Origin of the sequence: Halorubrum sp. SP3 (assembly GCF_005435195.1) — an archaeon.
In the GTDB taxonomy this organism is placed as follows: Archaea; Halobacteriota; Halobacteria; order Halobacteriales; family Haloferacaceae; genus Halorubrum; species Halorubrum sodomense.
Genome location: NZ_SGTU01000010.1, coordinates 1 through 111,870 on the forward strand (window position 1 = coordinate 1; position 111,870 = coordinate 111,870).

Here is a 111,870-nt window from a genome sequence, read left to right on the forward strand (position 1 = left end):
CGAACAAGCTCTCAAACAGTGATCCCCGCGCCGTCATCGGATTCAACAAAGCAGACGTAGATGTATTCGCGATCCGCGATCTACGTACTTCGCTCGGCCTGATCGGTGCGCGAGGTACATAGAAATCGCTTGTGTTGTGGGTGGCGGCCACGGCGATTGTGGTCGATCCGTGGGTATCACTTCAACACGTGCCGGTTCAGTTACTCCAGAACGACGGGATCGGGACCCCGGCACACACGATGTGATATACATGAGCCGACGAACCAGTCTCAAGATCACCGACGAGCTCGAACGGCACCTCGAAAAGGCGAGCGAGACTGTGGCGAGCGGTCCGGATGATGGCCCACCGATGAATGTGGTAATTGACGCTGCGCTCGCTCACCTGATTCAATCAAAAGAAAACTTCCACAGAGCTCGTGAAGAGTTGGATCCAGTTACAGTCCAGCAGTTCAACACTGACGTGCTCGGGCTGCGATGCAGAACAAAAATAGAAAGCCGATGGAGATAGCGGCGTTCCGATTAGGCTGAGAGGTCTGCCGTCCCCTCAAAGATCACGTTCCCACTCGGATCGTGGATGAGCTGGACCGTTAGATCATCATTATCCGGGAAAGCGGGGCTTCCTTCGGTATAAGTTACTGTTTGACCAGTTTGCCAATCACCTGAGGCAACGGTTGTAGCATTCTCGTACCTTGTGCCGTCAACAGCTAAGACGAGATCGTCTATTGGAATAGCCTGCCCCCCCGTTTTGGTGATAGCAATCGTTGTATCAGATGAACTTTCGATATCGAAACTTGCCTGCGGCGCGGTGTCTCCTAACTGATCGCCGAGTCCGAGAACGAACGTCCCGATAACGGCCGCCAGGATGACGGTAATCGCGACCATGAGGATGACGCCGATGACGGGACTTACTGCCCTGTCGTCCGCGTTGGATTGGTTGCTTGGTTTCATAGTTTGAACCCAGCGGCCACCGACGAACGAGATCTCGGAGACCCGGGCGCCGTTATCGGCGCACGAGACAAATCTGCCCTCGTTCAGATCGGTTGCTGGTTACTTGTAAGGAAGCGGGACTGCCTTATGTACTTAATGGCATGAATATCAGCGGAGAAAATTGGACAGGTGGAATCAAATCCGTTGACGTAATTACAGTAGTCATGGAACCCACGGCTACATCTCTCTCCCGGACTTACAGCGATCGCGTGTATCCGGACCCGTGGGAGAAGGTCCTCGATTACCGTCGCGTCCGCGAGTACGCCGCCGAGAACCCGAACGCCGGCCGGGTCCGGGTCGGTCGCCCCACGACGCCCGTAAGGCGCGGGTGACGAAGTATCGGAACGACGGCGTCCCTCGGGGCGTCGTTTCGGACCAGCCCAACGCGAGCGAGGACGTTCTCGACAAGCACTACGACCGCGCTTCGGAGCGCGAGAAGGCAGACCACCGATGGCGGATTATACAACACTGAGCGTCACGCAAATTCAAGCCGATTACAGCGGGATAATCACGGGACTCAACTCTCGTCGCGCCCGTATCGTTCTCCCCGACAGATAGAACGGAGCAGAATGGTTCTATGGCCCTCTGGAAACGCAGCACGCTAAGCGGTGAAGACACGCGATAGATCGGTTACGGTCACGTGTGCGTATTGACCCATGATTTCACGGAACACGTCGATCCAGAGTAGTATATCTCTCCCCTCTGTCTCACTTCGCCAACTTACTCTGCTCGTCGTTTACCTCTCGGTAGTGGCGCTAACCACCGCTCACTTCGGAATACAATCACTCGCACGTAATGAATAACTATCTCCACCGAGATCCGTCCGGTAATCGGAGCCGCGAACGAGTCATCGCTTTACCGCAGGGTATGACTGAAAACCACAATGCGGTCTAATTGGGTTGATGACACACCACCCGAACACTGACGTCCTGATTGTCGGCGGTGGCCTCGCCGGGCTGAGCCTGGCGGGATACCTCCAGCGCCAAGGCGTCGAACCAACGATTATCGAGCGAGTACCCGAGTGGCGAGACGCGGGATACGGAATCGGGCTGTGGGAGGACGGCCTCACGGTCCTCGACGAACTCGGGCTCCTCGATGCCGCCCGTGGCCGAGCCGCCGATCCCCGTGGATTTGCGGTTCGTGCGGGGGGTGGCGAACTCCTCGCACGCGCGTCGCTTCCCCCTGCGCAGATACTGCTCCTGGTCATCCATCGCGCTGACCTCCATGCCGTACTCCGGGAGAACGTTCCGTCGGACTGGATTCGCATGGGGACAGCGCCCGAGGATATCACCGAGCACGCCGACGGTGTGACCGTCACCTTCGACGACGGGACGACTGACGAATTCGACTTCATCATCGGTGCTGATGGGGTTCATTCGGCTGTGCGCAGTCAGTGCTTTGACGACTGGAGGAAACGCGAGTCCGATACGTACGTGTGGTCGCTGTGGGCCGAACAGGACGCGGACGTGGGGCAGGATATGGTCAGTGTCTGGGGGCCGGGGAGTGAGGGGTTTGTCGCTCGGGTCGGCGACCGCGTCGGGTTCAACCTCGCCGCCCGCCTCGACAGTCCACCAGAGCCCCCCGGCCGTGCGGCGCTACGGAGACAGGCCGAGGCCATCGGCTGGCAGTTGCCAGCGCTTCTCGACGGCACCGACGACGAGCCGTTTTTCGACCGCATCCGCGACGTGACGTGTGAGCACTGGCACACCGACCGCATTGCCTTGATCGGTGACGCCGCGCACGCAGTCCATCCGATTTCGGGGATGGGTGCGTCGCTCGCACTCCAAGACGCGCGTGTTCTCGCCCAGGAACTCGCTACGTCTCGCTCCGATCGGCCGTCCGACGCCTTCGCTAACTTCGAATCTCGGCGGCGGGCGGCTGTAACACGCGTTCAGCGTATGGCACGCGTTGAGGCCGCGATCACGTTCCTCGAATCGGACTCTCTCCGACGTCTCCGCAACAGCATCGTCAAACACACACCCCTGTTTGATATGTTCATCAAGCGGCAAGCACGAAACGACTAGGGTCCGGGAGCGGCTCCTCTGACTGGCGCCTCCCGCATCGTTTGAGCCTCGGCGCACCAAGACCCCTCGTCACCAGTTTTCAAGGTATTGCTGAAATCACAACAGCGTAGAACTGTGAACTCGTAACAGCGTCGGCTACTCGTCTTCGAGAGCGTCGTAGATGTCCCGGTTCGAATCCCGGTCGCCGGCTGCGACCCGTCGAACCAGTTCCCGCCGGATATCCTCCATCACCTCGTCGAGCGGAGACGCTGTTTCCGCCCCTCCCTCGGTGGTCATACCTGAACGGACGCTTCGAGCGCCGTTAATCGTCGGGTCCGAAGAATCGCCGGTCAACCGATCTAGCCCGTAGTTGACGAGTTCGTCTCGCCGTTCGTCGATCTCACCGGCCAGATCCAGGTCTTCGGTACGGGATCGGAGATACTCGGTGGTTCCCTCCTCATCCATCGCCGCTTCGTCGGTTCCGAACGCCTTCAGAATCGCCCGCACTTCGTCGTCGTACTCGAACCGACACCCGTTGAGGAAGTAGAAGACGACCGTCGCGTTGAGCGCGGTTCGTTTGTTCGCATCGACCGAGGGGTGATTGGCGACGAGGAGCCGGAGGAGGTGATACGCCTTCTCGTGGATGGTGTCCGGTGCGGAACCGAAACTGCCCTCCTCGACGTAGTTCAACGCGAACTCGACGTCACCGGGGTTCCGAACACCGGGGGGAGTGTCGGGATACTCCGCGACGATGTCGTCGTGGATGGCGACGACATCCTCGACGGACGGGTACCACAACGAGTCGGTCATTCGCTCCAATCTCGATACTACACCGGTGTAGCTGTTGCTATGATGAGACGGGAGAGTGATGTCAGAAATCTCTTTTTTTCAGGACGCCAATCTCGACCGTCTCACGCCTGAAAGGTCTCGTCGTTCGACGGTCGAACCAGCGCCCGTCGCGCCAGTCTCGTTCTAATCGAATGACTGCGACGGGGTAGTGGCTTCTTTCAGAGGGAGAGCGTTACGATTTTGAACGAAAGTGCGGCTCATGTGTCGACTTTTCAGGATCGCGGCGGAACACTGCTCACACCCATGGACCTGACGGAGGGGGCAGTTCGGGAGATCTGTACTGACGCGGTTTTCGAACGCGGGGAGAGGTACCTCGCTGAGGACCGTATCCTCGATATCCATCGCATTGACACTACTGTAACCGCCGTCGTGAGCGGCAGCCGTCAGTACGACGTGCGTGTCGACCTCGCGGTCAACGGCTTCGACCCGTGGTGCGACTGCCCGTATACCGGACCGGAGGCGTGTAAGCACGTCGTCGCCGTGTTGCTTCGATGCGCGGACGACTGCCCTCCGGACGAGGGCGATCGGCTCGACGCCGCACTCGAGGCTGCCGACGCCGACGACCTGCGGGGGTTCCTCCGGGACACACTGGCGACCGACGCTGCCGTCCGCGAACGCTTCTTCGCCCGCTTCGGTGAGTCACCGACGCGATCGGTCGAGGATCTGCGCGCTGCGATCGACCGAGAGTTCGAGGAGACGAACCCCGACTACTTCGTCGTCTTCGAGCCGATCGACTTCTCGGAGTGGTTCGATCTCGCGGGCGAGTATCGCGATCAGGGGCGATACGCGTCGGCGGCAGCGGTGTATCGCGCCCTCGTCGAATCGCTCGACGAGAATATGGAGCGCGTCGACGGGGCGTACGACCACTTCTCGCAGCGGTTCACGCGAGCACTTGACGGGTACGTCGACTGCGTGGCGGCCGGCGATCCCGACGCTGAGGAGGCCGCCGACGCCGTCGCGTTTCTCGAGGACCGGACGACATCCGGAACGCCGTTGCTCAGCGAGCACTTCGAGCGCGCAGCGACGGAGTTGGAGGACACGCTCGCTGAGCGGCGAGATCGGTAATCCTTCGCCATCCTGCTTTTTGCCGCGCTTCAGTCGTTCGCTCTCCGAGCGCGGCGATGACGTCGTCGATCGTGTAGAGACCGAAATCATCGCGCTCGGCGGCAGCCTCGCGGATGCTGTCCGTGAGTCCCCTCCGAGAGAACAGCGCGCATTGGACGGTCCGCGTGCCACCGCCCGACGGCTCCCACCGGAGTTCCTCGACGTGCGTCTTCAGCGAGGCCAACGCGCTGTATTCGAGCGGCGACTCCCGATACATACACTCGCCGACGACGAGCGCGTCTTCGTCGGTGAGCCCGGTCGCGTTCTTCGGCTGTGAGACCGACCCGTGGCGCACCGCCTCGTCGATCGTCGCGTCGCGGAGCAGACGGCTGCGAGAAGACCCCGCTGACGGGGGGGTATTCCATGCGCCGCTACGTCCCACGGAGCACCCGCCACTTCGCGGCGACGAACCCCGCGAGGATGAACACGAAACCGGCGACGGTCGCGGGGGTCACTTCCTGCCCGAGCACGAGCCAGCCCGCGAGCGCCGCGAACACTGGAATCACGTACTCGATGAAGCTCATCTCGATCGGCCCGAGGTCGTCCAGCAGCGTGAAGTACAGGAGGAAGCCGCCGGCGCCGGCGACCGCGGAGAGGTACGCGACGGCGGCGAGCGCGGACGGCGTCCACGTGGCGGTCGCGAACGACTGCCCGGGGAGCGCGAGCACGGCGGCGTGGAGGACGACCGCGCCGACGGCCATCATCCAGGCCTGTGTCGAGAGGAACGGCATCGACGGCGATCGGCTGTGGGTGACGACCGCGGCGACGGCGAACGCGAGCGCGGAGGCGAGCACGAGCGCGACGCCGAGGACGCTGTCCGCGAGGTTCGTCGGGTCGGGATCGGCGATAACCACGACGCCGACGAACCCGAGCGCGACGCCGAGCGCGGTGGCGGCGGTGAACTCCTCGTCGGTCGAGACGAGCCGCGTGAGCGCCGGGGTCACCACGGGGACGAGGCCCAACAGCACCGCGGCGACCCCGCCCGTGACGTACCGCTGGCCGGCGAACAGGAACGCGTGATGGGCGCCGATGATGAGGGCCCCGCCGACGAGCACGTAGACGTAGTCGTCCCGCGTCCGGGGGCGGATGTCCACGCCGGCGACGAGCACGGCGGCGAACAGCAGCACGGCAGCGACGTCGAAGCGCACGGCGGCGAACGGGACCGCGGGGAGGTCCGCGAGGCCGACGTCCGTCGCCATGAACGCCGTCCCCCACACTGCGCACAGCAACAGAAAGCGGCCGGCCGTCCGGGAGCGACTCATTCACGCGGAGGTCGCCGCCGACGGCGAAAGACCCGTCGAACCGCGCCGGTTCTCCCAGCGCCGGCTGCGTGTAGCCGACGGCTTGAGATACGCTCTGACGGTCTCGGTTCCACTCTCAACGCGACCGAGAGCGGATTCTCCGGCCCTGTCCGTCGCCCCGACGCAAGCGCCGACTGCCAACTCGGGAACCCGAACTTCACTTGGGGCACAGACGTAAGCTTCTGGCCCGGCAATGGGTGGTATGGCTGATTCCGATACCGCCGCCGACGCGACGCCTGTCGAGACGACCGAGTGGGAGGGTGGATTCAGTTGGATCGCGTATCCCGACGAGGACGCGCGCCGCGCGAGCCACGCACTGACGACGGGCGCCGGCGTCTGGCTCGTCGACCCGGTCGACGTCGACGGACTCGACGCGCACCTCCGCGAGGCGGGAGACGTCGCCGGCGTCGTCGTCCTTCAGGACCGACACACGCGCGACGCCGCGGCGGTGGCGCGTCGACACGACGTCGCCGTGTCCGTGCCGGAGGGAATGTCGCTCACCCGCGAGAAGCTCGACGCGGACGCGGAACCGACCGGCTCGGCGCTCGCCGGGTCCGCGTACGAGGTTCACGAGCTCCGACTGGACGACGACTGGGAAGAGGCCGTCCTGTGGAACGACGACCGCTCGACGCTGCTCGTCCCCGAGACGCTCGGGACGCTCCCGGCGTTCCGGGACGACGGCGACGCGCTCGGGGTTCACCCCGCAGTCGAGGAGTCGCCACAGGGACTGGCGGAGTGGGATCCCGGCCACCTCCTCGTCGGCCACGGCACGAGCATCCACGAGGGCGCGACGGCGGCGCTCACGGCCGCGCTCGGACTCGACTGACGGCGACCGGAAGGCGACCCTCGTTCCGTCCAGAACCGAGACACGCTAACACACGACATATACGTCTGCGAGCCCGACTGCGCGTAGATGCGGGTCGATCCACGAACCGCCCTGCGACGGCTCTACAGGAAAGTAACCCCCATGGAACTCACAGGACAACAGATCAGAGAGTATGACCGACGTGCGATAGACAGCGACACCACTGAGACAGCAACATTTGGCCTCGGCTGCTTCTGGGGGCCGGACGCCCAGTTCGGCGCCCTCGACGGCGTGGTCCGCACCCGCGTGGGCTACGCCGGCGGGACCTCGCGCGACCCGACGTACCACTCGTTAGGGAACCACACCGAAGTGTTCCAAGTCGAGTTCGATCCCGACACGATCACCTACCGAGACCTGCTGACACGGGTCTTCGAATCCCACAACCCCAACCACCAGACCGGAAACACGCAGTACCAAAACGTCGTCCTCACGGCGACGGCGGCCCAGCAGGCGACCCTCGACGAGTTTCTCTCGTCACGAGGGCTCACTGCCGACGGGATCGGCACACGGATCGAGCAGCTCTCGCGGTTCTCCCCGGCCGAAGACTACCACCAGAAGTACAAGCTGCGGTCCGTCTCCTCGCTTATCGACGCGTTCGACGCGGCGGGATACGACGACGAAGCGTTGCGGGAGTCACCCATCGCCGCCAAGCTGAACGGCTATGCCGCTGGACACGACGTCGCGGTGGTCGAAGAGCTCCCGGCGTCCAGGTGACGCCGTCGGCCGTCGGTTCTCACGGCGCGACCGATGTCCGCAGATGACACAGGCTTTCCGTATGGCACTCCTTGTGTCCGTATGTCGATAACTACTGGCGATTCGGTGACGCTCGAGTACACCGGCAAACTGGACGATGGGACCGTGTTCGACACCTCCAAGGAGTCAGTCGCCGAGGAAGCGGGCCTCGCCGAGGCCCAGCCCGACCGCGAGTACACGCCGTTGACGGTCGAGGTCGGCGGCGGTCAGGTCATCGAGGGGATGGAGGAGGGACTCCTCGGGTTGGCGGCCGGCGAGACGGACACGCTGACGATCCCGCCGGAGAAGGCCTACGGACAGCCCAGCGACGAGAACGTCGAGGAGTTCGACACCGACGAGCTCCGGGAGATGCTCGGCGGCCAGCTGCCCGAGGAGGGCGCGTACCTCGAGGCCCAGGACGGCAGCCAGGGCGAGATCGTCCACGCGGACGAGGACGTGATTCGAGCGGACTTCAACCCGCCGCTCGCCGGTGAGACGCTGACGTTCGACGTCGAAATCGTCGAGGTCAACTGAGCCCGCCCCGTCCGCTTCGCCCGCCTGACGGGACTACCCGTGAAACCGGTACAGCGACGTGACGTACGGGAGCCGGTTGAGCATCCAGATCGCCACCGGCAGGCCCACGACCGTGACCGCGAGCGCCGACGCGACGTTCGCCCACAGCAGGCTCAGCCACCAACCGACGAGGACGAAGTAGATCCCACGCACGACGAGCGACCGCTGGCCTCGCGCCGAGTCCGGGTCCGAGAGCGACCGCGGCTCCGCGAGCGTGAGCACCGTCGGCACGAGGTTGATCAGCTTGACACCGACGGGAAGCAGCACGACCGTGACCGTGAGCAGCCACGCGACGTTGACGACGATCGGCGTCGCCCACCAGCCGACGAAGACGAACCACAGCGCGCGAACGAGCAGGGACCGTTGTGCCATTGCTCGGGATAGACGCTCAGCGGGGAAGCCCGTGTCGCCGGTCGCCGTCGCCGCGAATCCCTCGACCAGGAGCGATACTGGACTTCGCGGCGACGGCCGCCCCGAATGCGTTTCTCCGGTAGCGTGTCCGGGGCGACCACCGCGAGGCACCCCGACCGACCCCGTCCGTTTCAAGACGCTCGCCGACGTGTTGTTCGTATGGAACTGACGCCGGGCGTACACGGGCTCCCGTTACAGGTATCGATGGACGACCGCGAGGCGACGTTCAACGCGACCGCCGTCGAGACGCCGCAGGGACTCCTCCTGATCGACGCCGGCCTCCCCGACACCGCGGACGTCCTCGAGGCCGCGCTCGACGACGAGGGGTTGCGCCTCGACGACGCCTGGGGCGTCCTCGTCACGCATCAGGATCCGGACCACGCCGGCTGTCTGGCGGCCGTCGTCGACCGGACCGACGCCGTGGTCTTCGCGCACGAGACGGAAGTGCCGTACCTGGAAGGCGACAGGGAGCTCGTCAAATCCAGCGCGGAGCGACCGCTGTCGATCGACCCGACGACGGTCGACGTCCGCCTGACGGGGGGCGAAACGTTCGCGACCGCCGCGGGGCCGATGGAGGTGGTCGCGACGCCCGGCCACAGTCCGGGGCACGTGTCGGCGCACTTCCCCGACGCGGAGCTGCTCGTCAGCGCCGACGCGCTCAACGTCGTCGACGGCGCGCTCGTCGGGCCCCGGCCCGAGGTGACGCAGGACCTCGAGACCGCGTGGGAGAGCGTCGAGACGCTCGCCGATCTGGCCGTGACGCAGACGTTCTGCTTCCACGGCGGCCGCGTCGCCGCCGGGACGGACCGCATACGGGAGCTAGTAGCCGACCGGTAGCGGGCGGGCGAGGCGGTCGCGGTCATCGTCACCGTCGAACCAGCCGACCCAAACCGACTTGCGTAGGGGGCGCGTCGCTCCGCCCATGCCCGCCTCACAGTCCGGACCCACGAGCCTCGAATTCGGCGTCCTCGGCACCGCGGGGATCGCCCGCAAAGCGGTGATCCCGGCGATCGCCGCGAGCGACCACGCGGTCGGCGCGGTGGCGTCGCGGGACGCCGACCGCGCGGAGCGGTTCGCGGCCGAGAACTCGATCCCCCGCAGCTACGGCTCCTACGAGGCCCTCCTCGACGACGACGCGCTCGACGCGGTGTACGTCCCGCTCCCCAACGGCCGCCACGCCGAGTGGACGAAACGCGCCGCGGACGCCGGGTTGGACGTGCTCTGTGAGAAGCCGCTCGCCGCCGACGCGGACGAGGCGCGTGACGTGGTCGACCACTGCGACCGACGTGGCGTCACGCTGATGGAGGCGTTCATGTACCGGTACCACCCCCGCACCGAGCGCGCCGTCGCGCTCGCGGCGACCGAGCTCGACGACGTCCGCACGGTGACGGCCACCTTCCGCTTCCCGCTGTACGACCGCCCGAACGACGTGCGACTCGACCCCGAACTCGCCGGCGGGTCGCTGATGGACGTCGGGTGTTACCCCGTCTCGCTGGCCCGGACGGTCCTCGGGACGCCGGACCGGGCGTACGCCCACGCCGGCGACACCCGGGACGCCGGGGTCGACACCGAACTCGCGGGCGTGTTAGCGTACGACGACGGTCGCTCGGCGCGGGTCGCGTCCGGCTTCGACACGCAACTGGTTCAGCGGTACCGCGTCGACGCGACGAACGGCTGGGTCGAGGTCGAGCGCGCGTTCGACGCCCCAACCGACGAGCCGGTGGAACTGGAGTACGAGATCGACGGGCGCCACGGCGTCGAGACGTTCCCGGCGGTCGACCAGTACCGGCTCCAAGTCGACCGCTTCGCCGAGCGCGTCGCCGACGGGACCGCCCCTCTGACCGATGGCGAGGAGGCGATCGCGAACATGGAGATCATCGACGCGCTCGCCGAGAGCGCCGCCGACGGCGCCCCCGTCGACCTCTAAGCGGGGGCGTCGGACCGCAGCCTCCGGGGTTTCAGTCAGTCCGTCCCGAGCGCCGCCACCTCGCTCACCGGTCGATCCCGCCCTCGCCGTCGATGACGTCGCGGACCTCTTCCCGAGTCGTCACCGCGAGGTCGCCGTCGGTGGTGCGTTTCAGCGCCGCCGTCGCGGATCCCCACCGGAGGGACGCGGCGAGGTCCCCGCCCCGAAGCCGCTCCGCGACGAAGCCGGCGACGAACGCGTCCCCGGTGCCGATCGCGTCGAACGTCTCCGCCTCGTACACGTCCTGCTCGTACACCGAGCCGTCGTGGAGCGCGACCGCCCCCTCCAGCCCGCGGGTGACGACCACCGTGTCGAACCCGAACTCCGTGGCGAGCCCGTGTGCGATCTCGACGGCGTTGCCCTCGCGATCGAGCACCTCGCGGGCGTCGCGCCGCGGGACGAACAGGGTATCGACGCGCTCGAACAGGTCCTCGTACGCCGCCCGCGCCGTCTCCGAGTCCCAGAGCTTCGCCCGGTAGTTCAGGTCGAACGAGCGCGCGGTCCCCGCCTCGCCGGCGGTCTCCAACAGGGCGGCCGTCGTCTCCGCGGCGGCCGCCGAGAGGGCGGGCGTGATCCCCGTCGTGTGGAACCACTCCGCGTCTTCGACCGCCCCCGTCGGAAGCTCCTCGGCCTCGACGGTCGTGATCGCCGCGTCGGCGCGGTCGTAGATGACGTTCGTCCCCCGCGGTTCGCCGCCGTGCTCGAGGTAGTACGTCCCCACTCGGCTCGTCTCCGCGTCCGCCCACGCGACGCCCGGCCGGACGCCGTGGCTCCGCAGTTCGGTCACGATCCGTCGGCCGAGCGGCGAGTCGGGGAGCTTCGAGAGCCAACGGGTGTCGGCGCCGAGTCGCGCGGCCCCGACCGCGACGTTGCTCTCCGCGCCGCCGGCCTGGACGGTCAATTCGCGGGTCGTCTCCAGCCGCTCGCCGCGCGGCGGCGACAGCCGCAGCATCGTCTCGCCGAACGTGACGAGGTCGGTCATCGACGCCACCCCCCGCCGCAGGTCTCGAACCGGTTCATATCGGATGCTACTCTCGCCCGAATATAAGAGGGGGTGATCGCCGTCGACCGTCGATCGGGGGATCCTCGCGTCCCCCGTGTCGCGGCACCAGCCCGCTCCGCTCCGTGTCGTGGCACCAGCCCGCTCCACCTCGTGTCGCGACGATCGCCCGCTCCGTGTCGCGACGATCGCCCGCTCCGTGTCGCGACGATCGCCTACTCCGCGTCCTCGCGCGCCCGGTAGTCCGGCAGCGTGTCGTCCTGCATCACCGCGCCGCGGCCGCCGTCGACGAGCAGCGCGGCCCCCGTGACGAAGGCGGCGTCCTCGCTCGCGAGGAAGGAGACGGCACCGGCGACGTCGGCGGGCGTGCCGATCCGGCCGGTCGGGTGGATCGATTCGACTTCTTCGAGGCGTCCCTCCGGCAGCTCGTCTCGCGTCCGCTCGACTTCGACCCAGCCGGGAACGACCGTGTTCACCCGGACGCGGGGACCGAAGTCTACCGCGAGCGACCGCGTCATGCCGTTGATACCCGCCTTGACGGCGTTATAGGGGAAATGCGCCGGCATCGTCGCGTACGCGTGGTTCGACGAGACGTTCACGATCGCCCCGCGGTCCATGTGTTCGAGGGCGGCCCGCGCGGCGAGCCAGTACGCGCGGAAGTCCGTCTCGACGACGAACGCCCAGTCGTCGAGCGTCGCCTCGTCGGCGGCCGTCTCCGTCTGGACCCCGGCGTTGTTCACCAGCACGTCGACCGAGCCGTAGCGCTCGGCGGCCGCCTCCGCGAGCGCGGCAACGTCGTCCGGGTCGCGCATGTCGGCGCGGACGAACGTCGCGTCTCCGGTCTCCGGGTCGTCGCCCGACTCGCCGCCGTTCCGATCCGCGATCCGCTCGGCGACGGCCTCCCCCGCCTCCTCGGAGCGCCCGCTGACGACGACGTTCGCCCCCTCGGCGGCCAGTCGCTCCGCGATCCCGGCGCCGATCCCGCGGGTCGATCCCGTGACGATCGCGGTCTCGCCGGCGAACCGTCCGGGGACCGCCCCCTCGGTCGGCGACTCGGGACGGCGGGTCATCGGTTCCTCTCGCGTCGCCGGGTCGTCGGTCCCTCTCGCGTCGCCGGGTCGTCGGTCCGCCCCGCTCGCCGCGATTCGGTCTCCATCGGGATCACCACTCCGCGACGGAGCCGTCGTCGTGGCGCCAGACGGGGTTGTGCCAGTCGACGTCTTTCTCGGCCTGCTCGCGCACGTGTTCCTCGTCGATCTCGATACCGAGCCCGTCGCCGCCCGGGACGTCGACGAAGCCGTCGCGGTACTCGAACACCGACGGGTCCGCGAGGTAGTCCAACACGTCGCTCGTCTCGTTGTAGTGGATGTCGAGCGACTGCTCCTGGATCAGCGCGTTCGGCGTGCAGGCGTCGACCTGGATGCAAGAGGCGAGCGCGATCGGGCCGAGCGGGCAGTGCGGCGCGACCGACACGTCGTACGCCTCGGCCATCGACGCGATCTTCTTCAGCTCGGAGATCCCGCCGGCGTGGGAGACGTCCGGCTGGATCAGGTCCACCGCGTCCGCCTCGAGTATCTCCTTGAAGTCCCACCGCGAGTACATCCGCTCGCCGGTCGCGATCGGGATCGTCGTCGACGCCCGGATCGCCGGCAGCGCGTCGTTGTTCTCGGGCAACACCGGTTCCTCGATGAACATCGGGTCGTACGGCTCCAGCGCCGCGGCGAGCCGGCGAACCATCGGCTTGGCCACCCGGCCGTGGAAGTCGACCCCGATGTCGACCTCGTCGCCGACCGCCTCCCGGACGGCCGCGATCCGGTCGGCCGAATCGGCCACCGCGGCCGGGGAGTCGATCGACTCTAGCTCCGCAGTCGCGTTCATCTTCAGCGCCGAGAAGCCGGCGTCGACCTTCTCGCGGGCGGCCTCGCCCACGTCCGCCGGCCGGTCCCCGCCGATCCACTGATAGACGCGGACCCGGTCGCGCGCCCGGCCGCCGAGCAGCCCGTGGACGGGCGCGCCGAACTGCTTCCCCTTGAGGTCCCACAGCGCCTGGTCGACGCCGGCGATGGCGCTCATCAGCACGGGGCCGCCGCGGTAGAAGCCGCCGCGGTACATCGCCTGCCAATGGTCTTCGATCCGCGTCGGGTCCTCGCCGAGGAGGTAGTCGTCGAGCAGCTCCTCGACGGCCGCGACGACCGTGTGGGAGCGTCCCTCGACGATCGGCTCTCCCCAGCCGACCCTCCCGTCGCTCGTCGTGAGCTTCAGAAACAGCCAGCGAGGCGGTACCTCGAACAGCTCGTAGTCGGTGATGTGCATGGTGAGTTCGGTAACTCCGAACCGGTCCGACCGTCGCGGGACTCGCGCGCCGTCGGTCGCCGCCGGCGTCCGACGCGGACCGGTCCGTCGCCACGGTCGTAGTTGCCCGTCCCTCACTTAAATAGCGGGTGTGTGCGGCCGCGCCGCGGGCGTCGACGCGACCGCGACACGCCCCGATTTAAGCCCCCGCGGCGAGCAGGGGAACGCATGCGAACCGACCGACTCGACCGGATCACGGACGGCGGAGTGATCGCGATCCTCCGCGGCGTGGCGCGGGACGACGCCGTGGCGGTCGCGGACGCCGTCGTCGACGCCGGCGTGACGGCGCTCGAGGTAACGGCGGACACGCCGAACGCGACGGCGTCGATCGAGGCGATCGCCGACCGCGTCGACGACGCGCTGGTCGGCGCCGGGACCGTCCTGGACGCGGAGACCGCGCGCGCGGCGCAGCTCGCCGGCGCGGAGTTCCTCGTGACGCCGACCGCGAACCGCGAAGTGATCCGGACGGCGAACCGCTACGGAACGCCGATCGCGGTCGGCGCGTACACGCCGACCGAGGCGCTCTCGGCCTTCGAGGCCGGCGCCGACCTCGTGAAGGTGTTCCCCGCGAAGACCGGCGGTCCGGACCACGTCGCGGCGATCGGCGGCCCGCTCCCGCAGGTCCCGCTCGTCCCCACCGGCGGCGTGGACGCGGACAACGCGGGCGACTACGTCGACGCGGGCGCGGTCGCGGTCGGCGTCGGCAGCGGGATCGTCGACGGCGAGGCGATCGCCGCCGACGACTTCGACGCGATCCGGGCGAATGCGCGCGCGGTCCTCGACGCCGTCTCCGCCGCGCGGGAGTGAGGGGGACGCTCGGGAGCGCTCGGCGACGCTCGCCCGGCTCGCGTCGCCCGTTCGAGCGTCGTCTCGGCCGGGTCGTCGCCTACCGCGCCGGCGAGCGGCTCTCGTCCGCGGCGTCGGGCGACGACGACCGCACCGCGTCCCAGCCCCGGAGACAGGCCTCACAGAGGTAGTACGCGAACCCGTCGACGTCTCGATGCGTGAGCGAGGCGTCGATACCGCATCTCTCACAGTTCATAGCCGCCCACTACGTCAAGACGGGTATATGTCTTCTGCTCGGAGTCAGACCTGTGATAATTCATCACGGAACCGACGAAACGGAAGTTCCGGCGACCGCGCGGTCGACACGCCCCCGCGCGGCGCCTACCGCAGCGCGTCGAGGCCGAACTCGAAGGCCGCGACCGGCACCTCAAGGTCGTGTTCGACGAGCACCGCGGGGTGGAGCTCACCGATCACGCCGACGCGCTCGCCGTCGATCACGGCGGCGGCGGCGCGGCCCTCGATGAACGAGGGGTGTTCGGTCCGCGGGGTCTCCAGGTCGGCGTCGAAGTCGTTACAGAGCGCCTGGAGCCGCCCCTTCGCCGCCTCGTAGGAGGCGTCGCGCCGGGCGACCGCGCCGGCGACGTGGCGGAACTCGGCGACGTTCGTGTCCTCGGCGTCGTCGCGCTCGGCCACGAAGCCGACCTCCGCGACGTCCTGCGGGTAGGCGTTGTGGGTGTTCCGCTCCAACAGCATGACGAGCGAGGGGAGCGCCCACGTGCGCAGCTGGGTGTACTCCTCGCTGTACGGCTCGGTGATCTCGACGGGGTCGCCGCCGCCGAAGACGCCGGCGCTCGCGTTCGGCTCGCCCGCGTCGGCGACCGCGGCGCCGCCGGTCCCCGGCTCGATCCGCATCCGGTCGTAGTTCTCGGTCCCGCTCGTCATGTGGAAGTTCAGCAGGTCCTCGAAGCCGAGCCCCACGAGGCTCGTCCGGACCGCGTCCTCTAACCGCGAGCGCTCGTGGCGCCCGCCGACGGTGCCCACGTCGGGGTAGCGGGGCTCCAAGTTGTCGAAGCCGTACGCGCGCCCCACGTCGTCGACCAGGTCGAGCGGGTGGAGCACGTCGACGCGGTACGGCGGAATCTCCACCTCGTAGGACACATCCTCGTCGAGGGTGTAGGAGGCGTCGAGGCCGGCGCGCTCGAAGCAGTCGACGACCTCCTCCGGCTCGAACTCGACGCCGAGCAGCGTCTCGATCCGGTCGTGCGAGACGGTCTTCTCGTCGACGTCGAGGTCGGGACGGACCAGTTCGCGGCCGTACTCGCTCGGGTGCGTCGCGCCGTCGGCGTAGTTCACCTCGACCGACTCGATCGTCGCCCCGCGGGCCGACAGCGCGTAACAGATGATGTTGCACATCCGGTCTATCGTCCACTGGTCGGTGCCGGTGAGCTCGACGAACAGCTCGCGCGAGCCGGTCGTCACCTCGGTGCGCTTCCCGTTGATCACCGGCGGGAACGAGAACAGCCCGAGCTCGTCGTAGATCGCGGGATACCGGTCGAGATCCGTCACGAGGTCCGCGTAGGTCGTCCCCGTGTCGTGTTCCGCCAAGACCTCGTTCGGGGTCAGCTCGTCGTTCGCGTCGAGCGGGACGAACGTATCCCCGTCGGGGTCGACCCCGCGGTAGGTGATCGACGGCTCCGCGCCCTCCTGGAGCGGCGCGCCCTTCACCATCGCGAGGTCGTGGATCCCGATCGCGCCCTTCGCGCGGCCGCGGCCCATCGTCGCGTGGAGCTTCTCCTGGAGCTGGATCAGAGACTCCAGCGCCGCCTCGTCCATATCGAGGCCGCGGACCACGGCGCCGGTGACGTACGGGCGCTCGTCCGGAACCGACTCGTCGACCTCGATGGTCCACTCGGGGTCGTTCGTGTTCGGGACGTAGACGCCGCGGGCGTCGCCGTAGTGGTACCGAAGCGAGCGGGCGACCCCCTCGACGGAGAGCCGGTCGAGTCGGTCGGGCGCGAACTCGAACTGGAACATCCCGTCGTCGGTCTCTCCCTCGAACTCCAAGCCGAGCCCGAACAGGTCGGTTTTGAGTTCATCGTCGTCCTTCTCCTCGTGGCCGGTGAGCTCGCGGAGCTCGTCGGGGTCGACGTCGACGACGGGCATCAGTAGCTCACCTCCGCGTTCCGCAGGAAGTCGATGTCGGCTAAGGTTCCGTGGAGGTCGCGGATGTCCTCCGCGCCGGTGGTGAGCATCGCCAGCCGTTCAAGGGCGAGCCCCCACGCCATCACGTCGCAGTCGACGCCGAGCGGGCCGGTGACCTCCTCGCGGAAGACGCCCGAGTTCCCGATCTCGATCTCCTCGCCCGTCTCCGGGTGTTCACCGAACAGCTCGAAGGAGGGCTCGGTGTAGGGGTTGTAGTGGGGCTTGAACCGGATGTCCGTAATTCCGAACTGCCGGTAGAACTCCTCGAAGGTGCCCATCAGGTCGCGCACCGAGAGGTCCTCGGCCATCACCCACCCCTCGATCTGGAAGAACTCCAGGAGGTGCGTCGGGTCGAGGGTGTCGTTGCGGTACACCTTCTCGACCGAGAAGTAGCGCTGCGGCGGCTCCAGTTCGGCGCCCGCGACCCCGGAGAGGTACCGCATCGACAGCGACGTGGTGTGGCCGCGAAGCGCGACCTCCCGCGCGAAGTCCTGCGACCACGGCGAGTGGTAGCCGTCGCCGTCCTCGCCCCACCCGTCGCGGTGGGCCGACTCGACGCGGTCGATCAGCTCCTCGGGGATCTCCTCCATCGGGTCCACGTCGAGCGCGAACCGGTCCCAGTGGGTCCGCGCCGGATGGTCCTGGGGCATGAACAGGCAGTCGTTGATCCAGAAGTCGGCGTCGGCGTGGGGGCCCTCCATCTCCGAAAATCCCATCCCGACCAGCACGTCCTTCACGCGGTCGGCGGTCCGGCGGAGCACGTGTTTCCGGCCGCCGCGGGCCGTCTCGGCCTCGGCCTCGACGTTGTACTCGGCGAACTCGGCGTCGCGCCACTCGCCGCTGGCGAGGAGTTCCGGCGTGAGCGCGCCCACCGTCTCGGTCGCCTCGACGCCGGTCATCAGCGCGTCGACGCCGTCGTCGGTGAGCGTCACCGTCCGGGTGACCGACTCCGCGACCGCGAGCAGTCCGCGCGAGTCGAGCCGGTCGATCACCGCGCCGTCGACGTCGAGGTCGCTCGCGTCGAGCGCCGCCCCCTCGCGGTCGGCCTCCGCGAGCGCCGCGAGCGCCCTCGCCTCCGGGTCGGCGTCGAGGTCGGCGTCGGGGTCGACCGAGAGCTCGCCGCCGTCGACGCTCCCGAACCCCTTGCGCGCGAAGTTCGCGAGCGCGATGTCGACCTCGGGCCCGTCCAGGTCGGCCCCGCCGATGACCGCGCCCATCGAGGCCGGTTCGGCGTCGGCGCCCGCGTCGAGGCCGGCTCGGTAGAGCCGGGTCTCTGGGAGTCCCTCGTCGACGTAGCTCCGCCCCTCGTCGGTGAGTTCGAGGCTCTCGTCGGTCACCGAGGCGACCTCGACGAGCCCGTCGTCGGCCAGGTCGAAGGCCGCGCCCGCGACCGTCTCCGGCTTCAGGTCGGTCGCCGCGGCTATCTCCGCCACCGTTCGGTCGTCCGTCGCGCTCGCGGCCTCGAGGACCGCGAGCTGTCGTTCCGGGAGTCGCATTCGAGTTGTCTCTACACGCGTGCGGCTGGTTGGTAACGGTTCCGGGACCGAGACGCGCCGCCCGTAATCATTTTTGATAAATTAACCGATCGGTTTATGACTCGTACTCGTGTGAGAACGACTATGAGTAGCGTAACGGCCGGCTCGGACGGATCCGGTTCGGTTCCAGAGACGGCGCGCGTCCGTCACGGCGGCAGCGGCCCCAGTCCCAGCCTCGCCGTCGTCGAGGCGATCGCGGAACTCGTCGGCGTCGCCCCCGCCGACTTACGCGAAGAGGGCGTGGTGCTGTACGACTACGTCGACCCCGACGCGCTGAACGCGCTCGTCACCGACCGCTCCGACGCCGACGTCGACGTCTCGCTCATCGTCGCGGGCTACGAGGTCCGCGTCGGTCCCGACTCCGCCGTCGCTCGGCGGTCGGGGAACTGAGTCGACGCCGGCGACTCGACACGACCCGATCCCCCTGCTACCCTTCGTCCGACGCCCGTTCGCGGAGCCGCGCGATCCGGTCACCGAGCGGCGGTTGAACCTCGAACCACGTCGACCAGTCGCCGGTTTCCGGCTCGACTCCGCGGCGCTCCGCGACGCGCTCGAACGCGTCCGCGACGCGCTCGGCCCCGACCGCGTCGGCGGCGCGGGCGTCCGCCGCGTACTGGACCCGGCGGCCGGCCCAGAAGGAGACGACACCCACGGCGACGACGGCGGCGAACCCAGACTCGAACGGGACGAGCGCCGTGACGACCGCCGCCAGCGCCGCCAGCACGCCCCCCACGGCGACGGCGCGGAACTCGGCGTAGTACGTCGCGGCCCGGCCGGCCTCTGCCGCGAACAGCCCGATCGCGACGTCCTCGTCGAGGTCCGTTAGCACGTCTTCGGTCAGAAACAGCACCCGTCGACGAGGCGGGCCTCGAATCCCGACCTCCGCCGGACCGGTGGCCGCCGATCCGCTCCCGTCGCTCGCCTCGCCGTCGCCGGACCCCCCGACCGACTCGATCGCGATCCGGTCGACGTCGAGCCCGCCCGGCTCCGCCAGCGCCGCGATCTGCGCGCGCTCCGCGTCCGTCGGCTCCCGAAGGTCCCGAAAGCGGTCGGCGGCGTACAGCGGACCCACCGCGACCGCGAGCGCGGCGAGGACGGCGACGACGAGAACGAACGCGACCCTGATCATCGCTCTCGACGACGGCTCGGCCCGGCTAAAAGGACGCGGTGTCGCGACGCCTCCCGGCAACCCCGACGCCGAGCGAACTCGCCTTCGGTCGACGCCCCGCGCGCCCGTTCGCGGCTCACTCCGGAACGCGTCGCGCCAGCGCCCGGACCGCCGCCGCGGCCTCGCTGTCGGGCGCGGCGGCCGCGATCGGCCGTTCCGCCTCGACGGACCGAGCGACCCGGGGATCTGCCGGCACCACCTCGACCGGGGCGCCGAGCGCGTCGCCGATCGGCTCGACGGGCGGCGGCTCGGTCACTCGGTTGACCGCGCAACCGACCAGCCCCGCGTCGAGCTCGCGCGCGAGCTCCCGGGTCCGGATCGCGTCGGCCAGCGCGAACGCCCGCGGCGAGACGACGAGGAGGCAGGCGTCCGCGACCGCGAGCGGGACGCCCGCGTCGGCGCGGCGCCCCGCGGGACAGTCGAGGACGACGGTGCCGAACTCGCGTTCGACCGCCGCGACCGCTTCGCTCAGCCGCACCAGGTCGGCCGCCCGCGCGCCGGCAAGCGTCCGCCCGCACGGAACGACGTCGACCGGTCCGGGCCGGACCGTCTCGATCGGGTCCGCCGCGCCGGCGAGCACGTCGTGGAGGTCCGGGCCCCGTCCCCCCGGGAGGTCGGCCATCCCGAGGTCCGCGTCGACGACGACGCCGTCGAGTTCGGCGGCGACGTTGTACGCGAGCGTCGTCTTCCCCACGCCGCCCTTTCCGCCCGCCACGGCGAGGATCACGCCAGCGCCTCCAGCGCTTCCGTCGGCACGTCGCTCTCTTCAGCCCGTTCCGCCAGCGCCGCGGCGCGGTCCCGGACCGCCTTCAGGCGTTCGGCGTCGGCCGCGACGCGTTCGTCGAGCCGTCCGAGCGCGTCGAGACCGCCGCCCTCCTCGACGACGTCGGTCGCCGTCGCGAGATCCGCGTCCGTCAGCCGTTCCGCCCGCTCGACCCGCGCCTCGACAGCCGCGAACCACGCGTCGAGCTCGCCGGGACCCGCCGCGCTCGGCCCCGGTTCGTCGGCCGCCGGTCGACCGAGACCGTTCCCGTCCGCCGACCCGTTCCCCTCGGCGTCTCCGTCGGCCTCGCTTCCGTCTCGATCGGTTTCGGCCGCGTCGTCCTCGGCCTCGTTCCCGTCTCGCTCCGTCGCTTCCACGTCGCGATCGATCCCCTCGCCGTCGCGGTTCCGCTCGCTCTCCGAGCCGGCCGCCGCGCGCCGCGGTGGGCGGTGATCGTCGAGGTCGCGCACCGCCGCCCGCGCGACGTCGTCTCCGGCTTCGATCGCCCCGGAACCGTCGTCGTCGACCGGTCTCACAGGCTCGACGCTCGCGAGCTCGACCGGCGGCTCGACCGGCTCAGCGAGCGCGGCGAAGCCGAACGCCGCCCGTTCGCCCGGGTCGATCACCGCGGTCACGCCCGCGGCGTCCCACCCCGCCTCGGCGACGCCGCCTCGCCGCGGCGGGAGCGCCGGGGCGTCGAGCCGGCTCTCGATCCGGACCCGCCGCGGGACTGCGCCGTCGTTTCGCACCCGGCATCCGACGAGCGAGGCGTCTCCCTCCCGGTCGACGGACCAGTCGAGTTCCATGGGTCGGCTGCCGCGGAATCGCATATAAGGGTCGGGGCGGACCGCCGCATTCGACGGGGTTCAGCGCCCGCCCGCGTCGCCGGATCTCTCCCCCTCGCCGGCGGTGTCCCCCACGCGAACGTCGGCCGTCCGAAGCAGCGACCGCGCGCTCCGGTCCGCCGACTCGACCGCTCGGGCCGCGTCGCCGCGCAGTTCGACGGCGCCGTCGAGCGCCGCGATCCTGACCGCGGCGAGCGACGCCGCGATCCGGCTCCCGTCGTACCCGTTCGGGCCCTGTCCGGCCGCGCTCGGGTCGCCGCGCGGGACGACCGCGAGGGCCCGCCGAAACGCCGGATACACCGCCTCGACGAGTTCGTTCCGCGCGTCGCACAGCCGGTTCCGGAGGCGGTCGCGGAGCCGCAGTCGCCGCCGACGCTGGTCGCGGGCGCGGGCTGCCTCGCCCCTCGCTCGTTCGAGCGCCTGTTCGGCGGCGATCACTTCGGTCTGTGCGGCCGAAAGCTCCGCGGCCGCCGCCTCTAGGTCGTCGAGCGTCTCGTCCGCCTCGGCGTCGACCGCGCGACGCGCTCGCGCGTCGCCGCGCAGCGTCGCGACGCGTTCCTTCAGTCGATCGGTCTCGCCGGTCGTCTCCGCGACCCGTCGCCGCGCCGCGGTCAGATCGACCGGGTCGATCTCGATCGCCGCGAGCTCCCCTTCGATCTCGTCGATCTCGTCCGCGACCGACGCGGTCATCCCTCGCGAACGCGCGGTCGCGGCGAGCTGACGCCGGATCCCCGCGTCGGTGGGCAACCGTCCGAGGACCTCGACCGGTTCCGGCCGACCCGCGACGGGGTCGTCAGCGCCGTCTCCGTTCGAACCGACCGGTGCCGGATCGGTTTCGGTCACAGCTCTCGTTCGCGCATGGTATCGGGATCCGGGTGATCCGTTCCCGCGGCGAAGGCGGCGTACGGCGTCGCCTTCGCGGACCGGTCCGCGTAGGCCGCGGCGGCTTCCCGGACCGGCTCGTCGACGGCGACGAACTCGTTGAACGGTTCGGTGCGTTCTATCTGAACGGCTCCGCCGTGCGACTCCCGCAGCCGCAGCGCGAGGAACGCGGCGTACACCGTCTCGTCGAGCATGGCGGCCCGCCCGAACCGCCGGGCGACGACCGACTCGTGGCGGCGACACAGGTTCCGGAGGCCGGTTCGAGCGGCCGCCGAATACGTCACGACCAACAACACGCCCGGCGCTGGTCGGTTACGGAATTTAGCCGTTCCGGACCGGAACGTTTCAGCCGCCTTCAGCGACCGCGACGAAACCGTTCCGGCCTGGTTCCGAGATCCGCAGTCAGAACCGCTCCACGTCGAACGCCGGCCTCTCACTGCGGCCCGGATCACCGTCCTCCTCCGGATCACCGTCCTCCTCTCGGTCACCATCGTGCGTCTCGCCGTCGACGTCGCTCGCCGCGAGGACGCGTTCGCGGGCGGCCGGCTCAGAGGGCGCGACGACCACGGTGCCGTCGACGGGGTCGTCGCCGACGGCGCGGTACACGTCGTCGTCGCCGTCGAACTCGGTGGCGTACGTCCGGAGCACCGCCGCGACGCGCCGCTCCGTGGCCGCGAGGTCGGCCTCGCCGTTCTCGAACTCGCGGAGCGCGTCCTCGACGTTCCGTATCGCGGAGATGCGGTCCATCTACGTCGTCCTGAGGTGGCCCTGCTGGGGCTCGTACACCTCGCCTTTCGTCCGGAGCTTCTCGATCTCGCCCTCGGCTTTCCCCCGGTCCATTCCGATCTCGCCGGCGCGGTCGAGCACCTCGTCGACCGGCGCGCCTTCCTGGTACTCCTCCTCGATGTCGGCAATGAGGCCCTTGATGTTCTTGATCCGGTCGCGCTGGCTCTTCGAGGTCCCAGTCTCGACCACGTCGGCGTCGAACTGGCCCGTCTCCGGGTCGACGCCGATGTCCTTGAGACACGACTCGACGATGTCGGTCGCGCGGTCGGCGTCCTCGCGCTCGACGGTGTCCGAGAGGCGGACCCGCGCGCTGGCCTCCGAGAGCCGCACCATCGCCTCCAGCTTCCGCGCGGTGACCGGCACCGGCGCGTCCTCATCGGCGCCCTTCGAGCGCAGGTCGACGTAGAACTCCTCGATCAGCTCCTTCGCCTCCTCCGTCATCGTCGGGTAACAGGAGCGCTTCGCGTGGGCGATGTACTTGCGTAACAGCTCCGAGTCGATCTCGGGCGCGACCTCCTCGGTCACCTCCGCCACCTGCTCCGAGGTGAACTCCGAGCTCGCCAGCTCCTCGCGCTGGGTGTTGAGCTCGCCCGCGTAGTTCGTCTTGATGATGTGTTTCGCCAGCCGGGAGTCGTGCTCCGGGTCCGGACTGTCCGTCACCGTGAAGATGAGGTCGAACCGCGAGATGAGCGCCGGTTCGAGGTCGATCTGCTCGCCGATCGGCTCGTACTGGTCGAACCGGCCGTACTTGGGGTTCGCGGCACCGAGCAGGGAACACCGCGCCTTCAGCGTCGCGTTGATCCCTGCCTTCGAGACGGAGATCTTCTGCTGTTCGAGCCCCTCGTGCATCGCGGAGCGGTCGGAGGAGTTGTGCACGACGAGCCCGTTCGCGACGAAGTTGTGCGTCTCCTCGACCGTGAGATCGTACACCCGCGGTCGCTCTCCGTCCTCGATCCGCGTCAGTATCGACCGCAGCTCCGCTTCGACGGCGTCGACCTCCTCCGCGACGGCCTCGCGCACATCGTCGAGTCGGTCCGTTTCGACGGCGCCGGACAGCCAGCGCGACACGGTCGCCTGCGTCACGTCCAGTCTCGACGCCACGTCCGCCTGACTGATCTCATACGCGTCGAGCGCCGCCGACAGCTCCGCTCGCGTCTCGCCGACCGGACCGCGGTCGAGCAGTTCGCGAGCGCGGTCTTCCGCCGTGTCGACCGGGCCGTCGATGACGCCGGCGAGACGCTGCCGGAGTACCTTGCCGCGGTGTTCGACCGATTCCGGCGGGATCGTCTCGACCGACTCGACGCGGCGCCACTTCACGTCGCCGCGAACGAACTCGCGGAGGTCGTCGAATTCGACGTTCGCGACCTCGCCGACGACCTCTCGGAGTCGCGCGGTCACCGTCCGACGGATCTCGTCGCCCTCGCCCCACTCGCGGGAAATCTGTTGCTGGGACAGCGTCGTTCCCTCGGCCAACTCGGACTGCGAGACGTGGTATCGGCGCCGTAGCTCCGAGAGCGTCTCCCACGTCGGCGTCTCGTCGAGCGCGTCGCGGTCGGCGGCGGCCGTCTCCAGTCTGTTCTCGAACGCCGCGAGCACTTGGCGGGCGCGGTGGAGCGAGACGTTCGCGGCCCCGGTCTCGAAGTCGTGATACGTGACCGCGTCGAGCCCGCACTCGCTTTGGTAGAGCCGGAGGGAGTCGCGACACCGCGCGAGCACGTCGTCGACCTCCGGGACCACGTCGAGGATCGTTCGGTCGCCGTCCGCGGCGTCGACGACGCGGTCGAGCGCCGCCGCCTTCCGCGTGGCCGTGAATCCGACGTACCGCCGGAACGCCGCGAGCGAGTCGGCGTCGGTCACCGTGAAGTAGTACACGTCGCGGCCGCCGTCTCGTTCGCGGTGCTGGAGCTGGCTCGACACGCCGAACCCTAAGAGCAGGCTCCGCGTGCCCTCCAGCAGGTCCCGGCTCGCCGACGCTATCCGGACGTTGCCCGCCGACTCGTCGACGTGCCCCTCGATGTCGGCGAGCGCGCGGACGAACGCGGCCTTCGCTGCGCGGCTCCCGGCCGATACGGGAGTCGGGAAGCACTTCTCGTCGTACCGACCGAGGTTCATCCCCGCGTCGAGGACGGCGTCGGCGTGTTCCTTCCCCGTGACGCGAACCGTCTCGACGCCGTCGTCACGCTTCTCGCTCGGCGGTCGAACCGGCTCCGCGTCGAACGCCGCCCGCGCCGCGCGCTCGAAGTCGTCTAAGAGTTCGTCGTCCGCGTTGGTGAACCGGACGCCGTAGACGCCCTCGTCGCGGTCGTAGAAGACGTTGCCGTCGCCCGAGAGGTATCCGAGGACGCTCGCCATCGCGGCGTCAACGCCGTCAGCGTCGACGGATCCATCGTCGAGCGGTTCGACGCTCCCGACGCCGCCCGCCATTGCTGCCGCTCCGGCGCCGTCGGCGGCCTTCGTCGGAATCTCTCGGGGCACGTACACCCAGTCGCCGTCGTCGAGCGCGGCCGCCTCGCGCTCGACCCGCTCGCCGTCGTCGAGGACGAAGAACGGGTGGTCGGCGGTCGCGGTCAATGACTCGCCGGTCTCGGTCGTCACCCGGGTCAGCTCCGACGGCGCGTCGTACTCGTGGACCGCGGAGACGGACCGCTCGACGAGGTTCCCGTCCTCGTCCATCGACCAGACGTCGAGGTCGACGTCGCGCACGCGGCGCCCGTTCGAGAGCTCCTCGACGTCGCCGTCCTCGGCCGCCTCACGCGCCAGCTCGTCGATGCGCTCGACGCGGCCGTCTGCCAGCGAGACCAGCGCGTCGCCGGTGACGCAGTCCATCTTGTCCAGCTCGTCGACCGCCGCGATCCCCTTGTCTGCGAGGACGAGCGCGCCGGCTTCGAGCGACCACTGCTGGCCGTCGCCGAAGTCGTCGCGGACGGCCGCCGCCGTGAGCCCGGCCGCGCTCGAACCCTTCCCGGAGGTGTACACCGAGCGGGGCGCGATGTTTTCTACATACGAAATCATCTGTGAGTTGTGTGAGACGATCCCGTTCGAGACGTAGTTGTGAGTCCCCTCGACTTCGAGATCGTACACCCACTCGTCATCTGGTTCGACTCGCTCGATGGACTCAATCTGATCCCAGCGAATATCGCTCTCAGCGAGTTGACCGAGCGCGGCAACGTCGCGTGCGGTGGATCCGCCATCTGTTTTGGCGAAAGCGTCGGTGTCGCTGTCGATGGGGGACCCACACGCGTCCTCGAATGCGTCGACAATTCGTCTGAGGGCGTCCCGACTCGGATTCCGGTTTCCGGCCTCGTAGTGTCGGTACGTGCTCCGTGGTACACCGCACTCGTACTGTGTCAGTCCCAGCGACTCACGCAGTCGACGAAGCGTCGGACCGACGTTTGGGATCACGTCCACGTTCGTGTTCCGATCCGTTTCGAGATGCTCCGCCGCTGCGGACTGTTTTCGTTCGGTAACGAACCCGATTTCAGTGACGTAGCGGTCGAACTGTGCGCCGCTGATACGGAGCCGGTAGCTTCCGTTGTGCCGCTCGTGTAACTGGGATGTAATCCCGTGTTGAAGCAGGAGCGACCGGAGTCCTTCGAGAAGCTCCTCGCTCACCGACGCGACGCTTATCTCGCGTTGCGACGCAGAAACGTGACCTTCTCCCTCGATGAATCCCTCGATGAAAGCGGCGGTGATTTTGTCGGATGCACCTACAATCCTCGGTGGGATCCGCTTCTCAGCGGAGCTTTTTAGTAGCGCTTCGTCGATTTCGTTGAGGAAACTGACGAACTCACCGGCGGAACACAGCAACTCCCGCGCGCTTTTGTCATCGTGCGGCTTCCTGGTGGTCGTTTCGAGGTTGAGATCGTGGAGCGTGTTCCGCGCGTCTTCGAGGACCTCCTCGTCGTTGTTCGTGATCGAAACGAATCCCGAGTGGTCGTTGCGTTTCTCGACGTACCCCTCAGCAACAATGTATCCGACGAGCCGGGAGAGCGCTGGGGTCCACCGTTCGGGAGCGTCGAGACGAACGGCGTTGTGCGACTGTGCCCTGCGGAAATCGACGTCGAGCGTGTCGTCGGCGTCCACGTCGAGTCGGGTGAGCGCCGCCACGAATTCGCCCGTTTCCAGTTCCTCGGCACGGATCGGAGCGAACTGCCCGTCCCGCTGGATGAACAGCGGGTGGGAAGGCGTCACGTCGAGTTCACGGCCCGACGCCGTTTCGATCCGATACATCTCCGCTGGCGCCTCCCTCTTCCAGACTTTCGTCGCGCGGGACGCCCCGACAGCGCCGTCCTCCTGAAGCGCAGGAACCTCGAAGTCGACGCTGTCCCAGACGCCGTCGTCGACCGGCTTCGGATCGTCGAGATTCCGCTCTACCAGATCGCGTATCGGAACCTTTCGTCCATCGTTGAGGATGACATCTGTGTCCCCATCGAGACACTTACCCGTGCCAGGGTCGCCAATAAGCAGCATGTGGAGGTCGCCCCGAATTCGCGATCCGTCGGGGAGGTGCTTCGTCACGCCGGAGAACAGCTGGAGGATCATCGCGAGCTTCTCCTCCTCGTAGCCGTAGATGGCGGGCGCGATGGAGCCGACCATCGCCTCGTAGATGTCGTCGCGCTCGGAGAGCTCGATGATGTCGCGTTTGTCCGCCTCCGTGATGTCCATGTCCTCGAACTCCTCGTCCTCGATGCCGATGGAGACGCCGTCCATGTACAGGTCGAAGATGGCGGACTTTTCGTTGCCCTGCTCGACCTGCTCGATGTGGAGGACGCCGACGCAGGTGACGTGGTCGCCGGGGCTCACCTCGCCGGTGATGTCGTCGACGATGTCGACGTCGAGCGACTGGGGGGTCTCGCCGCCCCGGAGCCCCTCGGGCGACTCCTGGATGCGGAGCTTCTGGGAGTCGACGAACTCGGACTGGTCGAAGTTGACGCGGAAGGGGCCCTGGCGCTCGCAGCCCTGACACTCGTGGGGCTCCTGGAAGCCGCCGTCGCTCTGGGGGATGTACGTCATCGTGCCGCAGCGCTGGCACTCGAAGGCGGCCTCGGTCACCTTCGGGCGGACGTCGGTGGCCTTCCGGACGATGCCCTGGATGGAGACGAGCTTCCCGATGTGGTCGTCGTGGACGCGGATCCCGCGGATGTCGACGTTCTCGGGAAGGTCCTCGATGCGGACGTGCGCGCGGCCGAGGCTGACGTCGGCCGGGAGGTCGTAGAGCCGCAGCGCCTCCTCGGCGTACTCGCGCATCTGCTCCGGCTTGTTCAGGAAATCCTCGGCGAGGTCGCGGTCGAACTGAAAGAGGTCGTCGTAGGAGACGTACAGCGAGCGCTGCTCGTTGGGATACCGCTGTGCGAGCTGTCCGATCTCCTCGCGGTAGTAGTTGCGATAGAACTGGATGAACCGCTCCGTGAGGTCCTGGGTGCCGGCCTGAGCCATTGCGACATCACTTCGTCGGCATCACGTATGAACCTCCGGTTCGGAGCGGACGTGGTCGGCCGCCCGGCGGCGACGGCGGACCGACCGTCGGCCCGGCGACCGGATCGCCGGCGGACGGTCCCTCGGTCCGACGGTACCCCCGTCCCGGCTACGCGTGCCCGACGAACGTCGCGTCGGCGGAGGTGCGGCCCTCGTTGAACGAGAGCACCTTCGCGCGGATCACGTCGCCCGGTTCGAGTCCGCCCGGAATGTCCTCGGTGAAGACGACGAACCCCTCGACCTTGCCGACGGCGACCTCCTCGCCCGAGTGGTGGTCGGTGAGCTCGGTGACGCCGAACTCGTACGTCTCGCCGATCTCGACCGGCGGGTCGCGCTCCTGTGCTGCGTCGTGCGCGCGCTTGGACTCGCGTGCGTCGGCCGACGGCCTGCGGAGCCGACGGGCGAGCACGAACAGCGCGAGCACCGCGACCGCCGCGGCGATACCGACGACGAGCGGCGACGAGGGGATCATACCCGTGCGGTCGGCCGCGGTCGCCTAAACGCTGGGGGTCCGCGACGGCGACGTTCCGAGCGCCGGCCGGGACCGCGGCCGCGACCCCTCGAGGGGATCGATCCGCCGCGTCCGCATGAGAAACGCCTTTGCCCCCGAGGCCCTCCTCTCGATCCGATGCGACACAGCCGCGGTTCCCGACGACTCGCGCACGGGTGTGGTGTGCCGTGAAGGTCGCGGACGCGGTGCCGGAGTTCGCCGACGCCTTCGGGTTCGACGAGTTCAACCGGATGCAACGGGAGGCGCTCCCGGGAATCTTGGAGACCGACCACAACGTGGTCGCGTCGGCGCCGACCGCCTCCGGGAAGACGGCGCTCGCCGAGCTCGCCATCTGTCGGACCCTCGCGGCGGACGGCACCGCGCTGTTCATCGCGCCGCTGCGCGCGCTCACCAACGAGAAGGAGAGCGAGTGGGAACGGTTCGAAGAGCTGGGCTACTCCGTCTACGTCGTCTCCGGCGAGCGGGACCTGAACCCGCGGCGCGCCGAGCGCGCGGACGTGCTGGTGACGACCCCCGAGAAGGCCGACAGCGCGACGCGGAAACACGACTCCGCGCGCTATTCATTTATCACCGACGTGGACTGCGTCGTCATCGACGAGGTCCACCTGCTCGACTCCGAGAAGCGCGGCGCGGTGCTCGAGGTGACCGTCTCGCGGCTCCGCCGGCTTCAGGACCCCCGCGTCGTCGCGCTCTCGGCGACGATGCCGAACATCGACGACGTCGCGGAGTGGCTCGACGCGCCCGCGGAGACGACGTACGCGTTCGGCGACGAGTACCGCCCGGTCGACCTCGAAACGGGCGTGAAGACGTACTCGCACGGCTCGAACGCGTTCGCCGACAAGTACCGCCGGCTCTACCGCGCGCTCGACCTGGCCGAGCCGCACGTCCGCGAGGACGGGCAGGCCCTGGTGTTCGTCTCCTCGCGACAGGACACGGTCCAGGCCGCCAAGAAGGCGCGCGACGAGATCACCGAGCGCGACATCCCGATCGACTCGCGGGACGACTACGACTTCCACAACGAGGCGACGGAGCTGACCAACGACACGCTCCGGCAGTCCGTCACCGACGGCGTCGGCTTCCACCACGCCGGCCTCGGGAAGGACGACCGCGACCGCGTCGAGGAGTGGTTCAAGCAGGGGAAGATCAAGTTCCTCTTTTCGACGTCGACGCTCGCGTGGGGGGTGAACCTCCCCGCGCGCTGCGTCGTCATCCGCGACACGAAGTACCACGACCCGCTGGAGGGCGAGACCGACATCTCGCCGCTGGACGTGCTCCAGATGCTCGGCCGCGCCGGGCGCCCGGAGTACGACGACGTGGGGTACGGCTGGGTGGTCTGCGACCGCGCCGACGCGGACAAGTACCGGAAGCTGCTCCGGGAGGGCAAGGAGATCGAGTCGCGGCTCGCCGCGGACCTCGAGTCGCACCTCAACGCCGAGATCGCGATGGGCACCATCCGCGGACTCGAGGACGTGATGGCGTGGCTGGAGACCACCTTTTACTACGTCCGCGCGGAGTCGGAGCCGGACGCGTACGACTTCCCGACGCTCCGCGACCGCGTGCGCGACACGCTCGAATCCCTCGTCGACGACGGGTTCGTCGCGGCCGACGACGACCTCGCCATCGAGCCGACCGCCCTCGGGCGCCTCGCCTCGAAGTACTACCTCCGCTTGGACACCGCCCGCCGCTTCCGGCGCCTCGCCGACCGCGAGACGCTGACGGTCGACGCCGTGTTGGAGACCGTCGCGTCGGCCGGCGAGTTCGACTCCGTCTCGGCGCGGTCGGCCGAGTCGGACGCCGTCGACCGGATCCTCGAGGGTCGCGACACCGACCTCGAAGAGGGCCATCGCAAGGTGTTCGCCATCCTGCTCGCCGGGATGGCCGACTCGGTCCCCTCGGACCTCCGGTCGGACGCGTGGGTGATCCGGCAGAACGCGCTCCGACTGCTCGCCGCGCTCGCGGAGTTCCTCGACCGGTTCGCCGGCCCGCGCGCCGCCAACCTCGCCCGCCGCGTCGAGGCGCGCGTCGAACACGGCGTCTCCCGCGAGGCGGTCGCGCTCACGGCGATCGAGGGGGTCGGCTCCGGCCGCGCCGAGCGCCTCGCGGACGCCGGTCTCACCTCCCCGGCCGACGTGGTCGACGCCGGCGCGAAGGACCTCGAAAACGCCGGGATGAGCGCGTCCGTCGCGGAGCGCATCGTCGACGCCGCGCGCGACTGTCCCCGGATCGACGTCGACTGGGGCGACTTCCCCGAGGCGATCGCCGTCGGCGAAAACGAGCTGTGCGAGGTCGCCGTGACCGCCGTCTCCGGGAGCGCCCGTGCGGGGATCCGGGTCACGGTCAACGAGGTGGAGATGACCGCGACGACGACGTACCTCGACGGCGAGGCGACGGTCCCGGTCGGCGTGTTCGGCACCCCCGACGCCGACGAGCTGGAGTTCACCGTCGAGGTCGTCTTCCCGGACCTGCCGCTGCTGCCGGTCACCGCGACGCGGACGGTTCGGGTGAAGTAGGGTCGTCGTGGAGCTGTGGCGCGTGCCGACGAGCGGCCGCAGGCCGCGAGTCGCACGCGCGAGGGAGTCGGTCGGCGTTTTTAAGCGCCGACCGACGAGGCTGGGGAGGCGTGAGGCTGCGGTGCTGTTCGGTGTGGGGCGGGACTCAAAGGGGCAGCCGCGAGGGCGCCGTAGGCGACGTAAGGACCGCAGGGAGCGAGCGACCGAGGACCGCAGCGAGCGTACGGCGCCCTCGCGGCTGGGGCTTCGGAGGTAGTCCCCGTCGGTCCGCAGTCGACAATTTATAAGCGAGCGGCTGGGGATTTGGCGGTGTTCGCTGTCGATCCGCCGCCGACTATTTATAAATAGCCGACCGGGGCGTTCGAGCGATTCGCCACCTCGCCCCGCCGTCAGTATTCACCGCCACCCACCACGTATCCCACATAAATCCCCGCTACGAGCGCTTTTCACCCATACCGCGGCCACCCGCCCCATGCCGCAACGACTCCGCGTGTTGGCCGGCGACTGCGAGGTAACCGACCGCGGCGACCGCACCCGCACCCATCGCGGGCGCGTCGTCGTCCTGATCAAACCCGACGACACGACGCTCGTCCACGACGCCGACGGCTACCAGCCCGTCGCGTGGCTCACCCGGCCGGAGAGCGTCGTCGTCGAGGGCGACGGCGACGGGTTCACGGTCACCGCCCGCGACGGCTCCCGCCGACTCCGGATCGTCGCGGAGGAGGCGACCGCGAGCCGCGCGCTCCCGGTCACCGAGGCGGGCGTTCCGGTCGGGACCTGCCCCGAGGACGGCGGGCCGCTCGTTCGCTCGCGGGGCGACGTGGTGTGCCTCGACTGCGAGGAACGCTGGGGGCTCCCGGCCGGCGCGAGCGTCACGGACGCGACCTGCGACGACTGCGGGCTCCCGAAGATCCGCGTCGAGCGCGGCGAGCCGTTCCACCTCTGTCTCGACCCCGCCTGCGACCCGATGGAGGACGCCGTCAGCGACCGGTTCGACGGAGTTTGGGACTGCCCCGACTGCGATGGCGACCTCCGCGTCCGATTCGCGCCCGGCCGCGTCTACCTCGCCTGCGAGAACGACCCCGACTGCGAGACCACCTTCTCGTTCCCCGCCGGCGTCGTCGTCGACGAGTGCGACTGCGGGCTCCCCGTCTTCGAGACGGCGGCCGGGCTGGGTTGTCTGGACGGGAGCTGCGAAATCGGGGGACACACGGCGAGCGGTGGGAAAGCGCCGGGGAGTCCGAACGACAGCTGAACGGTCGGCTCTCTCGACCTACTCCGCGAGCTGCTGACGCCCCGGTGCGATGAGCCGGTCGAGGTACTCCGCGAGCGCGCCCTTCGCGTCCGCGGGATGGAGCTCTCCCGACTCCAGGTCGGCCGCCAAGTCGTCGTAGGTGTCGTACTCCAAGTCGCCGCCGTACTCCTCGGGGCGCTCGACGGTCACCGCGTCGAAGCGCGGGAACACGTGGTACTCGAACACCTGGAGGACGGGGTTGTCGCGCTCGACGCCGTCGTCGGTCGGCTCGGGGTCGGCCGTCGGCGGGCAGTAGGCGTCGTTCACCTTCGACTCGATGTCCTCGCGGGAGTCCTCCATCGAGATGGTGACCCCCTCGCTGGAGGACATCTTCCCGCGGCCGGTGCCGAGGTCGGCGATCAGCGGCGTGTGGAGGCTCGTCGGCGGTTCGCGGTCGATGCTCGGGAGCACGTCGCGCGCGAGCATGTGGACCTTCCGCTGCTCCATCCCGCCGACCGCGAGGTCGACGCCGAGGTACGGGATGTCGAGCGCCTGCATCAGTGGGTAGACGGCCTGCGACACCTTCACGGAGTCGCCGGAGGTGATCTCGGCCATCGCGCGCTCGGCGCGAGCGAGCGTCGTCTCTAGCTCCAAGGCGTGGAGATCGAGGGTGTAGTCGTCGTCCAGCTGGAAGTCGGAGCCGAGGACGAACTGGGTGTTCGACTCGTCGAGGCCGTAGGCGATGAATTGGTCGCGCATCCGCTCGGCGGTGTGGCGGATCTCCTCGAACGACCCCTTGTCGTTGAGGTAGGCGTGGACGTCGGCCAGCAGCACGGTCACCTCGAACCCCGCCTCCTGGAGGTCGATCAGCTTGTTCGCGGTGAGCATGTGACCGATGTGGAGCACGCCCGAGGGCTCGTAGCCGACGTACGCCCGCTTGCCCTCGGGGTCGTCGGCCAGCGCCTCGATCTCCGCTTCGGTGACCACCTCGGCCGCGTTCCGGGTGATCAGCTCGTGAGCGTCCATACCTCCGAGTGTGCGTTCCCGGACATATGACTTCTGGATGCGTGCGATCGCGTCCCGAACGAGGCGGCGGTGCGCCTCAGCCGCTCTCCTCGGTCTCGGGCAGCGTCCGCCCCGCGCGGTGTTCGGAGATGATCCGGTCGATCCGCTCGGCCTTCTCGTCGCGCCGGCGCTCCTCTGCCTCCTCCTCCCAGTCGTCGACGGCGGCGGCGAGGGCCTCCTCGCTCGCGACCGCCAGCTCGTCCACCTCGCGGACCGGCACCGCGTCCGCGGACACCACCGGAATCTCCCGCTCGAACAGCACCGCGTCCGCCACGTCGGAGAGGTTCCCCTCGCCGCGGATCACGGCCCGCGGCTCCGTCTCCGCGAGCCGCTCCGCGGTCCGGCGCCCGGCCCCGGACGCGTCTCGGAGGTACACCACGTCGCCGGCGACGAGCCCGTACGCCTCGTCGGCGGCGTCGAGCGCGTCGAGCGTGAACTGCTCGACGACCTTCACGCTCACGAGCCCCCGACCCTCCGCGACGTCGCCGAAGTTCGAGTGGTCGAGCCGCCACAGCTCCTTTAACGTCTCCACCTTGCGTTCGAGCTCCTCGACGCGCTCTCGGGCCTCGTCGCGCTCGCGCTCCAGCCGGTCCGTCTCGCGTTCGAGCCGCGAGACCGCCCGCCGCGAGCGCGCCTCGATCCGCTCTTCTCGTTTCGCCTCCTCTAACTCCGATTCCAGCTCCGAGACCCGATCGTCGCGCTCGTCGAGGTCGTCTTCGAGCGATTCGGCGTGCGACTCCAGCCGATCGACGCGCTCGCGGAGCCGCCGGATCGTCTCCTCCTCCTCGGTGCGCTCGGGCTCCGTGGGGTCGGCCTCGTCCGCGTCCCCGTCCGCGTCGCCGTCCCCGCCGTCGTCCTCGCTCAGGTCCTCGATGACGGCCTCCACCGAGGAGTCGCCCGCGACGACGCCGGCGATCACCGCCCCGCGGTCGAGCCGGGGCGGCGTCTTCGCCGCGATCCGCTCGAACTGGTCCTCGTGGTCGTCGTAGGCGTACAGCGCGGCCGCGAGCGCGTCGCGCTCGTGGTCGTTGTCGTAGCTCGCCTCCCGGGTCCGGTGGAGCTTCTCGTCGACCGGGAGGTCGGTCGTGGGCCGCCAGCCGGCGGCGTCGAACGAGCGTCGGAACTTCTCGACGGTCTCCGGCATCGGCTCGACGTCGGCGGCGACGATGATCGGGCGCCCCTGCTCGACGATCCACTCCGTCACCTCCGCCGTGTCGCTGGTCCGCGAGGAGTAGAGCGCGTGGACGGTGCCGTCGAGGCCGACGACCGCGGCCGCGGTGGTCGTGCCGGGGTCGATCCCGACGATGACGCGGTCGCGCCGCTTCACGAGAGGTTCGTACTCGATCCCGTCGCGGCGCTCGCGCTCCACCTCGACGCGCACGTCGCCGGCCCGCGAGCCCGAGACGGGGATGTCCTCGGGGCGGGCCTCGACCGTGAACGTCGCGTTCGCGTAGCCGCCGTACTTCTCGGTCACGTCGCGCTCGAACGAGAGGTTCGCCTCCTTCAGCTTCGACTGGACCTGCCGCGTCCGCTTCCGGACGTTGCCGTGGATCCGTCGGGTGTACCGGTCCTGGCTCCACCCGCCCTTGCCGGTCGATCGCCCGCGCGACACCTTCACCGTCGTCTCGTCGGTGAAGGCGGTCACCTCGTGGCCGACGTTGGCCGCCGCGAGCCGCGCGGCCGCCTCCGCCTCCTTCATCGGCTTCTTGCCGTACGGGATCCCGTGCCGGGAGGCGACCCGCGAGAGCGGCTCCGGGCGCTCCGCGCCGGTCACCTGGACGAGCCGGGTGCCGTCCGGGAGCGACCGGAGGAAGTTGACGAGCTCCCCCTTGTCGGCCGCCAGCTCGTAGGCGTTGTCCGTGGCGACGTAGAGGGGCTCTCGGTCGTCGATCAGTCGGCAGAGCTTCCGGAAGGAGACCACGTCGCGAGTGACCCGAGCCATCGGGCCGTCGGCGTCCGGGGCGTCCGGGTCGTCGTCGTCGACGGGGTCGAGGATAACGAGGGCGTAGGAGGGGCTGTCACCGCGGACGTCGCCGCTGTGGACGTCGACGCCGAACACCGGCCGGTCGCGGGCGCGGATGGTCCGGGTTGTCACGCCCCGAGGTAGGTCGTTGCCGCGTATATACCCCACGCCGGGACGGACGGCCCGCCGGCGGCGGACGCGCGCGGTTTCAGAGGATTCCGGGGTCCTCGTCGGCCCGCCGCCGACCGCTGATGACGCCCGGCGTGCCGCCCGTCTGGATGATGTTGAACGCGGTCATCAGGTCCGTCCGGGAGATGAGGCCGACGAGCTCGCCGTCGGCGTCGATCACGGGGAGGCGCCCGACGCCGTTCTGTTGCATCGCCTGGAGCGCGCTCAGGGCGTCGGCGTCGGGGTCGACCCCGACGACGTCCGTCGCCATCACGTCGTCGACGCGGTAGGCGTCGCGCTCGACCTCCTTGACCGACCGCGCGTCCTCCAGCGTCACCATCCCGACGAGGTCGTCGCCGTCGAGGACCGGATAGCCCGTGTGGCGCTCCTCGAACATCCGACTCATCAGGTCGGCGACGGAGGTGTCCTCAGTCACGGTGTGGAGGTCCTCGCGTGGCGTCATCACGTCGGTGACGGTGACGCCCTCGAAGGCGGCCTTCAGCGTCGTCTGTTGGGCCTCGCCGGAGGCGGCGACGTAGACGAAGAAGGCCAAGACGATGAGCAGTAGCTGGAAGGTGAACAGGCCGACGATCCCCATCAGGAACGCGAACACCTTCCCCACGGAGGCGGCCCGCTGGGTCGCCTGCGCGTGCGGCTGGTTCCGCGCGAGGAGCGCCCGGAGAACCCGGCCGCCGTCCATCGGGAACGCGGGGAGCATGTTGAAGACGGCGAGGACGACGTTCAGCAGCGCGAGGTAGCCGAAGACGAAGCGGACGGCGTCGGAGCCGCCCGCCCCGACGAGGACGACCCCGTAGCAGGCGACCCCGACTGCGACGCTGACGAGCGGGCCGGCGATCGCGATCCAGAACTCGTGTCTCCAGTCCTCGGGGAACTCGGCGAAGCTGGCGAGCCCGCCGAGCAGCCACAGCGTGATCGACTCGATCTCGTAGCCGTAGCGCATCGCGACCAGCGAGTGGCCGAACTCGTGGAGCAACACGCCGACGAACAGCCCCACCGCGGCCGACAGCCCGAGGATCCACGGCGTGTTGCCGGCCGCGACCGCGCCGGCGTCGATCCCGAGCCCGGCGGTCTCGTTCATCACCTCGGCGATGGTGCCGACCTGTCCGCCGATGAGGTACGCGAAGAGGGGTAAGACGAGCAGAAAGGTCCAGTTGAGCCGGATCGGGATGCCGAACGCGCTGCCGACCTTGATTCCACGCATGTCCCCGGATTCGGACGGTGACCCGTTAAGTCACCGGGTTCGGTCGGTGATCGGTTAAATAGGCGGCCCTCCTCATGACGCCTATGAGCGACACAGACCACGCCGGTCCGGTCGTGAAGCGCGGCGAAGACGTCTCGTACGAACCCGTCGACGCCGCCGAGGGGCTCTCGAAGGGCGTCCTCGTCGACGAGTCGGACGGCGCGCCGACCTTCGCGATGCGGCGGTTCGAGCTCGCGCCCGGCGCCGCCGTCCCGCGACACACCAACGCGGTCGAACACGAGCAGTACGTCCTCGCCGGCGAGTACGTCGTCGGCATCGGCGACGAGGAGCACGCCGTCTCGGCCGGCGACGCCCTCCTCATCCCCGCGGGCGTCGAACACTGGTACCGAAACGCGGGCGACGAGGCCGGCGCGTTCATCTGCGCGGTGCCGAACGGCGACGACGCGATCGAACTCGTCGAGTAGCTACTCCGGCGTCCCGACCGCGCTCGACGTGGCGCGCCGGCTACTCCAGCGTCCCGACCCGGTCGGCGACGTAGCCGAACTGGTCGCGGTAGCCGTTCGGCGACAGCAGCACGGGGTAGAAGGGCTCGTCGGCGAGCAGGGGTTCGCCGTCGGCGGCCGCGAACCGTTCGCCGGACTCGACGCGCTCGAAGTTGCGCGCGAACACCTCGTACGCCTCCGCGTCGGGCTTCGGGATCCGCTCGCGGAGCCGGAACACCGAGACGTCCTCGCGGCCGCCGGCGTCCACCACGTCGTCGGCCCCTGGCGCGGAGATGGCGCCGGTCGCGGCGAGGAACGCGCGGGCCAGCCAGTAGGCGTTGTCGGCGGCGGTCTCGGAGCCCTGGAGTCCGGCCTCCACTTCGAGCGTGTGCGGGTGTTCGATGAGCCGGCCCTCCGTGAACGCGTCGGTCTGGATCACGGCGTCGACCGGGAGGTGGGGCGCGACCGCGCGGGTCACCTCGTCCATCGAGTCGATGACGGCGAACGGCTCCGCGTACGACTGCGTCGAGTGGATCGCGAGGGTCGTACACCCCGCCAGCGCGTCGATCAGGTCGGCCGCGAGCCGCACCTCGTGGGCCGCCGCGTCGCGGTTGCCCGGGAACACCCGATTCAGGTCGGCGTCGAGGTAGCGCTCGCCGGCCGCGAGGGCCTCCTCGTTGGCGACGATCAGCCGCACCGGGCGCTCGGGGGCGAGGTCGGCGCCGAGCAGGCGCTCGACGGCGCGGGCGCCGCAGGGCTCGTCGCCGTGGATCGCGCCGACCACGGCGACCTCGGGCTCCCCGTCGCCCAGGTCGTGAATCTCCATACGACTCACAGGCCCGCGGCGGATAAGTGGCGTTCGGTCGGCGGCGACCCCCTCAGCCCCCCTCGTCCACCCGCTCCGCGTACTCGTAGTCGGCCGGGTAGGCGGGCGGCCGCGCGTCGTCGAGCGTGATCCGCCAGCCGTCGACCGCGCTCGGGTCGTCGAGCGCGGCCCGGAGCGTCTCCCGGACGTCGTCGACGTCGACGCCGTAGAAGTCGCCCGGGACGCCGTCGAGGTACCGGAGGGCCGTCTCGAACAGCGACCGCATCCCGTCGTCGTTCTCGAAGTCGGCGCGCTTGTACGCCCCGGCGGCGACCTGGACCATCCCGTGGAGGAAGGCGCTCTCGACCGTCCCGCTGCCGTAGTTGTACCACTCGCTTTCGAAGCAGTCGTGGCTCTCGTGGTAGGCGCCGTCGTTGAACAGCCGGACTCCGTGCTCGGTCGCGCGCCGCAGCGTCGCGTGCTCCCAGTACCCGCCGACCACCTGCGCGTCGGGCGGGCCGCCCGCCGACCCGTCCTCATCGCCCGCCGCGGACGAGTCCGGGGCGTCGCCGCCAGCGTGCCACCCGGTCGGGTCCCCGAGCGGCGGGGCGACGCCCGGGTCGCGGGTGTGGTCGTCCATGTGCGCGGCGTTCGCGCGGGAGCGACCTAACCGTTTCGCGGCGGGGGCCGCCCGCTCGCCTCGCGCCGGCGACCGGCCGACCGGGTCCGGAGACGGATCGAACCCTTCTTTCCCCCGGTCGCGCTCGGGGCGAACGAATGGACGCCGGACTCCTCGCCGCGCTCGGCGCCGCCGTCGTCTGGGGCGTGTACCTCTTCGTCCTGAAGCGCGCCTTCTCCGGGTACTCCCCCGCCGCGCTGACGGTGGCGATCAACGCCGCGGCGCTCGGCTGGTTCCTCGCCGCGACCGGCCTCACCGTCGGCTTCGGCGACGCCGCGGCCGGCCTGGCCGGGCTCCTCGACCCCCGGCGGTTCGCCGTCGTCGCCGTCACGACCCTCGGGACGGCCGCGGCGTTCGTCCTCTTCCTGCGCGCCATCGACGAGGGTGCCGTGTCGTACGTCGCGCCGATCAACAAGGTCGTCCCGATGTTCGTCCTCCCGCTGGAGGTCGGACTGCTCGGACAGGTGTTGGCGCCGGTCCAAGTCGCGGGCGTCGTCGTCACCACGCTCGCGGTGTACGTCGCGAACTACGAGCCGGGCGGCTTCTTCGCGCCGTTCGCGCGGGCCGCCCGCTCGCGGCCGGCGCAGCTGGCGCTCGCGAGCGCGGCCTGCTACGCGGTCGCCGACGTGGGCAAGCGGGTGGCGCTCCAGGAGCTCGCGATCCCCGGCACGCTGTGGGTGCCCCTGCTGCTCGTCGGCGTCGCGGTCGTGCTGCTCCCCGCGGCGCTCCGGAGCTCCTTCGAGGCGACCCGCCGGGACGCCCCGAAGTTCCTCGCGGCCGGCGCGCTCGTCGCGCTGGGCGAGCACCTGACGACGGTCGCGTTCGCGGCGCTGCCCGCGAGCGTCGCCTCCCCGGTGATCAACACGCAGGCGATCGTCGCGGTCGTCCTCGGCGGCGTGCTGCTCGGCGAGCGACACTTCCGGCTCCGGCTCGCCGCGGCCGTCCTCGCGGTCGTCGGCGTCGCGATGATCGCGGGGTAAGGCGGTCGCGGGGAGTCGCGACCGGGCGACCCGCGCGGGCAGAGGGGTACTCGCCTCGACCGCTACGCCTGCCGCCACCCGAGAGACACTTGACCGTCCGGCCCGTACCGATCGTATGAACTCCTCGCCGGAGTCGAGCCCGATCGACCACGCCGAGTCGATCGTGAACGCCCTCGGCGACGGCGCGTACGTCCTCGACGCCGACCGGAACCGCGTGTTCGTCAACGACCGCCTCCGCGAGGTGACCGGGTTCGACCAGGCCGTCCTCCACGCGAAACACCCGGAGCGGCTCGTCGAGAAGGGGTACTGGAGCGCCGAGACGGGCGACCGCTACCGGGCGGCGGCCGACCGCGTCCTCGACGGCGAGGCCGACGACGAGCGCGTCCAGCTCACGACGACGCTCGCGGACGGCCGCGAGATCACCACCGAGACGCGGCTGACCCCAATCGAGCGGGACGGATCCGTCGTCGGCGCGGTCGGGGTCATCCGCGACGTCACCGACCGGGTCCAACGCGAGCGCGAGCTGAAACGGCTCAACGAGCGGCTCGAACGCCTCGCCGGCTTCCTCTCGCACGACCTCCGGAACCCCCTGTCGGTCGCCCGCGGCTACGTCGACCTCGCGCGCGAGACCGGCGACACCGAGCGGTTGGCCGCCGCCGAGGGCGCGTTCGGCCGGATCGAGTCGATGATCGACGAGGCGCTGGTGATGGCCCGCGACCCGGACGAGGTGGAAACCGCGGACGCCGCGGTCGACCTCGCGGAGCTCGCGGCGGACTGCCTGGAGTCGGGCGACCCCGGCGACCAGCCGGCCGACGCCGACCTCGTCGTCGACGACCCCGGACCGGTGGCCGGCGACCCGACGCTGCTCCGACGCGCCGTCGGGAACCTCATCGGCAACGCCTTCGAGCACGGCGACGACGACGTCACGGTCCGGGTCGGGATCGACGACCGCGGGGTGTACGTGGCCGACGACGGTCCGGGGCTGCCGGCCGACGAGCGGGATCGCGCGGCACTGACCGACTTCGGCGTCTCGCCCGGGGGCGGCACCGGGATCGGCCTCGCCATCGTCGAGCGCGTCGCGGCCGCGCACGGCTGGACGCTCGACGTCGACGAGTCCGCGTCGGGCGGGTTCCGCGCGACGCTGGTCGGCGCGGAACCGACGAAATAAAGGGGGGCCCGAGCCAACGCCAGTCCGCGTGCGAGGGTAGCCAAGCCCGGAAACGGCGGCGGATTCAAGCTCCGCTCCTGTAGAGGTCCGTGGGTTCAAATCCCTCCCCTCGCATGAGCGCGCCCACAGCGCGTACATGCGGAAGACGCTCTCGGAGCGCTCTTCCCTCGCGAAAATTCACTCGAACGCGACCAGCGACGGCTATTCGTCTCAGTCGTCGCGAAACGACACGAACGTCCATCCGAAACGGAGGGTCCGAAACGGTTTTGCCCCGGCCTGCCGGACGGTCGATATGCCAGCAGATCCCGACACGGGGTACGACCCCTCGCTGGGTCGGAAGTTCGTGTTCGTCACGGGCGGGGTGATGTCCGGGCTGGGCAAGGGCATCACCGCCGCCAGCACCGGGCGCCTCCTCGCCAACGCGGGCTTCGACGTCACCGCCGTGAAGGTGGACCCGTACCTCAACGTCGACGCCGGGACGATGAACCCGTACGAGCACGGCGAGGTGTACGTCCTCAAGGACGGCGGCGAGGTCGACCTCGACTTGGGCAACTACGAGCGCTTCCTCGGCACCGACATGACGTTCGACCACAACGTCACCACGGGGAAGACGTACCAGCACGTCATCGAGCGCGAGCGCGCCGGCGACTACCTCGGCAAGACCGTCCAGATCATCCCGCACGTCACCGACGACATCAAGCGCCGGATCCGGGAGGCAGCCGAGGGCTCGGACGTCTGTCTCGTCGAGATCGGCGGGACCGTCGGCGACATCGAGTCGATGCCGTTCCTCGAGGCCCTCCGCCAGTTCGCCCACGAGGAGGACGACGAGGACATCCTCTTCACGCACGTCACCCTGGTCCCCTACTCGAAGAACGGCGAGCAGAAGACGAAGCCGACCCAGCACTCCGTGAAGGAGCTGCGTTCGATCGGGCTCCAACCGGACGTCCTCGTCGGACGGTCCGAGGATCGGTTGGAGCCGGAGACGAGAGAGAAGATCGCCCTGTTCTGCGACGTACCCACCGAGGCCGTCTTCTCGAATCCCGACGTGGAGGACATCTACCACGTCCCGCTGATGGTCGAAGACGAGGGGTTAGACGAGTACGTGATGGAGCGCCTCGACCTCGTCGACGAGGCGCTCCCGGAGGGCGAGCGCTCGACGGAGTGGCGCGACCTGGTCACGCGCGACCGCGAGGAGGAGATCGACGTGGCGCTCGTCGGCAAGTACGCCCTCGAAGACGCGTACATGTCGATCCACGAGGCGCTGAAACACGCCGGCATCCAGACCGGCACGGAGGTGAACGTGCTGTGGGTCGACGCCGACGAGACGCGGGCGGAACACGAGCAGCGGCTCGCGGAGGCCGACGCCGTCGTCGTCCCCGGCGGCTTCGGCTCCCGCGGGACGGACGGGAAGATCGAGGCGGTCCGCTACGCCCGGGAGAACGACGTGCCGTTCCTCGGGCTCTGCTTGGGCTTCCAGATGGCGGTCGTCGAGCACGCGCGCAACGTCCTCGGGCTGACCGGCGCCCACTCCGCGGAGATCGACCCCGACACGTCCCACCCCGTCATCGACCTGCTCCCCGACCAGTACGAGACGGAAGACATGGGAGGGACGATGCGGCTCGGCGCCCACGAGACCGCCATCGAACCCGACACGCTCGCGGCCGAGGTGTACGGCGCCGACGCCTGCACCGAGCGCCACCGCCACCGCTACGAGGTGAACCCCGAGTACATCGACGCCTTAGAGGCGGACGGCCTCGTCTTCTCCGGGCGCGCCGACAACCGGATGGAGATCCTCGAACGCCCGGACCACCCGTTCTTTTTCGGGACGCAGGCGCACCCCGAGTTCCGGTCGCGGCCGGACCGCGCGAGCCCGCCGTTCGTCGCCCTCGTCGAGGCGGCGCTGGGATCGACGGACACAACCGAGCGGAACGCGGACGTGAGGCTATAGATGGTCGAGACGGACGAGTTCATCGCGGAGGCGAAAGCGGAGATCCGGGAGGCGATCGGCGACGCGAACGCCGTGATCGCCCTCTCGGGCGGGGTCGACTCCTCGGTCGCGGCGACGCTCGCGTACGAGGCGGTCGGCGACCAGCTCACCCCCGTCTACGTCGACACGGGGCTGATGCGGAAGGGGGAGACCGACGAGATCCGCGACACGTTCGAGTTCATGGAATCGCTGCGGGTGATCGAAGCCCAGGACCGGTTCTTCGACCGCCTCGAAGGCGTCACCGACCCGGAGGAGAAGCGCCACGTCATCGGCGAGGGGTTCATCGACGAGTTCGAGACCGTCGCGCGCGACGTCGACGCCGACTACCTCGTTCAGGGGACGATCTACCCCGACCGCATCGAGTCGGAGGGGAACATCAAGTCGCACCACAACGTCGGCGGGCTCCCCGAGGTCGTCGACTTCGAGGGGATCGTCGAGCCCGTGCGAGACCTCTACAAGGACGAGGTGCGCGAGGTCGCCCGCGCGCTCGGCCTCGAGGAGATCATCTCCGAGCGCATGCCGTTCCCCGGGCCCGGGCTCGCCGTCCGGATCGTCGGCGAGGTGACGCCCGAGAAGGCCGCGGTCGCCCGCGAGGCGACACACGTCGTCGAGGCGGAGCTCGAGGAGTACGACCCGTGGCAGGCGTTCGCCGCGGTCCTCGGGAAGGCGACGGGCGTCAAGGGCGACAACCGCGTCCACGGCTGGGTGGTCGCCGTGCGCTCCGTCGAGAGCCGCGACGGGATGACCGCCCGCGCGCAGGAGCTCGACTGGAACACGCTCCAGCGGATCCAGAGCCGGATCACCGGCGAGAACGAGGACGTGGCGCGGGTCGTCTACGACGTGACCCACAAACCGCCCGCGACGATCGAGTACGAGTGATGGCGGACCGGCTACTCGCGGTCGTCGCCGGCCCGGACGAGCGCGGCCTCGGCGAGGAACTGGCGGCGCTGGGCGTCGAGGTCGCTCGCGTCGACGGGCTCGTCACGGCGGCGAAACTCGAGGACGCGGGGATCGGCGGCGCCGGCCTGTTCGTCCTCACCGACGTGGAGGAGGCGACCGGGATCCCGATCGCCAAGGAGCTGAACTCCGACGTTCGGATCGTGACGTACGCGACCCGATCGCTGCCGGAGTTCGTCGCGACCGTCGCGGACCTCGCGGTCGACCCCGCGCTGCTGGACGCCGCGACGGTCGCCGAGGAACTGACCGGCGACGCGGAACCGAACGACGCCGAGACCGAGCCGTGACCGGGGACGATTCGACCGCCGACGCGGACGCGGCCGAGGACGACCCGGCCGACGACGCGGACGCGGCCGAGGACGACCTCACCGCCGACGGCGGGGAAGACGCCCCCGCGACGGTCCCTCTCACCCTCTACACCCGCGAGGACTGCTCGCTGTGCGTCGTCGCCCGCGAGACGATCGAGTCGGTCGCGGCCGACCTCGACGGCGTGCGGGTCGCCCTCGACGTGGTCGACGTGGACACCGACCCCGAGCTCGCCGACGAGTACGGCGAGCGCGTCCCGTACGTCCTCGTCGACGGGAACCCGGCGTTCAAGTACGAGATCGAGGAGCGCGACCTGCGGCTGAAGCTCTTAGCGGCGACCTGAGTCCGAAAAAGCGCGCCGCGGACGGGAGTTCGGCGGCGCGGACTACTGCTCGACCGTCTCCGCGCCGGGCGCGTTCGCCTTCACGCGGGTCACGGCCTCAACGGCGTTCGACCGGGAGGCGTACCCCTCGCCGGAGTCGGCGAGGACGTTGCCGTTGCGGTGGCGGAGCCGCCAGCGCCACTCCGCGGCGGCGTCGCGGTACACCTCGAACGCCGCGGGATCGATCCGGAGGTAGTTCATACAGTCGTGGCGGACGTCGCGGTCCCCGCCGTCCGCCGCCCGACTACCGCGACCCGAGCGTTTACCACGCGGACGCTCCCTCGTAGTCGTATGTATGTACTGCGAGGCGGTCGCGTGGCGGACGCCGCGGGGACCCGCGAGGCCGACGTGGCGGTCGCGGACGGCGAGGTCGTCGCGGTCGGCGAGCCGGGGGCGGTCGACGACGCGCTGGCGGCCCTCGGCGACGATGGGGAGCCGACCGAGGTCGACGCCGACGGGCAGGTCGTCGCCCCCGGGCTGATCGACGCGCACGTCCACGTGATGATGGACGGACGGCCGGACGTCTCGACCGCGGTATCCGACAGCGACTACACCGCGAGCTATCGGGCCGCGAGCAACCTCAAATCGGCCGTCTCGGCCGGCGTCACGACCGTCCGCGACCTCGGGAGCCGGGGGACGCTCGCGCTCGACGCGGGCGAGGCGGTCGCCGCCGGCGACATCGACGGCCCGCGAGTGCTCGCCTGCGGCCGCAACGTGATCATGACCGGCGGCCACGGCAACTGGTTCGGCCGCGAGGCCGACGGCCCCGCGGAGGTGCGGAAGGCGGCGCGCGAGCAGCTGAAGGCGGGCGCGGACGTGCTCAAGTGTATGGCCACCGGCGGCGTCCTCACCGAGGGCGCGGTGACGGGCGCCCCCGAGCTCAATCCCGAGGAGCTGGCCGCGTTCACCGACGCGGCCGCCCCGACCGACACGCCCACCGCGGCTCACGCCCACGGCGAGGAGGGAATCAAGAACGCCGTCGAGGCCGGTATCTCCAGCGTCGAACACGGGACGTTCATGGACCGCGAGGCCGCCGAGATGATGGCCGAGCGCGGCACCTACTGGGTGCCGACCGCGAGCGCGCTCCGCGGCATCGTCGACAACGGCGTCGAGGCCGGCATCCCCGAGGACGCCGTCGCGAAGGCCGAGGACGCCGCGGACCGCTTCGACGACGCGTGGGACCACGCGCTGGAGGCCGGCGTCCCGATCGCGATGGGCACCGACGCGGGCACCCCGTTCAACTTCTTCGAGGAGATCCCCGGGGAGATGGCGCACATGGTCGAGTACGGGCTCTCGCCGGAGCGGGCGCTGGAGGCCGCCACCGTCAACGCCGCCGACCTGCTCGGACTCGACGACGTGGGGCGCGTCGAGGAGGGGTACGCGGCGGATCTGGTCCTTCTCAACGCCGACCCGAACGAAGACGTCGAGGCGTGGCGGGAGCCCGACGCGGTGTTCGCGCGCGGCGAGCGCGTCGAATAGGGAATCCGGTTCGGCTGCGGGCCTTATAAATAGCCGAGCAGCGTCGCAGTCGGGGATTTATAAAAGAACGGCGATTCTACGGAGAACGCTTCGAAAATTCCAGTCGCTCGTTTATAAATAACCGACAATAGATCGACGGCGAACACCGCCAAAGCCCCAGTCGCGAGGGCGTCGCACGCTCGCTGTGCTCCTCACTCGGTCGCTCACTCCGTTCGCTCCCTCATTGCGGTGCTTGCGTCGCCTGCGACGCCCTCGCGACTGCCCCTTTGAGTCCCGCCCCGCACGGCACCGCACAGCGCCTCACGCCTCCCCAGCCTCGCCGCTCACGCCCTACGGGCGTTCGCGGCGTCCCTCGCGCGTGCTCCTCGCGGCCGCCTTCGGCGGCCACTCGGAGGCACGCGCCGACCGCACCGCGCGTTCATTTAAAAATTGTCTCGGCGCCGCCGATCTGCGCACCCGACCGCGAAGCGGGTCGAACGGTCGCTTTTAACCCGAGCCGACGCAAGGGTCGGTCGATGACGAGCGCGCAATCCGGGTCGTCGGCCCGGCACGCGGACCCGGACGAGAACCCGTACATCGAGGACCCGCCGACCGACTTCGACCCGGTCGACGACCTCGCAGAGACCGAGGCCGCCGAGCAGGCCGAACTGCTCCGGGCGGCCGTCCGCGAGCACGACCACCGGTACTACGTCGAGGCCGATCCCCTCATCTCCGACGAGGCGTACGACCGGCTGTTCGCCCGGCTTCGGGACCTCGAAGACGCGTTCGACCTGCCGACCGAGAACTCCCCGACGCGGCAGGTCGGCGGCGAGCCGCTCGACGCGCTGGAGACGGTCGAACACGTCGCGCCGATGCGCTCGATCGACAACGACACCGACGCCGCGGCGGTCCGCGAGTTCGACGAGCGCGTCCGCGAGGGGCTGGCCGACGCGGCCCGGTCCGGCGACCTCCCCGGGTTCGACCCCGACGACCTCGCGTACGTCTGCGAGCCGAAGTTCGACGGCCTCTCGATCGAGGTGATATACGAGGACGGCGCGTACGTCCGCGCGGCCACCCGCGGCGACGGCCGCGAGGGCGACGACGTCACCGAGCAGGTCCGGACGATCGGCTCGGTGCCCGGCCGCCTGCGCGGCGACGACCACCCCGAGCGCCTCGCCGTTCGCGGGGAGGCCTACATGCCCAGAGACGCCTTCGAGGCGTACAACGACGAGCTGATCGAGCGGGGCGAGGAGCCGTTCGCGAACCCGCGCAACGCCGCGGCCGGCACGCTCCGCCAACTGGACCCGTCGGTCGTCGCCGAGCGCCCCCTCGACGTCTTCTTTTTCGACGTGCTCGCGTGGGAGGCCGGCGACGGGGGCCCGGAGCGCCCCCCGCGCCACCGCGACGCGCTCGACGCGTTCGAGTCGCTCGGGCTCCGCCGGAACGACCGGGTAAAGACCGTCGACGACGTCGAGGCCGCGATCGAGTACCGCGACGAGATACTGACCGCCCGCGACGACCTGAACTACGCGGTCGACGGCGTCGTGATCAAGGTCGACGCCCTCGCGCACCGCGAGGCGCTCGGCGCCACGTCGCGCGCCCCGCGCTGGGCGTTCGCCCACAAGTTCCCCCCGCGGACCGCGACGACGACCGTCGAGGGGGTCACGGTCCAGGTCGGCCGCACCGGGCGGCTCACGCCCGTCGCGGAGCTCGATCCCGTCGACGTCGGCGGCGTCACCGTCTCGCGGGCGACGCTCCACAACCCCGCCGAGATCGAGGCGCTCGGCGTCAACGTCGGTGACCGCGTCCGGATCTACCGCGCGGGCGACGTGATCCCGTACGTCCCGGAGGTCGTCGAGAAGCGCAGCGAGGGAGCCTACCAGTTCCCCGACGCCTGTCCCGTCTGCGGCGCCGAGATCGAGCGCGACGGCCCGCTCGCGTTCTGTACCGGGGGGCTCGGCTGTTCCGCGCAGTTAGAGCGCGCGGTCGAACACTGGGCGCGCCGCGACGCGCTCGACGTCGAGGGGCTCGGGCCGGAGCGGGTCGAACAGCTCCGTGAGGCCGGCCTCGTCGAGTCGCTGCCGGACCTGTACGACCTGACCGTCGACGACCTCGCCGCGCTGGATGGGTGGGGCGAGACGAGCGCCGAGAACCTGGTCGCGGAGCTCGACGCGACCCGGAACCCGTCGCTCGACGACTTCCTCACCGGGCTGGGGATCCCCGACGTGGGCGCGACGACCGCCCGGGCGCTCGCCGCGCACTTCGGGACGCTCGACGCCCTCCTCGACGCCGACGAGGCGGCCCTCCGCGAGGTCGACGACGTGGGCCCCGAGGTGGCGGAATCGATCCGGACGTTCCTCGACACCGAGGAGAATCGCGCCGCCATCGAGGGGCTCCGCGAGCGCGGCGTCGACCCCGAGCCGTTCGAGACCGACGCGCCCGACGGACCGACCGACGCGCTCGACGGCCTCACCTTCGTGTTCACCGGATCGCTGTCGGTGACCCGCGGCGACGCACAGGCCCACGTCGAGGCGCACGGCGCGAACGCCACGTCGAGCGTCTCCGGGAACACCGACTACCTCGTCGCCGGCGAGGACCCAGGGCGATCGAAGCGCGACGACGCGGCCGCCGAGGACGTGCCGGTCGTCGACGAGGACGGGCTCGCCGACCTGCTCGCGGAGCGCGGCGTGGCGTGGCCGCCGGAGGGGGGCGAGTAGCGCCGCGACGCGCGGGCGACGCTCGCTCCGACCCGCAATCCTTTATCAGGTGACGCCGGAACCGAGTGGTATGACCGCTATCGAACTGCGGGGCGTGACCAAGGAGTTCGCCGACGTCACGGCCGTTCGCGACCTCGATCTCACCGTCGAAGACGGCGAGGTGTACGGGTTCCTCGGCCCGAACGGTGCGGGCAAGTCGACGACGATCGACGTGCTCCTCGATCTCGTCCGCCCGACCGCCGGGGCGGTCCGCGTCCTCGGCGCCGACGTCGCGACCGACGGGGTCGATATCCGACGGCGGACCGGCGTGCTACCCGACGGCTTCTCGGTGTACGACCGGCTCTCCGGGCGGAAACACGTCGAGTTCGCCGTCGAGTCGAAAGCGGCCGACGACGACCCGGACGCCCTGCTCGACCGCGTCGGCCTCGCCGGCGCCGCGGACCGCGCCGCCGGCGAGTACTCGAAGGGGATGCGCCAGCGACTCGCGCTGGCGATGGCGCTCGTCGGCGACCCAGACCTGCTGATCCTCGACGAGCCCTCCTCCGGCCTCGACCCGGCCGGCGCCAAGGAGATGCGCGAGATCGTCCGCGCGGAGGCCGACCGCGGCGCCACCGTCTTCTTCTCCTCGCACATCCTCGAACAGGTCGACGCCGTCTGCGACCGCGTCGGCATCCTCCGCGACGGCGAACTCGTCGCCGAGGACTCCGTTGAAGGCCTCCGCGAGGCCGTCGGCGGCGAGGAGACCTTAGAGGTCGCGGCCGCGGGTGCCGACGACGACGCGGTGGCGGCGGTCCGCGCGCTCGCCGGCGTCTCCGGCGTCTCCCGCGACGGCGACGAACTGGTGGTGAACTGCGCGAGCGACGCAAAGACCGACGTCATCGCCGCCCTGGAGGACGCCGGCGTCGCGGTCGACGACTTCCATACCCGCGAGGCCTCGCTCGAGGACCTCTTCCTGGCGTACACGGAGGGGGACGCGGCGAGTGAACGCGCCAAAGATGAACAGATATCGACTCCGCCCTCAGGGGATCTACCGGGAGACGACGTCGAAAACGAGGAGGTGAGCGACCAATGAGCGTGCTCGCAATCGCAAAAAAAGACCTCCGCGACGCGGTCCGGTCCCGGTGGCTACTCGGATTGACTCTGTTGTTCCTCGGTCTCGTCTCTTTCGTCGCGTATCAGGTGCGACCACCGACCGGCGAAACGGTTTCATCGAATGCGTTCCTAAATGTCCGGCTCATCGGGTTCATGGTCGGAACTCTCCTGCCGCTCACCGCATTAGTCATCAGCTACAACGCGATCAGCGGCGAACGCGAGTCGGGGTCGATCAAGCTTCTGCTCTCTTTACCGAATTCCCGGACTGACGTGGTTCTTGGGAAGCTCGCCGGTCGATCGATCGCCTTCTCTTTGTCCGTTATCTCCGCGTTTGTCTTTCCTGCTCTCCTGCTTGCGGTCGGCCCGCTTGAGCTTGATCTGGTGAAATTCGCAGCATACGTCTTCTTCGCCTGTCTGCTCGGAAGCTCATTCATCGGAATCGCCGTCGGGTTCTCTGCGGCGGTGTCGACGCAGACGCGCGCCCTCATCGGTGGACTCGCGATATACGTGCTGTTCATCCCAGTCTGGTCTGTCGCGGAACTCCCGCTGTCACTCTGGCTGACCGCCGCGGACCCATCGTGGCTTCCCATCACCGGACAGGAGCTGTACACGCTGCTCAGAGTCGGGCGACCCTCCGGTGCGTTCGGAGTCATCACCGACATCCTGCTTCAGTCTGGTGAGATCACGGGCACTCAGCGGCGGATCCAGATATCTGCGGCAGCGATGATGGTTTTCTGGACTCTCGCACCCACGCTGGCCGGCCTCTGGAAGTTTGAGGCCGACGATCTGTGAGCGGTAGTGCGGGCTCCTGACCCGCTTCGTTCGTCCCAGAAATGGGCTCGGGCGGGTTCGAACCGCCGATCTCAGCCTTGTAAAGGCCGCGTCATAACCAGCTAGACCACGAGCCCTCACCCGTTTGAACCCGCCGAGAGCGGAAAACGATTTCCTTCCGCGACGCGAATCCCGACCGTGAACCGCCGCCTCGTCGGTGTCGCGGCCGCGCTCGCGCTGATCGCCGTCGCCGGACTCGGCGCCGCCGCCGCGAACCCGACCCTCCTGATCACCGGCTACGACACCGCCACGGTCGAGGCCGTCGACGGCGAGACGGGCGAGACGCTCGCGACCGTCGAGGCCCGGGTCGCGGACGGGTTCGTGAAACGGTACGTCGGCCTCTCCGCGACCGACGATCTCGACGCTGGCGAAGGGATGTTGTTCGTCCACGCCGACGCCGCGGAGCGCGCCTACGTGATGCGCGACATGGCGTTCCCGCTCGACATCGTCTTCGCCGATGCCAACGGGACCGTCACGACGATCCACGAGGCGGCGCCGGAGTCGCGACCGCTCACTCGCTACGAGGGCACCGGCCGGTACGTCCTCGAAGTCCCGCGCGGATGGAGCGAGCGCCACGGCGTCGAGCCGGGCGACAGGCTGGTGATCGACCGGTCGTGAGCCCGACCGCCGCGGGCCGCCGCCGGCCCGCCGACGAAACCGCTTTCCCGCTCGCAGTCGTCGCCACGACCATGACCGGACTTCCCCGCCGGATCGCGTGGAACCTCCGCCACCGCTGGCGGCGGGTGTTCGCGCTCTGCGTCGTCGGCGCCGGCGTCGCTGCCCCCCTCCTCACCGGCCTCTGGTGGCTCCTCCCGCTCGTGTGGTTCTTCGGCCTCTTCATCGTGCTACCCGTCCTCCACACGCTGACGAAGCCACTTCCGGACGACGGGACGGACGGCTCCCGAGCGGCATCCGACGACCCCGCGCTCGACGCCCTCCGAGAGCGCTACGCGCGCGGCGATATCGACGAACGCGAGTTCGAGCGTAAGCTCGACCGCCTCCTGGAGACCGAGGACGCCGAGACGGTGACCGATCCGCCCGACGGCGACGTTACAGACCGCGTCCGCAAGGGGATTCGAACCGAGATGGAGCGGCTCCGCGAATGACCGCTCGACGGCTTCCGTCGGGGGGCGACTGATGTTCGTCGAGGCCCTCCGGTACCCGTTCGCGGACCGAACGCGGCTCGACGGCACCGCGAAGTGTCTCGCGGCGCTGCTGCTCGGCGGCGCGCTGCTCCGGACGGCGGCGGGGCTCTGGCCCGACTGGGCGCTGCTGGTCCCGCTCCTGCTCGCCGTCGGTCCCCTCGTCGCGTTCCTCGGACTCGTCGGCGGCGTGCTCGCGGGAGAGGGGTTCCGACCGGTCGCGACGGCCGCGACGGCTCGGCTCGGCGGGCGCCTGCTCGGCGTCGGCGCCGTCTACCTCTCTCCGGCGGCTGTCACCGTCGCCGCCGTCAGCTACCTCGTCGCGCGGGGGACGGTCCCGAGCGCGCTGAGCGGCGTGACGATCGCGACGCTCGCGACCGTCGCGCTGCTCGTCACGGTCGTCTGCGCGTACCTCTTCCCCTCCGCGGCCGCGGTGAGCGTGCGGAACGGGCTTCGTGCCGGCCTCGATCGGGACGCGATCCGCGGGACGGCCTCGAGTTCGTACTTCCTCGCGTGGGTCGGCGCGACCGTCCTCGTCGTCGTCGCGTGGACCGCGCTGGCGGCGACGGCCGAGCGGAGCGTCGCCGCGCTCCTCGTCCTCGCGTGGACCGCGTACGCCCACGTCGCCGCCGCGGCGCTGCTCGCCGAGGGCGTCGGTCGGACGAAGTACTGGTGAGCGCCGGAGCGAGCGCGAGCATCGAAACGGCGGCGACGACCCGCGCCGAGTCAGAGGTCGATCTGCGCGGCCGCGTCCTCCATCGACCGGTTGTGGAGCGCTTCTCCCGTGGCGCGGTCGAAGACGTGGATCGCGTCCTCCGGGACCCGCGCGGTCACCGTGTCGCCCTCGCTAACGCGGTTGAACCCGTCGATGGTCGCGACGAGCGTCGCCGCGGTCTCCGGGTCCGCGTCGGGATCGAAGTGGAGGTACACCGTGTTCTCGTCGCCCATCGGCTCGACGACGTCGACGGTCGTCTCGAACGCGTGCTCGCCTCCCTCGTCGACGAGCTCGACCGCCTCGGGGCGGATCCCGAGCCTGAGGTCGGTCACGCCGCCGAGGTCCGACTGAACCGACTCGTCGATCGAATACTCGAATACCTCGCCGACGAGCCGATCTCCCTCGAGCGTCACGTCGAAGAAGTTCATCGACGGCTCGCCGAGGAAGCTCGCGACGAACTGGTTTGTCGGCTCGTGGTAACACTCCAGCGGCGTCGCGACCTGCTGGAGCTCGCCGCCGTCGAGGATGGCGATCCGATCGCCCATCGTCATCGCCTCGGTCTGGTCGTGGGTGACGTACACGGTCGTCACGCCGAGGTCGTTCTGGAGCCGCTGGAGCTCGGTACGCATCTCCGCGCGGAGCTTCGCGTCGAGGTTGCTGAGCGGCTCGTCCATCAGGAACACCTCGGGGTCGCGCACGATGGCGCGGCCGAGGGCGACGCGCTGCTGTTGGCCGCCCGAGAGGTCGCTCGGCTTCCGGTCGAGTAGGTTCGAAATGCCGAGCATCTCGCCGGTCTCCGAGACCATCCGGTTGATCTCGTCGTCGGGGAGGTCCGTCGACTCCTCGAGTCCGAACGACATGTTCTGCCGGACGCTCATATGCGGGTAGAGCGCGTACGACTGGAACACCATCGCGATGTCTCTGTCCTGCGATTTCACGTCGTTGACGACGCGGTTATCGATGCTGAGCGTGCCGGACGTGATCGTCTCGAGGCCGGCGACCATCCGGAGCGTGGTAGACTTCCCGCAGCCGGACGGGCCGACGACGACGAGGAACTCGCCGTCGTCGATCGACAGCGACACGTCGTCGACCGCGACGATCTCCTCGTCGCCGTCCTGAAACGTCTTCGTTATCGAGTCGAGTTCAAGCGTTGCCATATCTTTGTGTTGTGGTCGGTGTCGAGTGGTCGGTCGCGCGCCGCGTCGCGTCTGCTCCCCAGTGGTCGCCGTCGCCGGACGAGGGGCGCGTCCGGGTCACGCCGCCACCCCCTCGGCGAACTCCTCGCCGAAGAAGATGTACACCGCCAGCGTCGGCAGCGCCGCGAAGAACGCCCCGGCCATCCGGAGCGCGAAGTCCTGTCCCTCAAGCGAGGTCCCGAGCCCGGCGAGGATCAACACGACGGGCGCGGCCGGGCTCGACTCCGTCGAGACGAGCACCAGCGTGAAGAGGAGGTCGTTCCAGATCTGGGTGAACTGATAGATCAGGACGACGGCGAACATCGGTCCCGACAGCGGGAGGACGATCCGCCGGTACACCCGACGGAGCGTCGCCCCGTCCAGGCGGGCCGACTCGATCATCTCGTCGCTCATCGTCTTGTAGTACGTCCGGAACAGGAGCGTACAGATCGGGATCCCGTAGGCGACGTGGGTGATCACCAGTTCGATGATGCCGGCGTAGTCGTCCGGGACGCCGAGCGCCCAGACGAACGACAGCGTCTGGGTGAGCTGGACCCACTGCGACCAGAACTGGGTCAGCGGCACCAGCACGGCCTGATACGGGATGAAGATCCCGGCGATGATGAGCATGAGCACCACCGCCTTGTACGACTGCTTCCACGTCGGGATCGTCAGCCCGTACGCGGTGACGCTCCCGACGAACGCCGAGATCACCGTCGCGGGCACGGCGTACAGCAGGCTGTTCCCCATGCCGCGCAACAGGGCGTCGATCGCCGCCTGCCACTTCTCGAAGGTGAGCCCGGACGCCCCCGGCGGAGCGAACGGCGCCGTCTCGATGATCGCGGTGCCGGTCTTGAACGACGTCACCAGCCCGGACTCGATGGGAACGAGGTAGAACGCCGCCGCGAAGATCAGGACGACGTACAGCCCGGCGTCTTCGACCGTCGTCTGGTCGAGGGTCCGCCGCAGTCGCGCTGTCGTCGTCATCGTACCCCCGTCGGTTCTGGGTTCCGTGTCGCTCATAGGTTGTTCCTCCGGTATTCGTACACGAGATAGGGGCCGATGACGCTGAGCGCCATCCCGAACAGGACGATGGCGATCGCCGACCCGTACGCCCAGTTGAGGTTCGCGTACGCCTCACGCACCATCTTCGTCGCGAGGATGTCGGCGCCGTTCGGCGGCCGGTACCCCCCGACAAGCGAGTAGAGGAAGTCGAAGGCCTTCATCCCGAACACCATCAGCACGACGGCGGCGCTGATCGTCGCGCCCTTCAGCTGGGGAATGATCACGCGCCAGTACATCTTCAGGGCCGACGCGCCGTCGACCTTGGCCGCCTCGTAGTGTTCTGTCGGAATCGCGCGGAGCCCGGCGAGGTACACGACCATCGCGTACCCCGAGAACTGCCACATCAACGCGAAGATGATCGCGTAGAGGACGATGTCCTGGTTACCGAGCCAGCTTATCGGGCCGAGTCCGAACGTCCCGATGAGGTTGTTGGCGATCCCGTTGTTGTAGTTGTAGATCCACAGCCAGAACTGGGCCGTCACCACGAACGAGAGGCTCATCGGGAGGAGGTAGATCGTCCGGAACGTGTTCTCGAACCGGATCCCCCTGTCTATCAGGATCGCCAACACGAGACCGACGATGAGCGTCCCCGCGGTGAACGCGATCAGCAGGATGAGCGTGTTGACCGCGGCGTCGATGAACCCGGAGTCCGCGAGCGCCCGGGTGTACATCTCGAAGTCGAGGTCCGAGTAGTCCGGCGCGTTCTCGAAGCGCTGGTAGTCGGTCAGCGAGATCAGCAGGTTCCAGATGACCGCACCGTAGACGAACAGCCCCATCAGCAGGAACGGCGGGAGCCAGAAGACGGACGACTCCATGAAGTCGCTTCCGAAGCGCCGATCCAGGCTCGCCTTGAGACGGGTCGTCACGTCACGGTCCGGCTCCGCCGGCGGTTCGGCCGCGGGGCCGTCGCTCACGACGCCGCCGTCGGCGCGGACCCCGCCGTCGTCTGGGTTAGCCTCGTCGTCCCCCGAGGAGGGCCTGATCGTCCGGTACAATCGACGATAAAAATCCAGCATCGCGTGGATTTCAGTTCGACACCGCGTCCAGGAAGCCCGTCGTCGCCGCGTCGACGTTGTACGGGCCGGTGAACTCCGAGGAGATGACCTCGTTGAGCGCGGTCATCGTCTCGGAGGGGACGCCCAGCCCGTGCTGGAGGTTCGGCGGTCGGTACTCCGCGTTCGCGAAGTCCTCGGCCGTCTCCTGGAGGTACGGACCGAACTCCTCCATGCTCACGTCGGTCCGGGTCGGGATCGATCCCTTGTACTGGTTGAACGCGATCTGGGCCTCCGGGCTGCCGACGAACGCCTCCCAGGTCTTCGAGGCCTCGGGCGTCGGGTTGTTCGCCGGGTAGAGGAACGAGTCGAAGTGGAGCGTGTACATGCCCTCCGTGCCGGGGAACGTCTTGAAGCCCCAGTCGTCCTCGTAGGCGAAGTCCTCGGCGTTCCGGAACGCGCCCGCCGCCCAGTTGCCCTGGTGGATGAAGGCGGCGTTGCCGTTGATGATGTTCTGGTTCGACTCGGTCAGCCCGATCGAGGATGCGTCCTCGCTGATGTGGTTCTCCAGCATCTCCGCGGTCCGCTCGAACGCGGCGCGAACGGCGCTCTCGGAGCCCTCGCCGTTGAGGAAGTCCATGTACGGCTGGTAACCGTTCTCACCGAGCATCACGGCACCCCACAGCTGGGTCGTCGTCCAGGTGCCGGACATCCCGTGCGTCATGGGAACCGCGTCCGTCTCGCTAGCGACCGTCTCGAACGCGTCGATGAGCGCCGAGGGGCTGTTCAGCGAGTCGACGTCGATCCCGGCGTCCTCGACGACGGAGACGTTGTAGAACAGGCAGTTCAGTCGGTGGGAGCCGAGCGGCACGGCGCGGTAGCTGCCGTTCTGCTGGTGGAGGTCGATGGCCTCGTCGACCATCACCTCCTCGAAGTTGTTCTGCTCCCAGACGTCGTCGACGCTACCGAGGACTCCCTCGTAGCGGAGGAGGTTCGGGCCGGGCCAGTTGGCGAACGACCCCGGCGGGTCGTCGCTCTGGAGCCGGTTCGCGACCACGGCGTCGAGGTTCTGGTTACCGCCGCCGCCGATGGGGTTCATTTCGAGGCCCGTGTCGGGGTGGGCCTCGTTGAACGCCTCCTCGAGCGCCTCGGCCGCCGCCGCCCCGTCGCCGCCGGTCCAGCCGTGAAGCACTTCGACCGGGTTACCGGAACCGCCGCCGCCGTTACTGCCGTTACCGCCGCCGCCACCGCCGCCGGAACAGCCGGCGATCCCCACGGTCGCGAGGCTCCCGGCGCCGGCCACGTAGTGGCGACGGGTGAGTCTGTTCTCCGAATCGGCTCCGTTGTCACGTGACATGTACTCACCGGTTTGGCTGGCCAGTACTTAACGATTGATGTTCATTTACTCAAAATACTATTAAAAACTCAAGAAGCGTTTCCCCGGCCTAGACGGACTCTCCGCTCGTATGAATCCGTTAAAATCCGTTTCGGTCGGTGGTCGGCAGCTCCTTTCTAAACGATTGGCACGGGGCCGATCGTAACGAAATAACCGACCGGCGGTTCCGGTTCGGGTGCGCTCCCGGCTCCGCGACCGGGACGAACGGCACCGTTTCGGCGCGCGACCGACCGATTCTTGAGCGCGCGGCCCCGATCCGACGGTAATGCAGGGACCGCTGTGGATAGACACGCACGCGCCCGATCTCGACGAGATCCGGCAAGACGAGGCCCGCGATCGCCTGCGCCGGGCCGTCGACGAGCCGATGAACCTCGTCGTTCAGGGGCCGCCGGGGGTCGGGAAGACGGCGGCGGCGCGAGCGCTCGCGGACGCGTCGCACGCCGACCCGGACGCCGACCTGATCGAGATCAACGTCGCCGACTTCTTCGGGCGGACGAAAAAGGAGATCCGGACCGACCCCCGCTTCGAGGGCTTCCTCGAAGGGCGAAGCGGCATGGCGAAACGCGACATGATAAACCGCGTGCTGAAGGAGTCGGCGTCGTACGCCCCGATGTCCGGCGAGTACAAGACGGTCCTGTTGGACAACGCGGAGGCGATCCGCGAGGACTTCCAGCAGGCGCTGCGCCGCGTGATGGAGAAGCACCACCGCACCACCCAGTTCGTTATCGCGACCCGCCAGCCGTCGAAGCTCATCGCTCCGATCCGCTCGCGCTGTTTCCCGGTCCGCGTCCGCTCGCCGACGACCGACGAGACGATCGACGTCTTAGAGACGATCTGCGACCGGGAGGGCGTCGACTACGACGGCGACGGGCTGGAGTTCGTCGCCAGCGCGGCCGGCGGCGACCTCCGCGAGGCGATCCTCTCCGCGCAGGCGACCGCGGTCGAGGGCGACGAAATAACCATGTCGACCGCCTACGAGGCGCTCGGCGAGGTCGGTGACGACGACGCGCTCCGCGAGGCGCTCGCCGACGCCCGCAGCGGCGACCTGAAGGACGCGCGCTCCACGCTCGACGACCTCCTCGACGAGGGGTACGACGGCCAGGAGCTGCTCCGAGAGGCGCTCCGCGTCGCCCGCGCCGGCTCCGACTACGGCGGCGACGACGTGGCCCGGCTCCACGCGCTCGCGGGCGAGGCCGACCTCGACCTGTCGGACGGGCTCGACGAAACGACCCACCTCGTCCACCTGCTCGCGGCGTGGGCGGCGGGACGGACCCGGCTCTCGCCCGCCCTGCGCGACGCGGAGGTAGCGCCGTGAGTCGGACCCCGCCGCTCTCGCGGCTCCTCCCGTTCCCGGTGGTCGACGCCGCGTGGGACCTGGCGCTCGTCCCGGCGCTCGCGGGTGCGGTGGCGCTGCCCGTGTTCCCGCCGGTCGGCGTCGCGCTCGTCGCGCTCGCGTTCGGGATCCTCTGGTTCCACCGCGACCCGGAACGCGATCCCCCGACGGGCGGGGAGACGGTCCTCTCCCCGGCCGACGGCACCGTCTCCGTGGTACGCGGGGAAGGTTCTCGGCTCCGCGTCGGCGTGTTCATGAACGTCACCGACGTCCACGTCAACCGCGCGCCGCTCGCGGGCGAAGTCCGCGAGGTCCGCCACCGCCCCGGCGCGAACCGCCCGGCGTTCGATAAGGAGTCCGACCGCAACGAGCAGGTCGCGGTCGACTGCGGCGAGTACGAACTGCTCGTCATCGCGGGCTGGTTCGCCCGCCGGATCCACCCCTCGGTCGAGGCGGGCGACCGCGTCGAGCGCGGCGACCGAGTCGGTCACGTCTCGTTCGGCTCCCGCGCCGACGTGGTGTTGCCCGCGGACGTGACCCGCGACGACCTGCTGGTCGCCGAGGGCGACAGCGTCCGCGCGGGCGAGACGATCATCGCGGAGCGGCCGCGGGACGACTGACAGTCGTCGCGGGACGGCAACGCGATGACTCATGACCGCACCGCCGCGCGGGTCGATTCGGTTCGGGCACACGCTTTTGTTTCGCGATTGTGATGCTTCTGGCGCATGCCAGAAGAGACCATCCACGAGTCGAACCGGTCGCGGACCCGGCAGGGACTGGCCACGTACCTCCGGCGGATCGCCCGAGCCCTGAGGCGCGGCGAGCCGGTGCCGGTCGACGAGGCCGGCTCGGTGACGGTCGACGCGGCCCCGACCGGCGACGTCGAGATCGAACTCGAGCGCGAGGACGGAACGGTTCACTTCGAGATCGAGATGGAGTGGCCCGACGAGGCGGCCGCCGTCGACGAGGACGCGGCCGCGAGCAAGGCCACCTTCGAGCTGTACGCCGACAGCGCCGACCAGTTCCGGTGGCGGCTCCGGCACGACAACGGCAACATCATCGCCGACGGCGGCGAGGGGTACGCCGACAAGCGCGACGCGAAGTCGGGGATCGCGAGCGTCCAGCGGAACGCGCCCGGCGCGCACGTCGTCGATGTCTCGCGCGACGAGGAGGCGCCCGACGAGGGGGGTAGCGACGCGACCTTCGAGCTGTTCCGCGACAACGCCGACCGGTACCGCTGGCGGCTCCGCCACGACAACGGCAACGTCATCGCCGACGGGGGACAGGGGTACGCGTCCAAGCAGAAGGCGAAACAGGGGCTCGAGAGCGTCAAGTCGAACGCCCCCGGCGCGGCCGTCGAGGAGTCGGCCGAGTAGTTCCCCTCTCGCGGCGACCCGGGCGATCGCGGACCGCACCGCTTATTCGCCGGCCCTCACTACCTCGGGGCGATATGGACGCGCTCGACGCCAAGTACCCGTTCTTCGCGAGCGCCCGCGAGGCCGTCGCGGCGGCCGCGGTGTCGCTGCCCGAGCTCGTCGCGGCCGACGCGCCGGCGGTCGAGCGCGCCCGCGAGCGCGTCGAGCGCGCCCTGCTCGAGGGAACCGTCGCTTCCGAGAGCGGCGCGTTTCCGGGCGAGTCGGCGTACGACACGCAGGCGGAGCTGCTCTCGTACCCCATCGCGCGGATCCTCGTCTCGCTGCTCGACTCCGACCCCGCCATCGAGAAGTACGCCGCCGCGGAGGCGGCGACCGCGATGGAGCGGGTCCGCCGCGATCTCGAGACCGACGACGAGCTGCGGTCGGTGTCGTCCGCGACGGTCGCGCTGGACGACCTGCTCGCCGAGTTCGAGCTCGCGGACGCCGTGCGCCCCGACCTGACGTCTCCGGCCGGAGCCGGCCGCGGCGCCGCGGGAAGCGGGGGCAGAGCCGCGGGAGGCGGCGCCGGAGCCGCGGGTAACACCGGCCGCGATCCGGCCCACTACCGGATCGACGTCGGTCCCTACCTCCGCCTCACCTCGCCCGAGTGGGGGGACTCGTGGCGGCTCGTCAACCGCGCGCTGGCCGACGGCGCGGTTCGCGTCTCGCGCGAGGAACTGCTCGCGGCGCTGGAAGCGGCGGTGGCGGAGCGAGTCGCCGAGGGGCTCCCCTTCGAACTGGCGGCCGACGAGGGGATCGGCGAGGCCCTGGAGTCGCGCGTCGCGGACCTCCGCCGGCTGCTCTCCGAGCGGACGTACACGGAGCCGCCGGACGTCGTCGCGCCGGCGCTGTTCCCGCCGTGTATGACCAATCTGATCGAGAAGGCCGAGCGCGACGTCGAGCTCTCCGCGGCCGAGTCGTTCGCGCTGATGGCGTTCCTCGTCGGTATCGGCATGACGCCCGACGAGGTCGTCGCGTTCTGTACCGACACGAGCCTCGACGCCGAGGGGATCCGGTACCAGACCGAGTACCTGACCGACGAGCGGGGCACCCAGTACCCGCCGCCGACCTGCGAGACGCTCGCGAACTACGGGATCTGCCACAACGAGGACGACCACATGCAGGTCGCGGCCGACCCCCTTTCGTACTACGAGAAACGGGTGGCCGCGGCCGACGAGGTGACCGACTGGCGGGCCGGGCGGGAGACGGAGGCGACCGATGAGGCGGAGGCGACCGATGAGACGGACGAGACGAGCGAGGCGTGACCTCGACGCGTCGGACGCGAACGACGGCGAGAGAAGGGAAACCGCTCGGAGGGCTTACGACTCGTCTTTCGCGCGCATCAGGTACGTGCCGACGCCGGCCATCAGCAGGACGAACCCGGCCAGTAGCGCGACGAGCGCGATCGCTCCCGACGCCGGGAGCACGGTCGATCCGCCGAAGGTGACCCCGATCGCGACCAGCCCGACGATGAACACCGCGGCCGCCGCCAGCGAGACCGTGATCTGCCGACGGAACTCCGCGTCGATTTCCATGTCTGCGGCTTTCCGTCGCCGCTAAAAAAGGACTTCGATGGGCGGTCCGCCCGTCGCCGCTCAGTTCGCCAGGTGCGTGATGTCCCGCCGCAGGCTGTACCCCTGCGGAACGCCGACGATCCCCAGGCAGTCGTCGCACAGCACCCGCTCGTAGTCGCGGTTGGTCTCCTTCTCCAGCAGCGAGACGTCCGCGAGCGGATACACCGACTCGCACCGATCGCACTCCGCCTTGTCGCCGTCGACGATCTTCATCGGCTCTCCGTTTCCGAGATCCGTATATAAAATCGCGGACGGCGTTATCACTCCGGATAGCGGAGTCGATAAAAATCGACGGTCGGGAGTCGGTCGACGCGGTCGGGGTCTCGGGGGTCGTCCGGTGTTAGCCGAAGAGCTCGCCGAGGCCCTCGCCGCCGTCGCCCTCGTCTTCCTCGTCGCCGTCGTCCGCCTCGTCGGCGGCGTCGGCCTCGTCGGCCTCGTCGTCGTCGTCCGACTCGTCTGCGGACGCGTCGGCGTCGGCGGAGCCGCCCGACGCGGCGCCGGCGGCGGCGGGGGCCGCGGCGGCCGTCTCGACGGCCTCCTCGATGTCGACGTCCTCCAGCGCGGCGACGAGCGCCTTGACGCGGGACTCCTCGACGTCGACGCCGGCGGCTTCCAGCACGCCGGTGACGTTGTCTTCGTTGATCTCTTCGCCAGTCTCGTTCAGGATGAGCGCAGCGTAAACGTATTCCATTGGTGTGTACCTCGTGTTATCCGAACATCGCGCCGAGTCCTTCGCCGCCGTCGTCGCCGTCGTCATCGTCGTCGGCGTCGCCGTCGGCCGCCTCGGCGTCTTCCGTTGCTTCGTCCGCCTGTTCCTCCTCGTCGTCGGCGTCGTCGGCCGCCGGCTCCGTCGCCGGCGCGGCCTCGACGCCCTGGAGCTCCTCGGGGAGCGCCTCCTCGTCGTCGATCTGCGACGCGAGCGCGCGCAGCTGGGCGTCGGCCTTGCCGATCAGGTCGGGCACGACGTCCGGGCTCTCGATCTCCGCGAACAGGCCGACGGACTTCGCCTGGCCGGACGCCTTCGCGAGGAGGGCGCCGGCGGTGGCGGCCGTCGGGTACGCGGCGTTGACGGAGAGGTTGCGCGCGGCGGCCGCGGCGGACCGGATGTCCCCGCGGTACTCGTCGACGTCGATTTCGAGCTCGTCGGGCTCGAACAGGACGCCCTCGGAGTAGACGGCCCGCAGGTCTAAGCCGACCTCCTTGGGCTCGATCCCGAGCTCGACGAGGACGTTCGCGAGGTCGTCGTCGACGACCTCGCCCTCCTCCAGCACGGTCGAGTCCTCGGTGACCTTGATCGAGCCGTCCTGAATGCGGGCGGCCGCGCCCACGGTCTGGAGCTCGCCGACGAACGGTCCCGGGTCGACGCCGGTGTCGCCCTCGGGGATCACGATGTCGTTGGGGGCCACCTCGCCCGCGTTGATCGGGGCGGGGGTCTTCGAGGCTTCGAGCTGCTTGAAGAGGCCGAACGGGTTGTCGTTGGTGCCGACGAGCGCCACCTGGCCGCTGACGTACTCCGTCAGCTGCTCGACGCCGTCGTCGACCTCCTCGAGCGCCCGGTTCGTGAGCGTGTTGCGGCTCATGCGGACGGCCGCCGAGCCGTGGAGCTCCCGGCGCATGGCCTGGAGCTGTCGGCTCGGGATGCCGGCCACGCCGACGATCCCGACGGACTGGTAGGAGTCGATGAACTCGACGAGTTCGGCGACCTCCTCGCGTTTCCACTCGGGGATCGTCTCGGTCTTGCGGACCGAGCTCATACGGGCACCTCCTTCGCGGGACCCATCGTGGTCTTCACGTAGATCCCGTCGATGTTGAGCGGGCCCTTCTCGAGGTCTGCTTCGAGTCGCCGGATGATGACGTCGATGTTGTCCGAGATCGCGTCGGCGCCCATGTCCTCGGCGCCGACGCGGGTGTGGAACGTGCGCCGGTCGCGCGACCGGAGCTGCACCGTGTTCTTCATCCGGTTGACGGTCTCGACGACGTCGTCGTCCGGCTGTAGTGGGGTAGGCATCTTCCCGCGCGGACCGAGGACGGTACCGAGGTACCGACCGATGTCCTGCATCAGGTTGGCCTCCGCGACGAAGAAGTCGGTGTCGTCGGCCAGGTCCTTTGCGCGGTCGTCGTCGTCTCCTAACTCTTCGAGGTCGTCGCTGTCGAGTACTTCGTCAGCGACCTCCTCTGCGCGGACGGCGGTCTCGCCCTCCGCGAAGACGACGATCTGTGTCTCCTGCCCCGTTCCAGCCGGCAGCACGACGGACTCGTCGATACGGTTCGACGGATCGTTGAGGTCGAGGTCTCGCAGGTTGATCGCGATGTCCACGGTCTCGCGGAAGTTCCGCTCGGGCGCATCGTCGAGTGCGAGGGTTACGGCCTCTTGTATTGTGTCTGCCATTTTCACCTCCGTAGTACGCAGGTCGCTCCTACGGGTCAGTGAAACAGGCGAAGCCTGTCTCAACGGAGAGTGGTTCATCGGAGGGTTAAAACCGTCGAAGCGCCGGGCAGCGTGTGAAACGCCGACAGGGCCGCTCCGCGGCCGCCCTCGATTCCCTCGTTTCGCCGTCGCCTCCGCGGCTCGGATTCGACGGACGTCGAACGACGAAACGTCGGATAGGGGAACCCTTTTGACGGCGCTTGCCGACCCACGAGGTAATGACGCAGGGTGGTCCGCCGTGACGATGGACGACCGTATCGAGGACCTCCGGGAACGCCGCGAGCGGGCGGCGAAGGGCGGGGGCGAAGACCGGATCCAGTCGCAACACGACAAGGGGAAGATGACCGCCCGCGAGCGGATCGACTACTTCCTCGACGACGGCACCTTCCACGAGTTCGACCGGTTCCGGACCCACCGCAACCACACGTTCGGGATGGAGGAGAAGCAGATTCCGGGCGACGGCGTGGTGACGGGCTACGGGGAGGTGAACGGCCGGAAGACGTTCGTGTTCGCGCACGACTTCACCGTCTTCGGCGGGTCGCTCGGCGAGGTGTTCGCCGAGAAGGTGTGTAAGGTGATGGACAAGGCGATGGACGTGGGCGCGCCCGTCGTCGGCCTCAACGACTCCGCGGGCGCCCGGATCCAGGAGGGCGTCGCCTCGCTCGGCGGCTTCGCGGAGATCTTCCGGCGCAACACGGAGGCCTCCGGCGTGATCCCCCAGATCTCCGCGATCATGGGGCCGTGCGCCGGCGGCGCGGTGTACTCGCCCGCCATCACGGACTTCACCTTCATGGTGAAAGACACCTCGCACATGTTCATCACCGGGCCGGACGTCATCGAGACGGTCACCGGCGAGGAGGTGAGCTTCGAGGAGCTGGGCGGCGCGGTCACCCACTCGTCGACCTCCGGCGTCGCGCACTTCGCGGAGGAGAGCGAGGAGGACGCGCTCGACGACATCGCGCGGCTGCTCTCGTACCTCCCGGCGAACAACGTGGAGGACCCGCCGCGCGTCGAGCCGTGGGACGACCCCGAGCGCGCGGACGACGAGCTGGCCGAGATCGTCCCCGACGCGCCCCGGAAGCCGTACGACATGAAGGACGTGATCGGCAGCGTCACCGACGAGGGGTCCTTCTTCGAGGTGCACGAGAACTTCGCGAAGAACATCGTCGTCGGCTTCGCCCGCCTCGACGGCCACTCCATCGGCGTCGTCGCGAACAACCCCCGCGTGAACGCCGGCACGCTCGACATCGAGGCGAGCCAGAAGGGCGCGCGGTTCGTCCGCTTCTGCGACGCGTTCAACGTCCCCATCCTCACCTTCGAGGACGTGCCCGGCTTCATGCCCGGCACGGACCAGGAACACAACGGGATCATCCGCCACGGCGCGAAGCTGCTGTACGCCTTCTCGGAGGCGACGGTACCTCTCCTGACCGTCATCACCCGGAAGGCGTACGGCGGGGCCTACTGCGTGATGTCCTCGAAACACATCGGCGGCGACGTCAACTACGCGTGGCCCACCTCGGAGATCGCGGTGATGGGGCCGAAGGGCGCGGTCAACGTGCTCTACCGCGAGGAGCTGTCCGAGGCCGACGACCCCGACGCGCGCCGGCAGGAGCTCATCGACGAGTACCGCGAGGAGTTCGCGAACCCCTACACCGCCGCCGACCGCGGCTTCGTCGACGACGTCATCGAGCCGACCGAGACGCGCGCGCGCCTCGTCAAGGACCTGAAGATGCTGAAGGGGAAGAGCACGGACCAGCCTGCGAAGAAACACGGCAACATCCCGATCTGATGGCGGTCGACGACGAGCCGATCGGTGAGGGACCGACCGACTCGGCGGCGGCCGACGACGCGACGACCGCCGAGCCGGCGCCCCCGATCGCCCGCCTGTCCATCCCCGACGACGCCGGCGACGACGAGGCGGCCGCCATCGCCGCCGCGGTCGCGGCGCACCTCCGAGACGGCGAGCTCGCCGCCGCCGCTGCCGCCGCGAGCGACGCGGACGACGGCCGCGACGAGGACCGCTGGGGACTCGCCGCCCGGATCGATCGGCTCCACCGCCGCCGGGCGCGCGTCCCAGCCGACGCGCCGACCGACCCCTGGACCGCGGCCGGCCGGAGCGACCGGTTCTGAGCGGTCGGTCGCGTCGCCTTTGCGGCCCCGGTCGGGGGGGGGGGCCGTCGCTGGTCGGGTAGCGGACGCGTCGAACGGAGTTCCCGGACGCGGGAGCGCCCGGCCGCATACATTTCCCGGACGCGGGAGCGCCCGGCCGCGTACATTCCCCCGACGGCGCGGCGTCGAACCGTCGCGCCGTCGACCCGACCCTGACTCGGGGCGCGGTAGCAGATACGTCTGCTGACATATATATCTGTGATAACGGCTCTCGCGATCGGCCGCTCAGCGCGTCTCCTCGTCGCCGGCTCCTCCGGTATCGGCGGTCGCGTCGCCCGCGGTCGCGTCGCCCGCGGTCGCGTCGCCCGACGTCGCTTCGTCGTCGAGGCTCGTCGGTACGCCTCGCCCGTCGAAGAGTCGATCGAGGGCGATCGGGACGACGGTCACGAAGGCGAGGAGCGCGGCGACCCGGATCGGCAGCGATGCGTCGGTGACGGCCGTGAGTCCGAGGTAGACGGCGGCGCCGACTAGGACCGACGGCAGCATGTACGGGTTTCCCGCGTCGAGCATACCTCACTGTGGCGCCCGGGACCCTCTTAACCGTCCCGGCCCGGACCGACAGAGTTTGGTAGCAGTTCGTGGAAGAACCGACAGGAATGTTCGATAAGGTTCTCGTGGCGAACCGCGGCGAGATCGCGGTCCGGGTGATGCGCGCCTGTGAGGAGCTCGGCGTCGACACCGTCGCCGTCTACAGCGACGCCGACAAGCACGGCGGCCACGTCCGGTACGCGGACGAGGCGTACAACGTCGGTCCCGCCCGCGCGGCCGACTCGTACCTCGACGGCGAGGCGGTCGTCGAGGCGGCGCGCTCGGCCGGCGCCGACGCAATCCACCCCGGGTACGGCTTCCTCGCGGAGAACGCCGACTTCGCGGCCCGCGTCGAGGCCGCCGACGGGATCACGTGGGTCGGGCCCGCCAGCGACGCGATGGAGCGGCTCGGCGAGAAGACGCACGCGCGCCGCGTGATGGACGACGCCGACGTGCCGATCGTTCCCGGGACGACGGAGCCCGTCACCGACGTCGAGGCCGTCACGGAGTTCGGCGACGAGCACGGCTACCCGGTCGCGATCAAGGCCGAGGGGGGCGGCGGCGGTCGCGGGATGAAGGTCGTCGAGAGCGCCGACGAGGCCGAAGAAGCGCTCGAATCCGCCAAGCGCGAGGGGGAGGCGTACTTCTCGAACGACTCGGTGTACCTCGAGCGCTACCTCCAGACCCCCCGCCACGTCGAGGTCCAGATCGTCGCGGACGACCCGGCGGCCGCGGGGTCCGACGGCGGGAGCGGCGACGGGGACGCCTCGGTGTCCGAGAGCGACGTGGTCCACCTCGGGGAGCGCGACTGCTCGCTCCAGCGCCGCCACCAGAAGGTGATCGAGGAGGGGCCCTCCCCCGCGCTCTCCGACGAACTGCGCGAACAGATCGGCGAGGCGGCCCGCCGAGGGGTCGCCGCCGCGGACTACACCAACGCCGGGACGGTCGAGTTCCTCGTCGAGGAGGACCCCGACCGCGACCCGTCGGAGCCGCTCGGCCCGGACACGCCGTTCTACTTCCTCGAAGTCAACACGCGGATCCAGGTCGAACACACCGTCACCGAGGAGCTGACGGGGATCGACATCGTGAAGGAACAGCTCCGGGTCGCGAGCGGCGAGGGGCTCTCCGTCTCGCAGGCCGACGTGGAGCTGGAGGGCCACGCGATCGAGTTCCGGATCAACGCCGAGGACGCCGCGGACGAGTTCCAGCCCGCCAACGAGGGGTCGCTGGAGACGTACGACCCGCCGGGCGGGATCGGCGTCCGCGTCGACGACGCGCTCCGGCAGGGCGACGAGCTCGTCACCGACTACGACTCGATGATCGCGAAGCTGATAGTCTGGGCCCCGGACCGCGAGGAGTGTCTCGCGCGGTCGAAGCGCGCGCTCGCGGAGTACGACCTGGAGGGGGTCGTCACCATCGTCCCGTTCCACCGGCTCATGCTCGACGATCGGCGCTTCGTCGACGGGACGCACACGACGAAGTACCTCGACGAGGAGCTCGACCGCGAGCTGGTCGCCGAGGCGCAGGAGAAGTGGGGGACCGAATCGTCGTCGAGCGGCGATGACGACGACGAGGAGGTCACCGAGCGCGAGTTCACCGTCGAGGTGAACGGCAAGCGCTTCGACGTCGAACTAGAGGAGCGCGGCGCGCCCGCGATTCCGGTGCCGGAGGGCGGCGGAGGCGGCGGTGGTAGCGGCGGCCAACAGCGCCCCCCGCAGGCGAAGTCCGACGACGGCGGCGACGACGGGGTCGACGTCGCGGAGGGCGGCGAGGCCATCGACGCGGAGATGCAGGGGACGATCCTCTCGGTCGACGTCGACGAGGGCGACGAGGTCGCCGCCGGCGACGTGGTCTGCGTCCTCGAGGCGATGAAGATGGAGAACGACGTGGTCGCCGAGCGCGGCGGCACCGTCGCGAGCGTCCACGTCGGCGAGGGCGACAGCGTCGACATGGGCGACGTGCTGATCGTGCTGGAGTGAGGTCGGAGTTCTCCGGACGTGGCTGTTTATAAATAGTGGACGGCGTTGCGGTGAGCCGTTCTGAGGCTAAGCTGTTCACTTGGCTTCGCTGAAATCCGCAGTGAGTGACATACGCAGCTCTCTGCCGGTCAGTACAGAGCGTGCGTATATCCCTAATCCCCGTTGCGATGTCAGAATCCCCTAACTACTTAGCTGCTGTTCATCTGTGGATCTCCACGCCCACTGTATTGCTCGTAGTCAATATACGGTCGGACAAGTTCGTCTTCTTTGTACACGGCCACCTCAAGCAGTCGGGGGCCTTCCACGGAGTCGTCGGGGTTCGGAAAGTAGTGATAATGCTGTGTTACGTCTCGGTAGCCACCGAGCGATGCTCGAATGAGGTAGCGTTGCTCATCGACCACGGGTGGGTCCGGGAACTGGTAGATACCCCCGGTATCGCTCGCCTCCAGTTCGAAAAATCGGTCGAACACGACGGCCTCATCTCTCGTTTCCTCGTCAGTCCGGAGGAGTTCGATTTCAAGTCCCTGTGGCTCTGCGGTGGCATTGCTAGGTAGAATTTCGAGTTGGGAGGGTGAAGAAGACGAAAACGGGAGTTGATTACATCCCGACAGAGCCCCAAGTATGACTGAACCACTTCCAGCGAGAGCTCTTCGTCTGGAACACGGGCTGGTCATGACTCTTGACAAGAACGAACTAATGATATACCTAGTGAAATAAACTACGGCGATGAATTTGTAAGCGAATTCTACCGGCTGTTTCAGTCGAAAACACATCTGAAAATGGAATTTCAACGGAAGCCATTGTTTATAAATAGCCGCTGGCGGATCGACGGTGAGTACCGCCAAAGCTCCAGCCGCTCGCTTATAAATAGCCGTTACCAGGCCGACGGCGAGGACCGCCAAAGCCCCAGCCGCGAAGCGGCCGCACACTCGCTGCGCTCCTCGCTCGCGCTGCTCGCTGCGGTGCTTGCGTCGTCTGCGGCCGCTTCGCGACTGCCCCTTTGAGTCCCACCCCTACAGCACCGCACCTCACGCCTCCCCAGCCTCGTCAGTCGCCGTCGCTTCGCTCCGGCGACTGACTCCCTCGCGCGGTGCCGTTCGCGGCCGCCGATGGCGACCGCTCACGGGCACGCGCCACCGCGTCGTTCATTTATAGTCAATCGTCGCCGTCTCTCGGGTGTTCTAAATACCGTCTCGCTATCGAGGCTCGCGTCGCGCACTCAGGTTACCGACCGCGTAGCCCCAGTAGCTCCCGCGTCTGCTCGGGCGTCGCCACGGGCCGACCCAGTTCCTCGGCGAGCCGCGCCGCCCGCGCCACGAGCTGCTCGTTCGTCGCCAGTTCGCCCCGCTCGTAGTACCGGTTGTCCTCTAAGCCCACCCGGACGTGGCCCCCGAGCAGCAGCGACTGCGTCGTCAGCGGGAGCTGGTGCGGGCCGAACCCGATCACGTTGAACTCGACGCCCTCGGGCAGGGCCTCGACCCGATTCATCAGGTTCCGCGGGTGCGGCGGGGTGGTGGTCCCGCCGCCGAACAGGAAGTTGAGGTACGGCGGGTCGTCGAGCTCGTCGAGAATCGCCAGCGACTCGTTGAGGTGGCCGTCGTTGAACACCTCCAGCTCGGGCTTGATGCCCCGCTCTTTCATCTCCGCGTGGAGGGAGGAGACGAGTTCGCGCGTGTTCTCGGAGGTGAGCCGGTCGTAGCGGTTGAGCGGCCCCATGTCGAGCGACGCCATCTCGGGCGCGGGGTCGGTCCGGAGCGGCTCGTGTCGGAGGGCGTCCGGCGCCGCCGTCCCCCCGGTGGAGTGCTGGAGGACGGCGTCGTCGGTCGCCTCGCGGACCGCGTCCGTCACCTCCTGAAACCGCTCGGCCGAGAAGGCGCGCTCCCCGTTGTCGCGGCGTGCGTGGAGGTGGAGGACGCTCGCGCCCGCGTCCTCGCAGGCCGCCGCGGCCGCCGCGATCTCCGCGGGCGTCTCCGGGAGGTCCGGATGCGCCTCCTTCCCGTGGACGCCGCCGGTAAGCGCCGCGGTGATGACGACGGGCTTCCCGTCGAGGTAGTCGTCGTAGCTCATCGGTCGGCGTCGGGCGCGTCGGGCGCGTTCGACTCGGCGTCCGGCGCCGCCTCCGAGTCCGGTTCGACGTAGAACTCGCAGTCCGTCGCGGGGTCGAGCTCGTACCGGGCGTTACAGACGTCGGCGCGCATGGGCTGAACGAACGACTCCGTCACGGTACAGAACGCGCGGGCGGTGTCGAACGACTTCCCGTCGCCCTCCTCGCGGTACGACAAGTGCTGGCACGTCTCGTCCATGGCGGACGGAGGCGGGCGAGCGGCTTGAAACCACGCGTCGGAAGTTTCGGCCCCGTCCGACGCGGCCCGCGCCGGCGCGCCCCCGATCCGACCGACGCTGTTTAACCGAACGCCCGAGAACGGGCGGGCATGGAGCCGGTCGACGACTGGCGGTCGGCGATCGAGGAGGCCGGGGAGCTGACCGGCCCGATCGCGGCGGCCATCGTCGAGGCCCACGGCGACCGCGGCCAGCGCGCCATCGAGGCCGTCGGCGAGGGGCGCGTGAAGCGCTACCGCGACTTCACCGTCGTCGTCGGCCACGAGGACGAGTACGTGGTCGAAGAGGGCGAGTGTAACTGCGCGGACGCGACGTACAACCTCGACGCGGACGACCCCGACGACCGCTGCTGGCACGCGATCGCGGTCGACGTGGCGGACGCGCTTGACGCCGTCGACCACCACGACATGTGGTACTCCGAGGTCCGCGAGTTCCTGTAGGGCCGGTCGGCGCGAGCCCCGCCGGGGTCGCCGCGCGTCGGTCCGATCGAGGTAGCCGCCGCTCGACCGCGTGAATCGGCCGTTTTCGTAAATCTCGGTCTGAGAGTCGAAAACGTTTACAACGGCGGCCGGTCTCCCCTACGGTATGGCGGACTGTCCACTCGCCGACGACTGCCCCAGCTTCGACGAACGGATCCAGGGGATTGGGTGTCAACACTACGGCAACAAGGGCGGCGCGGAGTGGTGTAACCACTACGACATGCCGATCTACGAGCTGAAACAGCAGCCGGTCCAGCCCGGCGAGGCGGTCGTCGTCGAGGTCGACGACATCCACGAGAGCGGTGCCGGCGTCGGCCGCACCGACGACGGGTTCATCGTCCTCGTCGACGGCCTCCTCCCCCCGGCGCGCGCCGAGGTCAAGATCCACCGCGTGAAGTCCAGTCACGCGACGGCCCAAGAGGTGGTCGAGCGCCTCCCCGACGACCCGGACGAGGAGGCGTCCGACGACGAGGCCGTGGAGGGCGACGAGGCGGGAGACGAGGACGGAGACGACGACCGCAGCCGCCGCGACCGCCCGGACCGCGAGCGACTCGGCAGCCGCGAGAACTTCTGGGGCAAGTGACGGCGTCTCGGGGCGGCTCCGCCCCGCGGACAGTCCGGACGCCGTCGATCCGCCGACCGCTCTCGGAGGCCGATCGATCCGCCGCGCGACCTCGCGCGACGAAACCGCCGTTTTTTGAGCGACCGGCCCGTCGGTGAACGCATGGCAGACGACGGGCGACCCGACCCCGCCGACGTCGACGCCGACTCCATCCTCGAACGGGCCGGGTTCGACGCCGACGAGGGCGTTCTCACCCGCCGGCAGGCCGAGGTGTTAGCGCTCCGCGAGCGCGGGCTCCGGCAGTCGGACATCGCGGACCGGCTCGGCACCTCGCGCGCGAACGTCTCCAGCGTCGAGGCGAGCGCCCGCGACAACGTCGAGCGCGCCCGCGAGACGGTCGCGTTCGCGGAGGCGCTGTCGGCGCCGGTCCGCGTCGAGATCGAGGCGGGAACCGACCTCTACGACGCGCCCAAGCGCGTGTACGACGCCTGCGACGAGGCGGGCGTGAAGGTGAACCAGACCGCGCCCGAGCTGATGAAGTCGATCGGCGACCGCGCGGGCGACGCGGTCCGCGGGCGCGAGGTCCATCGCCGGCTGTTCGTCACGGTCGCGGCCGACGGGCAGATCCGGGTCCGCCGGCCGTAGCATCGGTCCCTCGACCGCTCCGCCGTCAGTCCCCGTCGATCCGCTCCGCGACCCCGACGAGCGTCGCGCCCGCGGCCACGGTCGCCTCCCGGGCGACCGAGTACGCGATCCCGTCGCGGTCGGCGCGCGCGACCTGGAGCGTCTCGAACGTCGTCGGGTCGAACACCTCGCCGACGCGCTCGCCCTCGCGCACCCGGTCGCCGACGGCGAGGTCGGGCTCCGGGACGAACAGCCCGGAGTCGTCGGCGATGGCGCGCCCGAGGTGGTTGCGCGCGACGACGCCGTCCCACGGGTCGGACTCGCCGTCGAGCAGCCCCTCGTGGCGGAGGGCGCCGACCATCCCCGCCACGCCGGTCTCGACCGCCGCCGCCACGATTTCGCGGCTGTGGGCGAGCTCGGGCGTGATCGTCGGGATCCCCTCGCGCGTGGCCGCGACGCGGAGCTTCCCCGCGAACCCGCGCTCGTCCCATTCGGTGTCGGCGTCGTCACCCGCGGCCTCCGCGAGCAGGAGGTCGGTGCCGAACGCCTCCGCGAGCCCGCGGCAGGCCTCGTCGCCGCGCATGTACACCGCGTGCGTCGCCATCGACGGCGACCCCGTGTGGAGGTCGACGATCGCGTCCGCCGCGCCCGCGAACCGCCAGAGCCGGGCCGCCATCCGCTCGTGGAGCGACCCCTCCGCGTCGCCGGGCCAGCAGCGGTTCATGTTCGGCTGCCGCGAGTCGAGCGACTCCGGCGTCGTGTACGAGACGCGATCGAAGGTGAGCGGGTCCGCGACGGGAACCGTCACGAGCGTCCCGTCGAGGTCGGCGGCGGTCGGCCCGTCGCTCGCTCCGCCGGCGTCGGCGCTTCCGGACGCGTTCCCGACGAGGCGGTCGTGAAGCCGCCGCAGGACCGCGACACCGTTCACCTCTCGCCCGTGCTGGGCGGCCTGCGCGTACACGACGGGACCGTCGCCGGGCGCGTCGAGTTCGGGGCCGTCGTCGCCGTCGACGAGTTCGCCCTCGCCGTACGCGTGGACCGTCGTCCGGATCGGCACGCCCGAGGGGAGCCGAGCGAGGGTGAGGGTGCGACTGGTGTGCATGGTCCGGATCCGAGCGGCTCGGAGTTATACGTCGGGGTTGTGGTCGCGGCGCGGTCGCGTCGGTCTCCGACTTCCGCCCGCCGATCCCGACGGGTCCGACCGCGGACGCTAAGGCCGTGGCCCGCGGAGCGGGATCCGTCATGCGGGTCACCCTCCTCGGGACGGGCGACACGACGGGGACGCCGACCGTCGGCTGCGACTGCGACACCTGCGAGGCGGCCCGCGAGCGCGGGGTGTCGCGGTCGCGCTTCTCCGTCCACGTCGCCAACGAGCGCACCGGCGAGTCGCTGCTCGTCGACTTCAGTCCCGACTTCCGACAGCAGTTCCTCGCGGCCGACGTCCCGCTCCCCGACGCCGGGCTGGTGACGCACATCCACTTCGACCACCTCGACGGGCTGGGGAACGTCTACCGGCTCGTCGACGGGCTCCCGGTTCACGCGCCGAACGAGACCGACCCCGCCACCGACCGGAGCGTCGCCGGGACGATCCGCGACAAGTACGACTACCTCGAAGACCGGATCGGCGTCCACGCCCGCGACCCGTTCGAGCCGTTCGAGACCTGCGGGTTCGAGGTGCGGTTCGTCCCGGTCGACCACCCGCCGCTCCTCTGCTACGGCGTCGTCGTCGAGGACCCCGAGACGGGCGCGACGCTCTCGCTCACCGGCGACACCAGCTACGACGTCCCCGAGCGCTCCCGCGAGGCGCTCGCCGGCGCGGACCTGCTGCTCGCCGACGCCATCGTCCCCGCCTCGCTGTGCGAGCACCACCCGATCGGCGGCCGCCACGCGGGCCCGGACGGCGTCCCGCGCACCTTCGGCACGAAGCACATGACCCGGGAGGGGGCGCTCGCGCTCGCCGACGAGCTCGACGCCGACCGCACGCGGCTCGTCCACCTCGCGCACTACTACCCCGCCGACGAGGCGTTCGAGGAGCCGCTGGCGGTCGACGGCGAGACCTACGAGCTGTGACTCGGGTCGTCGCGCGCCGAACGCCGCGGTCGACCGGCCGCACCGTTTTGTCTCGCTAGCCCGTAGCGAGCCGTAGATGTCCGTGACGGACCGCTTCCGGACCGCACTCGACCGCCTGGAGCCGCCGCCGCGCGCGGTCGACTGGTCGCTGTTCGCGTTCGTCGTCGCCGAGGCGGTCACGGGGCTGGTCTCGTTCACCGTCGGCGTCCCCGAGGGGTGGCCCCTCTTCTGGCTCCACCGCGCGCTCGGGCTCGGGATCGTCGCGCTGCTCGGGTGGAAGCTCGCGCGAGTCCGCCGCCGGCTCACCGATCCCGACCTGTGGCAGCGGTCGACGGCGCTGTCCGTCCTCACGCTCGTCGCGGCGCTCGGCGCCATCGGCACCGGCGTCGCGTGGGTGTTCGGCCTCGACGTGCGGCTCTCCTACTGGACCCTCCTCTCGGTTCACGTCGGGTTCGGCCTCGCCTTGGTCCCGCTCGTCGCCGCGCACGCGGCGACCCGGTTCCGGCTCCCCCGCCGCGTCGACTTCGAGCGCCGGCGGACCGCGGTGCGTTACTTCGCGCTCCTCGCCGCCGGCGGCGCGACCTACCGCCTCCAGCAAGGGGTCAACGACGCGCTCGACACCGCCGGCGCCGACCGCCGATTCACCGGCTCCCAGCCCCGCGAGGGCGAGGGGAACGGCGCGTTCCCGATCACCTCGTGGGTCGCGGACGACCCCGATCCGATCGACCGCGACGACTACCGGCTCACGGTCGAGGGGCTCGTGAGCGATCCCGTCGAACTGACGGCGGACGAGCTGGGGGCGGGCCACGAGACCGAGGCCCTGCTCGACTGTACGAGCGGCTGGTACACGGTCCAAGAATGGGGCGGGATCCGGGTCGGCGACCTGCTCGACGGGGCCGGCGACCTCGACGACGACGCGGCCTACGTCCGGTTCACCTCCGTGACGGGCTACCGCTGGAGTCTCCCGATCGGGGAGGCAGAGAACGCGCTGCTCGCGACGCACGTCGGCGGCGAGCGGCTGAGCCACGGTCACGGCGCGCCGGCCCGACTCGTCGCGCCCGACAGGCGGGGGTTCCAGTGGGTGAAGTGGGTGACGCGCGTGGAGGTCCGGTCGGAGTACGACCTCGGACAGTGGGTGGTGACGCTGGTGAGCGGGTTCGACTGATCGGCGGTCGCGTTCACGACCCCGCTGCGCCCGGCTATTCGTACTCGCTCCCGACGACCTCGCGGATGCGCTCGGCGGTCACCTGCCCGACGCCGTCGACCTCCAGGAGGTCCTCCTCTCGCGCCGTCATCACGGCCTCGACGGTGCCGAAGTGCTCCAACAGCGATCGGGCGGTGACCGGGCCGATGTCCGCGATGGAGGAGACGACGTACTCCTGCTGTTCGGCGCGCGTCTTCGTCGTCTTCTCGCCGTGGACGCTCACCTCGCGGTCGCGCGTCTCCTGCTCGCGTTTGGCGATCGTCGCCAGCAGCTCGGTGGTGTCGTCCTCGCCTTCGGTGCGGAGCACGCTCACGTCGAAGTCGACCGCGAGCGACGCGAGCGCGCCGCGGATCGCGTTGGGGTCGATGTCGCGCTGGCCGTAGAGGTTCGTCCCCTCGACGACCATCACGGGGCGGGCGTACGCCCGCGAGAGCTCGCCCACCTGCTCGAACATCGAGCGGTCGGCGTCGAGCATCGAGTCGACGAAGTCGGCCGCCGACTTGCGCTCGACGGCGACGCGGTCGGAGAGCACGTAGTCGCCGACCGCCAGCGTCTCCAGCCGGGTGACGAGCCCGTCGCGGGTCGAGAGGTCCTTCGCGATGGAGGAGTCGAGCTCGCGCTGGTCGACGACGACCTCGACGCCCTCGTCGACGCCCGCGGTCGCGACGAGAGCGTCGTCGTCGGAATCGGCCGCGGTTTCCTCGCTCTCGGCGGTGTCGTCGCCGGCGGCGTCGTCACCGTCGCCGTCGTCGCCCTCCTCGTCGTCGCGCTCGCGCACCTCCTCGGCGAAGTCGGTGAGGCCGGCCCCCTCGTCTTCGCTCGCTCCGGCGCCGTCTGCCGCGCCGCCTTCGCCTTCGTCGCTCGTCGTATCGGCGTCGGACTCCCCGGACCCCCCGCCGAACGCGTCGAGGCCGGCCTGTCCGTCGTCGCCGACGGACTCCTCGATGTCGTCGGTGGCCTCCTTCAGCTCCGCGAGCTGGCTGGCCATCTCCTTCTCGCGGCGCCGCGAGATCCAGAAGAACGCCTCGTCGCGGGTGTCCTCGGCCATCAGGACGACGACTTTCCCCTCCGCCTGCCGGCCGGTCCGGCCCTTGCGCTGGATCGAGCGGATCGCGGTCGGGACCGGCTCGTAGAAGCAGACGAGGTCCACCTCGGGCACGTCGAGCCCCTCCTCCGCGACGCTCGTGGAGACGAGCACCTCGAACTCGCCGGCCTTGAACTCGTCGAGCGTCTCCTGCTGCTGTGTCTGGCTCATCCCGTCCGAGCCCTCCTTGTCGCCCTGCCCGACGAACTTCCGCACGTCGAAGCTGGCGGAGAGGAACTCCACGAGCGCCTCCGCGGTGTCGCGCGACTCCGTGAACAGGATCGCGCGCTCGCCGCCGTCGATGCCGAGGGTCTCGGCCAGCAGGATCCGGGCCTTCGAGAACTTCGGGTGGAGCCCGTCGAACGACTCCGCCTTCCGCATCGCCTCGCGCACCTTCGGGTCCGCGACCATGCGCTGGCTCGCCTTCGAGGCGCCCGACGAGCGGGCGGCCTCGCGCTGGCGCTCGAAGTAGCGCCGGACGGACTCGACCGACTGCGTCTCGACCAGCTCGGTCGCGCGCCGGAGCTTCATCACCTCGGCGTGGGTACTCATCCCCTTGTACCCCTCCGACTGGTCGTTGTCCATCATCTGCTTCAGCTGCCCGCGCATCCTGTTGAGGTCCTTCTGCGAGAGGTCCGGGTTCGTCGTGTTCGTCACGCCCAGCGACTTGAGCTTCTCCAGCCGGTCCGTGATCACCTCGTTGAGCGCGTCGCGGATCTCGAGGACCTCGTCAGGGAGCGTGACTCGCTCCCATCGGACGTCGGTGTCGTGGGTGTACTCGTCGACGTCGGCGTCCGCTTCGGTCATCACCTCGACGTTCGAGAGCCCGAGGTTCTCACAGACCGTCTCGATCTCCTCGGTGTCGCCGCCGGGCGAGGCCGACATCCCCGTCACGAGCGGGTCGGCCGCGTCGGCGTGGTACCGCTCCGCGATGTACACGTACGCGTAGTCGCCGGTCGCGCGGTGGCACTCGTCGAAGGTCAGGTGGGTCACGTCGCGCAGCGAGATCCGGTTGCCGACGAGGTCGTTCTCGACGACCTGCGGGGTCGCGATCACGATCCGGGCGTCGTCCCACAGCGCGGCGCGGTCGTCGGGCTTCACGTCGCCGGTGAACACGACGATCTCGTCGTCCGGAATCCGCAGCGCCTCGCGGTAGAAGTCCGCGTGCTGCTGGACGAGGGGTTTGGTGGGGGCCAAAAAGAGGGCCTTCCCGCCGACCTCGCTGAGCCGTTCGGCGGTGACGAGCAGGCTGACCGTCGTCTTGCCGAGGCCGGTCGGGAGACAGACCAGCGTGTGCTCGTCGGCGGCGGCGTCCGCCAGCTGGAGCTGGTAGCGCCGCCGCTGGAGGAAGTCGTCGACGAGCAGATCCCTGTCGATCCCGGCGGCCTCGGTCGCCATCGGCGGTGCTTCGCCGCCGTCGGCCTAAAGCCTTCGCGAAGCGCGGTGAAAGTTATCGGTCGGCGGAGCGCTCCTCGCGGAGCTCGTCGGGCACGTCCTCGTCGACCAGCTCCGCCCACTCGGCGAGCCGGTCGTCGGATCGGGTTTGCGCACTCATCACGCGACGGATCTCCGTGATACGTCTTAACAGTTACCCCGATTCTACATGATCTAGCATCGATCCGAGCGGATCCCACCGCTCGATCGCCCACGACGCGCGCCGTTCCGGGCCGGAGGGCCCGCGCTCTCCTTCGGGCCGACTCGCACGCCTTTTACCGCTCACGCGCCTCCGGCCGCCATGAGCAACCTCGACGAGTTCCTCGCGGGCGAGCGGCTCGACGACGTGGTCTTCTACGTGAGCGACGCGTACCTCGACGACGACTCCCGACTGCGCGAGGTCGGGGCCGAGACCGACGGCGGCGTCCGGCTGATCCTCGACGGCGAGACCGGACGGTCCGCGTTCCAGGCCGGCACCGGCATGGGCGCGATGGAGTTCGCGAAGACGGCGATGGACGCCGAGGGGGAGATCGCGCGCACCCTCGACGACGGGGCGTGCCCGTTCGCGGACGAGGCCGACGACGCGAACGACGCGGGCGAAGGTCCCGACGGCGACCACGCGATCCGGTTCGTCTTCGCGTTCGCGGAGGCGCAAAACGAGGAGGTCGGCGGCCTCTACGCCGAGGGCGACGTGGTCCACGCGTACGCCCACTGTACGTGCGGCGAGAGCTACTCGCACAAGTGGGTCGTTGGCGACCGCGACGACTGAGAAATCGGTTCGGGACGGACGGGTACGCCCGGCGGCGCGTTACTCCCCGTCGGGCGCGTCGTCCTCCGGCACCGCGCCCTCGACGAGCGACTGGTCGCCGTACTGCTCGCGGAGGTCCTTCTTCGAGAACTTCCCGGTGGCGGTCTTCGGCACCTCGTCGATGAACTCCACCGCGTCCGGCACCCACCACTTGGGGTACTCGTCGCGGAGGCCGGCCTCGATCCGCTCGACGAGCTCGTCGCGGTCGACGCCGTCGGCCACGACGACGAAGGCGACGGGCCGCTCCTGCCAGCGCTCGTGGGGCACGCCGACCACGGCCGCCTCGCTGACGCCGTCGTAGGCCATGATCGCGTTCTCCAGCTCGACGCTGGAGATCCACTCGCCGCCGGACTTGATCACGTCCTTGGTGCGGTCGACGAGCTGCATGTAGCCGTCCTCGTCGACGGTGACCACGTCGCCGGTCTTCAGCCAGCCGTCGACGAACTCCTCCTCGCTGGCCTCCGGACGCGCGAAGTACTCCTTCGTGACCCACGGGCCGCGGATCCGCAGTTCGCCGAAGTCCTCGCCGTTCCACGGCACCTCCTCGCCGTTCTCGTCGATAACTTCGAACTCCAGGCCGGGGGCGACGAGCCCCTGCTTCGCGCGCTTGTTCACCTGCGTCTCGTAGTCGGCGCCGCGCAAGTCGTCCTTGAGGTGCGAGACGGTGCCGATCGGTGAGAGCTCGGTCATCCCCCACGCGTGGAGCACCTCGACGTCGCGCTCGTCGTACCACTCGATGAGCGCCTGCGGCGCGGCCGCGCCGCCGATGATCACGGTGTCGAGCGTCGAGAGGTCGACGTCGTTCCCCTCTTCGATGTACTCGCGCAGGCCGAGCCACACCGTCGGGACGCCGGCGGAGATCGTCACGCCCTCCTCCTCGATCAGCGCCGCGAGGTCGGCCGGGTCCGGCGAGGGGCCGGGGTAGACGTGCTTCGCGCCCGCGGCGGCCGCGGTGAACGGCATCCCCCACGCGTTGACGTGGAACATGGGAACGACGGGCATCACGACGTCGGAGTCCTCCATCGGGATCCCCTGCGGCGTCTGGGAGGCCATCGTGTGGCTCCACAGCATCGACTGGGTGTACTCGACGCCCTTCGGGCGCCCCGTCGTGCCGGAGGTGTAACACAACCCGGCGGGCTGGTCGCCGTCGAGGTCGGGCCAGTCGTACTCGGTCGAGTAGTCGCCGATGAACTCCTCGTAGGCGGGCGCGTCGAGCGCGTCGATCCCCTCCGACCCCATCGTGACGAAGTCGACGTCCTCGAACTCCTCCGCGCCCTCCGCGGCGCCCGCGATCTTCTCGGCCAGCGACGGGTCGACGAAGACGATCTCGTCGTCGGCGTCGTCGACGATGTACCGGATGTGTTCGTCGGGCAGCAGCGGGTTGATCGTGTGGAGCTGCGCGCCCGTGTTCGGGACGCCGAAGTACGTCTCGAAGTGCCGCGTGTGGTTCCAGCAGAACGTCGCGACGCGGTCGCCGCGCTCGATCCCGTAGTCCTGGAGCGCGTTCGCGAGCCGCGCCGTCCGGTCGGCGTACTCGGCGTAGGTGTGCCGCGTGCGCCCCTCGTGGGTACGCGAGACGATCTCGGTGTCCGGGTACAGTCGCTCCGCGCGCCACATGAACGGTCGCAGGGTCTGGGCGTGTCCGCCTGGCATACCTTACACACCACGGGGCCGGGAACTATGAACGTTATCATGATTGATCGTGATTCTTTGCGAACAACCGGGGAACGCCCGTTCTGCCTCGGCCGCTCGTTTATAAATAGATGAGCGCCGATCGTCGGTGAAGGCCGTCGAGGCTCCGGTCGGCCGCTTATAAATCGTTACCGGTAGATCGACACGAACACCGCCGAAGCCCCAGCCGCTCGGTCGTACGAAGATGGGACTTATAAATCGGCGATCGACACGAACACCGCCGAAGCCCCAGCCGCTCGGCCGTACGAAAGGGGAGGAGCTTATAAATCGGCGATCGACACGAACACCGCCGAAGCCCCAGCCGGGAGGCGGGCGCACGCTCGCTGCGCGCTTCGGTCGCTCGCGTCGCTCGCTCCCTCCAGTGCTTGCGTCGCCTGCGCCCGCCTCCCGGCTGCCCCTTCGAGTCCCTCCCCGCACTACAACCGCACCTCATGCCTCCCCAGCCTCGCCGCTCACGCCCTCCGGGCGTTCGCGGCGTCCCTCGCGCGTGCGGTTCGCGGCGCGTTGCGCCGCTCACAGGCACGCGCCACCGCACAGACGTCGTTTAAAAGGTGGTTTACCCCCGGAACAGGCTCGCGTGAACGGGCGCGTGGTCGGAGTCGGGCCGGGGGTCGTCGCCGTCGGAGCCGCCCTCGTCGGAGACCGCGCGGCCGTCGACGCCGTCGGCGAGGAAGTCCCGGACCGGCGGGCCGACGTGTTCCGGCTCGACGAGGAACGCGTCGTGGCCGTGGTCGGAGTCGACCACGTGGTGCGCGACCGGGACGTCGGTCTCGCGGAAGGCGTCCGCGAGGGAGGCGGACTGCTCGACGGTGAAGTGCCAGTCGGCGGTGAAGCTCATGAGGAGGGTCTCGCCCTCGAAGGCCCCGAGCGCGTCGGCGTCGGTGCCGTGGCCCGCGGCGAGGTCGTACTCGTCCATCGCGCGCGTGAGGTAGAGGTAGCTGTTCGCGTCGAACCGGTCCCCGAACCCCTCCGCCTGGTAGTCGAGGTACGACTCCACCTCGCGGTACGGGAAGAAGCCGGCGGTCGGCTCCGGCGGCAGCCCGAGGTCGCCGTCCTCGCGGGTGAGCGAGTCGCGCCCGGCCGACCGCCGCCCGAACTTCCGCTCCATCGACGCCTTCGAGAGGTACATGACGTGGCCGATCTGACGGGCGATCGCGAGCCCCTCGGTCGGGTCCGGGCGGTCGTCGCCGTAGTAGCCGCCCCCGTTCCAGTCCGCGTCCGCGCGGATGGCGCGGCGCGCGACCGCGTCGAGCGCGAGACACTGCGCGTCGAGCCGCCCGGCGGTCGCGATGGCCACCACGCGGTCGACGTCGTCCGGGTACCGCTTCGCCCACTCCAAGGCGTTCATCCCGCCGACGCTCCCGCCGACGACCGCGCGGAGCCGCCCCACGCCGAGGTGGTCGAGGAGGCGGCGCTGCGCCCGCGCCCAGTCCTCGACCTGGACCGGCGGGAACGCGGTCCCCCAGCGGTCGTGGTCGGGCTCCTCGCGTAAGTCGAGGTCCGCGGGCCGCTCGCTGGCCGGGCCGGTCGTCCCGTAGCAGGAGCCGGGGACGTTCGCGCAGACGACGTAGTACTCGGTCGTGTCGATCGCCTTCCCCGGCCCGACCACGTCGTCCCACCACGCTCGGGCCTGCCCGGCCTGTCCGGCGCCGGTGGTCTCGGCGTCCCGCTCCGGCTCCGGGGAGCGCGCGACGTTCTGGCTCCCGGTGAGCGCGTGGCAGATCAGCACGACGTTGTCGCCGTCGAACTCCCCGTGTGTCTCGTAGGCGACCTCGAGGTCCGGCACCGACTGCCCGCACTCGAAGGCGAACTCGCCGAGCGAGGCGACCCCGTGGTCGGTCGGCACCGCGCTCATCGGTTCACTCCCCGCCCCCGCTCGCGGTTCGCTCCCCGCCCGCGGCGCGCTCTCCCCCCGCGGCCCGCTCGCCCGCCGCCAGCCCCGCGTCGAGGTCGGCGATCACGTCGTCGGCGTCCTCGATGCCGACCGAGAGCCGGAGCATTTCCGGGTAGACGCCGGCGAGCCTTTGCTGGGTCTCGTCCATCTGCGCGTGCGTCGTGGAGGCCGGGTGGATGACGAGCGTCTTCGCGTCGCCGATGTTCGCGAGGAAGCTCGTCAGCTCGACCGACTCGCAGAACGTCTTGGCGGCCTCGTAGCCGCCGTCGACCCCGAAGGTGACCATCCCGCCGAAGCCGTCGAGGTACTCGGCCGCGTTGCCGTGGCTCTCGTGGTCCTCGAAGCCGGGGTAGCTCACCCAGTCGACGCGGCCGTCCTCGCGGAGGAACTCCGCGACCCGCCGCGCGTTCTCGCAGTGGCGCTCCATCCGCAGCGGGAGCGTGTTGAGCCCCTGGATCGTCTGCCACGCGTCGAAGGGGGACTGCTGACCGCCGGTCGGGCGCACGCCGCGCTGGCGGACCACGTTGGCGAACGCGGCGTCGCCGAACTGTTCCACGAAGTCGATCGGGAACGCGGGCGACTCCCCGTCCAGCTCGTCGTAGTCGGCGTCGGGGTGGTCCCACGGGAACTGCCCCCCGTCGACGACGACCCCGCCGACGGTGGTGCCGTTGCCGGTGATCCACTTCGTCGTCGACTCCCAGACGACGTCGGCGCCGTGCTCGAACGGCCGACAGCAGTACGGCGTCGCGAACGTGTTGTCGACGACGAGCGGGACGGCGTTCTCGTGGGCGATCTCGGCGAGCCGCTCGAAGTCGGGCGTGACGAGCGAGGGGTTCGCGATCGTCTCGACGTGGACGAACGCGGTGTCGTCGTCGACCGCGTCCGCGTACGCCTCGTAGTCGAGCGTGTCGACGAGCCGCGACTCGATCCCGCGGCGGTCCGCGATCGTGGTGAGGTACGCCGCGGTCCCGCCGTACATCTCGGAGCTGGCGACGACGTTGTCGCCCGCGCTCGCGAGGACGGTCGTGATCGCGTCGAACGCGGCCATGCCCGACCCGGTCGCCACCGCGTCCGACCCGCCGGAGAGGTCGGCTATCCGCTCCTCCAAGACGTTCACCGTCGGGTTCGAGAGCCGGGAGTAGATGTGGCCCTCCGCCCGGAGCGCGTACATCTCCGCCGCCGTGTCCGCGTCGTCGAAGACGTACGAGGTCGTCTGGTGGATCGGGGTGGCGCGGGCGCCGGTGGCCGAATCGGGCTCGGCGCCGGCGTGGAGACTCCGGGTGTTGAACCCACGTGTCATGTTTGTTGCTCATACGTCTACGCACGTCTATAACTGTCAGTTACGGCAATTGATGCCCCTTCGCCGGACGGCGTCCGCGAGGTCGCCCGACGACTCTCTCGCGCCGGTCCGCGCCGGTCCGCGCCCGCCGCACCGAAGCGTGCGTTTATGCCCGATCGGGCGCCAACCGGTGGTAATGGCAGTCGCCGCCCCAGTCCCCGACCTCGCCGACCGCGCGACCGACTGCGCCGACCGCCTGCGCGAGGCCGGCCGGGTGCTGCTCGCGTCGCACATCGACGCCGACGGGATCACGAGCGCCGCGATCGCCTCTACCGCGCTCGCCCGGGCCGGGATCGACCACGAGGTCGTCTTCGAGAAGCAGCTCGACGCCGACTCGATCGCCGGGATCGCCGCCCGCGAGTTCGACGTCGTCTGCTTCACCGACTTCGGCTCCGGCCAGCTCGACGCCATCGCCGACCACGAGGAGCGCGGCGACTTCGTCCCCGTCATCGCCGACCACCACCAGCCCGCGGACCGCGACACGCGCTACCACCTCAACCCCCTGCTGGAGGGGATCGACGGCGCGAGCGAACTCTCCGGTGCCGGCGCGAGCTACCTCCTGGCCCGCGCGCTGGAGGGGCCCGACGGCGACAACCGCGACCTCGCCGCGCTCGCGGTCGTCGGCGCGGTCGGCGACATGCAGGACTCCGACGGCGGCCTCGTCGGCGCCAACGAGTCGATCGTCGCCGACGGCGTCGACGCGGGCGTCCTCGAGGCCCGGACCGACCTCGACCTGTACGGCAGACAGACCCGACCGCTCCCCAAGCTCTTGGAGTACGCCTCCGACGTGACGATCCCGGGGATCTCGAACGACGAGGCGGGCGCTATCTCCTTCCTCACCGACCTCGACGTCGACGTGAAACGCGACGGGGAGTGGCGGCGCTGGGTCGACCTCGACGCCGAGGAGCGGCGGACCCTCGCGTCGGCGCTGATGCGCCGCGCCGTGGCCTCCGGCGTCCCCTCCGACCGGGTCGAGGCGCTCGTCGGCACCTCCTACACGCTGGTCGACGAGGAGCCCGGAACGGAGCTCCGAGACGTCAGCGAGTTCTCCACGCTGCTCAACGCGACCGCGCGCTACGAGCGCGGCGACGTCGGACTCGCGGTGTGTCTCGGCGACCGCGGCGACGCGCTCGCGGAGGCGCGCCGGTTGCTCCGTACCCACCGGCAGAACCTCTCCGAGGGGCTCCAGTGGGTCAAAACCGAGGGCGTCACTCACGAGGAGCACCTCCAGTGGTTCGACGCCGGCTCGCGCATCCGCGAGACGATCGTCGGCATCGTCGCCGGGATGGCGGTCGGCTCGCCGGCGGTCGACCGCTCGAAGCCGGTGATCGCGTTCGCCGAGGAGAGCGCCGAGGAACTGAAGGTTTCCTCGCGCGGCTCGCACGGACTCGTCCGGCGCGGACTCGACCTCTCCGCGGTGATGCGCGAGGCGAGCCGGGCCGTCGGCGGCGACGGCGGGGGCCACGACGTGGCCGCGGGCGCGACGATCCCGACCGAGGAGCGCGACGCGTTCCTCGCCGAGGCGGACCGGATCGTCGGCGAGCAGCTCTCGTGAGCCGGTCCGGCCGTCGCTCTGGAGCCCGAAGCGACCCGTCTGCCCGTCACTTCAGCGTGGCGTAGGTCAGCAGCGAGACGGCGAGCAGCTCCAGCACGCTCATCGCGAGCACGACCCGTCCCACGAGCGGGTCCATCGCGTACAGCGTCCGCATGTTCGCGAAGAAGAAGGCGACCGAGACCAGGTTCTCGACCAACAGCACGGCGCTGAAGCCCACCAGCCCCAACAGGAGCGTCGACCCGAACTCGCGGTAGTTGCGGATCCATACCGTCGCCAGCACCGCCAGCAGCGCGCTGTTGACGATCCCGATCAACACGGCGATCCCGGTCGTCGACGCCGGGTTCATTCGGCGTCCACCTCCGCGGTGATCTCCTCGAACGCCTCCGCGTGCTGCTCGAAGCGGTCGGTCAGGAAGTAGAGCTTCCCGTAGTCGTGGTCGCTCGGCTCGACGACGTCGTGGTCTTTCAACATTTCGAGGTGGTGGGTGATCGTGTTGTAATCGACGTCCAGTTCTTCCGCGAGCTCGTTCGCGTTCCGGGGGCGAGCGCGGAGCTCCCGGACGATCCGGACCCTGTTGGCGCCACCGCGGCTCGCGACGAACAGGTACCACAGGGCCTTCTTCATCTAGCGTACTGGTGTGTCGAGTAGGCGCTGAAAGTCGTTTCGGCCGGGACGAAGCGGTCCGGACGCGCTCGCGGGACGGAGGGGGACGCGTCACCCGACGGTTCGGCGGACCCACCCCGACGCGCCGCTCGGGACGGAGCCGGACGACTCCCGGGTCTGAAGCGTCCCCGTCCCGTCGGTCGCGCGGACGACGACCTCGTGCTCGCCGTCGGGGGCGAAGACGTGCCGCCACTGCCGCCAGACGTCCGCGTCGGGGAGCGGGGCGGAGAGCTCGGCGTCGGTCCACGAGTCGCCGCCGTCGGTCGACACCTCGACGCGCTCGATCCCGCGCGTCCCGGCGTAGGCGTGGCCGGCCAGCTCGATCCGACCGTCGTCGAGCTCCGTGATCCCCTCGTCCCAGAGCTTGGCGACCGTCTTCACCTCGCCGGTCCCCTCCCAGCCGCGCTCCTCCCAGTAACCGTCGTCCTCGACGTTCAGCAGTTCGATCTCCGAGAGCCACTTCACGTTCGTCTCTCCCCAGCGACCCGGGATAAGCACCCGAACCGGGTGGCCGTGGCCGGTCGGGAGCTCCTTCCCGTTCATCCCCCACGCGAGGAACCCCTCGGCGAGCACGTCGACCGGGAACTGGACGTAGTACCCGTCCTCGCCGCGCAACATCGCGCAGTTGCAGTCCCCCTGCGGGTCGACGGACTCGAGCAGCGGGCGGATCGGGGTCCCCGTCCAGACGGCGTTGTCCAGCTTGCGGCCGTTCAGGTCCTCGCCGACGCACCGCAGCGTCACCGCGCGGTGTTCGACGGGTCGGTCGATCAGCTCGTCGAAGGCGACCGTCCGCTCGCTTCCGGTTTCGCCGGTGAACGTCAGCGACCACTCGGCGGCCGTCACCTCCGGGTCGAACTCCGCGATGTCGACGTTGTAGAACTCCCCGATCGGGCTCACCAGCCCCTGGAGGCCGTCGCTTTCCAGCTCCAGCGAGGCCGAGTCGAGCTCCCGAAGCCGCGCGGCCGAGCCCTCGGACCGCGGGGCGTCGGCGAGGGGCTCGTCGTCCGTCGCGAACGACCGCCGGCCCACGGCGGCCGCGGCGACGAACCCGAGCGCCCCGGCGACGACCCCGAGGGTCCGGCGGCGCACCGCGTCCGCGACTGCCGACGAGTCCCCCTCGGTCGAGGCGTCGCTCTCGGACGGGACCGCGGACGGGGATAACCACCCGATCCCGACGACGGCCGCGGCGGGGAGCGCCGCGCCCAGCGCCCCCGCCGAGACGCCCGTCAGCCCGGCGGCGAGCAGCCAGGATCCGACGCCGGACACCGCGGCACCGGCGGCGCGGCGGTCGGTGCGCGTAGCGAGTCGAAGGCCCGCGAACGCGACCGCACCGAACAGCCCGACCGCGACCGCGAACGCCATGGCGATGTGAATCAGGTGGCCCGCGTCGCCGAACGTCTCGATCGCGAACGTCACGATCGGCCCGGGCGTCAGGTTGACGACGGTCTGGTCGACGGGCCGGACGACGAACGACGGCGTCCACCCCGTGACGAGGTACGAGCCGGCGACCGCGGCCGTGCCGGCCGCCGCCGCGAGGAGCCCGTCTCGACGTTCGCTAACGCTGATCATGGATAACCTCTGGGTTACAGTCACTTGAACCACGTCCTCGACGGCCGGGTACTCGTGGCCGTCGTCGACCTCGCTCAGTCGGCGCACGGTGCCGCCCTCGTCGACGCCCTAGTCGGGAGCGTCCTGCGCGGGGGCCTGGTCGGGAGCGTCCTGCGCGGGGGCCTGGTCGGGAGCGTCCTGCGCGGGAGCCTGGTCGGGAGCGTCCTGCGCGGGAGCCTGGTCGGGGACGGTTCCCGGAGCCTCCGCGTTCGGCTCCGTCTCCGCGGCCCGTCCCGTCACTCGCCTCTCCGTCGCTTCCGCCTTCGCCGAGGCGACCGGCGAGCGTCGGCGCCGCGAGTCCGCCGCTCGTCGCCAGGACCCGTCGCCGCGTGTCTCGTCCCGTCATGGTCACGGCGAGGTCCGCGACGGGGATATGGATTTTTCAACTACCGGACAAATTCGGTGCGGAGTCGGGGCGAGGTCCGTTCAGACTTCGTTCGGTATCCCGCCGCGGTCGGCGGTTCGCTGCGATCGCTCGACGCCGTCGTCGACGGAACGCGGTGACACCGAAACCGACGGGAGCCGTGTCGAGCCGAACGACGCCGCGTCAGGCCTCGCCGAGGTCGCGGAACATCGCGCGGTAATCGTCGGTCGACAGCGACTCGCCGAGGTCGTCGATGTCGGCGTCCAACTCCTCCAAGCGCTCGACGAGGTCGGCGTACGCCTCGTTCCCCTCGCGCTGTGCGGCCGGCTTCTGCGAACTGAGCACGGCGCGCTTGCTGGCGAGCGCGGCGGCCTCCTGGACGAGGTCGTCGTACTCGCTGCGGGTCAGGAGGGTGTCGATGGCCGCGAGCAGCTTCGATCGGCTCACCGGCTTGGTGAGATAGAGGTCGAACCCCATGTCGATGATGTCGAAGTCGGGTTCGACCGCGGTGACCATCGCCACCCGGCAGTCGTACCCCTCCCCGCGGATGTGTTCCAAGACGTCGTCGCCGCTTCCGTCCGGCAGCCGGCGGTCGAGGAGGACCACGTCGACGGCGGCGTCGACCCGGTCGATCGCCTCGGCGGCGGTCTCGGTGACGTCGACGGCGTACCGCTCCTCTAAGAAGCCGGCGTACAGCGCCGCGATGTCGGGCTCGTCCTCGACGACGAGTATCGACGGGTCGCTCACCGTCGACCACCGTCGACAGTGACGAGGCACGCTTCACCGGGCATACACGAACGAGCGGCATGTCGAGAGATAAAACTGTCGCCGTGCGTTCGGCCGATGCGCTGAACCGTCTTTTATATACTCCGACCGCCAAAGGGGAGACGAATGTCAGAACTCGTCTCCACCGGGGTCGAGGGGCTCGACTCCATCCTCACCGGCGGCATCACCGAGCGGTCGACGGTCCTCGTCTCCGGGAACCCGGGCACCGGCAAGAGCATCTTCGGAATCCAGTACCTCCATCACGGCGTCTCAGAACACGACGAGCGCGGCGTCTACGTCTCCTTCGAGGAGGACGAGGCCGACATCCGCGGCGCGGCCGAGTCCGTCGGCTTCGAGGGGTTCGACGAGATGGTCGACGACGGCGACATCGTCATCTTGGACAAACGCGAGATGCTTCGGGAGACCGACTTCTCAACCGCGGTCGACCGCCTGCTCGACACCGTCGAGGACGGCGAGTTCGACCGGCTCGTCCTCGACTCGCTGTCGATGTTCCAGCTGTTCTTCGACGCCGAACAGGAGAAGCGGACGTACCTGCTGAAGTTCTCGGACATCCTCAAGGCCAACGGGCTCACCTCGCTGCTCATCAACGAGCAGGGCGCCGTCTTCCCCGACACCGAGGTCGGCTTGGAGAACTTCCTCACCGACGGGAACATCTACTTCATCCAGACGCCGACCGACTCCGGCGTCAACCGCTACGTCTGGGTGGCGAAGATGCGGAAACAGGACATCGACACCGACATCTTCCCGATGGAGATCGGCCAGGGCGGGATCACGGTCCACGAGCGCGCGGGCGGCTTCTCGATGATGGGCGGCTCCGACGACCAGCCGTCGTTCTGACTCGGTCGCCTTCCGCTTCGGTTCGGCGAGACCGCGCCGCGGTCAGTCCCCGGACGAGAGGTCGCGCCAGACGTCGTCGAGGCGGTTCTTCACCGCCGACCGCTCCTCGACCTCGATGGTGAGCCCGTCGCGGAAGTCGACCTCGACGCCGTCGACCTTCCGGCGGTACACCTTCACGCGCCGGTGTTCGTCGGAGAGCGGTCGGTCGTGTAGCTCGAGGAGGTCCGCTTCCTCTAACTCGTTGATCCGTCGGTAACACGTCGCGATCGGGACGTCCAACTGGTCGCTGAGGTCCTGCGCCGACTTCGCGTCGCCCGTCGCCGTCAGGATCTCCGTGTTGTATTTGTTACCGAGTACGGTGATCAGATCGTCCCCCACCATTCACGTTATCGAGATTGATTTCTTTGGTTTATAATGGTACCGGTGGTCGACTCGATTGCCGAATGTCTCTATTCGACGTGCGGGAGGGGACCGCGACCGGTTCGGCGCTCCGCCCCGCGGAACCGTGTTATCGCCGCTGATACCCGCCACCGTGGGTTTATTATCCGCGTTCCAGCAGGGCGTGTATGGAACTCATCGAGGGGTTGTACCTGATGACGACCACCGTGTTGGCCGGCGCGAGCGTGACGCTCGTCGCGTTCGCGGTCGCGGCGTACCGCTCGTCCGGCCGCACGGCGATGGCGTACCTGGCGGTCGGTTTCGGGCTCGTCGTCGTCGCGGCGGTCGGCACGCCCGCGGCCGCCTTCCGGACGGGATTCGGCAACGCGGAGGCGCTACTCCTCGTCAACACCGGGTTGATCGCGGCGTCGATGGCGCTCGTCGCGGGGAGCCTCGCGGTCTACGAACCGGGGACGCAGGAGTTCGTGATACCCGAGTCGGAGCTGTCACGACTGCGCGACCGCTGAGCTGGACGCGACCCGGCCAGTCCGGACCGGGACGACTTCGCCATCCCCGCGTGGATGTCGAACCGATCCCGAACTTATTCGTCCGCGAACGAGCCGATAACGCCCCTCCCCGACGGCCTTTTGATTTCCCGCCACGTAGCGATCCTGATGACGGATCGCCGCCGGAACGAGTGCGTGGACGCGGGCGTGCGGGCGGCTCCGCGACCGGACCGACCCGCCGACCCACCTCGGTGTTCGGGGCCACCGCGATGACGACCGCCGACGCCCACGCCGACCGCTCAACGGTCGCTCGGCTCTCGGATCTCATCGCGCGCGCCGGCGTCGGTGCTGGAGTCACGATGCTCGTGAGCGTCCTGCCGGTCGTCGGCCTGATCGCGCCCGCGGTCGGCGCCGGCGTGGCGAGCTGGACCGACGAGTCCGAGACGCCTCGCGGCCCGCGGATCGGCGCCGCGACGGGCGCGCTGGTCGCGCTGCTGTCGCTGCCGCTGACGTTCTTCGCGGTCTGGATCGCCGCCGCGGTGTCGCCGGCGGCGACGGTTGGCGTCCTCGCGCTCACGCTGTTCGGCGCGGCGTACGTCGTCGGCAGCGGCGCGCTCGGCGGGTACCTCGCGGATCGGATCGCGGCGGAGCGCGACGCGTCTCGTTCGGGCGCCGATCGCGTGGAACCGACGACCCCGGTCGAGCGGCTCAAACACCGCTACGTCGAGGGCGAACTCACCGACGCGGAGTTCGAGCGACGTCTCGACCGACTGCTGGCCGCCGACCGCGAGCGGGACCGCTCCGAAGTGCGGTCACAGTCTGAACCGGCGAACTCGAAGACGCGCGAACGCGAACGCTGACGAGCCTCCAAACTCCTGACGCGGACGCGTGGCCTGACCCGCGAGACGCTCTCCCTACCGATTTGATCGGTGATTCGCCCCGTCACCGACTGTCCGACATCGAAACGCGCTATTCGCCCGTTCGTTGTTCCCAGCAGATCCAAATATGATACCGACGCAGAGATTTCGTTAATATATTCTGTAACCAAATCTATACAAATAACACCAAAATCGCAAGAAGACAGATGTTTATCAGCCTAGATAACCGGAGACGTAATCTTAAGTAGGAATTCCCCATCGCTACCGATAACGCCCGCCGGGCAGGCCGGGGGCCGACGCAACACACAATGTTCGAAACCATACTGGACGAGGAAGAGCGCGGGCAAGTGGGGATCGGGACCCTCATCGTGTTCATCGCGATGGTGCTGGTGGCGGCGATTGCCGCCGGCGTCCTGATCAACACGGCCGGCTTCCTCCAGACGCAGGCGGAAGCAACGGGCGAAGAGAGTACGGCGCAAGTGAGCGACCGGATTCAAGTTGTGAGTCAGTCCGGCTCTGTTAACACAACTGCGAATCCGAATACAGTCGATGCGTTACAGTTCGTCGTTGCACAGGCCCCCGGGGCCGGCAATATCGATCTGACCGAAGTGTCGGTTGAACTCGTTGGCACTGATGGTCAGGAGACGTTCACTATCTCGGATAATGAGACAACGAACATTCGTGGACTCAGTAACAATGTGTTAACTGATTCCAGCGATCGCGCAGAAGTCGCCTTCGCTCTTGACGGCAACGCTCCCGCAAGCTACACAGCGCTTGAAGGCGGCGATCAGTTGTCCGTTACCTTCACCACCGCGTCCGGGGCTACCACGACAACCGAGATTCGTATCCCCACGACGCTAACCGACGAACAGAGCTCGGTGAGGCTGTAACCATGTTCGAATTCATTAACAATAACGACGATCGTGGTCAGGTTGGTATCGGGACGCTCATTGTGTTCATCGCAATGGTGCTGGTGGCGGCGATTGCTGCTGGCGTCCTGATCAACACAGCGGGCTTCCTCCAGTCACAGGCAGAAGCAACTGGTGAAGAGAGTACCGACCTTGTGTCGGAGCGGATCGACGTGACGACGAAGGTTGGTATCGTCGGCAGTACCTCTGATGGGACACTCGATGAGATTCGTATCGGCGTCGCAGGTGCTCCTGGGGCCGACCAGATCGACCTGAGCGAAACAACAATCCAAGCGGTTGGACCCAACGGTCAAGAAAGTCTAGTCTTCGTGGATAATTCAGGAAACGCCACGTCTAATCTTGCGTCAGGAGAATTTGCGGTAAAAGATGCAAACGGGGACTTCGTTAGCAACCCGATTCTCAATGAGGACAACCAATACACGATCGTTCTAAATCCGGTCGTCTCACCGTTCGGTGATGGAACCACTGCGGGCGCGTTCGGCGAGAGTGACACCTCATCGCTCGAGATCGTCTCGCCAGCCTCCGCAACAACTTCGGTTGAACTCGTTTCGCCGGACCTCTACAAGGAGACCGGCCAAGCAGTCCGACTCTAACGAACTTCGAACCGACGTTCGACGACCTGCGGCGGCTCGGCCGCCCGCAACACCTATTTTTCGGCGTGCGCTACCACGACCCATGAGTGACGACGACGCGGTCCCGGCCGACCCGGACGAGCTCGACTTCACCGACGACGAGGACGTCGTCGAGATCGGGGAGGGCCGCTACGTCGTCGGGACGAACGGCCGCCCCAACGTCGGCCGCTCCCGGGGACAGCGCCGCGCGCCGCCCGAAGACGACTCCGGCTTCACCGCGGCCGACCCGACGAATCCGTCGGAGCGGCGCCCCGCCGGCGACGACCCGCGGGCGAGCGCGGCCGGGCCCGGCGTCGGCGAGCGCGGCCAACAGGGCGGCGGGCAGTCCGGCGGCGGGCAGCCTGGTGGTGGGCAACCCGGCGGTGGACAGCAGTCCGGCGGGCAAGCTCCCGGCGGCGGACAGCCCCCGCCGAACGCCGCCCGAGAGCAGCGCCGGAACCGGTCCGCGTCTGGCGGCAACGCGGTCGACCGGCAGTCGGTGAGCCGGTGGCTGGCGACCTCCTTCGACGGCGACGGGTTCGACTACGGTATCGACGCGACGCTCCACGCGAAGGGCGACACCACCCGCCAGCGGATGGTGTCGAACGACGTGACGGCGACGTTCGACACGCTCGTCACGTGGTTCGCGTCGAACGCCGGCCCGAACTCGCCGACGCCGGAGGCGATCGGGCTGCTGCTCGCGGCCTCCGAGACCACCGTCGACATCCCCCCGGTGATGATAAAGCGGTTCGCGGCAAGTCAGGGGCTCTCCGCGAGCGACAGCATCGGCGACCTAGTGCGCGCCGCCGAGGACGCGGGCGGGTTCCGGATCGAGTGATCGTCGTCGAAGTGCTATCGCCGTCGAAAGACGATAAGACGCCTTCTACTCACCTTACAGCAGCACGAACAGCGCGATACCGATAAGCGCGAACACCGCGTACAGCCCCGCCATCACCTCGCGTTTCAGCGGGCTGCCGAGCGGCTCCGCGGTGAGCCGTCGAATCGGCGGCAGAACCGCTATTCCGCCGAGGATCAACGGCCACGATTCCGGCGCCGGGACCCGCGTGAGCGCGACGACGACCGTTCCGTATCCGAGGGCGTACGACCCCCGCCGCCAGAGCTGTTCGCGGTCGGTCAGGTCCGCCTTCGACGGGAACGCGTCGCCGCTCCCCGAGTCGCCGCCGTCGGATCCGCCACCGCCGCCACTCCCCGCGACTTGCTCCGCCTGCCGCTGGACGTACTCGTCGAGCTCCTCGGCCGCGTCCTCCGTCTGCGGGGCGCCGCACTGGGCGCAGTACCGCGCCTCGTCGTCGACCGGAGCGTCACAGCGGGGACACGATGGCATCTTGGCGTGGATCGGGCGCCGCCCGGGCTTAATTCTTCGGACCGAGGACTCCGCCCACGTCGGGCGATTTCCTCGTTCTCCCGCCGTTTCTCGTCGTCTCGTTACTCGCCTTGATAATCGGGTGGGTACGCTTTAGTCGGTGACCCGCGGAGGCGTAGCTAACCGACTCGGGCCGCTCGCCGGCCCGCTCGCTTGACCACGCCCCCATGACGATGGACCACGACGACGCGACCGACGCGCGCCCGACGGACCCGACGGCCGCCCACGGCGACCGGTCGGTCGACTCCGGGAAGAGCCGACGAGTCCGATCGCTCGGAACCGATCTGTCGGGGTTCCAGGCGAGCAGTATCGCCCTCGTCGTCCTCGTCGCGCTCGGCGGCGTCGTCGCGACCCCGGTCGCGGCCGGCCTCACGGCCGGTTCGTCGGCGTCGTCCGTCGCCGCCGGACCGACGGCGTCCGTCGCGGTCGAGGCCGCCGGGCCGACCGGTCCGGCGGACCGTCCGGAGATCGACGGTGGGTTTTCTCGACCGACGTACACCGGCGTCGCGGGCGACCCGATCGAGGTCAGCTTCACCGCCGAAAACCCGGACGGCCCGACGTACCTGCTGATCGGCGGGAACCGGCTCACCGACACGGGGGAGCCGGTCGGCTTCGTCGACGTGGTCAAGGTCTCTGGCACGAGCGACATCACGATCAACACGCGGACGCTCGGCACCGACGCGAGCAACGTCGAGAGCTGCGGGCTGGAGGCCACGTCGTGTGACCTGACGTTCGTCGACGAGAACGGCGACACGGTCGCCGAGAACCTCAGCGCGCTTCCGACCGCGACCGGGGCGGGCGGGCTCGCTCGCCCCCTCGTCCCGCAGCGCTATCGGCTCGCGATCACCAACGGGACGTTCGTCGTGGAGGACTCCGGCGTGGTGACGCCGACCGCGAGCGCGGACCAGGCGGACCTCGTGTTGCAGAAGCCGCGGTTCCGCGAGGACGTCGAGGTGTTCACCACCGCCGACCGGGACGCGCTCGGCGAGGACGTCGACGCCGAGTCGCTCGACGCGCTCCGGGAGAACGGGCTCGACCGTTCTGTCGTGACAAAGGGGAACAGGATCGTCCTCGGCTTCGAGTCGACGGGCATCTGGGGCGCGCTGTCGCACTTCGCCGCGGAGCGCGGCGCGGGCCCGATCGAAGCCGGCGAGGCGGTCGACCACCGGGTGCTGACCGACCTCTTGAAGAGGGAATCGGGCGTGTCGCTCCGGGTCCGACAGACGAACCCGGGGATGAACGAACCGCCCGCGAGGCTCGACCTCTCGCGCGCCGATCCGGAGGACGTTACGCTCATCCCGGCGGCCGCGACCGAGCTGGAGACCCCCGACGCGCCCGGCCGCTTCTACCTCGTCATCGACACGAGCGGCGGGGACCACTTCACCGAGGAGCCCGAACCGGGCGACGAGTTCGCCGTCGAGTTCGCGCTGGAGGGGACGGAGGGCGACCGGTACGCGTTCGCGGACGGCGCGGAGCCGCCGGCGGCGTTCGGGTCGGCGTCCGGACCGAGTGACGCCGCCCAGTTCCCCTACTGGGAGACGGGCGACAGCACGGTGCGCGCCGAGGCGACGTTCACCGTCCGCGAGCGGTTCCTCCGATACGACCACGTCACCGACGACGGGGAGATCCTCGTCGAGGCGGCGAACGGACGCATCACGGGGACGACCTCGCTGCTGCCGCGGCGGGAGATGACCGCGACGTTCGTGAACGACGCCGGCGACGCTCCGTTCCGCACGGAGTCCCCGCTGGAGATCGCGGACGGGAACTTCACGATCGGCGTCGACCTCGAGGAGATTTCACCCGGAACGCGCCTGAACTACGAGCTGTACGAGGGGTCCACGCTCCGCGACAGCCGGACGGTCGTCGTCGTCGGCGACGCCGACAACCCGGACGAGCTGGTGATCGACGACGCCCCCGAGAACGTCACGGTCACCGAGGGCGGGAACCTCTCCGCGCTCCGGGCCACCGCCCGCAACGCGGGCGGACTCACGGGGGAAGGGCAGCTCACCCTCACCGTCGACAACGGCAGCGCGGTGGGGTCGTGGGGAGTCCGGCTCGAACCGGGCAAGTCCCGAACATACGCGTTCGGCTCCGTGACGGTCGACCTCGACCCGGGAACCTACCCGTTCACGCTTCGACTCGACGGCGACTCTCACGGCGGGACGCTCGTGGTCGAACAAGACCCGGCGACGACGACGATCGACGACGAGGGCGACGGGAGTACCGAAAACGGCACCGACACCGGCGACGGCGGCGCGGACGACGGCACCGACGTCGACGGGAGCAGCGACGACGGCGACTCGGAACCGAACTCGACCGCCCCGAACGGGTCGGACTCCGGCGCCGACTCGAACGACACCGAAACCGACGGCGACGAGGGTCCCGGCGCGACGAGCGATGGCGACGCGCCCGCCGATCAGGAGACGGACTCCGTCGGTATGCTCCCGCTGCCGTTCGGGACCCGCGAGGCGTTCGGCGGGACCGTCCTCGTCGGCGCGATCCACGTCCTCGGCCACTGGGTGTGACCGCCGCTTCGAGTGTAGGGCCGTTCCCCGTCGTTCGGAGCTCCGTTCTCATCGCTGAGAACCGCGGGGGAGCGATTAAGTGATCGCTGAACCCCGCTTCAGACAACAATGGCTACGCGGGTACTCATCGCCGACGACTCGGAGTTCATGCGGAACCTCCTCCGGGAGATCCTCGAAGGCGAGTTCGAGATCGTCGGGGAGGCGGAGAACGGCGTGGAGGCGGTGAACATGTACGAGGAGCACGGGCCGGACCTCGTGATGATGGACATCGTGATGCCGATCCGCGACGGGATCGAGGCGACGACGGAGATCTTAGAGGAGCATCCCGACGCGACGGTGATCATGTGTACCAGCGTCGGGCAGGAGGAGAAGATGAAGGCGGCGATCAAGGCGGGCGCGGAGGGGTACATCACGAAGCCGTTCCAGAAGCCGAACGTGCTCGACGCCATCGGCTCGGCGGTATAATGCGGGTCGACGTCCGCGCGCTCGGCGCCTGTAACCGCCTCGCTGAGCGGGGGGCGAAACAGGCCGCCGGGGCGCTCTCGGACCTGACCGGGACCGACCTCGCGGTGGAGGTGACGGGCGCGAGCGTCGCCAGCGGCGAGGACCTCGCGGAAGCGTTCGCGGGCCGGGAGTCGATCGGCGTGAGCGTCGGGCTCCGCGGGGGGTTGGACGGCGAGGCGGTGCTCGCCTTCGACGCCGTGAACGTCGACGCCCTGCTCTCGCTGCTCCCCGGGGGGCAGTCGATGGAGCGGAGCGCGGTGACGGAGGTCGGCAACATCGCGCTCGGCGGCTTCCTCGACGGCTGGGCGAACTTCCTCGGGAAGGCGATCGACATGTCGCCGCCGCGGTACTTCGAGGCCGACGGCGCGGCGGTGCTGCCGGACGGCGCGCTCGCCGGCGACGGCGTGTTCCTCTTCGAGAGCCGGCTGGACGCGACGACGACCGACCTCGACTTCTCCATCTACATGCTGCCCGACTCGGGGCCGTTCCGCGATCTCATCGTCGGGAAGACGGCTCCCGCGGCGGCGGCCGGCGGCGAGGCGAACGGCGGCACGACGAGCACCGCGGTGCCGTACGAGTCGCTGTCGACGTTCTCGTCGCTGGCGAAGCGGGGGTCGTCGAACGCCGCCGACAACATCGCGATGATGACCGGGCTCGAGACGAGCGTCGACGTGAGTCGGCTCCGGTTCGTCCCGCTCGCGGACGTGCCCGCGGAGGTCGGGACCGAACCGCACGCGGGCACGGTGTTCGAGCTTCAGGGAGAGCCGAGCGGCTACCTCGCGATCCTCTTCGAGGAGTCTTCTGCGGCCGCGATCGCGGACGCGATGCTCCCCATGGACCCGGACGAACCGCTGGGCGACATGGCCGAGAACGCGCTCTGCGAGCTCGGCAACGTGATGACGAGCGGGTTCATCGACGGGTGGGCGAACGTGCTGGGCACGTCGATCACTCACTCGCCGCCGGAGTTCGTCCACGACATCGGCGCGTCGACGATCAGCCCGCTCGTCGCGAAGCTGAGCGAGCGGCAGGACTACGGGTTCGTGATCGACACGGCGATCGAGACGGAGGGGATCCAGGCGCGGTGCGACGTGTACGCGCTCCCCGACGAGCGCGAACTGGCTCGGGCGCTCGATCGGCTCTCCGACCCGTGACCCGCTCGCTCTCCGACGATCGGCCGGACGAGCCGGCGGACCGAACGGAGAGCGACGGGGACGCCGTCGCTGACGCGGACCCCGCGGCGGTCACCGGCGGCGCGGTCCCCGACGACCCCGGCCGGATCAAGGTCGGCGTGGGCGAACTGGCGGTCACGAGCGACGACGCCGTCCTGACCACCAGCGGGCTGGGCTCCTGCGTCGCGGTCGCGCTCGTCGACGAGCCAGCGGGCGTCCGCGGGCTCCTCCACGCCATGCTGCCTGCGGGCGAAGAGAAACCGACCGCCGCCGCGCGCCCCGCGAAGTACGTCGACACCGGGGTCGACTCGCTGATCGCGGCGCTCGACGACGCCGGCGCCGACCCCCGCCGCCTGGAGGCGCGGGTCGCCGGCGGCGCCGAGATGCTCGATCTCACGGACGCGGTCGGCCCGCGGAACGTCGAGCGGGTGGGCGAGGTGCTCGACGCGGCGGGCGTCCCTGTCGTCGCCAGCGACGTCGGCGACGCCGTCGGACGGACGGTCCGATTCGGTCCGGACGGCCGGCTCGTCGTCCGGGCGGCGGACGGCTTCGAACGAGCGATCTGACCGTCGATCGGGACTGGTTTCGCCTCTGGTCGCTTCCGGATTTATCCGTTCTCACCCCACTCAATCGACGATACTCGTGTCTCAGCGTGCTTTCTCACGGCTGATATTTTGAGGGGTGAATTGAAGTGGGTTCTGCGGGTGGTACACGGTAATGGGCCTCGAACTACCGGTGTGGGGAGCCTCAACCGCCGTCTGGGCAGTCGCCACGCTGGGGCTCGTCGGTGCGAGCGTCCTCGACAGGTTCCTCGACGACGACGGATCCGACGACGACGGTTCCGGAGGTATGGACGGCGACGACGATCCCTTCGGCGGCGACATGGGCGGCGGCGACATGGGCGGCGGCGACATGGGCGGCGGAGGGATGGGCGGCGGCATGGGCGGTGGCGGCGGTGGCGGCGGCGACGGCTTCGACGACTTCGACGGCATGGACGAGTGGGACGACGAGTTCGACGACGGCGGGGGCGGTGGTGGCGGGGGTGCCGCCACCGACGAGCTCGAGAACCGGCTCGACGAGCTCGAGAACGAGGTCGCGTCGCTGTCCTCGACCGTCTCGACGGTTCGCTCGGAGAACGAGGAGATCTCGAACGCTGTCGACGACATCGAGGAGGACGTCCGCAACCTGCTCGACATCTACGAGATGGTCACCCGCGGGATCAACCCGTTCGTCGACGACGGCGGCGGCTTCGACAACGTCGCCGGCGGCGGCGAGGGCTCGTTCGGCATCTTCGACGACGAAGACGGCGGCGAGGAGGAGGACCTCGACGAGGACGTCGCGAACGCGGACGCGGACGGGTTCTTCGACGACGACCTCCTCGACGAGGAAGCGGACGACGACGAGTTCGACGACCTCGACGACGGCGACGATACCGGTGAAGACGGGTTCGACGACCTCGACGGCGACGACGAATTCGACGACCTCGACGAGGAGTTCGAGGAACCGGACGACGACAGCACGGACGACGCCGCGTCCGAGACCGAAACGGCGGCCGACGGAGACGACATGAACGACGATGGAAAGAGTTTCAGCGAACTGAAAGAAGAGTACGACTCCGGGGAGGCCGACTGGGCCGAGGAGGGCGACGACGGGGACGACGACCCGTTCGAGGACGGGAACGACTCGTTCGACGACCCCGGCGACGAAACCGACTCGTTCGAGGACGGGGACGACTCGTTCGACGACCCCGGCGACGGGTTCGACGGCGACGGCCTCGGTGGCGGTGCCGAGGGCGACGGCTTCGACGAGTTCGACGAACCGGCGGATCCCGAGCCTGCGGGCGGCGCGTCCGACCCCGAGCCGGCGGCGGGCCGTGCCGACCCCGACCCCGAACCGGACCGCCGGCCCGGCGGCGACCCCGCCGAGGCCTCCGGCGGCTTCGAGTACGTCGGCGAGGACGACCTCTCGGGGAGCGGCGGTCGCGGCAAGCCGTACCTCACCGAACTCCCCGGCGACTACGTCGGCGACCTCCTCGTGATGGAGTGGCTGGAGTTCCTCGTCTCCGAGAGCGACGTCACCGACGCGGTGCGCGCCATCAACTACTACGAGCGGATCGAGTGGATCGGCCCCGACGCCGCGGCGCGGCTCCGGGACTTCCTCTCCGGGTTCGGCACGATCGACCGCAACCTCGTCGACCGGCCGGGGACCGACCGGCTCGCCCGCGAACACCACACCCGCAGCCTCCGGTACGTGACCCAGCTCAACGGCACCAGCAGCCACACGGTCCTCTTGGACCGCTGGGACGACCTCGCCGGCGGGTCGCTCGTCGGCGGCGGGCCCGTCGGCGGTCGCCGCGGCGACCGGCGCGGCGGGCGAACCGACTCCGGCCGCAACGGACGCGGCGGCCGGAACGGTCGAAACGGCCGCGCTCCGCGGGACGACCGCTCGGCGGCCGAGCGAAACGGCCGCGACGCGTCCGGCCGCCGAGACGCGCCCGACGAGGGCGAGCGACGCGAGAACGGCGCGGGCCGCGAGGCGGACGCGGACAGTCGCGACGGGCACCGCGACGACCGACGCGACGGGCACCGCGACGACCGGCGTGACCGGAACGGTTCGACCCGACCGATGAACGATCCGAATCCCCGTTCCGACCGCGCCGATCCGGCCGACGGAGGGTGGGGAGATGGGCGTTAGCGTCTCCGCGTCCACGGCCATCATCGTCGCGGGGCTGTTCTTCGCGTTCACGACGTTCTACCCCGTGGCGGCCAACGGGTTCGACCGCGTCTCCGACGCCCAACACGGGGTCAACGAGCGCGCGCTCGAGCGGCAGAACACCGACTTCGCGGTGACGAACGCGACCTTCGACGCCGGCACCGACACCCTCACCGTCAACGCCACCAACGAGGGGTCGATCGGACTCGTCGCCGGCGACGCGACGCTGGTCGTCGGCAACGAGTACGTGGACGTGGGCGGGCCGAACGCCTCCACGACCGTCGACGGCAACGCCGACACCGACCTCTGGCTCGGCGGCGAGAGGCTCACGGTGCGAGTCGCACAGGGGAACACGACGACGGCGATCGGGAACGGCACGCGCGTCGTCCTCGTCGTCGAGTCCGGCGTCCGCGACGCCGCGACCGTGACGGAGGTGGGCGCGTAGATGGCCAGCGTCCCCGTCTCTCACCTCATCCTGTTCATCGCGAGCCTGGTGATCGCCGCGGGCGTCGTCGGCACGATCACGACCGGCGTCGACCGGGTGAGCGCGGCGGTTGAGGACGCCGGCCTCGACGCGACCGAACAGCTCCGGACCGACGTGACGATCATCTCGGACCCCAGCGCGGGGGTGTACAACGCGAGCGGCGACCAGAACGTCACGCTGTTGATAAAGAACACCGGCACCTATCGGTTGGCGCCCGACGGCTCCGACCTCGACGTCGTCTTCGACGGTGCCTACGTCCGACCGGACGCGCTCTCCGGGACGCTGGTCTCCGCCGACGGCGCGAACGCGTGGAGCCGCGGCGACGTGCTCCGACTCACGATCGACGTGAGCGCGATCGAGGGTCGGGACGGCGGACTCGTCGACGGCGACCACCGCGTGTTCCTCTCCGTGAACGGCGACGAGGAGCTGTTCCAGTTCCGCGTGGAGGGAGGTAACTGAGATGCCACACGACAATCTCCTCTCTTTAGGCCTCGGCGAGCGCGACCGGCTCAACAAGGAACTGGGCGGCGGCATCCCGCGCGGGAGCATCGTCCTCATGGAGGGCGACTACGGGGCCGGGAAAAGCGCCATCTCCCAGCGGTTCGCCTACGGACTCGTCCAGGAGGGCGCGTCGGTGACGATGATGTCGACGGAGCTCACCGTCCGCGGGTTCATCGACCAGATGCACTCGCTGGAGTACGACATGGTAAAGCCGCTCTTACAGGAGGAGCTCCTCTTTCTCCACGCCGACTTCGACTCCGGCGGGGCGTTCTCCGACGGCGACGGCGAGCGCAAGGAGCTGCTCAAGCGGCTGATGGAAGCCGAGGCGATGTGGAACTCCGACGTCGTCTTCCTCGACACGTTCGACGCCATCTTCCGGAACGACCCCACGTTCGAGGCCTTGGTGCGGAAGAACGAGGAGCGACAGGCCGCCCTGGAGATCATCTCCTTCTTCCGCGAGATCATCTCGCAGGGGAAGGTGGTGGTGCTCACCGTCGACCCCTCGGCGGTCGACGACGACGCGATCGGCCCGTTTCGGTCCATCGCGGACGTGTTCCTCCAGCTGGAGATGATCGAGGTCGGCAACGACATCCGCCGGCAGATCAACGTCAAGCGGTTCGCGGGCATGGGCGAACAGGTCGGCGACACGATCGGGTTCTCGGTTCGCTCGGGAACCGGCATCGTCATCGAGAGCCGCAGCGTCGCCTAACACCATGACCCGTAGACGCACAGCCGGTCCGCCCGCCCGGGCCGAGACGACCGCGACGACTCAGCGTGGGACATGACCGAACACGGCACCGCCAAACCGTCCGAGGAGCTCCGGAAGGCCGCCATGCGGCGACCTCACCTCCGGGAGCACCTCCGGGAGTTCAAACAGATCACGGGGGAGTTCCCGCAGTTCATCGAGGAGCCGAAAGACGAGTACGAGTCCGACCGCCCGAACGTCATCTACCCGGTCGGCGGCCCAATCTACAGCCACATCTACGGCGACCTCGGCCAGGACACGAAGTACTACGCCATCGAGCCGGAGGTCTCCGGCCCGCAGGCGGAGATCCTCAACGAGGTGAAGAACCGACTGCTCACGGCCAGCGGCCAGCACACCGCCCCCGACAACGAGGCCGAGTACGACGACCTCATCGAGGAGCTGTTAGAGGAGGTGACCCACGTCGACGACACCGCCTCGGGCTGGCGCCGCGGGCTCTCGAAGATCCGCAACTTCGGGAAGCTGTCGATCACCGAGGAGACCTACGAGAACATCCGCTACCGGCTCAACCGCGACATCGTCGGGCTCGGCCCGCTCGAACCGGTGATGCGCGACCCGGCCAACGAGGACATCCACGTCATCGGCCCCAAGGAGTGTCACGTCGACCACGGCACCTACGGGATGTTGGAGACGACCGTCGACTTCGGCACGCCCCAGGAGTTCGACAGCTGGCTTCGCAACATGGGCGAGCGGATCGGCGACCCGCTCTCCGACTCCGACCCCATCGTCGACTCCACGCTGCCGGACGGGTCGCGTATCAACATCATCTACTCCGACGACGTGTCGCTGAAGGGCTCCTCGCTCACGATCCGACAGGGGGACGAGGTGCCGCTGTCGATCAACCAGATCACCAACTGGGGGACGCTCTCGCCGCAGTTGGCGGCGTACCTCTGGCTCTGTCTGGAGAACGAACAGACCGTGTTCGTCGTCGGGGAGACGGCGTCCGGGAAGACGACGACGCTGAACGCCATCCTCTCGTACATCCCGGACGACTCGAAGATATACACCGCGGAGGACACCGCCGAGGTCATCCCGCCGCACAGCACCTGGCAGCAGCTGTTGACTCGCGAGGGGGGCGGCGAGGGGTCCTCCGACGTCGACATGTTCGACCTGGTCGCCGCCGCGCTGCGGTCGCGCCCCGACTACATCATCGTGGGCGAGGTCCGCGGCGCCGAGGGGCGGATGGCGTTCCAGGCCGCTCAGACCGGCCACCCGGTCATGCTGACGTTCCACGCGTCCGACATCGTCTCGATGATCCAGCGGTTCACCTCCGAGCCGATCAACGTCCCGGAGACGTTCATGGACAACGCCGACGTGGCGCTGTTCCAGAACCGGGTGAAACAGGGCGATCAGGTCTTGCGCCGCGTGACGAGCGTTCAGGAGATCGAGGGGTACTCGAAGGAGATGGAGGGGGTCGTCACCCGCGAGGTGTTCAGCTGGGACCCCGTCGAAGACGAGATCGTCTTCCAGGGAATGAACAACTCCTACGTGCTCGAAGAGCAGATCGCGACGCTGTTGGGCTACGCCGACACCCGCGACATCTACGACGACCTCGAGTTCCGCGCGGAGCTCATCGAGCGGATGATCCAAGAGGGCATCTTGGGCTATCACGAGGTGAACGACGCGATCAACGCCTTCCAGCGCGACGGCGTCGAGGGGCTCCCCTTCGACATGCACCGGAACACGAGGTAGCGACGATGGAGGTACGATACTGATGGCCGTAAAGGAGATGGGCGACGGGTTCGCGACGGCGCTCAAACTCACCTCCGAGGTGATGGAGTCGTACGACCAGCTCGACATCTCCAAGCGGAAGTACGTCGGGCTGGTGTTGCTGCCGGCCGTCCTCGTCTTCCTCGCGAGCGTCGTCGGGCTGATCGCGCTCCCTCTCCCGATCGCCGCTCGCGTCCCGATCCCGATGTTCGGCGGGCTCGTGCTGTTCGCGGCGGTCATCTACCCGAAGATCTACCTCTCCGGGCTGGAGACGAAGATCGACAACCAGCTACATCTCGTGATGACGCACATGACGGTGTTGTCGACGACGAACATCGACCGGATGGAGGTGTTCCGGACCCTGGCGAAAGAGGAGGAGTACGGCGTCGCCGCCGAGGAGATCGGCCGCGTCGTCCACCTCGTCGACACGTGGAACCAGAGCCTCGACGACGCGTGTCGCCGCCGTGCACAGGAGGTTCCCTCCGACGCGATGGCCGACTTCTTCGACCGGCTCGGCTACACGATGGGCGCGGGGCAGTCGTTAGAGGAGTTCCTCGTCTCCGAGCAGGACGTCATGCTGGCGCAGTACGAGACCCGATACGAGTCCGCGCTCTCGAACCTGGAGGTGATGAAGGACCTGTACATGTCGATGATCCTCTCGATGACGTTCGCGCTGGTGTTCGCCGTCGTCCTCCCGATCCTCACCGGCAACAACCCGACCGCGACGGTGGCGGCCGTCATCGTGCTGTTCGTGTTCGTTCAGCTCGGCTTCTACGCGATGATCCGCGCGACCTCGCCGTACGACCCGATCTGGTACCACCCGGACGAGCGGTCCCCCGGCGACCTGAAGCTGTGGGGGTCGCTGATCGCCGGCGGCGGGCTCTCGCTCCTGCTCATCGGGATCACGGCCGCCGGGATGTTCGGATACGGTCCCGGCCTCCCCGGCCTCCTCTTCTTCCTCGACGACGTCCGGCTACCGCTGTACCTCGCGGTCCCCATCTCGCCGCTCATCATTACCGGGGTGATACTCCGGAGCGAGGAGCAGGCGATCACGGCCCGCGACGGCGAGTTCCCCTCCTTCGTCCGCGCGCTGGGCGCGACCGAGAGCGCGAAGCAGTCGACGACCACCGACGTGCTGACGACGCTGCGCGACAAGAACTTCGGCGAGCTCTCCGAGTCGATAGAGCGGCTCTACCGCCGACTCAACATGCGGATCAGCACTGAGGGCGCGTGGCGAGCGTTCTCGCGTGACACGCGCTCGTACCTCATCCAGAAGTTCTCCGAGATGTACCTCGTCGGCCGGCGGATGGGCGGGGACCCGAAGATGCTCGGCGAGCTGATCTCGAAGAACATGAACGCCGTCAACCAGCTGCGCGAGCAGCGGCGGCAGGCGGCGATGACGTTCATCGGCCTCCTGTACGGGATCACCGCGGCCGCGACGTTCGCCTTCTTCATCGGGCTCGAGATCGTCGCCATCCTAGCGGACCTGACCGCCGATTTCGGGCTCGACCAGATGGACATCGGCCAGATCGTCTATCCCGGCGCCTACGACATCCCGCTCATCGAGTACCTCCTCCTGACGGTCGTGTTATTCAACGCGGCGCTCTCCTCGCAGATGATCCGCCGGATCGACGGCGGCAACCCCGTGAACGGCTACATCCACTTCGTCCTCCTGACGTGGCTCGGCGCGGGCACCGCCATCGCCACGCGGACGCTCGTCAACGCGATCCTGTCGATCTGACGGGGCGTCTCTCCTCTCCGGCCCCGCGTCACTCCTCGAACAGCGCCGGCTCGGCGACCGACTCGTCGGCCGCGTCGCGCCACGAGCGCGACGGCGTCCACCCGAACAGCCGCTCCGCCTTCTCGATCGCGTAGGCGCCGCGGTCGTCGCCCCCGGCGAGTCGGCCCTCGTCGATCGCGCAGTCGTCCGGGATCTCGTCGTAGGACTCCCGCAGGAGGTCGAGCAGCGGCCGACCGAGCGCGTTGTCGGCCGCGACGCAGTTGACCGCCTCGTGGGCCCCCGGCTCGACGGACGGGTCGTCGCCGAGGAGGTCCGAGAGCGCGACCGCGACGAGGTCCGCGACGTCGCGCACGTCGACGTACGACCAGAAGTTACCGGCGCCGGCGTCGAGATCGGAGACGTACTCGTCCGCGCGACAGGCGTACGCGCCGGGGTACTGGATCCACGACGGGCGGATCGAGACGGCCGGCACGTCGCGGCGGCGCGCCACGGCGCCCGCGGCCGCCTCCGCGGTCACCTTCGAGAGCCCGTACGGGTCCTCGGGTCGGAGCGGATGGGCCTCGGTGATCGGTAACTCGTCCGGGAACGGGGTCGGATCGGCGAAGAAGAAGCCGTAGGCGCCGTCGCTGGAGGCCTGGACGACCGGGGCGTCGGCCCGGCCGGCGGCGTCGAGGACGTGTTTCGCGGCGAGCGCGTTCGTCTCGAACACCCGTCCCTCGGGATGGGTGCCGGCGACGGGAATCGCCGCCCAGTGGACGACGGCATCGGGGTCGACGGCGGCGACGACGTCGAGCGCCTGGTCGCGCTCGGCGAGGTCGGCCGCGCGGAACGAGACGTTCGGCGCGGGGTCGACGTCGAGTCCGGGGTGATCGTAGTCGACGACGACGACCTCGTGGTCGCCCGCGAGGCGGTCGACGACCCAGCGCCCGGAGGCGCCGCGGCCGCCGGTGACGAGGACTGTCTCCATGCGTCGGGGTCGCCGTCCCCGGGCAAAAACGCACCGTTGCGGCGGCGAGCGCACCGGCCGCGGTCCGGGGGATTCGGGCGCGCACCGTCCGGGGCTCCGGCAGGCTTTAACGCGCCGAGCGGTAACTCTCGGGTATGGACTGGAAGACAGACTGGGGACTCCGCGGACGCATGGGGTTCACGATGTTCCTCCTCTTCGCCCTCTACGTCGTGTTCATCGGCGTCCTAATCCAAGTGTTCAACGTCGGGATCATCTTCACGCTCGCGATGTTCGGCGCGTTCTCGCTGGCGCAGTACTTCTTCAGCGACAAGCTGGCGCTGCGGAGCATGGGCGCCCGCGAGGTGAGCGCGGACGAGTACCCGGACCTCCACCGCCGGATCGAGCGCCTGAGCCAGCAGGCCGACCTCCCGAAGCCGACGGTCGCGGTCGCGGACACGCAGGTGCCGAACGCGTTCGCGACCGGCCGGAACAAGAAGAACGCGACGGTCGCGGTGACGACCGGGCTGCTCCGGGCGCTCGACGAGGACGAGCTCGACGGCGTGCTCGCCCACGAGCTCGCGCACGTCAAGAACCGCGACGTGATGGTGATGACCATCGCCTCGTTCCTCTCGACGATCGCCTTCTTCATCGTCCGGTGGGGCTGGCTGTTCAGCGGCGACAACCGGCAGGGCGCGCCCGTCATCGTGGCGATCGTCGCGTCGCTTCTGGTGTGGGTGATCTCGTTCCTGCTCATCCGGGCGCTCTCGCGGTACCGCGAGTACTCCGCCGACCGCGGCGCGGCGCTGATCACGGGCAAGCCCGGCGCGCTCGCCTCGGCGCTGATGACGATCGACGGCCGGATGGACAAGGTGCCCAAGGAGGACCTCCGCGAGGAGGCGGAGATGAACGCGTTCTTCATCATCCCGATCAAGGCCGGCTTCGTCGGCAAGATCGCCTCGACGCACCCGTCGACGGAGAACCGGATCGAGAAGCTCCGCGAGCTGGAAAAGGAGATGGAGACGGCCTAAGACGGATTTGTCTCGGAGTTTCTAGTGGTCATTTATAAGCCGTTGGGCGCGGACAGGTGACGAACATCGCCGAAGTCCCAGCCACTCGGCTGTACGATGGTGCGGTTTATAAACGACCGATCGACGCGAACACCGCCGAAGCCCCAGCCGCTCGGCTGTACGATGGTGCGGTTTATAAACGACCGATCGACGCGAACACCGCCGAAGCCCCAGCCGCTCGGCTGTACGATGGTGCGGTTTATAAACGACTGATCGACGCGAACACCGCCGAAGCCCCAGTCGCGAGGGCGGCGCACGCTCGCTGCGCTCCTCAGTCGTTCGCTTCACTCACTCCTTGCGGTGCTTACGTCGCCTGCGCCGCCCTCGCGACTGCCCCTTCGAGTCCCGCCCCGCTCCGCACAGCACCTCACACCTCCCCAGCCTCGCGGCTCCCTCCGCTTCGCTCCGGTCGCCGCGTCCCTCGCGCGTGCTGTCTCGCGGCCGCCGGTGGCGGCCGCTCGCAGGCACGCGCCACCGCAGTCATTTATAAACAATCACGTGGCAGTCGCGCCGCTGGTCGGTGTGAGCGGACTGAGGGGAGTAAGCCCCCTTCGGTTCGTCCCGACATTCGGCTGAGCGTCCGCGCCGCGGCCGGACTACCTTGTGGCGCGGACTTGCACCGGCGAGGATTCGCCGTTCCATCCGTTCCCGCCCGTCGGCCCTCCTCGGGTTAACTCCCTTCCCTTGCGGGTCGGTTCGCACGAATCACGGGTCGGGGCGGGGGGTGTCGTTGCTGTTCCAGAGCCAGCCGTCTCCGACTCCGGGCGTGTGCCCGGTCGCCTGTCCGGCCGGTGGGGGGACTTTCCTCATGCCGGAGGCACGGGAGTCGGGCTCCCTCTGTCCGGTTCCGGCTTCTTTCCGCCGGCGAATAAGCCGTTCGGTCGGCGGCCTTTCTGGCGAGACGCCGCGAACGAGGCGAGAACGGTGCCACAAGGGAAGCGTTCAAGTCGTCAGCAACGTAATGGACTCTCATGTCCGAGGCTCAGACCGTTCAGCTGTCGTACGACGACGGTGCACGAGCGGTCGAACTCGCGCGGGAGGCGGTCGAGTCGTTCGTTCGACACGGACAACGCGAACAACCCGGCAGTATGCGCGAGGCGTTCTACGCCCGCACCGGGGCGTTCGTCCGACTCGAATCCACTCGGGGCCGCGGTCGCCTCCGCGGCTGTGCCGGTGCGTGGGAGACCTCCGACCAACTCGGGCACGCCATCGTCGAGGCCGCCATCAAGGCGGCGTCCGACGACTCCTGCGGCTCCGAGGTGGAGCCGAAAGAGCTCGATAACCTCACCGTCTCGGTGTTCGTCGTCTCCAACTCCGTGCTCACGAACGACCCGCTCGCGGACCTCGAAATCGGCACCCACGGCGTCGCCGTCGACAGCGGCAACGCGCACGGCTGGCTCTACCCGACGGTCCCCGTCGAGAACGGCTGGTCCGGCGCCGAGTTCCTCTCGCGCGCCTGCCGCAAGGCGAAGCTCTCGCCCACCGCTTGGCAGGACGAGGAGACGATGGTGACGCTCATCGAGGGGCAGGTGTTCCGAGAGCGCGCCGACGGCGGCGCCGTCGAAGAACTGTAAGACCGCCGACTCGCCGGACGGGTTGCTTTCCTTCTCCGCCCTCCTCACCTGTTCGCGCCGTATCCCACCGCCTCCGCGTCCGCGAGCGCCCGCGTCGTCGCGGCCGACAGGTCGAAGGCGTTCTCGTCGACGACCTCGCCGTCGCGGATCACCGGCTCCATGAGCGACTCGGCGCCCTCGGGTCCCGAGCGGTCCGCGAGCCCGACGGCGTGGGCCCCGTCGGCGGTGCGGTAGGCGTCTTTCGCGCCCGAGAGCTTCCCGCGCTTGGCCGCCGGTTCGCCGTCGACGGCGACGATGTCGAGCGCGAAGTCGACCGGGTCCGCGTTGGAGACGTACCCGCCCACCCCGAACCCGTCGACCGCGTCGCGCAGGTCGCGGAGGTCGTCGGGGCCGAGCCCGCCGGAGACGTACACGTCGACGTCCTCGTGGCCCCGCGCGTCGAGTTCCCACTGTACCTCGCGGACGATGTGCCGGAAGTTTCCCCTCCGCGAGCCGGTCGTGTCGAGGCGGACGCCGTCGAGGTCGTCGCCGAGCGTCTCGACCGCTCGGAGCACCTCGTCGACCTCGTCTGAGTAGGTGTCGCACAGCGCGATCCGCGGCGCGTCCGCGGGGACGCCCTCGTCGTAGGCGCGCCAGGCGGCCTCCTGTGCGCCGCGCCCGAAGCAGATGGCGAGCGCGTGGGGCATCGTCCCGGACGCCTCCCGGCCGATCAGGTCGCCGGCGGCGACGTGCGAGAAGCCGTCGAACCCGCCGACCAGCGCGGAGCGCTCGACCGCCGCGGTCATCGCGGGGTGGACGTGGCGAGCGCCGAACGAGAGCACCGACGACTCCGGCGCGGCGACCCGGCAGTCGAGCGCCGCCGTCGCCATCCCAGACGCGTGCGAGACGAAGCCCAGGAGCGACGTCTCCAGCCGCGCGAACGCGAGGTACGGCCCCTCGATCCGCATCACCGGCCCGCCGTCGAACAGCCGACCCTCCGGGATCGCGTGAACGTCGACCTCGCGGCCGGCGAGCAGTTCGACGGCGTTGCCGAGACCGGCGAACAGCTCGAACTCCCCGTCCGGGAACTGGTCCGCGGTCACTTCTGCGACCACGCGTGGGTTCCGGCCCGCCGCCTCCAGCGCCGCCTCGG

At 69.4% G+C, this 111,870-nt stretch carries 107 protein-coding genes, 2 tRNA genes, 1 other RNA gene and 4 pseudogenes (1 of these 114 only partly in view); 62 read left to right on the forward strand and 52 right to left on the reverse strand.

Annotation, left to right across the window (positions count from 1 at the left end):
• Positions 1-250: 250 nt before the first annotated feature.
• Positions 251-508: a hypothetical protein gene (locus EXE42_RS20780; protein WP_137706372.1), complete on the forward strand. Its 258-nt coding sequence runs from the start codon at positions 251-253 to the stop codon at positions 506-508.
• Between the two features lie 11 nt (positions 509-519).
• On the opposite strand, the gene EXE42_RS09050 is transcribed toward EXE42_RS20780, so the two are convergent.
• Entirely contained in the window at positions 520-948 is a 429-nt protein-coding gene (locus EXE42_RS09050; protein ID WP_137706373.1) for a type IV pilin, read from the reverse strand.
• A gap of 203 nt (positions 949-1,151) precedes the next feature.
• Between EXE42_RS09050 and EXE42_RS18550 the strand changes: the two genes are divergently transcribed.
• The 3 genes and pseudogenes from EXE42_RS18550 to EXE42_RS09060 all read left to right on the forward strand — a co-directional run bounded on the left by EXE42_RS18550 (position 1,152) and on the right by EXE42_RS09060 (position 3,011).
• Positions 1,152-1,319: a hypothetical protein gene (locus tag EXE42_RS18550; protein ID WP_158293700.1), complete on the forward strand. Its 168-nt coding sequence runs from the start codon at positions 1,152-1,154 to the stop codon at positions 1,317-1,319.
• Positions 1,286-1,459, forward strand: a pseudogene (locus EXE42_RS20785) (site-specific integrase); the annotation flags it as partial. The gene EXE42_RS18550 and the pseudogene EXE42_RS20785, both read left to right, overlap by 34 nt.
• A 430-nt stretch (positions 1,460-1,889) precedes the next feature.
• On the forward strand, positions 1,890-3,011 hold the full coding sequence (locus EXE42_RS09060) for an NAD(P)/FAD-dependent oxidoreductase (RefSeq protein WP_092919589.1): 1,122 nt from the start codon (positions 1,890-1,892) through the stop codon (positions 3,009-3,011).
• 423 nt (positions 3,012-3,434) lie between these two features.
• On the opposite strand, the pseudogene EXE42_RS20790 reads toward EXE42_RS09060, so the two are convergent.
• Positions 3,435-3,800: pseudogene (locus EXE42_RS20790) on the reverse strand (type II toxin-antitoxin system death-on-curing family toxin); the annotation flags it as partial.
• A gap of 282 nt (positions 3,801-4,082) precedes the next feature.
• On the opposite strand from EXE42_RS20790, the gene EXE42_RS09070 reads away from it, so the two are divergent.
• On the forward strand, positions 4,083-4,904 hold the full coding sequence (locus EXE42_RS09070; protein WP_092919591.1) for an SWIM zinc finger domain-containing protein: 822 nt from the start codon (positions 4,083-4,085) through the stop codon (positions 4,902-4,904).
• Between the two features lie 410 nt (positions 4,905-5,314).
• Here the strand turns inward: EXE42_RS09070 and EXE42_RS09080 are convergent, their stop codons facing one another.
• The gene (locus tag EXE42_RS09080) at positions 5,315-6,205 is read right to left on the reverse strand and encodes a DMT family transporter (protein WP_137706374.1); all 891 of its coding nucleotides are present in this window, start codon (positions 6,203-6,205) and stop codon (positions 5,315-5,317) included.
• Positions 6,206-6,446: 241 nt separating this feature from the next.
• On the opposite strand from EXE42_RS09080, the gene EXE42_RS09085 reads away from it, so the two are divergent.
• The 3 genes from EXE42_RS09085 (at position 6,447) to EXE42_RS09095 (ending at position 8,375) form a co-directional block, all read left to right on the forward strand.
• A complete protein-coding gene (locus EXE42_RS09085; RefSeq protein ID WP_137706375.1) occupies positions 6,447-7,070 on the forward strand; it encodes a hypothetical protein in 624 nt (207 codons plus the stop codon).
• A 141-nt stretch (positions 7,071-7,211) separates the two neighbouring features.
• Positions 7,212-7,823 (forward strand): peptide-methionine (S)-S-oxide reductase, encoded by a 612-nt coding sequence (locus EXE42_RS09090; RefSeq protein WP_137706409.1) that lies wholly within the window; start codon positions 7,212-7,214, stop codon positions 7,821-7,823.
• A gap of 81 nt (positions 7,824-7,904) precedes the next feature.
• Complete coding sequence (locus tag EXE42_RS09095; RefSeq protein WP_137693963.1) at positions 7,905-8,375, forward strand: peptidylprolyl isomerase; 471 nt, start codon at positions 7,905-7,907, stop codon at positions 8,373-8,375.
• A gap of 33 nt (positions 8,376-8,408) precedes the next feature.
• On the opposite strand, the gene EXE42_RS09100 is transcribed toward EXE42_RS09095, so the two are convergent.
• On the reverse strand, positions 8,409-8,786 hold the full coding sequence (locus EXE42_RS09100) for a YccF domain-containing protein (RefSeq protein WP_092919599.1): 378 nt from the start codon (positions 8,784-8,786) through the stop codon (positions 8,409-8,411).
• Positions 8,787-8,984: 198 nt separating this feature from the next.
• Between EXE42_RS09100 and EXE42_RS09105 the strand changes: the two genes are divergently transcribed.
• Together EXE42_RS09105 and EXE42_RS09110 are read left to right on the forward strand one after the other, a co-directional pair.
• Positions 8,985-9,662, forward strand: a complete 678-nt coding sequence (locus EXE42_RS09105; protein WP_092919601.1) for an MBL fold metallo-hydrolase — start codon at positions 8,985-8,987, stop codon at positions 9,660-9,662.
• An 85-nt stretch (positions 9,663-9,747) separates the two neighbouring features.
• Entirely contained in the window at positions 9,748-10,752 is a 1,005-nt protein-coding gene (locus EXE42_RS09110; protein WP_092919603.1) for a Gfo/Idh/MocA family protein, read from the forward strand.
• A gap of 64 nt (positions 10,753-10,816) precedes the next feature.
• Here EXE42_RS09110 and kdgK1 read toward each other — a convergent pair whose 3' ends face one another.
• The 3 genes from kdgK1 to dgoD form a co-directional block, all read right to left on the reverse strand.
• Positions 10,817-11,773, reverse strand: coding sequence for a bifunctional 2-dehydro-3-deoxygluconokinase/2-dehydro-3-deoxygalactonokinase (gene kdgK1 / locus EXE42_RS09115; protein WP_137706376.1), 957 nt, complete (start codon positions 11,771-11,773; stop codon positions 10,817-10,819).
• 233 nt (positions 11,774-12,006) lie between these two features.
• Positions 12,007-12,861, reverse strand: coding sequence for an SDR family NAD(P)-dependent oxidoreductase (locus EXE42_RS09120; RefSeq protein ID WP_137706377.1), 855 nt, complete (start codon positions 12,859-12,861; stop codon positions 12,007-12,009).
• Between the two features lie 91 nt (positions 12,862-12,952).
• Positions 12,953-14,104, reverse strand: coding sequence for a galactonate dehydratase (gene dgoD, locus EXE42_RS09125; protein WP_137706378.1), 1,152 nt, complete (start codon positions 14,102-14,104; stop codon positions 12,953-12,955).
• Positions 14,105-14,311: 207 nt separating this feature from the next.
• On the opposite strand from dgoD, the gene EXE42_RS09130 reads away from it, so the two are divergent.
• Positions 14,312-14,950 carry a bifunctional 4-hydroxy-2-oxoglutarate aldolase/2-dehydro-3-deoxy-phosphogluconate aldolase gene (locus EXE42_RS09130; protein WP_137706379.1) on the forward strand — a complete coding sequence of 213 codons (639 nt, stop codon included), beginning with the start codon at positions 14,312-14,314 and terminating at the stop codon, positions 14,948-14,950.
• A 79-nt stretch (positions 14,951-15,029) separates the two neighbouring features.
• Here the strand turns inward: EXE42_RS09130 and EXE42_RS18555 are convergent, their stop codons facing one another.
• The 3 genes from EXE42_RS18555 to EXE42_RS09140 form a co-directional block, all read right to left on the reverse strand.
• Positions 15,030-15,185 (reverse strand): hypothetical protein, encoded by a 156-nt coding sequence (locus EXE42_RS18555; protein ID WP_158293701.1) that lies wholly within the window; start codon positions 15,183-15,185, stop codon positions 15,030-15,032.
• 125 nt (positions 15,186-15,310) lie between these two features.
• A complete protein-coding gene (pheT, locus tag EXE42_RS09135; protein ID WP_137706380.1) occupies positions 15,311-17,092 on the reverse strand; it encodes a phenylalanine--tRNA ligase subunit beta in 1,782 nt (593 codons plus the stop codon).
• Complete coding sequence (locus EXE42_RS09140; protein WP_137706381.1) at positions 17,092-18,627, reverse strand: phenylalanine--tRNA ligase subunit alpha; 1,536 nt, start codon at positions 18,625-18,627, stop codon at positions 17,092-17,094. The genes pheT and EXE42_RS09140 overlap by 1 nt, the downstream gene beginning before the upstream one ends.
• A gap of 123 nt (positions 18,628-18,750) precedes the next feature.
• Here EXE42_RS09140 and EXE42_RS09145 point away from each other — a divergent pair, with 123 nt between their 5' ends.
• Positions 18,751-19,056: a HalOD1 output domain-containing protein gene (locus tag EXE42_RS09145; protein WP_092919615.1), complete on the forward strand. Its 306-nt coding sequence runs from the start codon at positions 18,751-18,753 to the stop codon at positions 19,054-19,056.
• A 37-nt stretch (positions 19,057-19,093) separates the two neighbouring features.
• Here EXE42_RS09145 and EXE42_RS09150 read toward each other — a convergent pair whose 3' ends face one another.
• The 8 genes from EXE42_RS09150 to EXE42_RS09185 all read right to left on the reverse strand — a co-directional run bounded on the left by EXE42_RS09150 (position 19,094) and on the right by EXE42_RS09185 (position 29,057).
• Positions 19,094-19,795: a peptidase gene (locus tag EXE42_RS09150; protein WP_092919617.1), complete on the reverse strand. Its 702-nt coding sequence runs from the start codon at positions 19,793-19,795 to the stop codon at positions 19,094-19,096.
• Between the two features lie 115 nt (positions 19,796-19,910).
• Complete coding sequence (locus tag EXE42_RS09155) at positions 19,911-20,561, reverse strand: chromosome partitioning protein ParA (protein WP_137693957.1); 651 nt, start codon at positions 20,559-20,561, stop codon at positions 19,911-19,913.
• On the reverse strand, positions 20,558-21,403 hold the full coding sequence (locus EXE42_RS09160) for a hypothetical protein (protein WP_092919621.1): 846 nt from the start codon (positions 21,401-21,403) through the stop codon (positions 20,558-20,560). Before EXE42_RS09160 ends, EXE42_RS09155 begins: the two co-directional genes overlap by 4 nt.
• Before the next feature lie 60 nt (positions 21,404-21,463).
• On the reverse strand, positions 21,464-22,285 hold the full coding sequence (locus EXE42_RS09165) for a hypothetical protein (protein ID WP_241988363.1): 822 nt from the start codon (positions 22,283-22,285) through the stop codon (positions 21,464-21,466).
• Positions 22,282-22,620 (reverse strand): hypothetical protein, encoded by a 339-nt coding sequence (locus EXE42_RS09170; RefSeq protein ID WP_092919623.1) that lies wholly within the window; start codon positions 22,618-22,620, stop codon positions 22,282-22,284. Before EXE42_RS09170 ends, EXE42_RS09165 begins: the two co-directional genes overlap by 4 nt.
• Positions 22,621-22,726: 106 nt before the next feature.
• Positions 22,727-23,071, reverse strand: a complete 345-nt coding sequence (locus EXE42_RS09175) for a hypothetical protein (protein ID WP_092919625.1) — start codon at positions 23,069-23,071, stop codon at positions 22,727-22,729.
• Positions 23,072-28,546 carry an LAGLIDADG family homing endonuclease gene (locus EXE42_RS09180; RefSeq protein ID WP_137706382.1) on the reverse strand — a complete coding sequence of 1,825 codons (5,475 nt, stop codon included), beginning with the start codon at positions 28,544-28,546 and terminating at the stop codon, positions 23,072-23,074. It lies immediately after the preceding gene.
• Positions 28,547-28,694: 148 nt separating this feature from the next.
• The gene (locus EXE42_RS09185) at positions 28,695-29,057 is read right to left on the reverse strand and encodes a TRAM domain-containing protein (protein WP_137706383.1); all 363 of its coding nucleotides are present in this window, start codon (positions 29,055-29,057) and stop codon (positions 28,695-28,697) included.
• A 206-nt stretch (positions 29,058-29,263) separates the two neighbouring features.
• On the opposite strand from EXE42_RS09185, the gene EXE42_RS09190 reads away from it, so the two are divergent.
• Positions 29,264-31,606: a DEAD/DEAH box helicase gene (locus EXE42_RS09190; RefSeq protein ID WP_092919631.1), complete on the forward strand. Its 2,343-nt coding sequence runs from the start codon at positions 29,264-29,266 to the stop codon at positions 31,604-31,606.
• 472 nt (positions 31,607-32,078) lie between these two features.
• A complete protein-coding gene (locus EXE42_RS09195) occupies positions 32,079-32,861 on the forward strand; it encodes an endonuclease NucS domain-containing protein (RefSeq protein WP_199240744.1) in 783 nt (260 codons plus the stop codon).
• 18 nt (positions 32,862-32,879) lie between these two features.
• Here the strand turns inward: EXE42_RS09195 and EXE42_RS09200 are convergent, their stop codons facing one another.
• The 3 genes from EXE42_RS09200 to EXE42_RS09210 form a co-directional block, all read right to left on the reverse strand.
• Positions 32,880-33,866: a tyrosine--tRNA ligase gene (locus EXE42_RS09200; RefSeq protein ID WP_092919635.1), complete on the reverse strand. Its 987-nt coding sequence runs from the start codon at positions 33,864-33,866 to the stop codon at positions 32,880-32,882.
• A 76-nt stretch (positions 33,867-33,942) separates the two neighbouring features.
• Entirely contained in the window at positions 33,943-36,000 is a 2,058-nt protein-coding gene (locus EXE42_RS09205) for a DUF460 domain-containing protein (protein WP_137706384.1), read from the reverse strand.
• Positions 36,001-36,076: 76 nt separating this feature from the next.
• The gene (locus EXE42_RS09210) at positions 36,077-37,258 is read right to left on the reverse strand and encodes a CBS domain-containing protein (protein WP_092919639.1); all 1,182 of its coding nucleotides are present in this window, start codon (positions 37,256-37,258) and stop codon (positions 36,077-36,079) included.
• 83 nt (positions 37,259-37,341) lie between these two features.
• Here EXE42_RS09210 and EXE42_RS09215 point away from each other — a divergent pair, with 83 nt between their 5' ends.
• A complete protein-coding gene (locus EXE42_RS09215; RefSeq protein WP_092919641.1) occupies positions 37,342-37,722 on the forward strand; it encodes a cupin domain-containing protein in 381 nt (126 codons plus the stop codon).
• Positions 37,723-37,762: 40 nt separating this feature from the next.
• Here the strand turns inward: EXE42_RS09215 and EXE42_RS09220 are convergent, their stop codons facing one another.
• On the reverse strand, positions 37,763-38,566 hold the full coding sequence (locus tag EXE42_RS09220) for a succinylglutamate desuccinylase/aspartoacylase family protein (protein WP_092919643.1): 804 nt from the start codon (positions 38,564-38,566) through the stop codon (positions 37,763-37,765).
• 52 nt (positions 38,567-38,618) lie between these two features.
• Positions 38,619-39,185: a DUF309 domain-containing protein gene (locus tag EXE42_RS09225; RefSeq protein WP_092919645.1), complete on the reverse strand. Its 567-nt coding sequence runs from the start codon at positions 39,183-39,185 to the stop codon at positions 38,619-38,621.
• A gap of 137 nt (positions 39,186-39,322) precedes the next feature.
• Between EXE42_RS09225 and EXE42_RS09230 the strand changes: the two genes are divergently transcribed.
• The 7 genes from EXE42_RS09230 to EXE42_RS20660 all read left to right on the forward strand — a co-directional run bounded on the left by EXE42_RS09230 (position 39,323) and on the right by EXE42_RS20660 (position 44,965).
• Positions 39,323-40,204 (forward strand): EamA family transporter, encoded by an 882-nt coding sequence (locus EXE42_RS09230; RefSeq protein WP_092919647.1) that lies wholly within the window; start codon positions 39,323-39,325, stop codon positions 40,202-40,204.
• A 115-nt stretch (positions 40,205-40,319) separates the two neighbouring features.
• Positions 40,320-41,372 (forward strand): HAMP domain-containing sensor histidine kinase, encoded by a 1,053-nt coding sequence (locus EXE42_RS09235; protein WP_092919649.1) that lies wholly within the window; start codon positions 40,320-40,322, stop codon positions 41,370-41,372.
• 30 nt (positions 41,373-41,402) lie between these two features.
• Positions 41,403-41,486: transfer RNA gene (locus EXE42_RS09240), tRNA-Leu, on the forward strand.
• Positions 41,487-41,664: 178 nt separating this feature from the next.
• Positions 41,665-43,320, forward strand: a complete 1,656-nt coding sequence (locus tag EXE42_RS09245) for a CTP synthase (protein WP_137693948.1) — start codon at positions 41,665-41,667, stop codon at positions 43,318-43,320.
• On the forward strand, positions 43,321-44,238 hold the full coding sequence (gene guaA, locus EXE42_RS09250; RefSeq protein ID WP_137706385.1) for a glutamine-hydrolyzing GMP synthase: 918 nt from the start codon (positions 43,321-43,323) through the stop codon (positions 44,236-44,238). It abuts the gene before it with no gap.
• Positions 44,238-44,603: a CTP synthetase gene (locus EXE42_RS09255; protein WP_092919655.1), complete on the forward strand. Its 366-nt coding sequence runs from the start codon at positions 44,238-44,240 to the stop codon at positions 44,601-44,603. Before guaA ends, EXE42_RS09255 begins: the two co-directional genes overlap by 1 nt.
• Complete coding sequence (locus EXE42_RS20660) at positions 44,600-44,965, forward strand: glutaredoxin family protein (RefSeq protein ID WP_092919657.1); 366 nt, start codon at positions 44,600-44,602, stop codon at positions 44,963-44,965. The genes EXE42_RS09255 and EXE42_RS20660 overlap by 4 nt, the downstream gene beginning before the upstream one ends.
• 42 nt (positions 44,966-45,007) lie before the next feature.
• Here EXE42_RS20660 and EXE42_RS09265 read toward each other — a convergent pair.
• Positions 45,008-45,187, reverse strand: a pseudogene (locus EXE42_RS09265) (YegP family protein); the annotation flags it as partial.
• A 108-nt stretch (positions 45,188-45,295) separates the two neighbouring features.
• On the opposite strand from EXE42_RS09265, the gene EXE42_RS09270 reads away from it, so the two are divergent.
• The 4 genes from EXE42_RS09270 to EXE42_RS09285 all read left to right on the forward strand — a co-directional run bounded on the left by EXE42_RS09270 (position 45,296) and on the right by EXE42_RS09285 (position 51,063).
• Positions 45,296-46,483, forward strand: a complete 1,188-nt coding sequence (locus tag EXE42_RS09270) for an amidohydrolase family protein (protein ID WP_199240745.1) — start codon at positions 45,296-45,298, stop codon at positions 46,481-46,483.
• A gap of 515 nt (positions 46,484-46,998) precedes the next feature.
• Positions 46,999-49,179 carry an NAD-dependent DNA ligase LigA gene (ligA, locus tag EXE42_RS09275; protein WP_137706386.1) on the forward strand — a complete coding sequence of 727 codons (2,181 nt, stop codon included), beginning with the start codon at positions 46,999-47,001 and terminating at the stop codon, positions 49,177-49,179.
• A 70-nt stretch (positions 49,180-49,249) separates the two neighbouring features.
• Positions 49,250-50,251, forward strand: a complete 1,002-nt coding sequence (locus EXE42_RS09280) for an ABC transporter ATP-binding protein (protein WP_137706387.1) — start codon at positions 49,250-49,252, stop codon at positions 50,249-50,251.
• Entirely contained in the window at positions 50,248-51,063 is an 816-nt protein-coding gene (locus EXE42_RS09285) for an ABC transporter permease (RefSeq protein WP_137706388.1), read from the forward strand. Before EXE42_RS09280 ends, EXE42_RS09285 begins: the two co-directional genes overlap by 4 nt.
• 42 nt (positions 51,064-51,105) lie before the next feature.
• Here the strand turns inward: EXE42_RS09285 and EXE42_RS09290 are convergent.
• Positions 51,106-51,179 (reverse strand) — tRNA-Val (locus EXE42_RS09290).
• Positions 51,180-51,240: 61 nt separating this feature from the next.
• Here EXE42_RS09290 and EXE42_RS09295 point away from each other — a divergent pair.
• The 3 genes from EXE42_RS09295 (at position 51,241) to EXE42_RS09305 (ending at position 52,920) form a co-directional block, all read left to right on the forward strand.
• The gene (locus tag EXE42_RS09295) at positions 51,241-51,720 is read left to right on the forward strand and encodes a DUF192 domain-containing protein (RefSeq protein ID WP_092919664.1); all 480 of its coding nucleotides are present in this window, start codon (positions 51,241-51,243) and stop codon (positions 51,718-51,720) included.
• A 71-nt stretch (positions 51,721-51,791) separates the two neighbouring features.
• Positions 51,792-52,208 (forward strand): SHOCT domain-containing protein, encoded by a 417-nt coding sequence (locus EXE42_RS09300; RefSeq protein WP_092919666.1) that lies wholly within the window; start codon positions 51,792-51,794, stop codon positions 52,206-52,208.
• Positions 52,209-52,239: 31 nt separating this feature from the next.
• Positions 52,240-52,920, forward strand: a complete 681-nt coding sequence (locus EXE42_RS09305; protein ID WP_137706389.1) for a DUF4013 domain-containing protein — start codon at positions 52,240-52,242, stop codon at positions 52,918-52,920.
• A 50-nt stretch (positions 52,921-52,970) separates the two neighbouring features.
• Here the strand turns inward: EXE42_RS09305 and EXE42_RS09310 are convergent, their stop codons facing one another.
• The 4 genes from EXE42_RS09310 to EXE42_RS09325 form a co-directional block, all read right to left on the reverse strand.
• Complete coding sequence (locus tag EXE42_RS09310) at positions 52,971-54,116, reverse strand: ABC transporter ATP-binding protein (protein WP_092919670.1); 1,146 nt, start codon at positions 54,114-54,116, stop codon at positions 52,971-52,973.
• A gap of 96 nt (positions 54,117-54,212) precedes the next feature.
• Positions 54,213-55,157 (reverse strand): carbohydrate ABC transporter permease, encoded by a 945-nt coding sequence (locus EXE42_RS09315; protein WP_092919672.1) that lies wholly within the window; start codon positions 55,155-55,157, stop codon positions 54,213-54,215.
• On the reverse strand, positions 55,154-56,194 hold the full coding sequence (locus EXE42_RS09320) for a carbohydrate ABC transporter permease (protein ID WP_137706390.1): 1,041 nt from the start codon (positions 56,192-56,194) through the stop codon (positions 55,154-55,156). The genes EXE42_RS09315 and EXE42_RS09320 overlap by 4 nt, the downstream gene beginning before the upstream one ends.
• Before the next feature lie 31 nt (positions 56,195-56,225).
• On the reverse strand, positions 56,226-57,383 hold the full coding sequence (locus EXE42_RS09325; RefSeq protein ID WP_174548991.1) for an ABC transporter substrate-binding protein: 1,158 nt from the start codon (positions 57,381-57,383) through the stop codon (positions 56,226-56,228).
• A gap of 469 nt (positions 57,384-57,852) precedes the next feature.
• Here EXE42_RS09325 and EXE42_RS09330 point away from each other — a divergent pair, with 469 nt between their 5' ends.
• The 4 genes from EXE42_RS09330 (at position 57,853) to EXE42_RS09345 (ending at position 61,600) form a co-directional block, all read left to right on the forward strand.
• On the forward strand, positions 57,853-58,902 hold the full coding sequence (locus EXE42_RS09330) for an AAA family ATPase (protein ID WP_137706391.1): 1,050 nt from the start codon (positions 57,853-57,855) through the stop codon (positions 58,900-58,902).
• Entirely contained in the window at positions 58,899-59,540 is a 642-nt protein-coding gene (locus tag EXE42_RS09335; RefSeq protein WP_137706392.1) for a protein sorting system archaetidylserine decarboxylase, read from the forward strand. Before EXE42_RS09330 ends, EXE42_RS09335 begins: the two co-directional genes overlap by 4 nt.
• Before the next feature lie 105 nt (positions 59,541-59,645).
• Positions 59,646-60,296, forward strand: a complete 651-nt coding sequence (locus EXE42_RS09340; RefSeq protein ID WP_137693941.1) for an HVO_2922 family protein — start codon at positions 59,646-59,648, stop codon at positions 60,294-60,296.
• 74 nt (positions 60,297-60,370) lie between these two features.
• Positions 60,371-61,600 carry a DNA primase gene (locus tag EXE42_RS09345; protein ID WP_137693940.1) on the forward strand — a complete coding sequence of 410 codons (1,230 nt, stop codon included), beginning with the start codon at positions 60,371-60,373 and terminating at the stop codon, positions 61,598-61,600.
• Positions 61,601-61,654: 54 nt separating this feature from the next.
• Here the strand turns inward: EXE42_RS09345 and EXE42_RS09350 are convergent, their stop codons facing one another.
• The 5 genes from EXE42_RS09350 to EXE42_RS09370 form a co-directional block, all read right to left on the reverse strand.
• A complete protein-coding gene (locus EXE42_RS09350; RefSeq protein WP_092919687.1) occupies positions 61,655-61,870 on the reverse strand; it encodes a hypothetical protein in 216 nt (71 codons plus the stop codon).
• Between the two features lie 60 nt (positions 61,871-61,930).
• A complete protein-coding gene (locus tag EXE42_RS09355; protein ID WP_092919689.1) occupies positions 61,931-62,122 on the reverse strand; it encodes a hypothetical protein in 192 nt (63 codons plus the stop codon).
• 127 nt (positions 62,123-62,249) lie between these two features.
• Complete coding sequence (gene rpl12p / locus EXE42_RS09360; RefSeq protein ID WP_092919691.1) at positions 62,250-62,600, reverse strand: 50S ribosomal protein P1; 351 nt, start codon at positions 62,598-62,600, stop codon at positions 62,250-62,252.
• Between the two features lie 16 nt (positions 62,601-62,616).
• Entirely contained in the window at positions 62,617-63,663 is a 1,047-nt protein-coding gene (locus tag EXE42_RS09365; RefSeq protein ID WP_092919693.1) for a 50S ribosomal protein L10, read from the reverse strand.
• The gene (locus EXE42_RS09370) at positions 63,660-64,298 is read right to left on the reverse strand and encodes a 50S ribosomal protein L1 (protein ID WP_092919695.1); all 639 of its coding nucleotides are present in this window, start codon (positions 64,296-64,298) and stop codon (positions 63,660-63,662) included. The genes EXE42_RS09365 and EXE42_RS09370 overlap by 4 nt, the downstream gene beginning before the upstream one ends.
• Before the next feature lie 283 nt (positions 64,299-64,581).
• On the opposite strand from EXE42_RS09370, the gene EXE42_RS09375 reads away from it, so the two are divergent.
• On the forward strand, positions 64,582-66,126 hold the full coding sequence (locus EXE42_RS09375) for an acyl-CoA carboxylase subunit beta (protein WP_092919697.1): 1,545 nt from the start codon (positions 64,582-64,584) through the stop codon (positions 66,124-66,126).
• Positions 66,126-66,467: a hypothetical protein gene (locus tag EXE42_RS09380; protein WP_241988364.1), complete on the forward strand. Its 342-nt coding sequence runs from the start codon at positions 66,126-66,128 to the stop codon at positions 66,465-66,467. Before EXE42_RS09375 ends, EXE42_RS09380 begins: the two co-directional genes overlap by 1 nt.
• A gap of 264 nt (positions 66,468-66,731) precedes the next feature.
• On the opposite strand, the gene EXE42_RS09385 is transcribed toward EXE42_RS09380, so the two are convergent.
• Complete coding sequence (locus tag EXE42_RS09385; protein WP_137693937.1) at positions 66,732-67,016, reverse strand: hypothetical protein; 285 nt, start codon at positions 67,014-67,016, stop codon at positions 66,732-66,734.
• 86 nt (positions 67,017-67,102) lie between these two features.
• Between EXE42_RS09385 and EXE42_RS09390 the strand changes: the two genes are divergently transcribed.
• Positions 67,103-69,013: a biotin carboxylase N-terminal domain-containing protein gene (locus EXE42_RS09390; protein WP_137706393.1), complete on the forward strand. Its 1,911-nt coding sequence runs from the start codon at positions 67,103-67,105 to the stop codon at positions 69,011-69,013.
• Between the two features lie 227 nt (positions 69,014-69,240).
• Positions 69,241-69,567: a hypothetical protein gene (locus EXE42_RS18560; protein ID WP_092919704.1), complete on the forward strand. Its 327-nt coding sequence runs from the start codon at positions 69,241-69,243 to the stop codon at positions 69,565-69,567.
• Between the two features lie 670 nt (positions 69,568-70,237).
• On the opposite strand, the gene EXE42_RS09400 is transcribed toward EXE42_RS18560, so the two are convergent.
• The gene (locus tag EXE42_RS09400) at positions 70,238-71,080 is read right to left on the reverse strand and encodes a 3-keto-5-aminohexanoate cleavage protein (RefSeq protein ID WP_092919706.1); all 843 of its coding nucleotides are present in this window, start codon (positions 71,078-71,080) and stop codon (positions 70,238-70,240) included.
• Positions 71,077-71,316 carry a hypothetical protein gene (locus EXE42_RS09405; RefSeq protein ID WP_137693933.1) on the reverse strand — a complete coding sequence of 80 codons (240 nt, stop codon included), beginning with the start codon at positions 71,314-71,316 and terminating at the stop codon, positions 71,077-71,079. The genes EXE42_RS09400 and EXE42_RS09405 overlap by 4 nt, the downstream gene beginning before the upstream one ends.
• 129 nt (positions 71,317-71,445) lie before the next feature.
• Here EXE42_RS09405 and EXE42_RS09410 point away from each other — a divergent pair, with 129 nt between their 5' ends.
• The 3 genes from EXE42_RS09410 to EXE42_RS09420 all read left to right on the forward strand — a co-directional run bounded on the left by EXE42_RS09410 (position 71,446) and on the right by EXE42_RS09420 (position 73,039).
• Entirely contained in the window at positions 71,446-71,793 is a 348-nt protein-coding gene (locus EXE42_RS09410; RefSeq protein WP_096394418.1) for a hypothetical protein, read from the forward strand.
• Between the two features lie 145 nt (positions 71,794-71,938).
• Positions 71,939-72,415 carry a TRAM domain-containing protein gene (locus EXE42_RS09415; protein WP_137706395.1) on the forward strand — a complete coding sequence of 159 codons (477 nt, stop codon included), beginning with the start codon at positions 71,939-71,941 and terminating at the stop codon, positions 72,413-72,415.
• Between the two features lie 141 nt (positions 72,416-72,556).
• On the forward strand, positions 72,557-73,039 hold the full coding sequence (locus EXE42_RS09420) for a Tfx family DNA-binding protein (RefSeq protein WP_092919714.1): 483 nt from the start codon (positions 72,557-72,559) through the stop codon (positions 73,037-73,039).
• 25 nt (positions 73,040-73,064) lie between these two features.
• Here the strand turns inward: EXE42_RS09420 and EXE42_RS09425 are convergent, their stop codons facing one another.
• Positions 73,065-74,120 carry a succinylglutamate desuccinylase/aspartoacylase family protein gene (locus tag EXE42_RS09425; protein ID WP_092919716.1) on the reverse strand — a complete coding sequence of 352 codons (1,056 nt, stop codon included), beginning with the start codon at positions 74,118-74,120 and terminating at the stop codon, positions 73,065-73,067.
• A gap of 140 nt (positions 74,121-74,260) precedes the next feature.
• Here EXE42_RS09425 and EXE42_RS09430 point away from each other — a divergent pair, with 140 nt between their 5' ends.
• Complete coding sequence (locus EXE42_RS09430; protein WP_137693968.1) at positions 74,261-75,088, forward strand: MBL fold metallo-hydrolase; 828 nt, start codon at positions 74,261-74,263, stop codon at positions 75,086-75,088.
• Between the two features lie 76 nt (positions 75,089-75,164).
• Entirely contained in the window at positions 75,165-76,253 is a 1,089-nt protein-coding gene (locus EXE42_RS09435) for a molybdopterin-dependent oxidoreductase (RefSeq protein WP_137706396.1), read from the forward strand.
• A gap of 34 nt (positions 76,254-76,287) precedes the next feature.
• On the opposite strand, the gene EXE42_RS09440 is transcribed toward EXE42_RS09435, so the two are convergent.
• Positions 76,288-78,774 (reverse strand): DEAD/DEAH box helicase, encoded by a 2,487-nt coding sequence (locus EXE42_RS09440; protein ID WP_137706397.1) that lies wholly within the window; start codon positions 78,772-78,774, stop codon positions 76,288-76,290.
• A 337-nt stretch (positions 78,775-79,111) separates the two neighbouring features.
• Here EXE42_RS09440 and EXE42_RS09445 point away from each other — a divergent pair, with 337 nt between their 5' ends.
• The gene (locus EXE42_RS09445) at positions 79,112-79,579 is read left to right on the forward strand and encodes a DUF5807 family protein (RefSeq protein ID WP_137693927.1); all 468 of its coding nucleotides are present in this window, start codon (positions 79,112-79,114) and stop codon (positions 79,577-79,579) included.
• 39 nt (positions 79,580-79,618) lie between these two features.
• Here the strand turns inward: EXE42_RS09445 and EXE42_RS09450 are convergent, their stop codons facing one another.
• From EXE42_RS09450 to EXE42_RS09460, 3 genes are all read right to left on the reverse strand, one after another.
• Positions 79,619-81,271 (reverse strand): long-chain fatty acid--CoA ligase, encoded by a 1,653-nt coding sequence (locus tag EXE42_RS09450; RefSeq protein WP_137693926.1) that lies wholly within the window; start codon positions 81,269-81,271, stop codon positions 79,619-79,621.
• Between the two features lie 595 nt (positions 81,272-81,866).
• Entirely contained in the window at positions 81,867-83,165 is a 1,299-nt protein-coding gene (metX, locus tag EXE42_RS09455; RefSeq protein WP_137706398.1) for a homoserine O-acetyltransferase, read from the reverse strand.
• Between the two features lie 4 nt (positions 83,166-83,169).
• Positions 83,170-84,504 (reverse strand): O-acetylhomoserine aminocarboxypropyltransferase/cysteine synthase family protein, encoded by a 1,335-nt coding sequence (locus EXE42_RS09460; protein WP_137693924.1) that lies wholly within the window; start codon positions 84,502-84,504, stop codon positions 83,170-83,172.
• A 175-nt stretch (positions 84,505-84,679) separates the two neighbouring features.
• On the opposite strand from EXE42_RS09460, the gene EXE42_RS09465 reads away from it, so the two are divergent.
• Positions 84,680-86,098: a DHH family phosphoesterase gene (locus tag EXE42_RS09465; protein WP_137693923.1), complete on the forward strand. Its 1,419-nt coding sequence runs from the start codon at positions 84,680-84,682 to the stop codon at positions 86,096-86,098.
• A gap of 46 nt (positions 86,099-86,144) precedes the next feature.
• Here EXE42_RS09465 and EXE42_RS09470 read toward each other — a convergent pair whose 3' ends face one another.
• The 5 genes and pseudogenes from EXE42_RS09470 to EXE42_RS09490 form a co-directional block, all read right to left on the reverse strand.
• Positions 86,145-86,444: a hypothetical protein gene (locus tag EXE42_RS09470; protein WP_137706399.1), complete on the reverse strand. Its 300-nt coding sequence runs from the start codon at positions 86,442-86,444 to the stop codon at positions 86,145-86,147.
• Positions 86,441-86,722, reverse strand: a complete 282-nt coding sequence (locus tag EXE42_RS09475; protein ID WP_092919736.1) for a winged helix-turn-helix domain-containing protein — start codon at positions 86,720-86,722, stop codon at positions 86,441-86,443. The genes EXE42_RS09470 and EXE42_RS09475 overlap by 4 nt, the downstream gene beginning before the upstream one ends.
• A 90-nt stretch (positions 86,723-86,812) precedes the next feature.
• Positions 86,813-88,330 carry a molybdopterin-dependent oxidoreductase gene (locus EXE42_RS09480; RefSeq protein WP_137693967.1) on the reverse strand — a complete coding sequence of 506 codons (1,518 nt, stop codon included), beginning with the start codon at positions 88,328-88,330 and terminating at the stop codon, positions 86,813-86,815.
• Positions 88,331-88,342: 12 nt separating this feature from the next.
• Positions 88,343-88,594: pseudogene (locus tag EXE42_RS20675) on the reverse strand (hypothetical protein); the annotation flags it as partial.
• 322 nt (positions 88,595-88,916) lie between these two features.
• On the reverse strand, positions 88,917-89,480 hold the full coding sequence (locus tag EXE42_RS09490) for a HalX domain-containing protein (protein WP_137706400.1): 564 nt from the start codon (positions 89,478-89,480) through the stop codon (positions 88,917-88,919).
• A 144-nt stretch (positions 89,481-89,624) separates the two neighbouring features.
• Here EXE42_RS09490 and EXE42_RS09495 point away from each other — a divergent pair, with 144 nt between their 5' ends.
• Positions 89,625-90,356, forward strand: a complete 732-nt coding sequence (locus tag EXE42_RS09495; protein WP_017343750.1) for an ATPase domain-containing protein — start codon at positions 89,625-89,627, stop codon at positions 90,354-90,356.
• A 42-nt stretch (positions 90,357-90,398) separates the two neighbouring features.
• Here the strand turns inward: EXE42_RS09495 and EXE42_RS09500 are convergent, their stop codons facing one another.
• Positions 90,399-90,737 carry a helix-turn-helix domain-containing protein gene (locus EXE42_RS09500; protein WP_092919740.1) on the reverse strand — a complete coding sequence of 113 codons (339 nt, stop codon included), beginning with the start codon at positions 90,735-90,737 and terminating at the stop codon, positions 90,399-90,401.
• Between the two features lie 185 nt (positions 90,738-90,922).
• Here EXE42_RS09500 and EXE42_RS09505 point away from each other — a divergent pair, with 185 nt between their 5' ends.
• The 5 genes from EXE42_RS09505 to EXE42_RS09525 all read left to right on the forward strand — a co-directional run bounded on the left by EXE42_RS09505 (position 90,923) and on the right by EXE42_RS09525 (position 94,496).
• A complete protein-coding gene (locus EXE42_RS09505; RefSeq protein WP_092919742.1) occupies positions 90,923-91,261 on the forward strand; it encodes a hypothetical protein in 339 nt (112 codons plus the stop codon).
• A 248-nt stretch (positions 91,262-91,509) separates the two neighbouring features.
• Positions 91,510-92,100 (forward strand): SHOCT domain-containing protein, encoded by a 591-nt coding sequence (locus EXE42_RS09510; protein ID WP_092919744.1) that lies wholly within the window; start codon positions 91,510-91,512, stop codon positions 92,098-92,100.
• A gap of 326 nt (positions 92,101-92,426) precedes the next feature.
• Complete coding sequence (locus EXE42_RS09515) at positions 92,427-93,008, forward strand: archaellin/type IV pilin N-terminal domain-containing protein (protein WP_137706401.1); 582 nt, start codon at positions 92,427-92,429, stop codon at positions 93,006-93,008.
• Positions 93,009-93,010: 2 nt separating this feature from the next.
• Positions 93,011-93,640: an archaellin/type IV pilin N-terminal domain-containing protein gene (locus EXE42_RS09520; RefSeq protein ID WP_137706402.1), complete on the forward strand. Its 630-nt coding sequence runs from the start codon at positions 93,011-93,013 to the stop codon at positions 93,638-93,640.
• 82 nt (positions 93,641-93,722) lie between these two features.
• The gene (locus EXE42_RS09525) at positions 93,723-94,496 is read left to right on the forward strand and encodes a hypothetical protein (RefSeq protein WP_137706403.1); all 774 of its coding nucleotides are present in this window, start codon (positions 93,723-93,725) and stop codon (positions 94,494-94,496) included.
• Positions 94,497-94,550: 54 nt separating this feature from the next.
• Here EXE42_RS09525 and EXE42_RS09530 read toward each other — a convergent pair whose 3' ends face one another.
• A complete protein-coding gene (locus EXE42_RS09530) occupies positions 94,551-95,003 on the reverse strand; it encodes a zinc ribbon domain-containing protein (protein WP_092919752.1) in 453 nt (150 codons plus the stop codon).
• A 206-nt stretch (positions 95,004-95,209) separates the two neighbouring features.
• On the opposite strand from EXE42_RS09530, the gene EXE42_RS09535 reads away from it, so the two are divergent.
• From EXE42_RS09535 to flaJ, 10 genes are all read left to right on the forward strand, one after another.
• Entirely contained in the window at positions 95,210-97,567 is a 2,358-nt protein-coding gene (locus EXE42_RS09535) for a BGTF surface domain-containing protein (protein ID WP_137706404.1), read from the forward strand.
• Between the two features lie 108 nt (positions 97,568-97,675).
• Positions 97,676-98,032 carry a chemotaxis protein CheY gene (gene cheY / locus EXE42_RS09540; protein ID WP_092919756.1) on the forward strand — a complete coding sequence of 119 codons (357 nt, stop codon included), beginning with the start codon at positions 97,676-97,678 and terminating at the stop codon, positions 98,030-98,032.
• Positions 98,032-99,222, forward strand: coding sequence for a chemotaxis protein CheC (locus EXE42_RS09545; RefSeq protein ID WP_092919758.1), 1,191 nt, complete (start codon positions 98,032-98,034; stop codon positions 99,220-99,222). Before cheY ends, EXE42_RS09545 begins: the two co-directional genes overlap by 1 nt.
• A complete protein-coding gene (locus tag EXE42_RS09550; protein WP_137706405.1) occupies positions 99,219-99,806 on the forward strand; it encodes a chemotaxis protein CheD in 588 nt (195 codons plus the stop codon). The genes EXE42_RS09545 and EXE42_RS09550 overlap by 4 nt, the downstream gene beginning before the upstream one ends.
• Positions 99,807-99,957: 151 nt before the next feature.
• The gene (locus EXE42_RS09555; protein WP_137706406.1) at positions 99,958-101,934 is read left to right on the forward strand and encodes a FlaD/FlaE family flagellar protein; all 1,977 of its coding nucleotides are present in this window, start codon (positions 99,958-99,960) and stop codon (positions 101,932-101,934) included.
• Positions 101,924-102,397 carry a flagellin gene (locus EXE42_RS09560; protein WP_092919764.1) on the forward strand — a complete coding sequence of 158 codons (474 nt, stop codon included), beginning with the start codon at positions 101,924-101,926 and terminating at the stop codon, positions 102,395-102,397. The genes EXE42_RS09555 and EXE42_RS09560 overlap by 11 nt, the downstream gene beginning before the upstream one ends.
• On the forward strand, positions 102,398-102,895 hold the full coding sequence (locus tag EXE42_RS09565; RefSeq protein ID WP_092919793.1) for a flagellar protein G: 498 nt from the start codon (positions 102,398-102,400) through the stop codon (positions 102,893-102,895).
• A gap of 1 nt (position 102,896) precedes the next feature.
• The gene (locus EXE42_RS09570; protein WP_092919795.1) at positions 102,897-103,646 is read left to right on the forward strand and encodes an ATPase domain-containing protein; all 750 of its coding nucleotides are present in this window, start codon (positions 102,897-102,899) and stop codon (positions 103,644-103,646) included.
• Positions 103,647-103,718: 72 nt separating this feature from the next.
• On the forward strand, positions 103,719-105,392 hold the full coding sequence (locus tag EXE42_RS09575) for a type II/IV secretion system ATPase subunit (protein ID WP_092919797.1): 1,674 nt from the start codon (positions 103,719-103,721) through the stop codon (positions 105,390-105,392).
• 22 nt (positions 105,393-105,414) lie between these two features.
• Positions 105,415-107,151 carry an archaellar assembly protein FlaJ gene (flaJ, locus tag EXE42_RS09580; RefSeq protein WP_092919799.1) on the forward strand — a complete coding sequence of 579 codons (1,737 nt, stop codon included), beginning with the start codon at positions 105,415-105,417 and terminating at the stop codon, positions 107,149-107,151.
• A gap of 28 nt (positions 107,152-107,179) precedes the next feature.
• On the opposite strand, the gene EXE42_RS09585 is transcribed toward flaJ, so the two are convergent.
• Complete coding sequence (locus tag EXE42_RS09585; RefSeq protein ID WP_137693915.1) at positions 107,180-108,118, reverse strand: NAD(P)-dependent oxidoreductase; 939 nt, start codon at positions 108,116-108,118, stop codon at positions 107,180-107,182.
• Between the two features lie 134 nt (positions 108,119-108,252).
• On the opposite strand from EXE42_RS09585, the gene htpX reads away from it, so the two are divergent.
• Positions 108,253-109,125 carry a zinc metalloprotease HtpX gene (gene htpX / locus EXE42_RS09590; RefSeq protein WP_137706407.1) on the forward strand — a complete coding sequence of 291 codons (873 nt, stop codon included), beginning with the start codon at positions 108,253-108,255 and terminating at the stop codon, positions 109,123-109,125.
• Positions 109,126-109,693: 568 nt separating this feature from the next.
• On the opposite strand, the gene rnpB is transcribed toward htpX, so the two are convergent.
• Positions 109,694-110,006: RNase P RNA component (gene rnpB, locus EXE42_RS09600), an RNA gene on the reverse strand.
• A 129-nt stretch (positions 110,007-110,135) separates the two neighbouring features.
• Between rnpB and EXE42_RS09605 the strand changes: the two genes are divergently transcribed.
• Positions 110,136-110,738: a TIGR00296 family protein gene (locus EXE42_RS09605; RefSeq protein ID WP_092919807.1), complete on the forward strand. Its 603-nt coding sequence runs from the start codon at positions 110,136-110,138 to the stop codon at positions 110,736-110,738.
• A gap of 44 nt (positions 110,739-110,782) precedes the next feature.
• Here the strand turns inward: EXE42_RS09605 and EXE42_RS09610 are convergent, their stop codons facing one another.
• Positions 110,783-111,870 carry the 3' portion of a nicotinate phosphoribosyltransferase gene (locus EXE42_RS09610; RefSeq protein ID WP_092919809.1) on the reverse strand. 73 nt of this gene lie beyond the right edge of the window, so the window shows 1,088 of its 1,161 coding nt (coding positions 74-1,161); its start codon lies off the right edge, out of view; its stop codon occupies positions 110,783-110,785.

Coding starts and splice junctions, on each gene's coding strand:
- EXE42_RS20780 (WP_137706372.1), top strand. CDS start 251: ATGAGCCGACGAACCAGTCTCAAGATCACCGACGAGCTCGAACGGCAC.
- EXE42_RS09050 (WP_137706373.1), bottom strand. CDS start 948: ATGAAACCAAGCAACCAATCCAACGCGGACGACAGGGCAGTAAGTCCC.
- EXE42_RS18550 (WP_158293700.1), top strand. CDS start 1,152: ATGGAACCCACGGCTACATCTCTCTCCCGGACTTACAGCGATCGCGTG.
- EXE42_RS09060 (WP_092919589.1), top strand. CDS start 1,890: ATGACACACCACCCGAACACTGACGTCCTGATTGTCGGCGGTGGCCTC.
- EXE42_RS09070 (WP_092919591.1), top strand. CDS start 4,083: ATGGACCTGACGGAGGGGGCAGTTCGGGAGATCTGTACTGACGCGGTT.
- EXE42_RS09080 (WP_137706374.1), bottom strand. CDS start 6,205: ATGAGTCGCTCCCGGACGGCCGGCCGCTTTCTGTTGCTGTGCGCAGTG.
- EXE42_RS09085 (WP_137706375.1), top strand. CDS start 6,447: ATGGCTGATTCCGATACCGCCGCCGACGCGACGCCTGTCGAGACGACC.
- EXE42_RS09090 (WP_137706409.1), top strand. CDS start 7,212: ATGGAACTCACAGGACAACAGATCAGAGAGTATGACCGACGTGCGATA.
- EXE42_RS09095 (WP_137693963.1), top strand. CDS start 7,905: ATGTCGATAACTACTGGCGATTCGGTGACGCTCGAGTACACCGGCAAA.
- EXE42_RS09100 (WP_092919599.1), bottom strand. CDS start 8,786: ATGGCACAACGGTCCCTGCTCGTTCGCGCGCTGTGGTTCGTCTTCGTC.
- EXE42_RS09105 (WP_092919601.1), top strand. CDS start 8,985: ATGGAACTGACGCCGGGCGTACACGGGCTCCCGTTACAGGTATCGATG.
- EXE42_RS09110 (WP_092919603.1), top strand. CDS start 9,748: ATGCCCGCCTCACAGTCCGGACCCACGAGCCTCGAATTCGGCGTCCTC.
- kdgK1 (WP_137706376.1), bottom strand. CDS start 11,773: ATGACCGACCTCGTCACGTTCGGCGAGACGATGCTGCGGCTGTCGCCG.
- EXE42_RS09120 (WP_137706377.1), bottom strand. CDS start 12,861: ATGACCCGCCGTCCCGAGTCGCCGACCGAGGGGGCGGTCCCCGGACGG.
- dgoD (WP_137706378.1), bottom strand. CDS start 14,104: ATGCACATCACCGACTACGAGCTGTTCGAGGTACCGCCTCGCTGGCTG.
- EXE42_RS09130 (WP_137706379.1), top strand. CDS start 14,312: ATGCGAACCGACCGACTCGACCGGATCACGGACGGCGGAGTGATCGCG.
- EXE42_RS18555 (WP_158293701.1), bottom strand. CDS start 15,185: ATGAACTGTGAGAGATGCGGTATCGACGCCTCGCTCACGCATCGAGAC.
- pheT (WP_137706380.1), bottom strand. CDS start 17,092: ATGCCCGTCGTCGACGTCGACCCCGACGAGCTCCGCGAGCTCACCGGC.
- EXE42_RS09140 (WP_137706381.1), bottom strand. CDS start 18,627: ATGCGACTCCCGGAACGACAGCTCGCGGTCCTCGAGGCCGCGAGCGCG.
- EXE42_RS09145 (WP_092919615.1), top strand. CDS start 18,751: ATGAGTAGCGTAACGGCCGGCTCGGACGGATCCGGTTCGGTTCCAGAG.
- EXE42_RS09150 (WP_092919617.1), bottom strand. CDS start 19,795: ATGATCAGGGTCGCGTTCGTTCTCGTCGTCGCCGTCCTCGCCGCGCTC.
- EXE42_RS09160 (WP_092919621.1), bottom strand. CDS start 21,403: ATGGAACTCGACTGGTCCGTCGACCGGGAGGGAGACGCCTCGCTCGTC.
- EXE42_RS09175 (WP_092919625.1), bottom strand. CDS start 23,071: ATGGACCGCATCTCCGCGATACGGAACGTCGAGGACGCGCTCCGCGAG.
- EXE42_RS09180 (WP_137706382.1), bottom strand. CDS start 28,546: ATGGCTCAGGCCGGCACCCAGGACCTCACGGAGCGGTTCATCCAGTTC.
- EXE42_RS09185 (WP_137706383.1), bottom strand. CDS start 29,057: ATGATCCCCTCGTCGCCGCTCGTCGTCGGTATCGCCGCGGCGGTCGCG.
- EXE42_RS09195 (WP_199240744.1), top strand. CDS start 32,079: ATGCCGCAACGACTCCGCGTGTTGGCCGGCGACTGCGAGGTAACCGAC.
- EXE42_RS09200 (WP_092919635.1), bottom strand. CDS start 33,866: ATGGACGCTCACGAGCTGATCACCCGGAACGCGGCCGAGGTGGTCACC.
- EXE42_RS09210 (WP_092919639.1), bottom strand. CDS start 37,258: ATGCGTGGAATCAAGGTCGGCAGCGCGTTCGGCATCCCGATCCGGCTC.
- EXE42_RS09215 (WP_092919641.1), top strand. CDS start 37,342: ATGAGCGACACAGACCACGCCGGTCCGGTCGTGAAGCGCGGCGAAGAC.
- EXE42_RS09220 (WP_092919643.1), bottom strand. CDS start 38,566: ATGGAGATTCACGACCTGGGCGACGGGGAGCCCGAGGTCGCCGTGGTC.
- EXE42_RS09225 (WP_092919645.1), bottom strand. CDS start 39,185: ATGGACGACCACACCCGCGACCCGGGCGTCGCCCCGCCGCTCGGGGAC.
- EXE42_RS09230 (WP_092919647.1), top strand. CDS start 39,323: ATGGACGCCGGACTCCTCGCCGCGCTCGGCGCCGCCGTCGTCTGGGGC.
- EXE42_RS09235 (WP_092919649.1), top strand. CDS start 40,320: ATGAACTCCTCGCCGGAGTCGAGCCCGATCGACCACGCCGAGTCGATC.
- EXE42_RS09245 (WP_137693948.1), top strand. CDS start 41,665: ATGCCAGCAGATCCCGACACGGGGTACGACCCCTCGCTGGGTCGGAAG.
- guaA (WP_137706385.1), top strand. CDS start 43,321: ATGGTCGAGACGGACGAGTTCATCGCGGAGGCGAAAGCGGAGATCCGG.
- EXE42_RS09255 (WP_092919655.1), top strand. CDS start 44,238: ATGGCGGACCGGCTACTCGCGGTCGTCGCCGGCCCGGACGAGCGCGGC.
- EXE42_RS09270 (WP_199240745.1), top strand. CDS start 45,296: ATGTATGTACTGCGAGGCGGTCGCGTGGCGGACGCCGCGGGGACCCGC.
- ligA (WP_137706386.1), top strand. CDS start 46,999: ATGACGAGCGCGCAATCCGGGTCGTCGGCCCGGCACGCGGACCCGGAC.
- EXE42_RS09280 (WP_137706387.1), top strand. CDS start 49,250: ATGACCGCTATCGAACTGCGGGGCGTGACCAAGGAGTTCGCCGACGTC.
- EXE42_RS09285 (WP_137706388.1), top strand. CDS start 50,248: ATGAGCGTGCTCGCAATCGCAAAAAAAGACCTCCGCGACGCGGTCCGG.
- EXE42_RS09300 (WP_092919666.1), top strand. CDS start 51,792: ATGACCGGACTTCCCCGCCGGATCGCGTGGAACCTCCGCCACCGCTGG.
- EXE42_RS09305 (WP_137706389.1), top strand. CDS start 52,240: ATGTTCGTCGAGGCCCTCCGGTACCCGTTCGCGGACCGAACGCGGCTC.
- EXE42_RS09310 (WP_092919670.1), bottom strand. CDS start 54,116: ATGGCAACGCTTGAACTCGACTCGATAACGAAGACGTTTCAGGACGGC.
- EXE42_RS09315 (WP_092919672.1), bottom strand. CDS start 55,157: ATGAGCGACACGGAACCCAGAACCGACGGGGGTACGATGACGACGACA.
- EXE42_RS09330 (WP_137706391.1), top strand. CDS start 57,853: ATGCAGGGACCGCTGTGGATAGACACGCACGCGCCCGATCTCGACGAG.
- EXE42_RS09340 (WP_137693941.1), top strand. CDS start 59,646: ATGCCAGAAGAGACCATCCACGAGTCGAACCGGTCGCGGACCCGGCAG.
- EXE42_RS09345 (WP_137693940.1), top strand. CDS start 60,371: ATGGACGCGCTCGACGCCAAGTACCCGTTCTTCGCGAGCGCCCGCGAG.
- EXE42_RS09350 (WP_092919687.1), bottom strand. CDS start 61,870: ATGGAAATCGACGCGGAGTTCCGTCGGCAGATCACGGTCTCGCTGGCG.
- EXE42_RS09355 (WP_092919689.1), bottom strand. CDS start 62,122: ATGAAGATCGTCGACGGCGACAAGGCGGAGTGCGATCGGTGCGAGTCG.
- rpl12p (WP_092919691.1), bottom strand. CDS start 62,600: ATGGAATACGTTTACGCTGCGCTCATCCTGAACGAGACTGGCGAAGAG.
- EXE42_RS09365 (WP_092919693.1), bottom strand. CDS start 63,663: ATGAGCTCGGTCCGCAAGACCGAGACGATCCCCGAGTGGAAACGCGAG.
- EXE42_RS09370 (WP_092919695.1), bottom strand. CDS start 64,298: ATGGCAGACACAATACAAGAGGCCGTAACCCTCGCACTCGACGATGCG.
- EXE42_RS09375 (WP_092919697.1), top strand. CDS start 64,582: ATGGACGACCGTATCGAGGACCTCCGGGAACGCCGCGAGCGGGCGGCG.
- EXE42_RS09380 (WP_241988364.1), top strand. CDS start 66,126: ATGGCGGTCGACGACGAGCCGATCGGTGAGGGACCGACCGACTCGGCG.
- EXE42_RS09385 (WP_137693937.1), bottom strand. CDS start 67,016: ATGCTCGACGCGGGAAACCCGTACATGCTGCCGTCGGTCCTAGTCGGC.
- EXE42_RS09390 (WP_137706393.1), top strand. CDS start 67,103: ATGTTCGATAAGGTTCTCGTGGCGAACCGCGGCGAGATCGCGGTCCGG.
- EXE42_RS09400 (WP_092919706.1), bottom strand. CDS start 71,080: ATGAGCTACGACGACTACCTCGACGGGAAGCCCGTCGTCATCACCGCG.
- EXE42_RS09405 (WP_137693933.1), bottom strand. CDS start 71,316: ATGGACGAGACGTGCCAGCACTTGTCGTACCGCGAGGAGGGCGACGGG.
- EXE42_RS09410 (WP_096394418.1), top strand. CDS start 71,446: ATGGAGCCGGTCGACGACTGGCGGTCGGCGATCGAGGAGGCCGGGGAG.
- EXE42_RS09415 (WP_137706395.1), top strand. CDS start 71,939: ATGGCGGACTGTCCACTCGCCGACGACTGCCCCAGCTTCGACGAACGG.
- EXE42_RS09420 (WP_092919714.1), top strand. CDS start 72,557: ATGGCAGACGACGGGCGACCCGACCCCGCCGACGTCGACGCCGACTCC.
- EXE42_RS09425 (WP_092919716.1), bottom strand. CDS start 74,120: ATGCACACCAGTCGCACCCTCACCCTCGCTCGGCTCCCCTCGGGCGTG.
- EXE42_RS09430 (WP_137693968.1), top strand. CDS start 74,261: ATGCGGGTCACCCTCCTCGGGACGGGCGACACGACGGGGACGCCGACC.
- EXE42_RS09435 (WP_137706396.1), top strand. CDS start 75,165: ATGTCCGTGACGGACCGCTTCCGGACCGCACTCGACCGCCTGGAGCCG.
- EXE42_RS09440 (WP_137706397.1), bottom strand. CDS start 78,774: ATGGCGACCGAGGCCGCCGGGATCGACAGGGATCTGCTCGTCGACGAC.
- EXE42_RS09445 (WP_137693927.1), top strand. CDS start 79,112: ATGAGCAACCTCGACGAGTTCCTCGCGGGCGAGCGGCTCGACGACGTG.
- EXE42_RS09450 (WP_137693926.1), bottom strand. CDS start 81,271: ATGCCAGGCGGACACGCCCAGACCCTGCGACCGTTCATGTGGCGCGCG.
- metX (WP_137706398.1), bottom strand. CDS start 83,165: ATGAGCGCGGTGCCGACCGACCACGGGGTCGCCTCGCTCGGCGAGTTC.
- EXE42_RS09460 (WP_137693924.1), bottom strand. CDS start 84,504: ATGACACGTGGGTTCAACACCCGGAGTCTCCACGCCGGCGCCGAGCCC.
- EXE42_RS09465 (WP_137693923.1), top strand. CDS start 84,680: ATGGCAGTCGCCGCCCCAGTCCCCGACCTCGCCGACCGCGCGACCGAC.
- EXE42_RS09470 (WP_137706399.1), bottom strand. CDS start 86,444: ATGAACCCGGCGTCGACGACCGGGATCGCCGTGTTGATCGGGATCGTC.
- EXE42_RS09475 (WP_092919736.1), bottom strand. CDS start 86,722: ATGAAGAAGGCCCTGTGGTACCTGTTCGTCGCGAGCCGCGGTGGCGCC.
- EXE42_RS09480 (WP_137693967.1), bottom strand. CDS start 88,330: ATGATCAGCGTTAGCGAACGTCGAGACGGGCTCCTCGCGGCGGCGGCC.
- EXE42_RS09495 (WP_017343750.1), top strand. CDS start 89,625: ATGTCAGAACTCGTCTCCACCGGGGTCGAGGGGCTCGACTCCATCCTC.
- EXE42_RS09500 (WP_092919740.1), bottom strand. CDS start 90,737: ATGGTGGGGGACGATCTGATCACCGTACTCGGTAACAAATACAACACG.
- EXE42_RS09505 (WP_092919742.1), top strand. CDS start 90,923: ATGGAACTCATCGAGGGGTTGTACCTGATGACGACCACCGTGTTGGCC.
- EXE42_RS09510 (WP_092919744.1), top strand. CDS start 91,510: ATGACGACCGCCGACGCCCACGCCGACCGCTCAACGGTCGCTCGGCTC.
- EXE42_RS09515 (WP_137706401.1), top strand. CDS start 92,427: ATGTTCGAAACCATACTGGACGAGGAAGAGCGCGGGCAAGTGGGGATC.
- EXE42_RS09520 (WP_137706402.1), top strand. CDS start 93,011: ATGTTCGAATTCATTAACAATAACGACGATCGTGGTCAGGTTGGTATC.
- EXE42_RS09525 (WP_137706403.1), top strand. CDS start 93,723: ATGAGTGACGACGACGCGGTCCCGGCCGACCCGGACGAGCTCGACTTC.
- EXE42_RS09530 (WP_092919752.1), bottom strand. CDS start 95,003: ATGCCATCGTGTCCCCGCTGTGACGCTCCGGTCGACGACGAGGCGCGG.
- EXE42_RS09535 (WP_137706404.1), top strand. CDS start 95,210: ATGACGATGGACCACGACGACGCGACCGACGCGCGCCCGACGGACCCG.
- cheY (WP_092919756.1), top strand. CDS start 97,676: ATGGCTACGCGGGTACTCATCGCCGACGACTCGGAGTTCATGCGGAAC.
- EXE42_RS09545 (WP_092919758.1), top strand. CDS start 98,032: ATGCGGGTCGACGTCCGCGCGCTCGGCGCCTGTAACCGCCTCGCTGAG.
- EXE42_RS09555 (WP_137706406.1), top strand. CDS start 99,958: ATGGGCCTCGAACTACCGGTGTGGGGAGCCTCAACCGCCGTCTGGGCA.
- EXE42_RS09560 (WP_092919764.1), top strand. CDS start 101,924: ATGGGCGTTAGCGTCTCCGCGTCCACGGCCATCATCGTCGCGGGGCTG.
- EXE42_RS09565 (WP_092919793.1), top strand. CDS start 102,398: ATGGCCAGCGTCCCCGTCTCTCACCTCATCCTGTTCATCGCGAGCCTG.
- EXE42_RS09570 (WP_092919795.1), top strand. CDS start 102,897: ATGCCACACGACAATCTCCTCTCTTTAGGCCTCGGCGAGCGCGACCGG.
- EXE42_RS09575 (WP_092919797.1), top strand. CDS start 103,719: ATGACCGAACACGGCACCGCCAAACCGTCCGAGGAGCTCCGGAAGGCC.
- flaJ (WP_092919799.1), top strand. CDS start 105,415: ATGGCCGTAAAGGAGATGGGCGACGGGTTCGCGACGGCGCTCAAACTC.
- EXE42_RS09585 (WP_137693915.1), bottom strand. CDS start 108,118: ATGGAGACAGTCCTCGTCACCGGCGGCCGCGGCGCCTCCGGGCGCTGG.
- htpX (WP_137706407.1), top strand. CDS start 108,253: ATGGACTGGAAGACAGACTGGGGACTCCGCGGACGCATGGGGTTCACG.
- EXE42_RS09605 (WP_092919807.1), top strand. CDS start 110,136: ATGTCCGAGGCTCAGACCGTTCAGCTGTCGTACGACGACGGTGCACGA.